The organism is Paractinoplanes polyasparticus (assembly GCF_019710575.1).
Taxonomy (GTDB): Bacteria; Actinomycetota; Actinomycetes; order Mycobacteriales; family Micromonosporaceae; genus Actinoplanes; species Actinoplanes polyasparticus.
In genome coordinates this window covers 1-115,343 of sequence record NZ_JAHWFK010000052.1, presented here as the reverse complement: position 1 = coordinate 115,343, position 115,343 = coordinate 1, and the positions used below count along the sequence as shown (strand labels likewise).

At 71.1% G+C, this 115,343-nt stretch carries 85 protein-coding genes and 1 riboswitch (1 of these 86 running past the window's edge); of the genes, 57 read left to right on the top strand and 28 right to left on the bottom strand.

The window, feature by feature from the left end; genetic code table 11:
• Positions 1-2,074 carry the 3' portion of a CHAT domain-containing protein gene (locus KXC43_RS52990; RefSeq protein WP_221381704.1) on the top strand. It extends 572 nt beyond the left edge of the window, so the window shows 2,074 of its 2,646 coding nt (coding positions 573-2,646); its start codon lies beyond the left edge, outside the window; its stop codon occupies positions 2,072-2,074.
• A gap of 2 nt (positions 2,075-2,076) precedes the next feature.
• Positions 2,077-3,252, top strand: coding sequence for a hypothetical protein (locus KXC43_RS41240; RefSeq protein WP_221381703.1), 1,176 nt, complete (start codon positions 2,077-2,079; stop codon positions 3,250-3,252).
• Here the strand turns inward: KXC43_RS41240 and KXC43_RS41235 are convergent.
• Together KXC43_RS41235 and KXC43_RS41230 are read right to left on the bottom strand one after the other, a co-directional pair.
• Positions 3,161-4,243 carry a 5'-methylthioadenosine/S-adenosylhomocysteine nucleosidase family protein gene (locus tag KXC43_RS41235; RefSeq protein ID WP_221381702.1) on the bottom strand — a complete coding sequence of 361 codons (1,083 nt, stop codon included), beginning with the start codon at positions 4,241-4,243 and terminating at the stop codon, positions 3,161-3,163. The genes KXC43_RS41240 and KXC43_RS41235 overlap by 92 nt on opposite strands.
• Complete coding sequence (locus KXC43_RS41230) at positions 4,233-5,837, bottom strand: AbeC-like domain-containing protein (protein WP_221381701.1); 1,605 nt, start codon at positions 5,835-5,837, stop codon at positions 4,233-4,235. Before KXC43_RS41230 ends, KXC43_RS41235 begins: the two co-directional genes overlap by 11 nt.
• Positions 5,838-6,067: 230 nt before the next feature.
• On the opposite strand from KXC43_RS41230, the gene KXC43_RS41225 reads away from it, so the two are divergent.
• Positions 6,068-7,234 carry a PP2C family protein-serine/threonine phosphatase gene (locus KXC43_RS41225; protein WP_221381700.1) on the top strand — a complete coding sequence of 389 codons (1,167 nt, stop codon included), beginning with the start codon at positions 6,068-6,070 and terminating at the stop codon, positions 7,232-7,234.
• Positions 7,235-7,243: 9 nt separating this feature from the next.
• Positions 7,244-8,377 (top strand): glutamate--cysteine ligase, encoded by a 1,134-nt coding sequence (locus KXC43_RS41220; protein ID WP_221381699.1) that lies wholly within the window; start codon positions 7,244-7,246, stop codon positions 8,375-8,377.
• Positions 8,378-8,389: 12 nt separating this feature from the next.
• Here KXC43_RS41220 and KXC43_RS41215 read toward each other — a convergent pair whose 3' ends face one another.
• Positions 8,390-10,576: a putative bifunctional diguanylate cyclase/phosphodiesterase gene (locus KXC43_RS41215; protein ID WP_221381698.1), complete on the bottom strand. Its 2,187-nt coding sequence runs from the start codon at positions 10,574-10,576 to the stop codon at positions 8,390-8,392.
• 411 nt (positions 10,577-10,987) lie between these two features.
• Between KXC43_RS41215 and KXC43_RS41210 the strand changes: the two genes are divergently transcribed.
• Genes KXC43_RS41210 through KXC43_RS41195 form a run of 4 tightly spaced genes read left to right on the top strand, consistent with a single transcriptional unit; the run spans position 10,988 to position 18,448 of the window.
• Positions 10,988-12,040 (top strand): multicopper oxidase domain-containing protein, encoded by a 1,053-nt coding sequence (locus KXC43_RS41210; RefSeq protein WP_221381697.1) that lies wholly within the window; start codon positions 10,988-10,990, stop codon positions 12,038-12,040.
• Positions 12,037-15,963: a ThuA domain-containing protein gene (locus KXC43_RS41205; RefSeq protein ID WP_221381696.1), complete on the top strand. Its 3,927-nt coding sequence runs from the start codon at positions 12,037-12,039 to the stop codon at positions 15,961-15,963. The genes KXC43_RS41210 and KXC43_RS41205 overlap by 4 nt, the downstream gene beginning before the upstream one ends.
• A gap of 26 nt (positions 15,964-15,989) precedes the next feature.
• The gene (locus KXC43_RS41200) at positions 15,990-17,474 is read left to right on the top strand and encodes an OmpL47-type beta-barrel domain-containing protein (protein WP_255645709.1); all 1,485 of its coding nucleotides are present in this window, start codon (positions 15,990-15,992) and stop codon (positions 17,472-17,474) included.
• Between the two features lie 11 nt (positions 17,475-17,485).
• Positions 17,486-18,448: a hypothetical protein gene (locus KXC43_RS41195; protein WP_221381694.1), complete on the top strand. Its 963-nt coding sequence runs from the start codon at positions 17,486-17,488 to the stop codon at positions 18,446-18,448.
• Between the two features lie 71 nt (positions 18,449-18,519).
• Here the strand turns inward: KXC43_RS41195 and KXC43_RS41190 are convergent, their stop codons facing one another.
• Positions 18,520-19,350: a phosphotransferase gene (locus KXC43_RS41190; RefSeq protein ID WP_221381693.1), complete on the bottom strand. Its 831-nt coding sequence runs from the start codon at positions 19,348-19,350 to the stop codon at positions 18,520-18,522.
• 141 nt (positions 19,351-19,491) lie between these two features.
• Between KXC43_RS41190 and KXC43_RS41185 the strand changes: the two genes are divergently transcribed.
• Together KXC43_RS41185 and KXC43_RS41180 are read left to right on the top strand one after the other, a co-directional pair.
• Complete coding sequence (locus KXC43_RS41185) at positions 19,492-20,343, top strand: SCO6745 family protein (protein WP_221381692.1); 852 nt, start codon at positions 19,492-19,494, stop codon at positions 20,341-20,343.
• Between the two features lie 149 nt (positions 20,344-20,492).
• The gene (locus KXC43_RS41180; protein WP_308129492.1) at positions 20,493-21,005 is read left to right on the top strand and encodes a winged helix-turn-helix domain-containing protein; all 513 of its coding nucleotides are present in this window, start codon (positions 20,493-20,495) and stop codon (positions 21,003-21,005) included.
• 50 nt (positions 21,006-21,055) lie between these two features.
• Here the strand turns inward: KXC43_RS41180 and KXC43_RS41175 are convergent, their stop codons facing one another.
• Positions 21,056-25,429: a S8 family serine peptidase gene (locus tag KXC43_RS41175; protein WP_221381691.1), complete on the bottom strand. Its 4,374-nt coding sequence runs from the start codon at positions 25,427-25,429 to the stop codon at positions 21,056-21,058.
• Between the two features lie 261 nt (positions 25,430-25,690).
• On the opposite strand from KXC43_RS41175, the gene KXC43_RS41170 reads away from it, so the two are divergent.
• From KXC43_RS41170 to KXC43_RS41145, 6 genes are all read left to right on the top strand, one after another.
• On the top strand, positions 25,691-26,128 hold the full coding sequence (locus KXC43_RS41170; protein ID WP_221381690.1) for a hypothetical protein: 438 nt from the start codon (positions 25,691-25,693) through the stop codon (positions 26,126-26,128).
• 110 nt (positions 26,129-26,238) lie between these two features.
• Positions 26,239-29,694, top strand: coding sequence for a UvrD-helicase domain-containing protein (locus KXC43_RS41165; protein WP_221381689.1), 3,456 nt, complete (start codon positions 26,239-26,241; stop codon positions 29,692-29,694).
• A gap of 136 nt (positions 29,695-29,830) precedes the next feature.
• Positions 29,831-30,187 (top strand): pentapeptide repeat-containing protein, encoded by a 357-nt coding sequence (locus tag KXC43_RS53380; RefSeq protein WP_369076977.1) that lies wholly within the window; start codon positions 29,831-29,833, stop codon positions 30,185-30,187.
• A gap of 317 nt (positions 30,188-30,504) precedes the next feature.
• A complete protein-coding gene (locus KXC43_RS41155) occupies positions 30,505-31,503 on the top strand; it encodes an RNA polymerase subunit sigma-70 (protein ID WP_221381687.1) in 999 nt (332 codons plus the stop codon).
• A 4-nt stretch (positions 31,504-31,507) separates the two neighbouring features.
• On the top strand, positions 31,508-31,744 hold the full coding sequence (locus tag KXC43_RS41150) for a hypothetical protein (RefSeq protein WP_221381686.1): 237 nt from the start codon (positions 31,508-31,510) through the stop codon (positions 31,742-31,744).
• A 13-nt stretch (positions 31,745-31,757) separates the two neighbouring features.
• Positions 31,758-32,207 carry a DUF6069 family protein gene (locus tag KXC43_RS41145; RefSeq protein WP_221381685.1) on the top strand — a complete coding sequence of 150 codons (450 nt, stop codon included), beginning with the start codon at positions 31,758-31,760 and terminating at the stop codon, positions 32,205-32,207.
• Between the two features lie 71 nt (positions 32,208-32,278).
• Here the strand turns inward: KXC43_RS41145 and KXC43_RS41140 are convergent, their stop codons facing one another.
• Together KXC43_RS41140 and KXC43_RS41135 are read right to left on the bottom strand one after the other, a co-directional pair.
• Positions 32,279-33,175 carry an NAD-dependent epimerase/dehydratase family protein gene (locus tag KXC43_RS41140; RefSeq protein WP_221381684.1) on the bottom strand — a complete coding sequence of 299 codons (897 nt, stop codon included), beginning with the start codon at positions 33,173-33,175 and terminating at the stop codon, positions 32,279-32,281.
• Between the two features lie 171 nt (positions 33,176-33,346).
• The gene (locus tag KXC43_RS41135) at positions 33,347-35,482 is read right to left on the bottom strand and encodes a cellulose binding domain-containing protein (RefSeq protein WP_221381683.1); all 2,136 of its coding nucleotides are present in this window, start codon (positions 35,480-35,482) and stop codon (positions 33,347-33,349) included.
• Positions 35,483-35,592: 110 nt separating this feature from the next.
• On the opposite strand from KXC43_RS41135, the gene KXC43_RS41130 reads away from it, so the two are divergent.
• The 5 genes from KXC43_RS41130 (at position 35,593) to glgX (ending at position 43,874) form a co-directional block, all read left to right on the top strand.
• A complete protein-coding gene (locus tag KXC43_RS41130) occupies positions 35,593-37,167 on the top strand; it encodes an MFS transporter (protein ID WP_221381682.1) in 1,575 nt (524 codons plus the stop codon).
• Positions 37,168-37,260: 93 nt separating this feature from the next.
• Complete coding sequence (locus KXC43_RS41125) at positions 37,261-38,691, top strand: Nramp family divalent metal transporter (protein ID WP_221381681.1); 1,431 nt, start codon at positions 37,261-37,263, stop codon at positions 38,689-38,691.
• A 34-nt stretch (positions 38,692-38,725) separates the two neighbouring features.
• On the top strand, positions 38,726-40,696 hold the full coding sequence (locus tag KXC43_RS52985) for an SDR family oxidoreductase (protein ID WP_221381680.1): 1,971 nt from the start codon (positions 38,726-38,728) through the stop codon (positions 40,694-40,696).
• 105 nt (positions 40,697-40,801) lie between these two features.
• Positions 40,802-41,695 carry a DUF6910 family protein gene (locus tag KXC43_RS41115; RefSeq protein ID WP_221381679.1) on the top strand — a complete coding sequence of 298 codons (894 nt, stop codon included), beginning with the start codon at positions 40,802-40,804 and terminating at the stop codon, positions 41,693-41,695.
• 73 nt (positions 41,696-41,768) lie between these two features.
• A complete protein-coding gene (glgX, locus tag KXC43_RS41110) occupies positions 41,769-43,874 on the top strand; it encodes a glycogen debranching protein GlgX (protein ID WP_221381678.1) in 2,106 nt (701 codons plus the stop codon).
• Position 43,875: 1 nt separating this feature from the next.
• On the opposite strand, the gene KXC43_RS52980 is transcribed toward glgX, so the two are convergent.
• Positions 43,876-44,154, bottom strand: a complete 279-nt coding sequence (locus KXC43_RS52980) for a universal stress protein (protein WP_308129494.1) — start codon at positions 44,152-44,154, stop codon at positions 43,876-43,878.
• Positions 44,151-44,318 carry a hypothetical protein gene (locus tag KXC43_RS52975; RefSeq protein WP_221381676.1) on the bottom strand — a complete coding sequence of 56 codons (168 nt, stop codon included), beginning with the start codon at positions 44,316-44,318 and terminating at the stop codon, positions 44,151-44,153. The genes KXC43_RS52980 and KXC43_RS52975 overlap by 4 nt, the downstream gene beginning before the upstream one ends.
• Before the next feature lie 10 nt (positions 44,319-44,328).
• On the opposite strand from KXC43_RS52975, the gene KXC43_RS41095 reads away from it, so the two are divergent.
• The 8 genes from KXC43_RS41095 to KXC43_RS41060 all read left to right on the top strand — a co-directional run bounded on the left by KXC43_RS41095 (position 44,329) and on the right by KXC43_RS41060 (position 50,927).
• The gene (locus KXC43_RS41095; RefSeq protein ID WP_221381721.1) at positions 44,329-44,496 is read left to right on the top strand and encodes a universal stress protein; all 168 of its coding nucleotides are present in this window, start codon (positions 44,329-44,331) and stop codon (positions 44,494-44,496) included.
• A 134-nt stretch (positions 44,497-44,630) separates the two neighbouring features.
• Positions 44,631-46,844 carry a M4 family metallopeptidase gene (locus KXC43_RS41090; protein ID WP_308129491.1) on the top strand — a complete coding sequence of 738 codons (2,214 nt, stop codon included), beginning with the start codon at positions 44,631-44,633 and terminating at the stop codon, positions 46,842-46,844.
• A gap of 104 nt (positions 46,845-46,948) precedes the next feature.
• Entirely contained in the window at positions 46,949-48,193 is a 1,245-nt protein-coding gene (locus tag KXC43_RS41085; protein WP_221381674.1) for a PP2C family protein-serine/threonine phosphatase, read from the top strand.
• Positions 48,190-48,531 (top strand): STAS domain-containing protein, encoded by a 342-nt coding sequence (locus KXC43_RS41080; RefSeq protein ID WP_221381673.1) that lies wholly within the window; start codon positions 48,190-48,192, stop codon positions 48,529-48,531. Before KXC43_RS41085 ends, KXC43_RS41080 begins: the two co-directional genes overlap by 4 nt.
• A 167-nt stretch (positions 48,532-48,698) precedes the next feature.
• Positions 48,699-48,844, top strand: a riboswitch (cyclic di-AMP (ydaO/yuaA leader).
• 2 nt (positions 48,845-48,846) lie between these two features.
• Positions 48,847-49,431, top strand: a complete 585-nt coding sequence (locus tag KXC43_RS41075) for a LysM peptidoglycan-binding domain-containing protein (protein WP_221381672.1) — start codon at positions 48,847-48,849, stop codon at positions 49,429-49,431.
• A 369-nt stretch (positions 49,432-49,800) separates the two neighbouring features.
• Entirely contained in the window at positions 49,801-50,178 is a 378-nt protein-coding gene (locus KXC43_RS41070; protein ID WP_221381671.1) for a hypothetical protein, read from the top strand.
• Positions 50,175-50,615, top strand: a complete 441-nt coding sequence (locus KXC43_RS41065; protein ID WP_221381670.1) for a hypothetical protein — start codon at positions 50,175-50,177, stop codon at positions 50,613-50,615. The genes KXC43_RS41070 and KXC43_RS41065 overlap by 4 nt, the downstream gene beginning before the upstream one ends.
• Before the next feature lie 90 nt (positions 50,616-50,705).
• Positions 50,706-50,927, top strand: a complete 222-nt coding sequence (locus KXC43_RS41060; protein WP_221381669.1) for a hypothetical protein — start codon at positions 50,706-50,708, stop codon at positions 50,925-50,927.
• 37 nt (positions 50,928-50,964) lie between these two features.
• Here KXC43_RS41060 and KXC43_RS52460 read toward each other — a convergent pair whose 3' ends face one another.
• Entirely contained in the window at positions 50,965-52,389 is a 1,425-nt protein-coding gene (locus tag KXC43_RS52460; RefSeq protein ID WP_221381668.1) for a WGR domain-containing protein, read from the bottom strand.
• 136 nt (positions 52,390-52,525) lie between these two features.
• On the opposite strand from KXC43_RS52460, the gene KXC43_RS41050 reads away from it, so the two are divergent.
• Both KXC43_RS41050 and KXC43_RS41045 read left to right on the top strand, forming a co-directional pair.
• Positions 52,526-54,115 (top strand): RICIN domain-containing protein, encoded by a 1,590-nt coding sequence (locus KXC43_RS41050; protein WP_255645697.1) that lies wholly within the window; start codon positions 52,526-52,528, stop codon positions 54,113-54,115.
• Between the two features lie 28 nt (positions 54,116-54,143).
• Complete coding sequence (locus tag KXC43_RS41045) at positions 54,144-54,533, top strand: DoxX family protein (protein ID WP_221381666.1); 390 nt, start codon at positions 54,144-54,146, stop codon at positions 54,531-54,533.
• A gap of 253 nt (positions 54,534-54,786) precedes the next feature.
• Here KXC43_RS41045 and KXC43_RS41040 read toward each other — a convergent pair whose 3' ends face one another.
• Positions 54,787-54,942, bottom strand: coding sequence for a hypothetical protein (locus KXC43_RS41040; RefSeq protein WP_221381665.1), 156 nt, complete (start codon positions 54,940-54,942; stop codon positions 54,787-54,789).
• A 112-nt stretch (positions 54,943-55,054) separates the two neighbouring features.
• Between KXC43_RS41040 and KXC43_RS41035 the strand changes: the two genes are divergently transcribed.
• From KXC43_RS41035 to KXC43_RS41025, 3 genes are read left to right on the top strand one after another with little or no spacing between them, the layout of a single operon-like run.
• On the top strand, positions 55,055-56,689 hold the full coding sequence (locus KXC43_RS41035; protein WP_221381664.1) for a DUF4331 domain-containing protein: 1,635 nt from the start codon (positions 55,055-55,057) through the stop codon (positions 56,687-56,689).
• A 1-nt stretch (position 56,690) separates the two neighbouring features.
• Positions 56,691-57,989, top strand: a complete 1,299-nt coding sequence (locus KXC43_RS41030; RefSeq protein WP_221381663.1) for a tetratricopeptide repeat protein — start codon at positions 56,691-56,693, stop codon at positions 57,987-57,989.
• Positions 57,986-60,031 carry a hypothetical protein gene (locus tag KXC43_RS41025; protein ID WP_221381723.1) on the top strand — a complete coding sequence of 682 codons (2,046 nt, stop codon included), beginning with the start codon at positions 57,986-57,988 and terminating at the stop codon, positions 60,029-60,031. The genes KXC43_RS41030 and KXC43_RS41025 overlap by 4 nt, the downstream gene beginning before the upstream one ends.
• 62 nt (positions 60,032-60,093) lie before the next feature.
• On the opposite strand, the gene KXC43_RS41020 is transcribed toward KXC43_RS41025, so the two are convergent.
• From KXC43_RS41020 to KXC43_RS40995, 6 genes are all read right to left on the bottom strand, one after another.
• A complete protein-coding gene (locus KXC43_RS41020) occupies positions 60,094-60,621 on the bottom strand; it encodes an adenylyl-sulfate kinase (RefSeq protein WP_221381662.1) in 528 nt (175 codons plus the stop codon).
• Positions 60,622-60,632: 11 nt separating this feature from the next.
• Positions 60,633-61,496: a sulfotransferase domain-containing protein gene (locus tag KXC43_RS41015; RefSeq protein ID WP_221381661.1), complete on the bottom strand. Its 864-nt coding sequence runs from the start codon at positions 61,494-61,496 to the stop codon at positions 60,633-60,635.
• Positions 61,497-61,740: 244 nt separating this feature from the next.
• Positions 61,741-64,155 (bottom strand): aminopeptidase N, encoded by a 2,415-nt coding sequence (gene pepN / locus KXC43_RS41010; RefSeq protein ID WP_221381660.1) that lies wholly within the window; start codon positions 64,153-64,155, stop codon positions 61,741-61,743.
• 94 nt (positions 64,156-64,249) lie between these two features.
• Positions 64,250-65,017: an oxygenase MpaB family protein gene (locus KXC43_RS41005; RefSeq protein ID WP_221381659.1), complete on the bottom strand. Its 768-nt coding sequence runs from the start codon at positions 65,015-65,017 to the stop codon at positions 64,250-64,252.
• The gene (locus KXC43_RS41000) at positions 65,014-66,312 is read right to left on the bottom strand and encodes a radical SAM/SPASM domain-containing protein (protein ID WP_221381658.1); all 1,299 of its coding nucleotides are present in this window, start codon (positions 66,310-66,312) and stop codon (positions 65,014-65,016) included. The genes KXC43_RS41005 and KXC43_RS41000 overlap by 4 nt, the downstream gene beginning before the upstream one ends.
• Positions 66,309-66,686 carry a hypothetical protein gene (locus KXC43_RS40995; RefSeq protein WP_221381657.1) on the bottom strand — a complete coding sequence of 126 codons (378 nt, stop codon included), beginning with the start codon at positions 66,684-66,686 and terminating at the stop codon, positions 66,309-66,311. Before KXC43_RS40995 ends, KXC43_RS41000 begins: the two co-directional genes overlap by 4 nt.
• Before the next feature lie 166 nt (positions 66,687-66,852).
• On the opposite strand from KXC43_RS40995, the gene KXC43_RS40990 reads away from it, so the two are divergent.
• Together KXC43_RS40990 and KXC43_RS40985 are read left to right on the top strand one after the other, a co-directional pair.
• Positions 66,853-69,654 (top strand): ATP-binding protein, encoded by a 2,802-nt coding sequence (locus KXC43_RS40990; RefSeq protein WP_221381656.1) that lies wholly within the window; start codon positions 66,853-66,855, stop codon positions 69,652-69,654.
• A gap of 79 nt (positions 69,655-69,733) precedes the next feature.
• Entirely contained in the window at positions 69,734-70,492 is a 759-nt protein-coding gene (locus KXC43_RS40985) for a response regulator transcription factor (protein WP_221381655.1), read from the top strand.
• Here KXC43_RS40985 and KXC43_RS40980 read toward each other — a convergent pair.
• On the bottom strand, positions 70,458-72,344 hold the full coding sequence (locus tag KXC43_RS40980; RefSeq protein ID WP_221381654.1) for a zinc metalloprotease: 1,887 nt from the start codon (positions 72,342-72,344) through the stop codon (positions 70,458-70,460). The genes KXC43_RS40985 and KXC43_RS40980 overlap by 35 nt on opposite strands.
• A 207-nt stretch (positions 72,345-72,551) precedes the next feature.
• Here KXC43_RS40980 and KXC43_RS40975 point away from each other — a divergent pair, with 207 nt between their 5' ends.
• Both KXC43_RS40975 and KXC43_RS40970 read left to right on the top strand, forming a co-directional pair.
• The gene (locus KXC43_RS40975; RefSeq protein ID WP_221381653.1) at positions 72,552-74,105 is read left to right on the top strand and encodes an SGNH/GDSL hydrolase family protein; all 1,554 of its coding nucleotides are present in this window, start codon (positions 72,552-72,554) and stop codon (positions 74,103-74,105) included.
• 77 nt (positions 74,106-74,182) lie between these two features.
• Positions 74,183-75,940: an MDR family MFS transporter gene (locus KXC43_RS40970; RefSeq protein ID WP_221381652.1), complete on the top strand. Its 1,758-nt coding sequence runs from the start codon at positions 74,183-74,185 to the stop codon at positions 75,938-75,940.
• 159 nt (positions 75,941-76,099) lie between these two features.
• On the opposite strand, the gene KXC43_RS40965 is transcribed toward KXC43_RS40970, so the two are convergent.
• Positions 76,100-76,537 carry a hypothetical protein gene (locus KXC43_RS40965; RefSeq protein ID WP_221381651.1) on the bottom strand — a complete coding sequence of 146 codons (438 nt, stop codon included), beginning with the start codon at positions 76,535-76,537 and terminating at the stop codon, positions 76,100-76,102.
• 427 nt (positions 76,538-76,964) lie between these two features.
• Positions 76,965-77,405: a VOC family protein gene (locus KXC43_RS40960; RefSeq protein ID WP_255645696.1), complete on the bottom strand. Its 441-nt coding sequence runs from the start codon at positions 77,403-77,405 to the stop codon at positions 76,965-76,967.
• A gap of 192 nt (positions 77,406-77,597) precedes the next feature.
• Between KXC43_RS40960 and KXC43_RS40955 the strand changes: the two genes are divergently transcribed.
• Entirely contained in the window at positions 77,598-79,544 is a 1,947-nt protein-coding gene (locus tag KXC43_RS40955) for a cellulase family glycosylhydrolase (RefSeq protein WP_221381650.1), read from the top strand.
• Between the two features lie 66 nt (positions 79,545-79,610).
• Here KXC43_RS40955 and KXC43_RS40950 read toward each other — a convergent pair whose 3' ends face one another.
• On the bottom strand, positions 79,611-81,407 hold the full coding sequence (locus KXC43_RS40950; RefSeq protein WP_221381649.1) for a sensor histidine kinase: 1,797 nt from the start codon (positions 81,405-81,407) through the stop codon (positions 79,611-79,613).
• Positions 81,408-81,481: 74 nt separating this feature from the next.
• Here KXC43_RS40950 and ku point away from each other — a divergent pair, with 74 nt between their 5' ends.
• Together ku and KXC43_RS40940 are read left to right on the top strand one after the other, a co-directional pair.
• On the top strand, positions 81,482-82,432 hold the full coding sequence (gene ku / locus KXC43_RS40945; RefSeq protein WP_221381648.1) for a non-homologous end joining protein Ku: 951 nt from the start codon (positions 81,482-81,484) through the stop codon (positions 82,430-82,432).
• A 9-nt stretch (positions 82,433-82,441) separates the two neighbouring features.
• Positions 82,442-82,810 (top strand): hypothetical protein, encoded by a 369-nt coding sequence (locus tag KXC43_RS40940; RefSeq protein ID WP_221381647.1) that lies wholly within the window; start codon positions 82,442-82,444, stop codon positions 82,808-82,810.
• Between the two features lie 8 nt (positions 82,811-82,818).
• Here the strand turns inward: KXC43_RS40940 and KXC43_RS40935 are convergent, their stop codons facing one another.
• Positions 82,819-83,421, bottom strand: coding sequence for an acyltransferase (locus KXC43_RS40935; protein ID WP_221381646.1), 603 nt, complete (start codon positions 83,419-83,421; stop codon positions 82,819-82,821).
• 290 nt (positions 83,422-83,711) lie between these two features.
• Between KXC43_RS40935 and KXC43_RS40930 the strand changes: the two genes are divergently transcribed.
• From KXC43_RS40930 to KXC43_RS40875, 12 genes are all read left to right on the top strand, one after another.
• Entirely contained in the window at positions 83,712-84,776 is a 1,065-nt protein-coding gene (locus KXC43_RS40930) for a Gfo/Idh/MocA family protein (protein WP_308129490.1), read from the top strand.
• 5 nt (positions 84,777-84,781) lie between these two features.
• Entirely contained in the window at positions 84,782-85,738 is a 957-nt protein-coding gene (locus KXC43_RS40925; RefSeq protein ID WP_308129489.1) for an NAD-dependent epimerase/dehydratase family protein, read from the top strand.
• Positions 85,720-86,859: a DegT/DnrJ/EryC1/StrS family aminotransferase gene (locus KXC43_RS40920; RefSeq protein WP_308129488.1), complete on the top strand. Its 1,140-nt coding sequence runs from the start codon at positions 85,720-85,722 to the stop codon at positions 86,857-86,859. The genes KXC43_RS40925 and KXC43_RS40920 overlap by 19 nt, the downstream gene beginning before the upstream one ends.
• Positions 86,856-87,494, top strand: coding sequence for an acetyltransferase (locus KXC43_RS40915; protein ID WP_221381643.1), 639 nt, complete (start codon positions 86,856-86,858; stop codon positions 87,492-87,494). The genes KXC43_RS40920 and KXC43_RS40915 overlap by 4 nt, the downstream gene beginning before the upstream one ends.
• 3 nt (positions 87,495-87,497) lie before the next feature.
• Positions 87,498-88,586 (top strand): DegT/DnrJ/EryC1/StrS family aminotransferase, encoded by a 1,089-nt coding sequence (locus KXC43_RS40910; protein ID WP_221381642.1) that lies wholly within the window; start codon positions 87,498-87,500, stop codon positions 88,584-88,586.
• A gap of 5 nt (positions 88,587-88,591) precedes the next feature.
• Entirely contained in the window at positions 88,592-89,857 is a 1,266-nt protein-coding gene (locus KXC43_RS40905) for an MFS transporter (RefSeq protein ID WP_221381641.1), read from the top strand.
• Entirely contained in the window at positions 89,854-90,873 is a 1,020-nt protein-coding gene (locus KXC43_RS40900; RefSeq protein ID WP_221381640.1) for a hypothetical protein, read from the top strand. Before KXC43_RS40905 ends, KXC43_RS40900 begins: the two co-directional genes overlap by 4 nt.
• Entirely contained in the window at positions 90,870-91,757 is an 888-nt protein-coding gene (locus KXC43_RS40895; RefSeq protein ID WP_221381639.1) for a DUF6492 family protein, read from the top strand. The genes KXC43_RS40900 and KXC43_RS40895 overlap by 4 nt, the downstream gene beginning before the upstream one ends.
• A gap of 5 nt (positions 91,758-91,762) precedes the next feature.
• Positions 91,763-92,950 carry a glycosyltransferase gene (locus KXC43_RS40890; RefSeq protein ID WP_221381638.1) on the top strand — a complete coding sequence of 396 codons (1,188 nt, stop codon included), beginning with the start codon at positions 91,763-91,765 and terminating at the stop codon, positions 92,948-92,950.
• Positions 92,938-94,185 carry a glycosyltransferase family 4 protein gene (locus KXC43_RS40885; RefSeq protein ID WP_221381637.1) on the top strand — a complete coding sequence of 416 codons (1,248 nt, stop codon included), beginning with the start codon at positions 92,938-92,940 and terminating at the stop codon, positions 94,183-94,185. The genes KXC43_RS40890 and KXC43_RS40885 overlap by 13 nt, the downstream gene beginning before the upstream one ends.
• A 75-nt stretch (positions 94,186-94,260) precedes the next feature.
• Positions 94,261-94,755, top strand: coding sequence for a SigE family RNA polymerase sigma factor (locus KXC43_RS40880; protein ID WP_221381636.1), 495 nt, complete (start codon positions 94,261-94,263; stop codon positions 94,753-94,755).
• Between the two features lie 10 nt (positions 94,756-94,765).
• Positions 94,766-95,950 (top strand): hypothetical protein, encoded by a 1,185-nt coding sequence (locus tag KXC43_RS40875; RefSeq protein ID WP_221381635.1) that lies wholly within the window; start codon positions 94,766-94,768, stop codon positions 95,948-95,950.
• Positions 95,951-95,996: 46 nt separating this feature from the next.
• Here KXC43_RS40875 and KXC43_RS40870 read toward each other — a convergent pair whose 3' ends face one another.
• The 6 genes from KXC43_RS40870 to KXC43_RS40845 form a co-directional block, all read right to left on the bottom strand.
• Positions 95,997-97,433 (bottom strand): lipopolysaccharide biosynthesis protein, encoded by a 1,437-nt coding sequence (locus KXC43_RS40870; RefSeq protein ID WP_221381634.1) that lies wholly within the window; start codon positions 97,431-97,433, stop codon positions 95,997-95,999.
• A gap of 3 nt (positions 97,434-97,436) precedes the next feature.
• Entirely contained in the window at positions 97,437-101,150 is a 3,714-nt protein-coding gene (locus tag KXC43_RS52455; RefSeq protein ID WP_221381633.1) for a DUF4082 domain-containing protein, read from the bottom strand.
• A 94-nt stretch (positions 101,151-101,244) separates the two neighbouring features.
• On the bottom strand, positions 101,245-102,669 hold the full coding sequence (locus KXC43_RS40860; protein ID WP_308129493.1) for an O-antigen ligase family protein: 1,425 nt from the start codon (positions 102,667-102,669) through the stop codon (positions 101,245-101,247).
• A gap of 12 nt (positions 102,670-102,681) precedes the next feature.
• A complete protein-coding gene (locus tag KXC43_RS40855; protein WP_221381631.1) occupies positions 102,682-103,500 on the bottom strand; it encodes a hypothetical protein in 819 nt (272 codons plus the stop codon).
• A gap of 127 nt (positions 103,501-103,627) precedes the next feature.
• Positions 103,628-104,947 (bottom strand): hypothetical protein, encoded by a 1,320-nt coding sequence (locus KXC43_RS40850; protein WP_221381630.1) that lies wholly within the window; start codon positions 104,945-104,947, stop codon positions 103,628-103,630.
• Positions 104,944-105,840, bottom strand: coding sequence for a glycosyltransferase family 2 protein (locus KXC43_RS40845; protein WP_221381629.1), 897 nt, complete (start codon positions 105,838-105,840; stop codon positions 104,944-104,946). Before KXC43_RS40845 ends, KXC43_RS40850 begins: the two co-directional genes overlap by 4 nt.
• A gap of 145 nt (positions 105,841-105,985) precedes the next feature.
• Between KXC43_RS40845 and KXC43_RS40840 the strand changes: the two genes are divergently transcribed.
• From KXC43_RS40840 to KXC43_RS40825, 4 genes are read left to right on the top strand one after another with little or no spacing between them, the layout of a single operon-like run.
• Entirely contained in the window at positions 105,986-106,789 is an 804-nt protein-coding gene (locus KXC43_RS40840) for a WecB/TagA/CpsF family glycosyltransferase (protein WP_221381718.1), read from the top strand.
• Positions 106,786-107,763 carry a glycosyltransferase family 2 protein gene (locus tag KXC43_RS40835; protein WP_221381628.1) on the top strand — a complete coding sequence of 326 codons (978 nt, stop codon included), beginning with the start codon at positions 106,786-106,788 and terminating at the stop codon, positions 107,761-107,763. The genes KXC43_RS40840 and KXC43_RS40835 overlap by 4 nt, the downstream gene beginning before the upstream one ends.
• An 11-nt stretch (positions 107,764-107,774) precedes the next feature.
• Entirely contained in the window at positions 107,775-110,933 is a 3,159-nt protein-coding gene (locus KXC43_RS40830) for a N,N-dimethylformamidase beta subunit family domain-containing protein (RefSeq protein ID WP_221381627.1), read from the top strand.
• Positions 110,934-110,942: 9 nt separating this feature from the next.
• A complete protein-coding gene (locus KXC43_RS40825) occupies positions 110,943-115,115 on the top strand; it encodes a DUF4082 domain-containing protein (protein ID WP_221381626.1) in 4,173 nt (1,390 codons plus the stop codon).
• Positions 115,116-115,343: the final 228 nt, after the last annotated feature.

The window sequence follows — 115,343 nt, the reverse complement described above, 5'->3', positions numbered from 1 at the left end:
GGAGGCTCGGCGCCGGGGCGAGGATCTCGCGCCGCGCCTGGAGGAGTTGCGACGGATGGTGGCCGGTCTGCCGGACGGCAGCGCCCTGCGGGCCGCGGTCGAGGAAGCGGTCAGCATGGCGGGGTACCTCGCCGGCGGCGTCGATCGGCCCGATCCGGACCAGGTGCGGAGGCTGGTCGACCAGGCCGCACCAGGCAGCGCGGACCGCTCGATGGGCCTGGCCGTACTGGGCACGGCCGGGCTGGCCGACGAGACCGACCCGGACCGGATCGCCCAGGCGATCGCGACGATGCGGGAGGCGCTGGCCGGCCTCGGGCCCGGCCACCCCCGGCGGGCGTTCCACCTGACCGGGCTCGCGCTGGCTCTGTGGAGGCAGAGCGAGGTCAGCAACCGGGTCGACGGGCTGCACGAGGCCGAGCGGCTGCTCGTCGAGGCGGAGTCCCGGTCCGGCGGTCCCCGCAACCTGCACTCCGGCTGGATCGCCGAGATGCTGGCCGACATCCGCTATCGGCTCGGCGCCCGGAGCGGCGGGCACGTCGGTGCGGTCGATGCCATGCGTACGCATCTGTGGCACGTCCTGGCCCAGCCGGATCTCCGCTCGGCGGCCACCGCAGCCCGGCATGCGTCGCAGAGCGCAGCCGACATCGCGCGCAAGTGTCTGGTGGCCCATGACCCGGCCGAGGCGGTCCGGGCGCTCGACTCCGGCCGCGGTCTGGCGCTCCACGCGGCCACCGAGGCACGCAACCTGGCCGACCGGCTCGCCCGGGCCGGACACGACGACCTGGCTGCCCGCTGGCGAGCGGCAGCCGCCGGCGAGGGCGGCCCGTCGCGGGCCCTGCGCCGGGACGTGCTCGAGGTGCTCTTCGACGGCGACCTCGGCCGTACCCTCGCCGACCCGCCCGGGGCGGACGAGATCGGCGCCGCGCTGCGCGGCGCCGACGCGGATGCGCTGATCTATCTGCTGCCGGCGGACGGTGCGGTGCCGGGCTACGCGGTCGTCGTCTCGGCGGAGGGCGGGTTGAGTTACAGCGCGCTGCCCGAACTCCGGCTCGAGGCCGCTCCGGATCTGGACGCCTATCTGGTCGCCGCGACCAGGGACCTGCCGCCGGCGGTCGCTCCGGCCCGGACGAGCCTGACCGGCAGCCTGGAGGCACTCTGCGACTGGGCGTGGCGCGTTGCCATCGGCCCGATCTACCGCGGTCATCTCGCCCGGATCACCCCGTCCGGGCGGCCGCCGCGTGTGGTTCTGATCCCGATGGGCGTGCTCGCCCGGGTGCCGTGGCATGCGGCCCGGCGGCGGGACGGCACGTACGCGATCCAGCTGATGGCGATCTCCCAAGCCGCCTCGGCCCGGCTCTTCTGCCATTCGGCGGGTCTCACTCCGGTCCGGCCGGAACCGCTCGGCCTGATCGTCGGCGATCCGGCCGGCGACCTCCCGTCCGCCTGCGCCGAGGCGTACGCGGTGCACCGCTCCTTCTATCTCGGCGCTCGGTACGCCGGGCGGCGGCCGGACGGCTCGCCCGGCCATTCCGGTACGGGTACCCGTGACGAGGTCCGGCGCTGGCTGGCCTCGGCCGATCCCGACGCCGGGTCGATGCTTCACCTGGCCTGCCACGGCGTGGTCGAGCTCGGCGAGGACGCCCCCGGGTCCTATCTGGCGCTCGCCGACGGGCGGCTGGACGCCACCGGACTGGGCAGCGTGCTCGCCGCCGCGCCGGATCGGACGCTCGGACTTGTGGTGCTCGCTGCCTGCAGCACCGGCCGCTCGGTCACGTCCTACGACGAGGCGTACAGCCTGGGCACGGCGTTCCTGGCGGCCGGCGCGCGATCGGTGCTCTCCACTCAGTGGAGGGTTCCCGACGACGGCACGTCGGCGCTGATGTACGTGTTCCATCGAGCGGTGATGGTCGACGGGCTCGCCCCGTGGGCGGCGTTGCGCAGCGCCCAACTCTGGATGCTCGACCCGCGGCGCCGGGTCTGGCCGGAGATGCCGGAGGCGCCGCGGGAGCAGGCCGGACGCCCGTCCGCGGCGGCTGTCGTCAACTGGGCCGGATTCGTACACGGGGGACAGTAGCCATGACCGGGGACCTCGAGAGCCTGCGAGCCGAAATCGCACGGCTGCGCGGCCCGGCCCGCACCGAATCGCTGTTGCGCCTGGCTCAGGGGCTCGGCGATCGGTATCACCGAGCCGGACCCGGGCTGGCGGCGGCCCGGCCCTACCTGGACGAGGCCATCGACGTCCTGGCCGAGGCCTACGCCCATTTCGACCCGGCCGACGCCTGGCGTGGCCAGGTCGCGGCGATCCTCGGCCAGCAGTACGGCTTGCGGCATCTGGCGCACTTCGGCGCGGACCAGGACCGCATGCGGGCCGTCCCGCTGCTCGACGAGGGGCTGGCGTTCGAGCACCTGCCCGCGGCGCTGCGACTGCCCGGCTGGGTCACGCTCGGACAGTTGCACATGTCGCCGGTGATACGGCGGCTGCGAAACCCTCTGGCCATGCTCAGGGGCCTGCCGCACAGCGTCGCGGCCGACCTCGACCGCGCCGAGGAGTGCTACCGGCAAGCGCTGGCCGCACCGCAGCTGGGAGCGGAGGGCACCCGGGGCGCCCGGTCGCTGCTTGAGATCGTGGGAGTTCTGCGGGAATGCGTCGGCGGCGTCCACCCCGGCGCCCTGGTGAAGATCTTTCAGCGCCTGCGCGAGCTCCAGGCCGGCGTGTCACCCGTCGTTGTCCTCGGGGACGGCGAACCGGCCGATCGGCCGGTGGCGGTGGTGGACGTGCCGTCCACCCGTCGCGCGCCGGCCCGGCCCGGCTTCCGCCCGGCCCGCTCCCCGGCGCCGGACGTGTCCGCCCGCCGTCAGGCTCTGCGTGCCCTGCTGCCGTCCGGAGACCAGATGGTCGCGGCCCGGGCGCTGCTGCACGAGACGCCGGACCGGACCCGGACGGACCGGCTGGTCGCGCTGGCTGTCGGGGTTGCGGCCCTGGACCCGGACGACGGCGGGAACCAGCTGCTGCTGGCCGTCGCGTTGTGGCATCGGGCCCGGGCCGGATCCGGCGGCTGGCCCGGCTGCGACGACCTCGGCGCGGCCGGCGCAACCTTGCGTGCGGCCACCCGGCTGCTGCGGCCCCTCAGCCCACAGGCGCAGGCTGTGGCCGGGGAACTCACGGCCGCGCTGGATCAGGCGCGCCGGACAGGACCCGGGACAGCAGGGCGTACAGAACCTCGGCGGACGCACGGGCCGCGAACTCCTTGAACCGGTCGTCCTTGCCGGGACGGGCGCCGTCCATCACGCCCTTGGCCACGAGCCAATGGGGCACCCGGTTGTCGTGGGCCACGGTGGCGATCGTCGCCGCCTCCATGTCCAGAGCCAGGATCTTGCGTCCGCCTTGATCCTGAAGTTCGTCCCAGATCTGCGGATCCTCGATCACCGCGCTGCCGCTCGCCATCGGCCCGGCCTGAACGGCGAAGGGCAGCGTCACGGGTCCGTCGACGTCGTCGGCGAGCAACCGTTCGATCCGGGCGCTGCCCGCTCCGGTGAGCGTCCAGCTCCCGTCCCGCCAGGCGATGAGGCCCTCGCGCTCCATCCCGCTCAGGCGGGTGTTCCACGTGCCACGCGGGAAGTAGCGGGAACGCGCGGGATGGGTTCGCGCGTCCTGCCCCCGGTGCAGGCGCTCGAGGAGCCACCCGGCCGCATCCTGCTCGGTGGCGGCGTCATGGGCGGGCAGCGCGGAGGGGTCGAACTCCTGCGCGGCGCGCAGCCACCTCGTGTCCTGCGGGTACTGGCGGTGGTCGCCGCGGAAACGAGCGCCCGAGAGCTTGCCCTCGTCGTACTCGTAGGCCGGGTCGGCCACGACCACGTCGCCCGGCGCCGTGCGGTCCGGGTGGCCGGCGCAGACCCCGGACATCGCCAGGCACCGCGGCTTGAGGGCGAGGACGAGGGCGGCGGCGACCGGGCCGGTGCTCCGGGCGCCCATCGCCGTGGTCCGGGCGAGCGCGAGCGTGAGGCCGCCGTACCGGCCGGCGAGGTATGGCGCGGTGGCGGTGTCGCGGGCCTGCCAGTGGGCCGGGACGGCCGCCCGGGCGGCCTCGAACTCCTCCCGCAACGCGGTCACGACAACGACGTCGACTGCGTCCCGGCGGCGCTGCTCGTCCCGTACGACCTGGTTCTGCTGTTTGCCGTTGACGTCACCGTAAACGGTCGCGGTGCCGTAGGAGATCATCCCGATGTTGGTCTCACTGGCCATCGGTCGGCCCCTTCTCGGTCGTGGTGCTCGAACCGGAGACGTCGCCGAAGACGTTCGCCTCGCCGTTGTTGAGGATGCCGACGTTGAGCACCGATGCGCTGCGGGCGCGGAACTCGGTCGTGTCCACGTCGTGCCGGTCGAGAAAGTCCAGCACCTTGGCCTGGACCTGGGTCTCGATCAGCCGGCGGAACTTGAGGAAGTCGCCGCGCTGGGTGAAGTTGCGGAGTTCGTCCTCGGTGCCGAGCCGGCGCACGCTCACCACGGCGCCCCGGTCGGCCGCCCGCCGCGACCGGCGCAAGCCGCGAAGCGTCGCGGTGGAAGCGGCCAGCAGCCGTACGGGCGCGCGCAGGATGACGCCGGGGGTCTCCCGGATGCCGCACCCGAGGGCGCGCAGCCAGGCCCGTGTCCCGCGGCCGCGCTCCATGTCGACGATGCGGTAGCGCTCGCTGCACGGCGCCATCAGCGTGGAGGTGACCTCGAGGTAGAGCGACCGGCCCTGCACCGCGATGTGCACATGGACGGTGGTGACCACCTCGCCGCTCCACGAGACGACCTGGCAGACGAGGTGGTGCCGGGCCGGCTCGGTCGGGTTGCGGATGATCTCCAGCATCCGGTCGGGCCCGGTGTGCAGCGTCCGTTCGCCGTACTCGCCGGCGGACAGGAAGACCCGGTCGTAGATCTTGAGGTCCGGGATGCTCCGCTCGGGTTCGCCGGTGGTGAGCTCGTTGAGCTCGCGCCGCACGTAGCCGACGATCTCCTCGGCCGTGAAGGGCGGCTCGTCGAACTCACGGCGGCTCTCGCTCAGCTTCTCGGCACCCGGAGCCTCGGGCTGCTTGCGGACCAGCCGGATCGGAAAGCCCCAGGTGCCGATGATGTCGCCGGCGCCGATGAAGGGCTCGTAGTTGCCGTAGACCACGGTGTTCGTGCCTTGTTGACTCTCGATGTCGCGCAGCCGGGCGGTGTCACCCACAGGCGGCATCCGACGGTTGGAAGCGCACTGCTGGATCCGCTTCTGCCGCCACAGGGCGAAGACGGTGGGCAGGACGAACACCGCCGTGACGGCCGGGATGACCGCCACCGGCGACGTGGCACCGACCAGGATCAGGGCGATCAGGACGGCCAGGGCGACACAGGCCGCGGTCCAGCCGATCAGGACGGCCAGCGTGCGCCGGGTGCCCCGTTTCCGGATGCCGGCCTCGGCGGAATGCCACTGCTGGAAGCGCTCGCCGGTTGCCCGCCTGGCCGCGCCGGCCGTACGCAGAACGAGCAGGGCGACGGCGATGGCGGCGAACGCGCGCCAGTCCAGCAGGAGGGTGGCGGCCAGTGCCGCGGTGATCAGGCCGTCACGCGCGATCGCCAGCCGGCGGGCCCGCAGGCAGTGCCAGAGCACCGTGATCAGGTCGAAGCCGTACGACGGCGCGACGAAACGCCGCCGCTGGTGATAGACGTCCCGCAGGCAGGAGCGGCGGTATTCGTCGTCGAGATAGGCGCCGACAGCCAGATAGCGGGTGGCCGCGGTCGGGCCGGCGGGCGGCTCGCCGCGCCGGCCGGGCTGGTCGGTGAGGATCGGAGGCTCGAGGGTCGGGATAGCCATCGGACTGTCTCCCGTCGGCGGTGCCGGAGTTCATGTCGAAATGACACTAGGTACCATAGGGTGGAGAATCATTGATGTCAATCTGACATTTTCGACAGTGATCGAGCCGATGATCCCGGAGTGATCTACCGAGGATCTACCGCTTGCCGGCATGCGGGGCCGACCGGGCCGGGCGAGGGGGGCCACCCGGCCGCTGCGGTCTTGCCCCGTGGCGTGGAAGATGGGCCCTGATGCTTGCTTCGATGGAGGCCGTGCGGCGGCTCATGGATCTGCGGCACCGAGGGCGGGCCGAAGACCTGCCGGCGGTGCTGGCGGCGACCGCGCCCCTGCTCGGTGCCGAGGCCGCGATCGTGCTGCTGGTCGACTACGCGCAGGAGGCTCTGCACCCGCTGCGCGGGACTGTTCCCGATCGGGTGACGTCCTCGGCCATCGACGGGACGCCGGCCGGGCTGGCCTTCACCACGGCCCGGCAGCAGTGGGCCGACGGGGTCCTCTGGCTGCCGTTGCTGCACGGCTCGGAGCGGCTCGGGGTGCTGGAGTTCAGGGTCAAGGGCTATCCGTCGGAGCCGGTCCGGCACGACCTCGAAGTGATCGCGGCGCTGGTCGCCGAGCTGATCGCCAGCCGGCGGTTCTACGGCGACGCGGTCGAGCACACCCGGCGGCGGCTGCCCATGCAGCTGGCGGCGGAGATCATCTGGAATCAGCTGCCGCCGCTGACCTTCGCGGTGGACGGCACCATGGTCACGGCCGTGCTCGAGCCCTGTTACGACGTCGGGGGCGACGCCTTCGACTACGCCGCCAACGGGGACATCCTGCACGTCGCGCTGTTCGACACGGTCGGTCACGGGATCAGCGCCAGCGCCCTGACCACGTTGACGTTGAACACCTACCGCAATGCCCGCCGGTCGGGGCTGTCCCTGGCCGACACGTACCGGTCGATCGACAAGTGGATCCGCTCGCAGTACCCCGCCGCGTTCGTGACGGCGCTGCTGGCCGAACTGGACATGGAGACCGGGGCGTACCGCCGGATCAGCGCCGGCCATCCGGCCGAGCTCATGCTGCGGGACGGGCGGTCGCTGCCCTCGCTGCCCACGCCGAACGCCCTGCCGCTCGGCCTCGGCGCCATGCTGCGGCGGCCACCGACGGTGATCGAGCAGCAGCTGGAGCCGGGGGACACGCTGGTCTTCTACACCGACGGCATCACCGAGGCCCGGGACGCCGCCGGGACGCTGTTCGGGGCCGACCGGCTCAGCGAGTTCCTGATCGGCGCGATGCGGGACGGCGCCTCGGCTCCCGAGACGATGCGCCGCCTGATCCAGACGATCATCTCGTACGAGGCGGGCGAGCTCCGCGACGATGCCACGGCGGCCATGCTGCAATGGCGCCGTCATCCGTAGAGTTGGCCCATGGGAATCGACTTCGCCCCATCGGAAAGATCGCGCCTAGGGGTCGAGTGGGAGATCGCCTGCGTCGACCGGCGCAGCGGTGAGCTCAGCCCCGCGGCCCCGGAACTGCTGGCGAGGCTCGGCAGGGCGGACTCGTTCCCGCACGTGACCAACGAGCTGCTCACCAACACGGTCGAGGTGGTGAGCGCGCCCCAGCGGCGGGTGCGGGACGCCGTAGCCGATCTCACCCGGCTCGTCGACCGGGTGGGCGAGCTGGCCGAGCCGATGGGCGTCGACCTCATCTCGTCGGGCACGCACCCGTTCAGCCAGTGGTTCCAGCAGCAGGTGACGCCGGGCAAGCCGCGCTACGACACCCTGATCGACCGCACCCGCTGGTGGGGCCGGCAGATGATGATCTGGGGCGTGCACGTGCACGTCGCCGTGGAGGACCGGCGCAAGGTCCTGCCGATCATCGACGGGCTGCTGACCTACCTGCCGCACTTCCAGGCGCTGAGCGCGTCGAGCCCGTTCTGGGCGGGCGAGAACACCGGGTACGCCTCCAACCGGGCGCTGATGTTCCAGCAGCTGCCGACGGCCGGGTTGCCTCCGCAGTTCACCGAGTGGCGGCAGTACGAGGACCTGGTGGCCGATCTGCAGCACACGGGCGTCATCGAAGAGCTGAACGAGCTGCGCTGGGACATCCGCCCGTCGCCCAAATGGGGAACGATCGAGGTGCGTACGTTCGACGGCATCCCCACCGCGGGCGAGATCGGCGCGATCGCGGCTCTGACCCAGTGCCTGGTCGAGCACTTCTCCCGCGAGCTGGACGCCGGCCGCGAGGTGCCGACGCTGCAGCCGTGGTTCGTGCGCGAGAACAAGTGGCGGGCCGCCCGCTACGGCATGGAAGCGATCATCATCCAGAACGCGGCCGGCGACGAGCTGCTGGTCACCAAGGACCTGGAGGAGCTGCTGCCGCTCCTGGCCCCGATCGCCGAGTCGCTGGACTGCGTGGGCGAGCTGGCGAAGATGCAGGACATCATCGACGGCGGCGCCAGCTATCAGCGCCAGCTCCGCGTGGCCGCCGCCAACAACGGCAGCCTCAAGGCCGTGGTCTCGTCCCTGGTGCGCGAACTACGAGACGGCCACCCGGGCTGAGCGACCCCCTGCTCAGGCGGCCGGGAGGGGCTCGTCGAGCAGAAGTTCGATCGAGGCGGGGTCGACGGGACGGCCGAAGAGGAAACCCTGGCCGAAGTCGCAGCCGAGGCGGCGCAGGGCCGTCCACTGGTCGTCGGTCTCGATGCCCTCGGCGACGGTCTGCATCCGCAGGGCCTGGCTCAGGCCGACCACGGCGTCGACCAGGGCCTTGTCCCCGTCGTCGGTGGCGACCTGGGTGACGAAGGCGCGGTCGATCTTGATGATGTCGACGGGCAGGCGCTTGAGGTAGTTCAGCGACGAGTAGCCGGTTCCGAAGTCGTCGATCGCCAGCCGTACGCCGAGCCGGCGCAGCGCGTGCAGGGTGTCGGTGGCCGCGTCGATGTCCTGCAGCAACATCGATTCGGTGATCTCGAGCGTGAGGCAGGCCGGGTCGACGCCGGACTCGGCCAGCGCGTCGCGGACGTCGGTCACCAGGGCCGGGTCCTGGAACTGGCGGGCCGACAGGTTGACGTTCACCTTGAAGCCGGGCCGCTGCCAGTGGGCCAGCTGGCGGAGCGACTCGCACAGCACCCACCGGCCGAGCGGCACGATCAACCCGCTCTCCTCGGCGGTGTCGATGAAGTGCTGCGGGGCGAGCAGTCCACGCTCCGGGTGCTGCCAGCGGACCAGCGCCTCGACCCCGGTCAGCCGCTGGGTGGGCAGATCGACCACGGGCTGGTAGTGGACGACGAACTGCTGCTCGGTCAGCGCCGTCTCCATCTCGGCGCGCAGCTGGGCCTCGTTGACCAGGCTGGCGTACATCTCGGGGTCGAAGAGCGCGTACGCGTTGCGCCCCTGACGTTTGGCCGCGTACATCGCCAGATCGGCGTTGCGCAGCAGCTCCTCGCCGCTCTCGCCGCCGGCAGCCACACCGATGCTGGCGGTGCGGCGGATCTCGTGGCCGGCGACGCTGATCGGCTTGCGCAGCTCGTGCAGCAGCCGTTCGGCCAGGGCGCCCGGGTCACGGCCGTCGAGATCCTCGATGAGCACGGCGAACTCGTCCCCGCCGAGCCGGGCCAGCGTGTCGCCGGGGCGGACGTTGTCGCGCAGCCGGGCGGCCAGCGCGGTCAGCAGCTCGTCACCGGCGCTGTGGCCGAGGTTGTCGTTGACGCTCTTGAAGTCGTCGAGGTCCACGAGCAGGACGGTCACGTCGGCGTCCCGGCGCGCGGTGGCGTGCTCGAGGCGGTCGCGGAACAGCGCGCGGTTGGACAGGCCGGTGAGCGGGTCGCGGAAGGCCTGCCGGCTCAGCTGCTCCTCGAGCGCCTTGCGGGGTCCGATATCGCGGACGCTGAGCACGATCGCCCCGAGGTCGGGGTCGTGCAGGCAGTTCGTGCCGATCGCGTCGAGCACGGCCCAGGAGCCGTCGGCCCGCCGCAGTCGCGTCTCGATCTCGGCCACCGTGCCCGGCGCCGACGAGCGCAAGGTCGCCATCCAGCCGCGCAGCTGCGGCCGGTCGTCCGGGTGGGCGAGCGTGATGAGCAGCGAGCCGGTCACCGACTCGGGGGTGTGACCCAGCACCGTGCGCATCGAAGGGGTGGCGTACCGGACCTTGTCGTTGCGGCCGATGGCGAGCACCACCTCGGGGGAGTTCTGCAGCAGGGCTTCGGAGCGCCGTTCGGCGACGCGGCGCCGGTCGTCGAGCCGCCGCCGGTTGTGCGCGATGATCACGGTGATCAGCATGACGCAGCCCAAGACCGACAGCAGGCCGGCGACCAGCACCGAGCTCGTGCCCGGGTGACCGGGCAGCAGCGCGAGGAACCCGGCCACCGCCAGCACTCCGAGGCCGGCCACCGCGGTGGCCGGGTAGAGGGCGGTGGCCAGGATGACGATCAGCATGGCGCACGGCAGGTAATAGACGACGCCGTTGGGGTCGAAGTACGCGAGGAACGCGAGCGTGGGGAGCTCCAGCACCCACCACAGGATCAGTCCCGACCGTACCCGTGAATGCTGCACCCACCGGCGCCAGGGCAGCGCGGCCAGGACGGCCTGAGCGACAGCGGCCGCCGTGACCGGGATCGCCCACCACCGGCGTTCCGGCACCCAGACGAAGACCACCTGCAGGGCGCCGAGCAGCGTGATCAGCGTGGCGATGAGCGCACCGACGCGGATCTGGCGGGTCCAGTAGTCGACCCCGTGATCGTCCAGGCGCGGTAGCGGCATGCCGTGTTCATCGGCAGCAGGAATGGCCGGTTGAGGTCAATCTCCGGGCTGTCCGGCGAGGCGGTGGTCTGGAAGGGTGGACGGCTGCCGGCGTGCAGTGGGTGCGAAAGTCGGCCACAGGCATTGGTCTGCGCCAATGTCTGCCGAGGGGAAATGGGAACGCTCCCACGGGGGACTTTCCTCTGGAACGCCTTTACTTCCATCGATGTGCGTCATAAGTTGCTCACATCAGACCGAAGTTTTGATTTCTCTGAGAAAAGTCCGAAACACGCGCGTACGGCGGCCATGGCGGCGGCCGGCCGGACGCGGGCAGCGCCGTGCCCGGAAGCCGGCAGCTGCCGACAGGCACCCGCACGCCCACCCTCGACAGCAATGGCGTTCCGGCCCGGCCGGTGACGTTGGAGGACGCGCATGAACGACAACGTTGTCAACCGGGACGGGGAGAACCATCTTCGCCGCCGTTCCCTGCTCGCCGCGGCCGGAGTGCTCGGCCTGACCGGCGGCGCGGTCGCTGTGACCCGGGGCGAGCCGGCCCGGGCCGCAGCCGCGGTGACCAAGAAGATCACGATCTATGCCGAGAACCTGCCGGGCGGGCTGATCGGCTACGGCCTGACCCGGGGCGGCGCCACGGTGCCGGGGCCGGTCCTGGAGATGTACGAGGGCGACACGCTCGAGATCACCCTGGTCAACACGACCACCCAGCGGCTCTCCATCCACCCGCACGGGGTCGACTACAGCACCGAGTCGGACGGGTCGCCGTTCAACGACTCGTTCAACGCGCCGGGCGAGACCCGCACCTACACCTGGCGCTCGCACGAGATGACCACGGTGGCCGGACGCCGGTTCATGCCCGGCAGCGCCGGCTACTGGCACTACCACGACCATGCGCTGGGCACCGATCACGGCACCGGCGGCCTGGCCAAGGGGCTGTACGGCGCGCTGATCGTGCGGCGGCGGGGCGACATCCTGCCCGACAAGCAGATCACCGTCGTGTTCAACGACATGCTCATCAACAACAGGACGGCGCCGAACACGCCGATGTTCGAGGCCAACCTGGGCCAGCGGGTGGAGTGGATCGCCATCGGCCACGGCAGCCTGTTCCACACGTTCCACCTGCACGCGCACCGCTGGGCCGACAACCGCACCGGCATGCTCGAGGGCCCGTCGGATCCCAGCCAGGTCATCGACAACAAGGACCTCAACCCGGGCAGCGCGTTCGGGTTCCAGGTGCTCGCCGGTGAGGCCGTCGGGCCGGGCGCGTGGATGTACCACTGCCACGTCCAGTCGCACTCGGACACCGGCATGGCCGGCATCTTCCTCGTACGCAACGCCGACGGCACCATGCCGCCCGGCGCGCAGGAGGCGATCGACCGGTTCCAGGGCCACCAGCACAAGGCGGCGTCCTCGGCGGCGGCCGCGACAGCAACGGCACCCACGCACGTACACGGAGGGACTGGCTCATGAGGCTCAGACCGGCCGCAGCGACGGCTTTGGCCGCGCTACTGGCGATCGGCATAGCGCCGCCCACACAGGCAGCGGCGACTCCGGTAGCCGCGAAGGCCGCGGCGCCCGCCAAACCCAAGGTTCTCGTCTTCTCGGGAACGGCGGCGGCGCAGCAGGACCCGGTGACCCGGGCGACGCAGACCATCAAGGAACTCGGCGCGGCTCAAGGGCTCGACGTCGCGTCGAGCACCGACCCGGCCGTGTTCAGCCCGGCCGGCCTGGCGGCGTACCGGGCCGTGGTCTTTCTCTCGGCCGACGGCGTGCCCCTGTCCGCCGGGCAGGAGACCGCGCTCAAGTCCTTTGTGAACGCGGGCGGCGGCTTCCTCGGCATCGGTGACGCGGCCCGGGCCCAGCTCGACTCGACCTGGTTCACCGGCCTGATCGGCACCCGCCCGGCCGGCGCCATCCCGGTCTCGCACCCGGTCGCGGCGGTCACCGCGAGCGGTGAGAACCCGCCGAACGAGACCGCGGTCAAGCTCAACGACGGCGACTCCAACACCAAGTGGCTGGTGTTCGCGCCGACCGCCTGGATCCGGTACGAACTGGCCGCCCAGGCCCGGATCACCGGCTACGCCCTGACGTCGGCCAACGACTCGTCGGGCCGCGACCCCAAGGACTGGACCCTGCAGGGCTCGGCCGACGGGCAGCAGTGGTCCGATGTGGACCGGCGCACGAACCAGACCTTCGGCGACCGCTTCCAGATCCGGCGCTTCGACGCGACCACGCCGGGCGACCACAAGTTCTATCGCCTGAACATCACGGCCAACAGCGGCGAACCGCTGACCCAGCTGGCCGACCTGCGGCTGTTCACCGGCAGCACCGAGGCGCCGGCGCCGCCCGCGGTGAACCGGGCCGTGGTGAACATCCTCGACCGGCAGCACCCGGCGACCAAGGACCTGGCGCTGAACGTCACCCGTGAGGACCGCTGGTACAACTGGGCCACCAACCCGGTCGGCGCCGTGCACACGCTCGCGCAGGTCGAGGAGCGCCACTACAACCCGGGTCTGGGCGCCAACGGCCCGTTCCACCCGGTGTCGTGGTGCCGTGACTACGACGGCGGCCGGTCCTTCTACACCGGCATGGGCCACACCGAGGGCTCGTACGGCGAAGACGCGTTCCGCAAGCACCTGACGGGCGCGCTCGGCTGGACGAGCGGCATCGTCCGCGGCGACTGCCAGGCCACCATCGCCTCGAACTACAAGATCGAGCGGCTCACCGCGGCCAACCAGACCGGTCAGCTCGACCAGATCGGCGAGCCCCACGGCCTGACCATCGCCCCCGACGGCACCGTCTTCTACGTCGGCAAGGCTGCGTGCCCGACCGCGCCGGTCGTCCCGTGGACCGACCCCAACGTGGGCCTCGGCTGCGGCACCATCCACGCCTGGGACCCGGTCGCCAAGACGGCGAAGCTGCTCACCACGCTCAAGGTGATGGGACACCGGGGCAGCGGCGACGAGCTCCAGAAGAACGAGGAGGGCCTGCTCGGCATCGTGCCGGACCCGAAGTTCTCGGAGAACGGCCACCTGTTCGTCTACTGGATGCCGCACGAGTCGATCGACCGCGACAAGCGGATCGGCCAACGCACGATCTCCCGGTTCACCTACGACAAGGCCACCAAGACGATCGACCAGTCCACCCGCAAGGACGTCCTCAAGTGGCCGGTGCAGATCCACAGCTGCTGCCACGCGGGCGGCGGCATGGCGTTCGACGCCAAGGGAAACCTGTACGTCGGCTCGGGTGACAGCAACTCCTCGGGCGGCTCCAGCGGCTACTCGGGCAACAACTGGACGCAGGACTGGCAGGGCGTCTCCTTCCAGGACGCGCGCCGCACCTCGGGCAACACCAACGACCTGAACGGCAAGATTCTCCGTATCCACCCGGAGGCGGACGGGACGTACACGATCCCGTCGGGCAACCTCTTCCCGCCGGGAACCGCGAAGACGCTTCCCGAGATCTACGTGATGGGTGTCCGGAACATCTCGCGCCTGCAGATCGACCCGAAGACCCAGTGGCTGACCGCCGCCTGGGTCGGGCCGGACGCCTCGGCGCCCAGCCCGGAGCTCGGCCCGGCGAAGTACGAGACGGCCACGATCATCACCGAGGCCGGCAATCACGGCTGGCCGTTCTGCATGGGCAATCGGCAGCCGTACCGTGACCGCAGCAACACCGACGCGACCCAGCTGACCGGCTGGTACGACTGCGACGCCCCGAAGAACAACTCGCCGCGCAACACCGGCCTGGTGGACCTGCCGCCGGTCAAGGACAACATGATCTGGTACTCGCCGGACGGCGGCGGCCCGGTCTTCCCGAAGCGCGAGGGCAGCGACATCCCGACCTACAAGGCCGCGGACGCCACGTACACCCAGCCCTACCTGCGCGGCGGCGGCCAGGCGGTCATGTCGGGGCCGACCTACCACCGCGACCTGGTCGACCCGAAGAGCACGGTGGCGTGGCCGTCGTACTGGAACGACAAGTGGTTCATCGGCGACCAGTCGAACGCCGCGAACCGCGTCGCGGTCACCGTCGACCCGGACGGCGTAGCGACCGGCAAGCCCCCGGTGCATGCCGAGACGCTCCGCGCGATCATCCCGGCGGGCGGCAGCAGCACCACGCTGCAGTCCTGGATGGACGCCAAGTTCGGCCCGGACGGCGCGCTCTACCTGCTCGACTACGCGGGCGGCTTCTTCAGCCTGCACGCCAACCAGAAGCTGATCCGGGTGACCTATCAGGGCGGGGCGCCCACGCCGGCGCCGAGCGCGACGTCGGTGGCGGTGCAGAACAAGCCGCTCACGGTGGCCTTCAACGGATCCCGCTCGGGCGGCCTGTCGTACAAGTGGACGTTCGGCGACGGCGGCACCTCGACCGAGGCCAACCCCACCCACACGTACGCCAAGGTCGGCAAGTACACCGCGACGCTGACCATCACCTATGCGGGCGGAATCACCTCGACCGTCTCGACCGCGGTCACCGCCGGGTGTGCGGTGCCGGATCCGTCCACGACCGTACGGCTGGACGCCGCCGACACCGGGGTGGCCAACCGCGTCGTCGGCGAGGGCTGCACGATCGACGACCTGATCGACGACGAGAGCACCTGGGCCACGCACGACGGGTTCGTCCGCCACGTCACGGCCGTCGCCTCATCGCTCGCCGACGACAAGGTGATCAACACTCGGGAGGCGGGCGCTCTGACCCGGTTCGCGGCGTCCTCGAAGATCGGCACCGCCGGCCACACCGGGTACGTCTCGATCTACAACGGAACGCCGGAATCGTTGCAGGACTGGGCGCAGGCGCCGACCGGCCAGTTCACGATCCAGCCCGACGGATCGCTGCGACCCAGCGGCGGGCTCGGGATGCTGTATTACACGAAGCCCTTCAAGGACTTCTCGGTGACGATGCAGTTCCGCGACGTCGCTCCCGGCACCGGCCGGGCCAACACGGGAGTCTTCACCCGGTTCCCCGACCCGCGGATCCCGCTCGACCAGCGGCCGGAGGGCAGCTGCGGCACGGTCGGTTCGGCCCGTACCTCGCAGGCCTGGGTGGCCATCTACTGCGGCCACGAGATCCAGATCTACGACGGGGAGACCGGCGAGACGCAGAAGACCGGCTCGATCTACAACTTCGACCCCAACCCGCTCAGCGCGGCCGGGGCCACGGCCAAGAACGTCTGGAACTTCTACGAGATCCGGGTCGTCGGCCAGCACTACACGATCATCCGCAACGGCACGGTCATCAACGAGTTCGACAACACGCCGGGCAAGCAGAGCTCGCGCGCCGGTGACCCGCCGACCGACCTGCGGCAGTTCACGGAAGGACTGATCGGACTGCAGAACCACGGCGACAACGACATCGCGGAGTTCCGTGACATCCGGGTGCGTGCCCTGTGAAACGCATCCTCGTCGCACTCCTCGGATTGCTGCTGACCTTCACCCTGGCCCCAGCCCTGCCCGCGGCGGCCGCCGGGACTCTGACCTGGACGACCGACGGCGACGTCACCCGGTACAAGTCGGCGCCGACCACCGCCAGCGCCGGTGCGACCACCATCGTGTTCGAGAACAGCGTGGCGACCGGCAACAACGTCGGCATGCCGCACACGCTGACCTTCGACACGTCGACGCCGGGCTACAACCACGACGTCACGCTCAACATCCTGGCCAACCCGTTCGACGCCAACGACGGGCGGCACGAGGCGACCGTCACCCTGACCCCGGGGCGCTACCGCTACTTCTGCGCGATCCCCGGGCACGGAACGATGGTCGGCGAGTTCGTCGTCACCGACGGCGGCGGCACGCCCGACACGACTCCGCCGACGGTCACGGCGGCTGCCGCCGGAACCCAGGACGGCGACGGGAACTACGTCGGCTCGGCGACGGTCACGGTCACCGCGTCCGACAGCGGGTCCGGCGTCGACACCGTCGAATACTCCCTGGACGACGCGGCCTTCCAGGCCTACACCGCGCCGGTGGCGGTGACGGCGGTGGGTTCGCACACCCTCCGGTACCGGGCAACCGACAACGACGGCAACGTCTCCGCGGTGGGGTCGCTGGCCTTCACGGTCGTCGCGCCGGAACCGGACGAGGACGTGACCCCGCCGACGGTCAGCCATTCGCTGGCCGGCACGCAGGACGACGAAGGCAACTACGTCGGGACGGCCACGGCGACGCTGACCGCCAGCGACGCGGACTCGGGCGTGGCCCGCATCGAGTACTCGCTCGACGGCGGGGCCTTCACGGCGTACGCGAACCCGGTTGTCGTCAGCACGCCCGGGACGCACATGCTGCATTACCGGGCGACCGACAACGCCGGCAACACCTCGGCCGAGAAGATGGCGCACTTCACGGTGCTGCCCGCCGAAGAGCCGGACACCACGCCGCCCACGGTTCTGGCCGAGGTCGACGGGGAGCAGAACGACAACGGCGGGTACGTCGGCTCGGCCACCGTCACCGTGACGGCGAACGACACCGAGTCGGAGGTGGCCTCGATCGAGTACGCCCTCGACGCGGGCGCCTGGACCGCCTACACCACGCCGGTCGTGGTCAGCGGGCTCGGGGCGCACACGGTCAAGGCTCGGGCCACGGACACGGCGGGCAACCGGTCGGCCGAGAAGTCGGTGACGTTCACCGTCGTGTCCTCCGGCGGGGGCGAGGCCTGCGAGGTTCCCGACACCCGCGCCACCGTGGTGATCGACGGTGACGACACGGGCGTTCGCAACTACCCGCTGGCCGACGGGTGCACCGTCAACGACAAGATCGCCGAGCACGGCGAGTACCGCGACCACGCCGCGTTCGTGCGGCACGTCGAAACCGTCACGGCCGCGCTGGTCGCCGGCGGCACCCTCACCAAACGGCAGCAGGGCACGATCGTCCGCGCCGCCGCCCGATCCGACATCGGCTCATGAGAGGCCCCTTCATGCGTAAGCGTCTTTCCCTCGTCGTCGCCGCCGGTGTCCTGGCCGGCCTGACGCCCGCCGTTCCCGCCAGCGCGGCGCTGGTCACCCACTGCATCGGCACGGGCGGGGCGGTCACCGTCCCCAACGACCTGTACGTCCCGGCCGGCGAGTCGTGCTCGCTCACCGGCACCATCGTCACCGGCAACGTCAGCGTCGCCGCGGGCGGCAACCTGGTCGTCGCCGGCGGCAAGTTCTCCGGCGACGTGCGCATCGCCGGCAACGGCTACTTCGACGCCTCCGACACCGAGGTCACCGGTCCGGTCGTGCTGGCCGCCGGCGGCTACGGCGTCTACCTGCGCGACGCCGCGACCGGTGCCGTGACCGTACGGGCCAAGGGCGCCACGACGGTCGACAGCTTCCTCTTCACCGAGAGCGCGACGGTGACCGGCAGCGTCAACGTGCAGGCGGGCGAGGTCCGGCTCGACAAGAACACGTCGGTCACCGGCAACGTCACGAGCACCGGCACCTACTACACGGACGTGCACGACTCGTTCGTCGACGGCACCCTGTCGGTGCTGAACAGCGGCACCGGCAGCGTCGTCTGCGGCAGCTCGATCCGCGGCAAGGCCACGTTCGCCGGCAACCTGGGCGCCGTGCAGCTGGGCCCGAACGGCCCGCTGGACTCCTGCGCCTCCGGCGGCTTCTGGGGCAAGGACGTGAGCGTCACCAGCACCACCGGCGGCGTCACCATCGACGACAACATCATCGACGGCGCCCTGACCGCCACCGGCAACACCCCCGCGGCCCAGATCGCCGACAACAACCGCATCCGCCGCGGCGTGGTCACCGACCCGCCCGCCGCCGCGGCCCGCTCGGCGGCCCGCCCGGCCGCCCAGCCCCGCACCGACGACACGGCGAAGGCGGACGAGCGCCGCACCGACGCCGTCCAGGAGGCTGTCGCGGCCGGTCCCGCGGACCTCTGATCCCGGTCAGCAATTTCTGAGGTGGACGTTCGCCCCGGCACGATCTCTGCTGATCGTGTTCGGGGCGTTCGTCATTGTCCCGGCTGCGTCGTTGCCTTCCGGAGTTCGCTCAGCCACTCGACGCCGAGCCGGCGGCCGCCGGGGAACTGATCGTCGCGGTCCCAGCGCCACGCTGTGATCATCGCCAGCACGAGGGTCCGGCAGTCCCGGAGCAGCTGGTGATCGACGCCCGGGTAGTGGTCTCCCACCTCGTCGGGCGCGTGGGCCAGGTCGAACTCGATCGGCCCGCGGCAACACGTCTCGAAGTCGATGAAGAGCGGCCCGGTCCGGGTCGCGAGCAGGTTGCCCGGATGGGGCTCGCCGTGCAGCAATTGCTCGGGCCGGCCGCTCCCGTTGACCGCTCTTCGCATACCGTCCAACGTGCCGGCGAGGAACGCCCGGTCCGGGTCGGTCAGTTCCGGTGTTCGGGCTCGGTCGGCCACGAGCGTCCGGGCCTCAGAGACCCGGTCCGTGAAGTGCGGGGCCGGCAGGTCGACCCTCCGCATTCCGGCGTGCAGACGTTCGAGCGCGCCGGCGTACTCCGCGTGGGGAATCGCCTGAGTGGTCACTGGTTCGTAGTAGTCCCACAGGGTGACCACGTAGTCGTCCCGGGCGAAGACCTCGGGCGATTCCAGCGCGGCCACCGGGCTCCCGGCCTCGGCCAGCCGCCGAGCGACATCCACTTCGAACTGGACGCCTCGGTGGGCTGCCGGGGCCACCCGGGCCACCACGTCACAGGGCCGCAGACGCAGCGTGAGTTTGTTCGAGTTGTGCAGGACGGTGGTGTCATGGGCGGCCAGGCCCAGCGATGAGGCGCTCGATATGGCTGCCTGTGTTGCCCGCTGAGTCTCGTCCGCCTGCATCGCAGCACCGTAGCCCAGCGTCCGTGCCGCAGCAGCCGCATTTAGCCCGCCCTGCGTCGGGAGGCCATAACGGCGGTGTACGAGGCCACCGGATCCTTTCCGGCTCTTGCCGGGTGTGATCAGGGCCGGTGGGATACGGGCATGAGCGAGCCGTCTGTCGAGCGCCGCATGTGGGCGCTGTTCGAGCCCCTGCACGCGGTCACCTACTTCGCCCCTCAATGTGCCGTGGCCTTCGAGGAGGCGGGGCTGACCGGCTTCTGGCGGCGTTACTTCGCCGGGCGGGCGGCGGCGCTCGGGGCGGTGGGTGCAGGACCGGTCACCGCCGCCTTCTTCGGGTTCGCGCCGGCCATGGTGGCACGGGCTCTGCCTGACGTCTGGGATCGGATCAGCCCGTCCGATGCGCTCGCCGCCCGCGCCGCCGGGGCGAACGCGACGCTGAGCGAAGTGTTCGCGGCCGAACCGCCGACCGAGGCGGCCGACCTGCTCGAAGAAGCTGCCCGGGCGGCCGATCTGGGCGGGCGTGTGCTGGCCGCTGCCCACGCCGACCTGCCGTGGCCGCGGGATCCGGTCGGGCGGCTCTGGCAGGCGGCCACCATCCTGCGCGAGCACCGCGGCGACGGGCACGTCGCCGCGCTGCTGACCGCGGGCGTGGACGGGTGTGAGTCGCTGGTGTGGCGCGCGGGCATCGAGGGCGGTCGCCTTCGTGCGGTCACCCAGCCGGCCCGCGGCTGGACCGACGACGAGTGGGCGGCCGCCGGCGATCGCCTCCGGGATCGCGGCTGGCTCACGTCCGAGGGCACCGCCACTCCGGCCGGCCGCGACGCGTACGCCCGGGTGGAACAGCTCACCGATCAGCTGGCGGCGAGCCCGTGGCGTCACCTCGGCGCGGCCCGGACCGATCGTTGCGCCGGGCTGCTGGCGCCGCTGGCCGAGCGGGCCTGGCTGGTGGTGCCCGACGACAATCCGATTCCGTTACGCCGCGGTGGACGATAGCCAGGCTGCGAGTGCCGTTCGCGGCGCGGCCGGCCGTCAGGGTGGCGGAGAGGTGACATGGCGCAAAACCGCCACGGGGACAGCGAAGCAGCTCACATAGCCTTGCCTCAATGTGATGTCGCGGCAGTGGGCGACCGGTTAACGAGAACGTGACGTACCGGATTTATCGTCAGCCATCGATTGCGGCATCGCTGTCGGAAGGCGGGGGCATGACGGATAGTGCGGTCCCATCGTTGGCCATCGGTATCGCTTCCTCGCCGGACGGGCGCCGGAGACTGGCGCAGTTGCTCGGTGGCAGCGAGGCCTTTCTCATCGTGTCCACACCGGACCAGGCGCGGCAGTTCCTCGATGTGGTGGCGCCGCCCGGCGGTAGCCCGCCGGAGGGCCTGCGTGTCGACTCCGACCGGCGGGTGCTGTGCTGGCATGACCGGGAGGTCGCGCTGACGCCGCTCGAGCACGACTTCCTGCGGTGCCTCGTGGCCGCGCCGGGGCGGGTCTGGACGTACGAGAAGCTGCATCTCGAGGTGTGGGGCAACGAGCATGTGGGCCGGGGCTCGGACATCCATTCGACGGTGCGGCGGGTGCGGGCCAAGCTGGCCCGGCTCGGTGCGGCGGCAACGATCCATGCCATCCGCGGCGTCGGCATCCGTTTCACCGCTTGACGAACCGGCCCGCCCGCGGCTGGCGGACGGGCCGGACTCATCTCAGGGCGTCAGCAGCGCGTCGGGGCGAGGGCGAAGTTCTCGACCTTCGGCTCGGCCGGGCTGACCTTGGACGTACGGGCCTGGGGCTTCCAGCCGTCCTTGGCGGCGATCAGCGTGAGCGGGTTGTTGCGCTTGTCGAGCCAGTACGCGTACTGGCCCTGGGCGTCCGTGGCGAAGGTGAGCGACGTCGCCCACGAGTCGACCTGGACGGTCGCGCCGGACAGCGGTGCGCCGGCGCCTCCGCAGGGAACGCCGGTGACCGTGCCCATCAGCTTCGCCCACGTCTTCGGGGGCAGAGCGTTGAGCGTGACGCCGACCGGCGGAACGGTGTACGGGGTGTTCTCCTTGAGACCGACCGAGGCGGTGTACGCGCCCGGCTGGTCCACCGAGGCGGTGAGCCCGACGGTGACCGTCACCTTCTTGCCGGGGGCCAACGTGGCCTCCGACTTGTCGAGCGTCATCCAGCTGACGTCGCTCGCCGCGCCACACTCCTCCAGACCGGGCAGCGCCTCGCCGCCGGTCGTGGGGTTGAAGCCACCCGACGAGCCACCCACCTTGTAGAAGCCGCACGCCGCCGCGCCCCGGTACCGGGCCGTGTTGGCGTTGGGCAGAGCGGCCCACGAGCCGGCGGCCGGGTCGTACGCGAAACCGGCGTTGGTGACCGCGCCGGCCTGCACACCGCCCACCACGAGGAGCTTGCCGTTCGCCGCGGCGGAGGAGGCGGCCCACTGGTCGGCCGGAGCGTCGGCGATCGGGGTCCAGGCGCCGGTGGCCGGGTCGAAGGCGTAGCCGGCCTTCTGCGAGTTCTGGCCGTCGTTGCCGCCGGTGCAGTACAGGACGCCGTCGATGCCGCCGCACGAGGCGAACGCCACCGACTTCGGGTAGTCGGCCACCGTCTCCCAGGTGTCGCTGCCCGGGTCGTACCGGACCACGTCGTTCGACATCGGCGTGCAGTTGGCGGTCGTGCAGCCGGCGACGGCGTACAGCTTGCCGTCGAGCACCGCCTGGCCCGCGGCCGACCGCGGCGCCGGGTTGTCCGCCTTGCGCGTCCAGCTGTCCGCCCCCGGGTCGTACGCCCAGGTGGTGGCGGCCGGGCCGGCCGGGCCCCAGCCGCCGGTGACGATGATCTGGCCGTCGGCCACGCCCACGGTCAGCGCGCTTCGGGCCTCGGGCAGGTCGGCGATCGGCGACCAGGCCTGCGCGACCGGGTCGTAGACGTAGTTCGTCTCGTAGGCCGCGTTGCCGTCGGTGCCGCCGAGGGAGTAGACCTTGCCGTCCAGGTTGACGACCCGGTTGTCCATCACGACCTTCGGGAAATCGGCGATGTTCGTCCACGGCTCGGCCAGCGGGCCGTCCTGGGCCACAGCGTTCGCTTTGAAGGAGGTCTTCGACGCGAACGAAACGGCCGTGGTGATTCGCTGCACCGGTGCGCCCGGCGATCCGAGGATCTCGCCCAGGGTCGTCCGCGAGCCGTCGGCCTTCAGCATGTCGAAGCTGCCGCCGCGCTCGGAGAGCTTCACCTCGACCGGCTGGGTGCCGGTGTTGGTGACCGTGAACTTCTTGGCCGCGCTGCCGTCGGGCATCCGGACGTCCGCGCTCACCGTGGCCGGGGTGACCGCGAGCTGACCGGCGCCCAGCTCGAACGCCGCCGAGCTCGTCCAGTCGGCCTCGACGTCGACCGTATCGGTGTCACCGGCGTAGTTGCCGGCCGTGGCCCCGAACGTGCGGGAGCCGGGCTGAGCGAGCAGCCAGAAGAAGCCGTCCGGCAGGGCGGTGTCGTCCGGCGTGGCGACCGTGGTGGCCTTCACGGCGGCGTCACCCTTGTCGGCGACGGTGGCCCCGTTGACGTAGCCGCCGGTGTTGCCGTCCTTGACGTGGCCGACGACCAGCCCGCCGTCGGTGGGCACGCACTCGAGCTCGCCGATCAGCACGTTGTCGACCTTCCACCACCAGGCGAACGAGCCCTCGTAGTAGTGGAATCGCACCTGCACGGCGGATTTGCCCGCGGCCTGCGGGATCGCGACCGAGGTGCGCTCGGGACCCGGCACGTTGGCGGTCTGCTTCAGCACGGTCGACCAGGTGGCGCCGCCGTCGACGCTGAGATCGACGTCGCCGGTCTCCTCGCCGTACTGCCGGTACTCCTGGTCGAAGCGGATCACCGGCGCGGCCACGCCGGTGAGGTCGACGACGGGGCTGACCAGCGACGTGTCCTGCGTGTGGCCGGAGCCGTAGCGGTCGCTGTCGACGATGGCGAAACCGCCGTCGCCGCCGGTGTTGTTGCCGCGCTGCCCGTCGTCGGTGAACTTCCAGGTCTGGCCTTCGCCGGCGTTGTCGACCACGGTCCAGCCGGTCGGCGCCGAGGCGCCGTCGAACGACTGGAAGTCGCCCTTGGTGGAGTTCTCATAGCCCGGCGCCGTCGTGCAGTCGTCCTGCGAGGCCGGAACCGCCACGTTCTGGGTGACGTTCTTCGTTCCGACGACCACGTCCTTGGTCACCGTCTGATAGCCCGGGTACTGCGACTCGACGGTGATTTTGTACGTGGACCCGGCCGGCACCTTGAAGCTGTAGCGGCCGTTGGACGGGGTCGTGTAGTCGGAGACGCCGCCCGGTCCGGCCACGGAGACCTTGGCGTACAGCGGCCAGCCGTGGCCGGAGCCGTCGGTCACCGCCCCGCCCACGGACACGGTCGGAACAGCCGCCAGCGCCACGTTCGTCGTGGTGGTCCGATCGGCCGTGACCGTGGCCGCCACCGTCCGGGCCGAATAGCCGTACGCCGTCACGGCGACCTGGTAGTCGCCGGCCGGCAGCCGCGTCGAGTATGCACCGTCGGTGCCCGTGGTGAGTTGCCGGTCGGCCGCCCCGGTCAGGGTCAGCGCCGCGTTCGCGACCGCCGCGCCCGTGGCCGCGTCGGTGACCTTGCCGGCCAGGGTGCCGGAGTCGCCGGTGGGCGCCTGCGAGATCAGCTTCAGCGCGTCCAGGCGGCCCTCGCCGAAGACGTTGTTGTCGTCGGCGTTGCCGCCGCACTGGGCGTTGTCGCTGTCGATGGCCGTGTCGTCCAGCAGCGCGCGGGTGGCGGTGACATCGCCGACGAGCGCCGGGGCAGCCGACCACAACAGGGCAACCGCGCCGGCCAGGTGGGGTGTGGCCATCGAGGTGCCGCTGATGCTGTTGTACCCGCTGTTGGGCCAGGTGGAGCGGACGTTGAGACCCGGGGCCGACACGTTCGGCTTGAGCTCGCCGTTCTGTCCCACGCCGCGGCCCGAGAAGTCGGCGATCGTGTTGTCCACGCCGTAGGCCCCGACCGAATAGTTGCTGACCAGGCTGCCCGGCGAACCGCTGGACTGACATCCGGGCCCGCTGTTGCCGTTGGCGAAGGCGCCGAATATGCCGGACGCCGTCCAGGCCGTCGTGATGTCCTCCATGAACGGCTCGTTCGACGGGTTGATCGTGCCCCAGGAGTTGTTGATGACGTTCGGCCGCTTGCTCGCGTCGGGGTTGGCGCCCGCCGAGTCGGTCGGCTCGAGCATCCACTGGCCCGACTCGATCAGCGCGGCGTCCGAGGGGCAGCAGCCGTTGGCGGTGATCCAGCGGACGCCGGGCGCGACCCCGACCTGGTTCGTCCCGTCCGAGCCGGCCATGGTGCCCATCGTGTGGGTGCCGTGGCCGTTGGTGTCGCACGGGGCGCCGGAACAGGCGCCGGCGGCGTCGAACCAGTTGTAGTCGTGGGTGAAGGTGCCGTCGCCGTTGTTGCCCCGGTAGGAGCCGACCAGCGCCGGGTGGTTGAACTGGACGCCGCTGTCGATGCTCGCGATCGTGACGCCCTCGCCCGTGATGCCGTACTGCGACCAGACGTCGTCCGCGTTGATGTTGGCGATGCCCCACTCGACCGCGTTGACGGCCTTCTGCTGGGTGCCCTCGACGACCTTGGGCGCCTCGACCTTGGCCGGGGCGTAGAGGCCCTCGACCTCGGGGCGGGCGGCGAGGCTCTGCACCAGCGCCGGCGATCCCTTGCTGACCTTGATCGCGTTGGTCGCCCAGAACGACTGGTAGCTCGCGCCGCCCTTGTCGAGCTCGGCCCGGACCCCGGACTGACTGTCCGCCGCCGCCTTCTTCAGGGCCGCGGCCACCGCCGTACCCCGCTCGTCCCAGTTCTTGATTTTGCCGGCCGCGGTCAGGTCGGCCCGGGCGCCGAACCTGATCCAGAAGTCGCCGCCCCCGCGCTCGGCCATCTGGGCCGCGAGCTCGGGCCGGATCTTGTCCTTGGGGGCCGCGGCCTGGGCGCCAGCGCCAGTCGCGACCACTCCCGCGGCGGCCATGATGACCGCCATCCCCGCACCGAGCACGGCTCGGGCCGCGCTCCGGTGATGTGGACTTCTTGCCATTCTGTCTCCTTCGAGGCGGCCCGGGATCGGGCCGTGGTGGAGAAAGGCAGGGTGAGCCCCTGCCCCGGGCGGCCCGCGGATCACGCCGGTCGCCCGAACAGAACGCTAGGAATCACAAGTTTCGATGCTCTACCTCCGGGCCGAGCAATACGTGAGCAGTTGATCAGCAGGTTGCGTCCCGACGTGCGTCCTGCTCCCGGGTTTTTGTCGTACGGCGCGGCTAAGGTTCCCGCCGATCACCATCGACGGGGAGGAATCGCCATGGGCGCATCCGGTTGGCACTACTACGTTCCCTATCAGCCCGACCTCGACGAGGCGCTGGCCTCCTTGCGGGACACCGTCTTCGCGAGCGGCGACTACTGGTGGGCGGTGCCCTACGAGTTCGGCAAGTCGGCCGCCGACTTCCCGAACCGGCCGAAGACCGAGGAACAGCTGTGGTCCGACGAGGCCGTGCAGGAGTCGGGCACCCACTCCATCCTCGACGTCCACGAGATCTCGCGGGCGCCCTCCTTCGGCGCGGTCGTGCCCGTCACCGACGAAGAGGCCCTGGCCACCGCGGGCACGGTCACCCTCACGCGTGAGCATGTCGAGAAGCTGGAGGAACTGGCCGCCGAGCGCTGGGTCGGGCGGCTCGCTGTCCTGCACGACGCCGGCGGCAAGCCCGCCGAGCTCTTCTTCTGGGGCTTCAGCGGCGACTGACACCCCTCCGCTTCGCCGGCGACACGGTCAGTTGTTGGCGGGCGAACGGGCGATGGTTGATTCAACAACCACCGCGCATCGTGGTGTGGCGCGAGTGAGGGGAGTGCCTGGTGGAGACGGTGGCGGAGATTCTGGCGGCCGAGCAGAAGTATTTCGACCACGTGTCCGACCACCGTGAGCGCATGCGCCGCCACCTGCTCGAGGCGCCGGGCGCGGCGGCGAACGCGGGCGCCGCGGTGCGGCTCCGCAAGGACGCCGAGGCCCGCCTCCAGCGCATCGGGCAGCCCGACGACGCCGTCGCGGTCGGGCGCATGGACGACGAGGACGGCGACGTCCTCTACGTCGGCCACAACACCATCTTCGACGACGACTCCGAGGTGCTGGTCGTCAACTGGCAGGCGCCGGCCGCCGCCCGCTACTACACGGCCACCCACGCCGACACCGGCGGTCTGGTGCTCAAGCGCACCTTCGAGTGCGACGGGAACACGATCCAGTCGTACAGCGACGTGGTTTTCCGGCAGTTGGCGGCGGCCGTGGCCGAGCTCGAGGCGCCCGGTGACGCCCTGCTCGACGACCTCAACCGCGACCGCACCGGCCAGATGCATGACATCGTCCGCACCATCCAGGCCGCCCAGTTCGACCTCATCCGCGCGCCCCTCGACCAGCTGCTCGTCATCCAGGGCGGCCCCGGCACGGGCAAGACAGCCGTCGCGTTGCACCGGGTCTCCTGGCTGCTGTTCAACTACCGCGACGCCCTCTCGGCGGCCGACGTGCTGATCGTCGGCCCCACGCCGACGTTCACCCGCTACACCCGCACGGTGCTGCCCAGCCTGGGCGACATCAGCGTCGTGCAGCGCGACATCGGCCAGTTCCACCCGCCGGTCAAGCGCGGCCGCACGGAAGGGGCCGGGGTAGTCCGCCTCAAGGGCGACGGCCGCCTGGCCGGGCTGCTGCGACGCGCCCTGTACGACCGGATCGGCGTGCCGGCCGACCAGCCCGCCGTCGAGGCCCAGCTCGACGGTCGTCCGGTCGTCTTCACGGCCGACGAGATCAACCAGATCGTCGCCCGCAGCCGGCAGACGCCCGGCACGTTCACCCAGCAGCGGCAGATCTTCCGCAGTCTCATGGTCAACGTCGGCATGGACCGGGCCCGCGACCGTCGGCTCGGCGTGCGCACATCGCTCGACCAGCTGATCGAACGGATCTGGCCCTCGTTCACCGCCCCGGCCTTCCTGCGCGAGCTGTTCGGCTCGCGCGACCGTCTCATCGCCGCCGCCGGCGAGGCGTTCACCGCCCGCGAGGTCGCCCTGCTGCACCGTCGCCCCGGCGAGCGGATCACCGAAGAGATCTGGAGCGAGGCCGACCTGCCGCTGCTCGACTACCTCGAATCACTGCTGCACGGCATCGACGACCGGTACGCCCACATCGTGGTCGACGAGGCGCAGGACCTCTCACCCATGCAGCTGCGGTCGATCGCCGCGCGGTCGTCGACGGGCTCGATGACCGTGGTCGGCGACATCGCCCAGTCCACCGGCCTGTGGGCCCGCGACGACTGGGACGACATCCTCGAGCACCTGCCCGCCCAGCTGTCCCAGCGCACGGCCGAGCTGCGCTACGGCTACCGCGTGCCGCGCCAGGTGTTCGAGCTGGCCGAGCGCCTGCTGCCGATCGCCGCCCCCGGCATCACCGCACCCCAGGTGGTCCGCGACGGCCCCGGCGACCCCGTGTTCCGCCTGGTCGACGACGAGAGCCGGGCCGCGGTGGCGGTCGAGGCGGCGATGGCCCACGCGTCCCACGGCCGCTCGGTCGCCATCATCTGCCCGGCCGTCCACCGCTGGGCGATCGAGTCCGAGCTGGCGGTACGCGACGTGGCCTGGCGCGCGGCGTCACGCAGCGAACTCGGCCAGGGCGTCAACCTGGTCAGCCCGCAAGAGGCCAAGGGCCTCGAGTTCGACGCCACCGTGGTGGTCGAGCCGAAGGACATCGTCGCCGAGGACGAACGCGGCCACCGCCTGCTGTACGTGGCCCTGACCCGCACGACCCGCTACCTGCACGTCGTCGGCGTCCTCCCCCTGACCGGCGGGCAGCTCTCCCTGAGTGGCCCCGACCAGACCGACGACGTGCCACCGCCCGCCATCGACGCACCAGTTTCGTCGGGCGTTGGCGTGCCGCTTTCCTTCGGCGTTGGCGTGCCGCTTTCGTCCGGCGTTGGCGTGCCGCCTTCCTTCGGGGGCCGAGAGCCGGCCGACGAGGACGTGCCGCTTTCGTTCGGCGGCCGAGAGCCGTCCGCCGCGGGTGTGCCGCTTTCGTTCGGCGGGCGGGAGTCGGCCGGCGAGGGGGAGCCGCTTTCGTTCGGCGGCCCGGAGTGGGCGGATGCAGGCGTGCCGCTCCTCTCCGGCGGTCAGGAGCGGGCCTTTCCGCCGGTCGGCGTTGAGGAGCGGGCGTTCCCGCCGGTCGGCCTTGAGGAGCAGCTTGCGGCTGGTGATCGAAGCCAGGTCGGCGACGCCCCGGCGATCGGTGCCGGCGAGCTGTCTTCGCGTGGCGGCCGGGGACGGGCCGGCGAGTTCCCGCCACTCGGCGTCGGTGAGTCACTCAGGTTTGGAAGCGGGGAGCAGCCCGGTGAGTTCTCGCCGCTCGACGGCCCGGAGCCGGTGGGTGGCCTCTCACCGGCTCGCGCTGACGAGCGGCTCTTATCGGGTGGCCGTGAGTGGACCGGTGATGTCCCGCCGGTGGACGGCTTCGAGCCGGACCGGGCGGCCCGCGACTTCGAGGTGACCCGCAGGATCATCGTGCCCTCGGTCGTCGGCACTGCCTCTGTTCCGTCCCCGCGCGTCGAGGTCATGCCACCCGAGGCCGACACGCCCCTGCCCACCTCGGTCGCCGCGGCAACGACCACGACGGTGGCCTCTGAGCCGAACGCAACGGCCGTGTCCACGCCGGTGGGTAGGGCGGCGTCTGCGTCGAGTGCGACGGACGTACCCGCACGGGCGGTGTCTGCGTCGAGTGCGACGGACGTACCCGCACGGGCGGTGTCTGCGTCGAGTGCAGCGGAGGTTCCCGCGCGGGCGGCGTCGGCATCGACTGCGATGGCCACGCCCACGCACGTCCCGGCGGTACCGCCTATGTCGAGCGCGACTGACGTACCCGCGCCGTTGACGTCCGCGTTGAGCGGGACGGCCGTGTCAAAGCCGGTGGCGGCGCCTCAGACGGGTGGGCAGTCGAGGGAGACGTTCGTGCCGCCTGCAGCGAGCGGGGCGGACGTGGACGCGGCGGTGGCGTCGAGCGGGATGGCCATGTCCACGCAGGTTGCGGTGGTGGCGCCTACGTCGGGTGTGGCAGCTGTGCCTGCGCCGTCAGGGGCATTGAACCCCGCGGTTGTCGATGCGACCGTGCCCACGGGGGCTTCGGCCGGCACACCGCCGCCGGTGCCGGCTCGGATGGGGAGTCTGTCTGCGCAGATCGTCGAGCTTGTCGCGGTGGAGCTGGCCAGTCAGGTCCGGGAGAACGTTCAGCCGGCGCAGTGGCGGGCCGTGCTGGATCGGGTCGGCGAGCTCCTGACGGACTAATGCCCCGGCCGCTCGGATCGTCGAGTCTGTGAGGCGGGAGTCGCCCATTACGTCACCGCCCTGGCAGAGCCGGGCGCTGATCAGGCGTTGCCCACCGGGCTGGCTTTGCGCCAATCCGGCGGACCGGTGATCACACGTGTGGGCGTGCCTGCGTCCGCACGGGCGAGCTTGCGCATGCGGATGGGCTTTGGCCTGCACGGCAGCGCTCAGGCGGGCAGCGCTCAAGTGGGCAGTGCTCAAGTGGGCAGCGCTCAGGCGGGCAGTGCTCAAATGGGCAGCGCTCAGGCGGGCAGTGCTCAAATGGGCAGCGCTCAGGCGGGCAGTGCTCAAACGAGCAGCACTCAGGCGGGCATCGCTCAGCGGGCGGACGGTGCTCAAGCGGCGGCGTGCGGCAACGCGGGCAGGCTGCGGCAACGCGGGCAGGCTGCGCCCAGGCGAGGTTGCGTCAGGGCGGTCGAGGCTGCGCTCACGTGGCCCACCCGCGCATATCTGAACGTTTCGGGCCCTCAGTTGCGGGCTTGCGCCCACCGGACCCGTGTTCTCCCGCGCCGGTGGGGACAGGCTCGGCGGGGATGGCAGCGACGATGCGTTGTCATGTGTGGCGCGCCGCCTGGTGAAACGGAGGGGCCGACGGCCGCAGGTCGCCACCGCGGAGAACAGGCCGGGCCGGTACTTCGGCGGGCCGGCGGACGTGACCGCGGGTAGTGCTGCCGTGCTGGGACGGCCACGGAGACGAGGCCCGGTGATGAGTTGTGGCGTCCGCACCCGTCATAACTACGACGGAACGCGATGAGGCGGAAGGATGACGTGATGAGTGCGGACACGCGGCTGGAGGAGCTGGGCGTGAACGGTCTGGGTGAGGTCGACGAGCCGGCGTTTTCGGGGCTGGCGGAGCGGCACCGGCGGGAGCTGCATGTGCACTGTTACCGCATGCTCGGGTCGTTCGAGGACGCCGAGGACACTGTGCAGGAGACGTTTCTCCGGGCGTGGCGGCGGCGCGAGACCTTTGCGGGGCGGTCGACGTTCCGGGCCTGGCTGTACCGGATCGCTACCAACGCGTGTCTTGACCTGTTGGCCAAGGTTCGGCCGGAGCCGGCTACCGGTGGCGAGGTGCGGTGGCTGCAGCCCTATCCGGACAGACTGCTCGACGAGTTGCCCGCGGGGGACGCGGACGAGCCGGAAGCCGTTGCCGTCGCGCGGGAGACCATCGAGCTGGCCTACCTGGTTGCCGTCCAGCACCTTGCGCCGCGGCCGCGGGCTGTCCTGATTCTGCGGGACGTGCTCGGGTGGCCGGCGAAGGATGTCGCGGAGCTTCTGGGGGACTCCGTCAATTCGGTGAACAGCGCGCTGCAGCGGGCCCGGGCCGGCATGCGGGAGCACCTGCCCGCCCAGCGGCAGGACTGGACCGGTGGCGAGGGGGACGCGGGCACGCGCGAGCTGGTGCGGCGCTACACCGAGGCCAGCGTGGCCACGGACATCGACGTGCTCACCACCCTGGTGCGGGACGACGTTCGTACGTCCATGCCGCCCACGCCGGGGCTGTATGTCGGGCGCGACATGGTGGTGAACTACTGGATCGAGAGCGGCTTCGAGGGCATGACGGGGCTGCGCGCGGTCCCGACCGCCGTGAACCGGCAGCCCGCCATCGGCTACTACCACTGGCGGAAACGGGAGGGCGCGTACCTGCCGTTGACGATCGACGTCCTGCGCGTCAGCGGCGGAAAGATCGCCGAGATCACCACCTTTCACAGCGACCAGTTCCCGCGGCTCGGGCTGCCGGAGCAGCTGCCGGCGGACGGCACGGAGTAGTCCGGTGCGAACGCTCGCGCTGCGTGGTGGCGAGCGGGTCGCGGTGGACGCAGCGGAATGGCACGACGCGTTCGCCGTTGTCGCCTGCGGGCGGGTGCAACTGGAGTTGCGCGACGGCGAGCCCGGGCCTGTCCTCGGCCGGGATGCCGGGTTCTGGCTGCGCGGCACCGGCGTACGTGCCTTGCGGAACCCCGGTCGTCGCACGGCGCGCGTACGCATCGTCACCCCCAAGATCAAATGATGGAGGAAACGATATGAAAACCCTGGATGACACCGATATCGCCGCAGCTTCGGGTCGAACCGGCCGCAATCACCGGTTCCGCGGACTCGCAGGCCGGGGCCTCGTCGCCACGGTGGCGGCGGTGGCGGCCACCAGCCTCGCCGCCGCGCTCGCCCGGGCCGGCGGCGTCGCCTTCGAGGTCCCCGACGGTGGCGCGACGATCCCGTTGTCCGGGATCGCCGTGGTGACCGGCTTCTTCTCGATCGTGGGCGTCGTCATCGCCGTCGCTCTTCTTCGGTGGAGCGCCCAACCGGCTCGGCGATTCGTGTGGACGACGGTGTCGCTGACCGCCGTCTCGTTGATTCCGCCCCTTCTCTCGGGGGCAGACACCGCCTGCGTCGTGGCCCTCATCGCGCTGCATCTGATTCCCGCGGCGGTGATGATTTCCACCCTGGCTCGGAGTCTGTCCGGCCGGACCGATTGACACGCGGCGCAGGGCTGGGAAGGCGGTCGGCCGCAGCGGACCGGCAGCGGCGTGGCCGGCCAGGCTGGGGCTTACGGGCTCACGACCTGGTAGGAGCCGGAGCGCACGTCGTCCAGCAGGGCGGGACCGCTGGAGCTCCACCCGAAGGTGTTGCGCGCCTTCCGGGAGGTGATGCGCGCCGAGGATCGAAGCAGCGCGGCCATCGGCCCCATGGCGCTCTCGGCCTGTTCGGCGGTGATCGAGGTCGCGGTGGTTCCGGTCAGTTCCGCGATCGCCTCGGCAAGGTCGCGGAAAGTGAACGGCTGCGGTCCGGCCGCGTTGTAGATACCCGCGACCGGGAGCTCCAGGGCCGTCAGGTACAGGCGGGCAAGATCGTCCACGTGCACCGGGGTCCACTCGTTGTCGCCGGCGCCGACGTAGGTGGCAGCGCCCGACTGGGCCGCGGCGCTGATCAGACTGGTCAGCAGCAGGCTGCCGCCTCGGCCGTAGACCAGACCGGCGCGGATGATGATGCCGTTGAGGCCCGCAGCGTGGCCCACCACGCGCTCGCCGACGAGCTTGAACGGCTGCAGGCCCGGCTCGGGCAGTTCCGCGTCCTCGTCGCGGGAATGGGCGGGGTCGAGCCCGTAGACCAGGTTGGTGCTCGTGTAGAGGAAGGGCTTGCCCGTGTCCGCCTTTCCCGCACCACGTGTCAAAGCCTCCACCGCAGCGGCTTCTGCCGCGACCGCTTCCTCGCCACCGAAATAGTCGACTGCGGCGTGCACCACGGCATCGGCTTGCGCCGCAGCCGTTTCCAGCAGCGCGGTGTCGGTCAGGCTGCCGAGCAGAGGACGCGCGCCCGCCTGCGTCGCTTTCGCTGCTGATTCCGGGGACCGGGTCAGCGCCACTACTTCGTGGCCTGCTGCAACCAGGTGTTCGACCAACACCGAGCCCAGGTAGCCGGTGCCGCCAGTGATCAGGATCTGCATGTTCTCTCCGGAGCCGAGCCGACAATGAAACGGATGAGCTATCCGCTTGCCGACCCTAGCATGAAACGGATGACTCATCCGTTTCGGCGGCCTGAAGGCACGACACGCTGGAGCGAAACGGAATGGAGCCGGGCCCGGGTGCGACGCGCCGGGGCCCGGGTCGTGGCGGTCCTACACGCTCGTACAGACGGTGCCGTTGAGGGTGAAGACCTGGGGGAGTGCGTTGGGCCCGCTGTAGGAGCCGACGAAACCGGCCGAGACGGTGGCCCCGGCGGCCAGCGTGGCGTCGCTGGTCACCCGGACGGTGCGGCCGGTCTGTTCCCACGTGGCGCTCCAGCCGCTGCTCACGGTCTGCCAGGTGGTGGGCCAGGTGAAGGCGAGGGTCCAGCCGTTGACCGGAGCCGCCGCGTTGTTGGTGATGTCGATCGAGCCGACGAAGCCGTTGCCCCAGTCGTTGGTGTCGCGCAGTTTCACCGTGCAGGCCGAGGTGGCGGGGGTGCCGGTGGTGAACGTCAGCGGCGGCGAGGACGGTGAGAGGCGTCCGGCGGTGTCGCGGCCGAGCACGTTGACCGTGTAGCGGCGGCCCGGCTCGAGGTTGCGTACGGTCAGCGACGTGCCGGTGGTCTCGCCGAGCAGCTCGCTGACGCCGCCGTTCTGGCGGTACACCTCGTACTTGAGCCCGGCGGGACCGGCCGGCCACGAGATCGTCGCGGTCCGGTCTGTCGTCGTGGCCGAAGGTTTCGCGGGCGCCGCCGGCACGGCCGCGTCGGTGCGGGCCGGGTGCAGGGTCAGCAGCGTTATCGAGTACGGGGCCAGGGTCTGCGTTCCGGCGGTGCCGGCCGCCGCGGTGGTCACCCCGTCGTCGCCGTTGGCGAAGGTGGACACCGACGGGGTGGCCGCGGCCGGCGTGAAGCCGTGGTAGTTCAGCTTCACCGTGCGTGGCTCCGCCTCGTCCTTGTTGATCAGCAGGACCGCGACGTCGCCGTTGGCCCGGCGGACGGCGTGGGTGCTGACCGAAGCGTCGTCCGTGCCCGTGCCGACGAACCGGTCACCCGTACGGGCGAAGTCGCCCATCAGTGACAACGCGTGGTACGGCGCGAACGGCGTGTTCAGCGGCGGCTGGCACACCGAGCCGTCGGCGTTGCAGTTGCCGCTGGAGAGCAGGCCGTAGTCGTCGTAGTCGGTCTCTCCGGCCACGGTGGAGACGTCGCCGAGGCCGTTGTGGACGTTCCACCAGTGCACGGTGAAGACGCCCTGGGCGAGCAGGCCGCTGTAGACGTCGGCCAGGAACAGCGCGCCGGGCTGGGTGTTGCGGCCGATCTCGACGTTGGTCTCGGTCATGCTGATGCCTATGCGGCCCGCGGGCTGACCGCCGTACCGGTCAATTTGTTGCCTGAGGAGGTTGACGGCCTCCGGGATGTGGCTCGACTTGGTGAGGGTCTCGGCCGGTGTGCTGCCGCCGGGATACCAGTGGACGTCGGCGAAGTCGATGACCGAGCCGGCCCGGGTGAGCACCTCCTGGTTCCAGCTGCTCTCGTCGCCGGCGCCCACGATGCCGTCGGGCCAGTTGCCGGGCATGGTCAGCACCGCGCCGATCTTGATGCTCGGATCAACGGCCTTCATGGCTTGCGCGTACGCGATGACGGTCGCCGCGTACTCCTTCGGGCTCTTGTCGGCGTGCTCGTCGGCCTCCCACGCCGAGCCGTAGTGCCCGTTGCCGTAGTTCTCGTTGCCGATCGTCCAGTACTTGGCGTCGTAACCCTTGGTGATGTTGGCGTACCGCACCCAGTCGGCCGCCTCCTGCGCGGTGCCGGTGCCGTAGTTCGCGATGATCATCGGCTGGGCGCCGGTGGCCCGCGCGCCCGCCATGAAGGTGTCGAAGTCGGTGTTCGGCGCGACGTAGCCGCCGGGCGCGCTGTGGTCGCGCCAGTGGTAGATGTCGGCGTAGGAGCCGCCGGGGTAGCGCACCATCTGCACTCCGGCGTCCTGCAGCAGGCCGGAGACGGCGGGCGGGCCGAGCTGGGAGTCCCAGATGGCGTGGTTGACGCCGAGCGCGACGTCGCCGACGGTGGCGAGCCCGGCCCGTACGTCGACGTCGACCCTGGTCTCGGCCGGGGCGGCGGCTCCGGCGGCCCGGGCGGCGGCTCCGGCGGCCGGTGGCGCCGCGGCGGTCGTGGCGGCGGCGAGCAGAAGCGCGCCCGTCAGCAGCCTGTGGATAACTCGGGCCCGTCGCTTGACAAGCGGGTAACGTGGGCCCGCCCCCTGGTCGGGCGGGGTGGGGGTCGTTGGGGGACGCGGAACGCTCATGGGGGATCTCCACGAAGGACGTCGGGCTGGGAGCGCTCCCATCGTCCGTTCATCCAGCGATGGATGTCAATTGACCTTTAGGGCTGCCCTGGCGGGGGTAGTCGGGCTGCATGACTGCCGCGCCCTCCGCGTGGGCGCCGCTGCGCATCGCCGCCTACCGGAACCTGTGGCTGGCCCTGCTGGCCAGCAACATCGGCACCTGGATGCAGACCGTGGGAGCGCAGTGGCTCCTGGTCGAGCAGTCCGGTTCGGACACGCTGGTGGCGATCGTGCAGACCGCCAGCACCCTGCCCATCGTCCTGCTCGCCCTGCCCTCCGGGGCGCTCGCCGACACCCTCGACCGCCGGCGGCTGCTGATCGCCGTCCAAAGCTTCCTGGTCGCCGTGGGTCTGCTTCTGACGTCGCTGACCCTCACCGGGCACATGCCACCGGCGCTGCTGCTCACCCTGACCTTCGCCCTCGGCGCGGGCCAGGCGCTGACCGCCCCGGCCTGGCAGGCCCTCATCCCCGACCTCGTGCCGCGCCCGCAGCTGGCCAACGCCTCCGCGCTCGGCGCGATCAGCATGAATCTCGCCCGCGCGGTCGGCCCCGCGGTGGCCGGCGTCCTCATCGCCCGCACCGGGGCCGGCGTCGTGTTCGCCCTCAACGCCGCCACGTTCGCCCTGTTCACGTTTGTCCTGTGGCGGTGGCGCCCGCCGCTCGTGACAACCGCCGCCGCGCCCGAGCGTTTCGCCGCGGCGGTGCGGGCCGGTGGCCGGTACGTGCGGCACTCGCCCGTGGTGCGGCGCATCCTGCTGCGCGCGACGTTGTTCCTCGTGCCCGGCAGCGCGCTGTGGGCGCTGCTTCCGCTGATCGCCGGCCGCCGGCTGGGCCTGGGTTCCGGCGGGTACGGGGTGCTGCTGGCCGCCGTGGGCGTCGGTGCTGTGGCTGGGGCCCTGTTGTTGCCCCGAATGCGCGCCCGCTGGTCGGTGACCAGGCTGCTGCTGGTGGCCGGCATCCTGTTCACCGCGGTGCTCGCCGTCCTCGGGCTGGTGCGCTCGGAGGCCGCCGTCGTGCTCGCCCTGCTGCCGGCCGGGGTCGCCTGGGTGATGGTGCTGTCCAGCGTGAACGCCGCCATGCAGCTGTTCCTGCCCAACTGGGTGCGGGCGCGTGGGCTCGCCGTCTACCAGATGGTGTTCGCCGGGGCCCAGGCCGCCGGCGCGCTGGCCTGGGGCGCCCTGTCCGACACGTTGGGGCTGGTCGCGGCGCACCTGGCGGCGGCCGTGCTGATGGCGGCCGGGGTGCTCACCCTGCGCTGGTGGCCGATGCTGGACACGGCCGGCATGAACCGCGAGCCGGCTTCGTACTGGCCGGAGCCGCACCTCGAGCTCGACCCCGACGATCACGAAGGCCCGGTGCTGGTCACCGTCACGTATCCCGTCCGGCCCGAGAACGAGCGGGAGTTCGCCGACGCGATGAGGGCGGTCCGCCGCAGCCGGCTGCGCACCGGCGCGGTGCAGTGGGGACTGTTCCGCCACGGCGAGGAGCCGGGCTGTTTCGTCGAGGCCTATCTCGTACCGACCTGGGACGAGCACGAACGCCAGCACACGGGCCGGCTCACCGGCGCCGACCGGGAGGCCGAGGAAAGGGCCTTGGCGCTGGCTGACGGCCCGCCCCGGGCTTCGCACCTGCTGTCCGCGGAGTGACCCCGGCCCGGCCGGTTGCCGACCAGGATCACTGTGACCCTTGACACATCGGGGTGATCGCAGAAGGGTTGGAACCCCGATCGAGGAGCTGCTGTGGCGACTTCCGACGATGTGAGCAAGGTGGCACGGGCCTTTCCTACCCGTTATCTGCCCGGTCCCGAGATCCGTGACATGCCCGACGAGCCGAGCGGCTACCGGCGGCTCATCGGCCCCGGCATCATCGCCGCCGGGGTCGGGCTGGCCTCGGGCGAGTTCGTCCTCTTCCCCTACATCGCCTCGCAGGTGGGGCTGGTGTTCGTGTGGGCCGCGCTGGTCGGCCTGATCACCCAGTACTTCATCAACATGGAGATCGAGCGGTACACGCTGGCCACCGGCGAGACCGCGCTGACCGGGTTCAGCCGCTACTGGCGGCACTGGGGGCTGTTCTTCGCGATCCTCACGTACTTCGCGAACCTCTGGCCGGGCTGGGTCACCAGTTCGGCCAGCCTCACCACGTACATCTTCGGCGGCAACCGCACGGTGATCGCCGTCTGCATGCTCGTCGTGATCGGCCTGATTCTCACCCTGGCCCCGGTCGTCTACGTGGCGCTCGAGAAGGCGCAGATGATCAAGGTGGCGGCGGTGCTCACGTTCTTCGTGATCGCGGCGATCTTCGCGATCGGCGCTGACGCCTGGAGCGACCTCCCGCAGGTGGTCACCCGGCCTCGGCTGCCGATCGACGAGCTCGGCTTCGCGCTGCTGCTGGGCGCGCTGGCCTTCGCGGGCGCCGGCGGCGGGCAGAATCTGGTGCAGTCCAACTGGATCCGCGACAAGGGCTTCGGCATGGGAAAGTACGTGCCCCGGCTGGTCAGCCCGATCACCGGCCAGCCCGAGGCGGCGCCGAGCACCGGGTACGCGTTCGAGCCGACCCCCGAGAACCTGCGGCGCTGGCGGGGCTGGTGGCGGTTCGCCAACATCGAGCAGCTCAGCACGTTCGTGGCCATCACCTTCGTGACGATCCTGTTCACCTCGCTGCTGGCCTACTCCACCGTCTTCGGCCGCGACGGGCTGGAGAACAGCATCGGCTTCCTCGAGATCGAGGGTCAGGTGCTGGCCGACCGGGTCGGCTCGTGGTTCCAGTACCTGTTCTGGATCATCGGCGCGTTCTCGCTCTTCGCGGCGGCGCTCGGCATCGTGGACTACACGAGCCGGCTGGCGGCGGACGTCATCAAGACCTCGTACGCCCGCAACGCCAACGAGAGCAAGGTGTACGCCGGTCTGGTGTGGGGCCTGGTGGCGATCGGTATCGTGGTGCTTCTGAGCGGGTTCAGCCAGCCGATCGTCCTGCTGGTGATCTCGGCGGTGGTCGGCGGCTTCATGATGTTCATCTACTCCGGCCTGCTGATCCTCATCAACCGCCGGATCCTGCCCGAGCCCATCCGCATCCGGGGCGTCCGCCTGGCCGCGCTGGTGTGGGCGTTCCTCCTGTTCGGCGTGCTGTCCATCCTCACCTTCCAGGACCGCATCGGTGAGCTCTTCAAATAGTTAGAACGGCTCGGCGACGGGTACGGGCCACGACATGCCCCAACCCGTCGCCGAACAGGTCGTCGTCATCACCGGTGCCTCGAGCGGAATCGGGCGGGCCACGGCCCTCGCCTTCGCCGCGGCCGGCGCCAGGGTCGTCTGCGCGGCCCGGTCGGCCGAGGCGCTCGGCACGCTCGTCGAGCAGATCCGCGCCGGCGGTGGCCTGGCCGTGGCCACGCCGACCGATGTGGCCGACCCGGCCCAGGTGCGGGCGCTGGCTGACCTGGCCGAGCAGACCTACGGCCGCATCGACACCTGGGTCAACAACGCAGCCGTCGGCGTGTGGGGGCGTGTCGAGGATGTCACCGACGAGGAGTTCGACCGGGTGCTGCGGGTCAACTTCCTCGGCTCGGTGCACGGCGTACACGCGGCCCTGCCCGCGCTGCGCCGCGCCGGGGGCGGCACGATCCTCGGCGTCGTGTCGGCCGAAGGCGCCCGCGCCGTCCCGCTCCAGGGGCCCTACACGGCCAGCAAGTTCGCGCTGCGCGCCTTCTACGACACGGTACGGATGGAGCTCGCCCAGGAGGGCGCGCCGATCCGGGTCACCTCGATCCTCCCGGCGTCGATCGCCACCCCCTTCTTCGAGCACGCCCGCAGCAAGCTCGGGGTCATGGCCAAGCCGCCACCGCCGGTCTACGCCCCCGAGGTCGTCGCGCGCAGCATCGTCTACGCGGCCGGTCACCCGCGCCGCGAGATCCTGGTCGGCGGGGCCGCCGCGGCTTTCGCGCTGGCTCAGCGGCTCTCCCCGGCGCTCACCGACGCGGTGCTGTCGATCCGCCGGCTGGGCGCGGGCTCGCAGCGCACCGACCGCCCGGACAACGGCGTGGACAACCTCGACGCCCCGCTCGGCGGACCGGGCCGGATCTGGGGCGCCTTCCCGGGGCGCGTGCTCCGCAGCAGCCCGTTCACCGCGCTGATCGGCCACCTTCCGCGCCCGGCGGAGCTCCTGACGTCGCTGGTGCGCCGGATTCAAGCCGTACCGGAGGAGGCCCGGGCCGAGGGGAAAGGGACCGGGCCCGAACAGTGGAATGAGAGGTCGGTGCGCCCGGTGGATCGGCCCGCTCAGCGGGTATGGCTTGGATCGGCACCTTCGACGAGCACGAGGAGAACTATGAGTTCCGCAGTCCCGACCATCTCGCTCAACGACGGCCGCACCATCCCGCAGCTGGGCTTCGGTGTCTTTCAGGTGCCGCCGGAGGAGACCCGCTCGGCGGTCGAGACGGCCATCGAGATCGGCTATCGGCACATCGACACCGCCCAGATGTACGGCAACGAGGCCGGCGTGGGCGAAGCCGTGAACAACTCCGGCCTCGACCGCAGTGAGTTCTTCATCACCAGCAAGCTCAACAACGGCTTCCACGAGCCCGACGACGCCCGCGAGGCGTTCGACGACACCCTCAAGGCGCTCGGCACCGACTACGTCGACCTGTTCCTGATCCACTGGCCGATGCCCGCCAGCTACGGCGGTGACTTCGTGCAGACCTGGAACACCCTCGAGGAGTTCTACCGCGAGGGCCGGGCCCGCTCGATCGGCGTCTCGAACTTCACCCAGCACCACCTGGGCCGGCTGCGCGCCGAGACCCAGGTCCGCCCGGCGGTCAACCAGATCGAGGTGCATCCGTACCTGACCAACGACGCCCTGCGTGCGTACAACACCGACAACGAGATCGCGACGGAGGCGTACTCCCCGATCGCCCAGGGCGAGGTCCTCAGCGACCCGGTGATCACCGAGATCGCTCGCCAGGTCGGCAAGAGCCCGGCGCAGGTCGTTCTGCGCTGGCACATCCAGCGCGGCGACATCATCTTCCCGAAGTCGAAGACGGCCGAACGGGTCCGCGAGAACTTCGAGATCTTCGACTTCGAGCTCGACGGCGGCGCGATGGGCAGCATCACCGCCCTCGACCGCGGCGAGAAGGGACGCACGGGAGCGAACCCCGACACCATGAACTACGGCGCCAAGAGCTGACCAACCCCGGCCCGGGTCAGCCGACCAAGCCGTGAATGGCCGGACCCGCTCGAACCGCCGGGCGGTCGGCCACACGGCGGGCGGGTCGTGGATGACAATGCCCTCATGCGGGTGCGCGTGGAGCAGGTGTCGTCGCTGACCTTCGACGACGGGACGCCGGTGCGGGCGGCGTCGGCGGTCGCTCCCTTCGGGGACGGGTGGCTGGTCGTCCAGGACGACGCGACGCACGCGGCGTGGGTTCGCGCGGGCTCGGTAACTCCGGTCCGCGTCGTCGCCCCGGTCGACGGCGTCGAGGTGTTCAGCTCGGCCGCGGGCACCAAGCACCTGAAACCGGACTTCGAGGCGGCCTGTCCGCTGCCTTCCGGCGGCGTCCTGCTGCTCGGCTCGGGCTCGACGGCCGCGCGGACGCGCGTCGCGCTGGTCAGCCCGGGGGAGACGGTGGTGGCCGACCTGCCCGCGCTCTACGCGGCCGTCGCGGCCCGGCTCGGCCTGACCGCCGACCTGCTCAACCTGGAAGGCGCGTGCCTCGTCGGCGACCGCCTGCGGTGGTTCCAGCGGGGCAACTCCGCGGCCGGGGTGCCGAGCGCTTCCGTCGACGTGGACCTCGCCGCCCTGCTGCGGGCCATGACGGACGGTCCGGACGACCGGATCGACGTCTCCGGCGTACGCCGGTACGAGCTCGGGACCGTCGGCGGCGTGGCCCTGGCGGTCACCGACGCGGTGGCCCTGCCGGACGGAAAAGTGCTGGTCAGCGCCGCTGCCGAGGACACGCCGAACCCGGTCGACGACGGGCCGGTCGTGGGGGCGGCGCTGGCGCTTATCGACGACCGGACCGTCGTGGCGGTGGCCGGGCTGCCGGCGGACGGCGGCGTCGCGCCCAAGGTCGAGGGGCTGGCCGTCCGCGGCACGACCCCGGACGGCGTGCGGTTGCTGGCGGTTGTCGACGTGGACGACCCGATCGTCCCGTCCCAGGCGCTCGAGATCACCCTGGAGTGGTGAAGGACTCGGTCTGATCCGGCTGGAACTGGGTAAACGCGTCTGTCCGACCCTGAGAGAGACGAGTAGCCGCACCATGATGATCTGGCCTGGTTCGCCGTACCCGCTCGGTGCCACCTACGACGGTGGCGGCACGAACTTCGCCCTCTTCTCGGAAGTCGCCGAGCGCGTCGAGCTGTGCCTGTTCGACGACGACGGCACCGAGACGCGCATCGACCTGCCCGAGCGGGAGGCGATGGTGTGGCACGGCTTTCTGCCGCGGATCGTGCCGGGGCAGCGCTACGGCTACCGCGTGCACGGTCCCTACGACCCGGCCGCCGGGTTGCGCTGCAATCCCAGCAAGCTGTTGCTCGACCCGTACGCGAAGGCCATCGAGGGACACAACGACTGGAACGAGGCGTTGTTCTCGTACCGGTTCGGCGACCCCGACGCCTACAACGACGACGACTCCGCCCCGTACGCGATGAGATCGGTGGTCGTGAACCCGTACTTCGACTGGGCCAACGACCGGCCGCTGCGCATCCCGTTCCACCAGACGGTCATCTACGAGGCGCACGTCAAGGGCATGACCGAGCGCAACCCGCGGATCCCCGAGGACGTCCGGGGCACCTACTCCGGCCTGGCGCATCCGGCCATGATCAAGCACTTCCGGGAGCTGGGCGTCACGGCGGTCGAACTGATGCCGGTGCACCAGTTCGTGCACGACAGCAACCTGGTCGAGCGCGGCCTGCGCAACTACTGGGGCTACAACACCATCGGCTTCTTCGCGCCGCACAACGACTACGCGTCCTTCGGTGGCCGGGGCGGGCAGGTGCAGGAGTTCAAGTCGATGGTCAAGGCGCTGCACGCGGCGGGCATCGAGGTGATCCTCGACGTGGTCTACAACCACACCGCCGAGGGCAACCACATGGGTCCCACGCTGTCGTTCAAGGGCATCGACAACCCGGCGTACTACCGGCTCGTCAACGACGACAAGCAGTACTACTACGACACCACCGGCACCGGGAACAGCCTCAACGTGCGCCACCACGAGTCGCTGCGGCTCATCATGGACTCGCTGCGCTACTGGGTCACCGAGATGCACGTCGACGGTTTCCGGTTCGACCTGGCCTCTTCACTGGCCCGCGACTTCCACGAGGTGAACCGGCTGGCCGCGTTCTTCGACCTGGTCAACCAGGACCCGGTCGTCTCGCAGGTCAAGCTGATCGCCGAGCCGTGGGACGTGGGCGACGGCGGCTACCAGGTCGGCGGCTTCCCGCCGTTGTGGACCGAGTGGAACGGCAAGTACCGCGACAGCGTGCGGGACTTCTGGCGCGGCGAACCGGCCTCGCTGGGTGAGTTCGCGTCCCGGTTCGCGGGCAGTTCCGACCTGTACGAGATCGACGGGCGGCGGCCGATCGCGTCCATCAACTTCGTGACCGCGCACGACGGCTTCACGCTGAACGACCTGGTCTCGTACAACGAGAAGCACAACGACGCCAACGGTGAGGGCAACCGCGACGGCGAGAGCCACAACCGGTCCTGGAACTCCGGCGTGGAAGGCCCGACCGACGACTCGGAGGTCGTCGCGCTGCGCGAACGGCAGAAGCGCAACTTCCTGGCCACCTTGCTGCTGTCGCAGGGCGTCCCGATGATCGCGCACGGCGACGAGCTCGGCCGCACCCAGGGCGGCAACAACAACGTCTACGCCCAGGACAACGAGATCAGCTGGATCGACTGGGCCGACGCGCGCCACCACGACGTGCAGACCGTCTTCACCCGGCAGCTGACCCGCCTGCGGGCCGAGCATCCGATCTTCCGCCGCCGCCGCTTCTTCACCGGCGCACCGGCCGGCGAGTCGAAGCTGCCCGACATCGCCTGGCTGCGGCTGGACGGCACGCCCATGCGCGACGAGGATTGGGCGCCCGAGGCCTCACGCACGGTGGCGGTGTTCCTCAACGGCCACGGCATCCCCGAGTCGGACGCCCTGGGCGAGGCCATTGTCGACGACTCGTTCCTGACGCTGTTCAACCCGTCGCCCGACGAGGTCGAGTTCACGCTGCCCGACCCGGCCTACGGCCAGGCCTGGGAGATCGCCGTCGACACCGCCGACCCTCTGCTGGCCAACGCCGCCACGATCAAGGCGCAGGAGGGCGTACAGGTGCCCGCCCGCGCCATGCTCGTGCTGCGCTGCCAGTACTGACTCAGCCGTCCGCGTCCGGCCGGGCCACGGGTTCCTGGCCGGGCGCGAACAGGCGGTCCTCGTCCAGGGCCGAGGTCTGCACGACCAGGACGTCGCAGACCGCGTTGCGGACGACCCCGGCCCGCACCGAGCCCAGCAGGGCGCCCTGGCTGGCGCCCGGGCCACGGTTGCCGACGACGATCAGGTTGGCCGGGTTGTTGCCGACCGTGTCGAGCAGGGCCTGGGCCGGGTCGCCGCGCACCACCAGCTGTTCGATGTAGCGGGCACGCTCGCGGGTCAGGCCGGTGACCGACTCAGGGCCTCGCGCGCCACGTCGGCGCCGTGCAGGTCGCGGTGGACGCCCTCGGCGGCCCCTTCCGGCCGGGCGTCGTCGTCGTCGCGGTAGGCCGTCACGACCACCAGGCGGGCCTGAGCGGCCTGCGCGACCTCGGCCGCCCGGTCCACCGCGTACAGGCTGGTCCGGCAGGGCCGCCCCGCCAAGATTCTGATAGACGAGTCCGAGGGCGCCGACCTGCTCGTGGTCGGCCATCGCGGCCACGAGGGCTTCGCCGGGCTGGTGCTCGGCTCGGTCAGTCAGCACGTGGCCGCGTACGCGAAATGCCCGGTGACCGTCGTCCGGTGAACCGCGGGCCTACATAGACGAATCTGAATGGAAACTTAAGTTTTACGTGTGTCGATCCCCCGTGCCGCAGGCAAACGCGACATGATCTCACGTATCGACAGGCATTAATGCCTGTGATCGTGGGGAGGAAACACGTGAGATTTGCTGTCGCGCTGGCCGGCGCTATCGCCCTGGTCAGTGGGAGCCTGGTGGTCACCACCACGAACGCGCAGGCCGCGCCGGCCACACCCGGCTCGTCACTGCTCGACCAGGCCGGTTCGGCGATCAAGAAGTCCGGTCAGGACAGGTACACGGTCTACAGCAGCAAGAAGGGGACTGTCCGCTACACCCGCACCTACGACGGTCTGCGCGTCGCCGGCGGTGACCTGGTCATCCGGACCAAGGCCGACGGCACGTACGCGGGCTCCTCGGTGGGTCTGGTCAAGCCCCTCAGCCTGGGCACCAAGCCGTCGGTCAGCGCCGAGCGGGCGGCGGCCACGGCCAAGGGCGAGTTCGAGGGCTCCATCACCGGCACCGGGAAGCCGGAGCTCTTCGTCGACGCGACCAGCGGCGTCGGCCGGCTGTCGTGGGAGACCGTGATCACCGGGTGGCAGCCGGACAAGCAGACGCCGTCGCGCTTCCACGTGATCTCCGACGCGCTGACCGGGGCCGTCGTCGGCTCGTACGACGAGATCGAGAACGTCGCCGGCACCGGCAACAGCATCTATTCCGGCGCGGTCGCGCTCGAGTCCACGGCGGCCGGATCCTCGTACAACCTGGTCGATCCCACCCGCGGTGGCGGCCTGACCTGCGACATGAACAACCGTACGTCCGGCGCCTGCACCACCTTCGCCGACGCCGACAACACCTGGGGCACCGGCGCCCCCGCCGACCGGCAGTCGGCCGCGGTCGACGCGCACTTCGGCGCCGCGGTGACCTTCGACTACTTCAAGGACGTGCACGGCCGCAACGGCATCTTCGGCGACGGGCGGGGCGTGCCGTCGCGGGTGCACTACGGCAGCAACTACGTGAACGCGTTCTGGGACGGCGCGCAGATGACCTACGGCGACGGCAGCGGCAACGCCAAGCCGCTGGTCGCGCTGGACGTGGCCGGGCACGAGATGGCGCACGGCGTCACCGAGAACGTGGTGCCGGGCGGCCTGACGTACTCCGGCGAGTCCGGCGGCCTGAACGAGGCCACCAGCGACATCTTCGGCAGCATGGTCGAGTTCCACGCGAACAGCGCGGCGGACGCCGGCGACTACGACATCGGCGAGAAGATCGACATCAACGGCAACGGCTCGCCGCTGCGCTACATGTACAACCCGACGCTCGACGGTCGCTCGCACGGCTGCTGGTCGACGAGCACCCGCAGCGTCGACGTGCACTACTCGTCCGGCGTGGCCAACCACTTCTTCTTCAACCTGGCCGAGGGCAGCGGGGCCGGCCCGTACGGCACCTCGCCGGTCTGTGGCACGGCCGACCCCGTGGTCGGCATCGGCAAGGAGAAGGCAGCCAAGATCTGGTTCCGGGCGCTCGACTCGTACTTCGTCTCGAACACCGGCTACGTCAGCACCGCGAGCCCGGGCAACACCGCGCGGGCCTATTCCCTGTCCGCCGCCAGTGACCTGTACGGCTTCTGCAGCGCCGAGTACAAGGCCGTGCAGGCCGCGTGGACCTCAGTGAACGTGGCCGGCGCGGACGAGCAGTGCTCGACGGGCAACGACTTCTCGGTGGCTCTTTCGGCGGCGACCGCTGCCGTCGGCCCCGGCGAATCGGCCACGGTCACGGCGACCACCGCGTTGGTCAACGGCGAGGCGGAGCCGATCACCTTCTCGGCCGGCGCCGCTCCGGCCGGCGTGACCGTCTCGTTCGAGCCGGCCACCGTCACGGCGGGTGAGTCCACCACGATCACAGTCAGCGCTGACGCCACCGCGGCACGGACGAGCGGGGCGATCCGGATCACCGCGGCGGCCCCGTCGATCACCCGGACGCGGGACCTCACGGTCACGGTCAACAGCGGCGCCCGGTGCGCCGCCACCAGCGCCACGGCCGTGCCGATCCCCGACAACACGACGGTGACCAGCACCGTCACGATCGACGGGTGCACCGCCAGGCCGTCGGCGACGAGCGGGGTCGAGGTGCACATCCGGCACACCTACATCGGTGACCTGGTGGTCAGCCTGATCGCTCCCGACGGCACGGCCTACGTCCTGCACAACCGGGCCGAAGGCAGCACCGACAACATCGACCGGACGTACGCGGTCAACCTCGCCGGCGAGACCGCCGACGGCACCTGGACCCTGCGGGTGCAGGACGCCGCCACGGTCGACACCGGCACCCTGACCGGCTGGACCCTCTCGCTGTGACGGACCGCGGTGCCCGCCGTCCGGGCGGGCACCGCTGTCCCCCGTACGCTCCGGACGACGCTCGACCGGCTCAGGCCGGTGCGCGCGGGCCTAAGCTGAGTGCCATGGATCAAGCGACCGAGCTGCGATGGTACGAGGCGCTGCAGCAGATCTTGGCGGGCTCCCACCGGTGGCGTCCCGACGAGATCGCTCCCGCCCTCGACGTGGTGATGGCGCGGCTCGGGGTGCGCACCCGCATCTGGGTGGTCAACTACGAGCAGACGGCGTTGACCCCCCTGTCGCAGCCGGGTCCGGCGCCCGATGTCCTGCCGATCGACGGCACCCTGCCGGGCCGGGTGTTCACCCGGGTCCGCTCGGCTCCGACCGGCGACGGGCCCGGCTACCGCTGGTGGACCCCGATGGTCGACGGCACCGACCGCCTCGGCGTGATCGAGTTTGTCGGCGGTGACGCCGCCGTGGCCCGTGAAGAGGGCTTCCCGGAGCGCTGTGAAATGGTCGCCGGGCTGGTCGGACACCTGATGAACAGCACCAAGCAACGCGGCGACCACCTGGAACGGGCCCGCCGGTCCCAGCCGATGTCGACCGCCGCCGAGCTGCTGTGGGCGTCGCTGCCGCCGCTGACGGCCAGCTTCGACCGGGCCGTGATCAGCACCGTCCTGCAGCCCTGCTACGACGTGGGCGGGGACGGATTCGACTACGCCGTCGACGACGGTGTCATGTGGCTGGCGGTGCTGGACGCGGCGGGCCGTGGTCTGGAGGCCGGCCTGACGTGCACGGTCGCGCTGGCCGCGCTCCGGGCAGCCCGGCGGGCCGGCGGGGGACTGATCGATCAGGCGCGGGCGGTCGACACCGCGCTGACCGGGCAGTTCCGCGACAGCCGTTTCGCCACCGCCGTACTGGCCGAACTGCACCTGGACACCGGCCGGCTGCGCTACCTCAACGCCGGGCACCCGGCCCCGGTCGTGCTGCGCGGCGGGCACGCGGTGCTCGAGCTCAAGGCCGGTCGCCGCCTGCCGCTGGGCTTGCCCGATGCGGCGGCCGAAGTGGCCGAGGAGGCGTTCGAGCCGGACGACCGGCTGCTGCTCTACACCGACGGCGTGACCGAGGCGCGAACGGCCGGCGGCGAACGGTTCGGCCTGCCGCGCACGATCGACCTGGTGGAACGCAACGCGGCGGCCGGGCTGCCCGCGCCCGAGGCGGTGCGCCGGCTGGCCCTGGCGGTCATCGAGCACCAGGGCGGGCCGCCCGCCGACGACGCCACCCTCATGCTGGTCGAGTGGTCGGCGGCCGCTTCGTTGAATACTCTGCCGACGGCAACGCAGCCGGACGAGATCGAGGAACCAGCATGACCGAACAGCTGACGGTGACCGTCGGTAAGGCCAACGGCCGGGACACCGTGCTGACCGTGAGCGGTGAACTCGACCGTGACGTCACTCACGTGCTCGAGGAAGCCGGCGAGGCCGCCCTGGCGTCCGGCGTCGAACGACTGGTGCTCGACCTGCGTGGCCTGACGTTCTGCGACTCGAGCGGCCTGCGCATCTTCGTCCAGCTGCACCGCCTGGCCGAGGACCGGGGCATCTCGCTGCGGCTGGCCGAGCTGCACCCGCCGGTTTCGACCGTGGTCGAGGTGGTCAACCTCGACCGGATGCTGGCCCTGTACCCGACGGTCGAGGCCGCACTGGCCTGACCTGCTGGTTCACAACGGCCCGGGTTGTCCGCGGGGACTCTTCCGGATCTGAGAGCCTTTTCACCTTCCGCCCTTCGGGCTTGGCCGTACGGGCCCGGGCGTGGATACCGTCGGCCGGTCCGCGAACGTGGACGCCCCGGGCGGAACGCCGAATCCCTGCCGCCGCCCCGAGGGAAACGAACCCAGGCATGGAGCGGGGGAACCACACGTTCCTCGGCGCGCTGACGCGCGCCTCGGGGTGAAGCCGCCACGTGCGGCCGGGCACCTCAGCCCGAACCCGACAGCTCACCTCGCAGGCGTGGAGGTAGCTCTCTCATGGCATTTGCACAGAAGACCCGTGTCGCGCTCGGACTGGCGGCCGCGGGTGTCGCCGGCGCGGTCAGCCTGCTCGGCCCGGCCTCCCCGGCCCAGGCCGCAGTGAACTGGGACGCGATCGCCAAGTGCGAGTCCGGTGGCAACTGGAGCATCAACACCGGCAACGGCTACTACGGTGGCCTGCAGTTCAGCCGCAGCACGTGGAAGGCGTACGGCGGCACGAAGTACGCCTCGACCGCGAACAAGGCCACCAAGGCCGAGCAGATCAGAATCGCCGAGAAGGTGCTGAAGGGCCAGGGCATCGGCGCCTGGCCGACCTGCGGCAAGAAGGCCGGCGCAGCCAAGCCGGCAGCCGCCAAGAAGTCGACCGCCGCGAAGAAGTCGGCGACCGCCAAGAAGGCGGCGGCCAAGAAGTCGACGGTCAAGGCCACAGGCAAGCACTACGTCGTCCGCTCCGGCGACACCCTGGCCAAGATCGCCGCGAAGAACCACATCAAGGGCGGCTGGAAGACCCTTTACCAGCTGAACAAGTCGATTCTGGACAGCCCTAACAGGATCTTCCCGGGTCAGCGTCTGGCGCTCTGACCCACCCGGCTCCGGCCCGGCCCGCGGCCGGGCCGGAGCCCGGACCGGTGATCTACTTGTGAATGGTGCACCCGGCCCGCCTGCACCGGTGACCGAGGCAGGGTGGCTGAGGGCCGCAGGTGCTGTCCACGATGGTCGCCGTCCGTCCGGCCCAGCACAGATCAGCATTTGATGTGGACGCGGGGACGGTGGTGGGCCGATGGAGGCGTCCGGGCCGGACAGACGTCTGCCGGCTGGCCCTACGCCCCGAGTGCCCGTCGGCTCCGGGAGGCGACCGACGGGCCAGGCGCCTGAGGTCTGGGGAGACGTGCCTCCCGGAACCCGGTCTTCACCGGTCGGCGTGCGCTGCTCGAACAGCTGGAGACGAGGTTGCGGACGCAGAACGTGGCCGCCGTGCTTCCGCAGGCGCTGCCCGGCGAGGGTGGGGTCTGCAAGTCCCGGATAGCCATCGAATACGCCTATCGGCATCGCAACAAGTACGACGTCATCTGGTGGGTTCCGGCGGAGCGCCCGGCGGGGATCCTGGCGTCGCTGATCGAACTCGGCGACCGGCTCGACCTCGACGTGGGCAACGAGGTCATTTCCGCTGTGCCCAAGGTCCGAGATGCCTTGCGCGCCGGAATTCCGTACGGAAATTGGCTTCTGGTCTTCGACAACGCGGAGAACCCGGAGACTGTACGCGACTATTCCCCGGAGGAAGGCTCCGGCAAGGTCCTGATCACCTCCGTAACCAGGAGTGGAGCGTGATCGCGGAATCGCTCGAGGTGGGCGTCTTCACCCGGGCCGAAAGCGTCCGCCTGCTGCAGCGCCGGAACCCGACCCTGCCTCAGCCCGACGCGGATCGGCTCGCCGGAGCGCTCGGGGACCTGCCACTGGCGATCGAACATGCCTCAGCCTGGCTGCACGCGACCGACATGGCGGTCAATGACTACCTCGATCTGATCAGGGAGAAGCAAGCCCGGCTGGCCGATCTCGATCTGGCGCCGGGCTGTGAGATACCGGTCGCGGCGGCGGCGAACGTCGCCCTGGACCGGCTGGCCGTGGAGACCCGGCGGCCCTGCAACTCCTGCAGGTCTGCTCATTCTTCGCGCCGGAGCCGATCGGTCGCGACCTGTTCGAAGGCGTCCGGGCCGCCACGGGGGCGCCGGAACTGGACGAGGCCTTCAGGAATCCGAGCCGGCTGAATCAGGCGATCCGCGACATCCAGCGATACGTGCTGGCTCGGGTCGACCATCGCGGCAACAGCCTACGCATTGGACACAGCAGTCCTCGACTTGTGCCGCGAGCAGATCGGCCGTGAGCACCCTTCGACCCTGGCGTGCTCCCTCAACGTCTCGTTCGATCTGACAGCGATCGGCCGGGCAGCCGACGGCGTGGCGCTGTTCAACGAGACCGTCGAGGCCTATGGCCGCGTGCTCGGTACCGACCACGCGGCCATCCATGCTGCCCACGCCGGGGCCCGCGCCAACTGCGACATCGATCCGATGCAGTTCTGAGGACCGGCCCCGGCGCGCGCCTCGCTCGTGACGCCGCTCAGAGCAGACGGCGGACTTCGCCGTAGGTGCGGTAGAAGCCGCCCCGGGCGGCCTCGCGCACGCCGGTCACGACGTAGCGGCTGCCGCGTTCCCGGATGCCCTTGGGGAACTGGACCTGCCAGTCCTGGTGGTAGCCGGACGAGACCACGCGGATGCGGAGGCGGCCGCCCTCTTCGACGCACTCGACGACCACGCCGCCGGCGACGTCGTGGACGACCTCGACCGTTGTGGACGGCACGACGGCCGGCATGCGGGGCGGGGCCTTCACGTCGACCGGCTCGGGGATCGTGCCTGCCACGGCGGCCTGGATGGCGGCCTCGCTCGCGTCGATGCAGGACAGCGATCCGTCGGTGGTGACGATGTAGAGGCGCTCGTCGTGGTATTGCATCGAGTAGGCCGAGCCGCAACCGGTGGACAGCTTCCACAGCCGGGTGCCCGAGGTGTCGAAGCAGTAGATCGAGGAGCTGCTGTCGCCGGCGAAGACGTAGCGACCGTCCTCGGCGGTGGCGCAGGAGAAGACGGGGGCGTCACACTCGTACGTCCGGCGGTGGACACCGTTCTTGCCGAGCTGGACGACCTGGCGCCGCCCGGTGCCGGCGTAGAGCGAGTCGCCCTCCTGCCAGCCGAACAGCACGTTGCTGGTTCGCGTGTTCCACAGCTCCTGCCCGGTGCGCCAGTCGTAGCTGGTGACGCCCTTGGAGTGGCCGTGGTGCACGGCCCGGGTGTCGCAGCGGACCATCCAGGCGCTGGAGCCGTGGCCCTGGCGGCGCCAGAGGAATTCGTCCTCGTGGTCGATGGCGGCGATGCCGCCGCCGGAGTCGGAGACCCCGAGCACGCCGTCGTGGATGTCGAGCCAGTAGATGTCGATGTCGGCGGCGATGCGGTAGGCCAGCCGGGGCACCTTGCCGGAGAGGTCGTAGACGTTGCCGTCGTCGCACCCCGCGTAGATCCAGTCGTCGTCGGCGACCAGGCACTTCACGCCGTCGGGCAGGCGGAACTGCTGGAGCACCTCCGCACCGTGGCTCAGCGTGGTGATCAGGCCGCTCTCGTTGCCGACCATGCACACGTCGTCGTCGACGAAGATGCCGAAGGCCGGGCTGCCCGACTTGTAGCGCCACAGCATGGGCGCGCGGGTGGTGGCCGTGGAACGGGTGCTGACGATCTCGCGGCGCGAGACGGCGCGGCGTTGCCGCACGCCCGGCACGGCGGGCGCGTAGCCCTTGCGTACCTTCTCGCCGATCTTTTTCGCCGCCTCGGACGCGGCCTTGTCGGGTGTGGTGTAGGAGGACTGCTTGACCTGGCCGCGGTCGCCGATGCGTCCGTAGCGGACGGTCAGGTCGGCGCCGTCGACCGTCACCTCATAGAACTTGTGCGCGCTCCCGGAGTCTTCGGAGAGCTCGAGGTACGTCGTGTCAGCCGGCATCCGTGCCACCTTTCGCAGTCTTGGCGCAGAAGGTAGCGGAGCCCTACGACATTTTCGCCGGGGCGGGTTGACACCACCGGGCACCGGTCCCAAACTCATGGACGTCTATCTATGTGAACGCTAACAGAGGATGATCATGCCCCGACCACGATGGATCGCCGCCCTGGCCGTCTCCGTGCTGGCCACGACGGGTGCGCTCGTCGGCCTCGCCCGGGCCGAGGCGGCTACGGTCAACACGTCCGCCTGGTACGTGCTGGTCAACCGCAACAGCGGCAAGGCGATGGACGTTTACGACCTGGCCACGAACGCCGGCGCGGGCATCGCCCAGTTCACCCGCAACGACGGCAACTGGCAGCAGTGGCAGTTCGTGGACGCCGGCAGCGGTTACTACAAAATCAAGAGCCGGCACAGCGGCCTGGTGCTCGAACTGCCGAATGTCAACGACGGCACCCAGCTCATTCAGAACACCGACAACGGCACGAACCGGCAGCAGTTCACGCTGCGCGATTCGGCCGGCGGATACGTGCGCCTGCTCAATCGCCACAGCGGCAAGGCTCTGGACGTCTGGGAATGGTCCACGGCCGACGGCGGCATCGTGTCGCAGTTCGCCGACGCCGACGGCGAGAATCAGCAGTGGCAGATGGTTCAGGTCGGCAGCGGAAGCAGCAGCGGCTGCGGTTCGGGAACGTTCCAGTCGGAGGTGACCGTCAGCGGAAGCACGTGGACGGCCCGCAACGCCTCGGGCGGCAGCGTCTACAGCGGCACGGATTTCCGCGCGGCAGTGCAGGCGGGCATCGGCAGCCTCACGTCCGGACGTACGTCGATTCAGCGGGTTGTGGTGCGGGGCAACGGATCCATGAGCGCCGGCTCGCGCATCTCGCTCGCCTCGTACACGTCCCTGTCGGTCTGCGGCACCATCAATGTGACCGGGTCGGGCAGCGGTGACTACGCGCCCGTCTACGCCCGCGGTGTCAGCAACATCGAGGTGCCGTACCTGAATGTGAGTGGCGCGCCCCTCTACGGAATCTTCCTGCGCAACGTCAGCAACGTGTGGCTGGGCCAGATCGACATGCGGCTCGGCGGCGGCCTCGGCGTGCGCATCGACAATCGCGGCAACACCGCCGAGTGGACCAGAAACGTCAGGATCGACAGCGTGTACGTCTCGGGAGCCTCGTCGCACGCGGTCGAGACGTACGGCGTCGACGGCATCACCATCGGCACGGTGACCGCCCGCAACGTCGGCGAATCGGGTCTGCTGCTCAACCAGACCATCAACGCCACGGTCGGCACGGTCGACGCCGAGAACGCCGGTTCCGGTACGGGCTACGCCGCCTTCCGGATGGCCAACCGCAACGGCCGGATCGGCAGCGCGTACCCGAACAACATCCGCGTCGGAACGGTGAAGGCCCGAGGCGGCGGCCGCGGCATCTTCTGCGTCTCGGAGAGCGGCGGCGCCACCATCGACCGCGTCGACATCGCCAACACCGGCAACAATTCCGTGCTCGTCGAGAACTGCTACAACGTCGTGATCGCCGGCGTCTCGGGCACGATCAGCGGCGGGGGAGAGGTCCGCATCGCGGCACGCAGCGAGTTCCCGCCCTCGTCCGGCATCCGCTTGCAGAATCTGTCGGTCTCCAACACGAACATCACGTGGAGCCCGTGCCAGGGAAGCAACAACACCATCAGCAACGTGACCCGCACCAATTCGACCCTCACCTGGTGTTGATCGGGTCCGGACGGGGAACGTCCCCGGCATGAGCCGATTGTCACGAGCACTCGGGCAGGCGGCCCTCGGCGGTGTGCTGATCACCGCCGGGGCCGGCCACCTGACCACGAAGCGCCGGGAATTCCAGGCCCAGGTTCCGTCCTGGTTCCCGGCCGACCCCGACAAGGTGGTCGTCGTCTCCGGCGTCGCCGAACTGGCGCTGGGCGCGGCGCTGCTGGCGACGTGGCGTCAGCCGGCCCGCTCGCTGCTCGGCCGGGCCGCGGCCGCGTTCTTCGTGGGCGTCTTCCCCGGCAACATCGCCCAGTTCCTCGAACGCAAGGACGGCTTCGGCCTCGACACGGACGCCAAACGCGCGGTACGCCTGCTCGGTCAGCCCGCCCTCGTGGCCTGGGCCCTGTCGGCCACGCGCCGGCCCTAGGGTCTGTTTCGCAGCGGGGCCGGGGCTGCGGCGAGGCCCAGATCCGCCTGGCGACGTCCCGCGAAAACCCGGTTCCAACACCGGGAGCCGGGCTTCCGCGGGCCACCACCAGACGAGATCTGGACCGCGCCTCACTCCCACCCCCGCTGCGAAACAGACCCTAGACTGCGAACGCCATGGAGACGTGGCGCCGAGCCGGCGCGGTGGGTTCAAGGAATTCTTCATCGCGGGCGCGCAGCACTGTGACAGCGGCTTACGCCGTGGCCTGACCGCTCTTATCCGTGTTGCCGGCTCCGGCAGTCGCGGTGACCATCTGCGCGACCTCGTCACCCCTTGAGGTAGCGGCGACAATATCTGCGGTTTCACCGAAGCCAGGCAGTGCCGTCGCATGGTCGTTGAGGGAAACCATGTCCGACACCGTAGTCGTTCGGCCAGTTCTTGCCCGGAACGTGCCAATCCTCGGCATGGACCCAACCACGGATTGAGCCGGTGCGAAGTCCTCCCGACAAAGGGGAGGACCAATGATCCGCAAACCTGTAGCGGCGGCCGGCGCCGCGGTGATCGCCGTGGCGCTGGCCGGGCTCGGACCCGCGACCTCGGTGGCCTCGAGCCACCGGGAAGCGCCGCTCATCGCCAGTGATCCGGCCGCGGACAACACGGACGTGTACGCGTTCGTCAGCCCGGAGCGGCCGGGCTACGTCACGATGATCGCGAACTGGACCCCGTTCGAGGAGCCGGACGGCGGCCCGAACTTCTATCCGTTCGCCAGCGACGCGGCGTACCGCATCAATGTGGACAGTGACGGCGACGCCAAGCCCGACGCCGTCTTCCGGTGGACGTTCAAGAACGTCGACAAGCGTGGCAACAGCACGTTCCTCTACAACAACGGCCCGGTCACCTCGCTGGACGACGAGAACCTGCTGTTCCGGCAGACGTACACGCTCGAGTCGTCGTTCGACGGCAAGCCGTTCAGGACGCGGGTCAGCGACGCCCCGGTGGCGCCGTCCCGGATCGGCGCGGCCTCGATGCCCGACTACCAGAAGCTGCGCGACCAGTCGACGATCCAGCTCGACGGCGGCTGGAAGCTGTTCGCCGGGCAGGCCGACGACCCGTTCTTCCTCGACCTGCGGGTCTTCGACCTGCTGTACGGCGGGGATCTGAGCGAGACCGGGCAGGACACCCTGGCCGGGTACAACGTGAACAGCATCGCGATCCAGGTGCCGTTCAAGGACGTGGCGCTGGGTGGGGACGCCCAGCGCAATCCGAACATCGGCATCTGGAGCACGACCGAGCGCAGCCGCTCGCGCGTCTCGGACGGCCCCAGCCGGGGCGACCGGGTGCAGGTCTCGCGGCTCGGCAACCCGCTCGTCAACGAGGTCGTGGTGCCGGCCGGGCTGAAGGACGCGTTCAACTCGATCACGCCCGACCAGGACGCCGGCATCCCGGCCGTGGTCAAGCGGGTCACCGACCCGGAACTGCCGAAACGGATCGAGAAAATCTACAACGTGAAGGCGCCGGCCACGCCCCGCAACGACCTCGTCGAGATCTTCCTGACCGGCATCACGACCAAGGCCGGCGGACCGATCAAGGCCGACCTGAACTCGCAGCTCAACAACAAGGACGTCGACCCGGCCCGGTTCCGGCCGTCGGAGATGCTGCGGCTCAACCTGACGGTGCCGGTGGCCGAGGACCCCGATCGGCTCGGCGTGCTCGCGGGTGACCTCCAGGGCTTCCCGAACGGGCGACGGCTGACCGACGACGTGCTCGACATCTCGGTGCAGGCGGTCGAGGGCGCCGCCCAGACCGGCAAGCTGATCGACGCGCTGGCGGCGGGGGACAAGGTGGACGCCAACGACAACGCCTTCGGCGAGACCTTCCCGTACGTGGCTCTGCCCAACCAGGGCGCCGTCAATTCCGGCCGGGACAAGGCCGCGGCACCGGCCGGCGCCACCCAGGAACCGACGGCAGCCGGACAGACCGGATCACCGGATCTGGAGCCGGCGTCGGCCGACAGCATGCTGCCCAACGGCTCCGCGGTCATCTTCGGCGCCGGCGGCGTGGGCGCGCTGCTCATCATGCTCACCGCCTGGTGGCTGATGAAACGGCGCCGCCCGTCCCCGATGACCTCCAGCAACGAACCCACGATCCGGTTCTGAGATGAACCGTCCGACAAGGGCCGCCCTGACCGTCACGGTCGCCGCGCTCGCCCTGTTCACTGTCGGCGCCGTGTTCGGGCTGCGCGATCAGCCGCAGCCCGGGCCGCGGGCCCTGACGGTGACCCCGGCCGACCAACCGGCCCGCACCATCGAGCGCGCCCAGCAACGCCTGCGCGCGCTGCCCGGCGACTACCGCACCTGGGCCGAGCTGGGCCTGGCGTACGTGGAACAGGCTCGCGTCAGCGCCGACCCCAGCCGCTACCCCCTCGCCGAGACCGCCTTGCGCCGCTCCCTCGCCGTCCGGGACAACCCCGACGCGCTCACCGGCCTCGGCGCCCTGGCCAACGCCCGCCACGACTTCAGTGCAGCCCGCACCTTCGCGCGGCGGGCGCTGCGGTCCAACGCCTTCGACGCGTACGCCTACGGTGTGCTCGCCGACGCCGAGACCCAGCTCGGCAACGCCGAGGCGGCGACCACCGCCGTGCAGCGGATGCTCGATCTGCGGCCCGGCCTGGCCGCGTACGCCCGCGGCTCCTACGACCTGGAGCAGCGCGGCCGCCTGACCGAGGCGGAAGACCTGATGCGCCGCGCCCTCGACGCCGCGACCGACCCCGCAGACCGCGCCTTCTGCCGCCACCAACTGGGCGACCTGGCCTGGTTCCGCGGCGACCTGACCCGGGCCACGGCCGAGTACGCGGCCGGACTCGCCGCCGACCCGGCCTATCAGCCCCTGCTGCGCGGCCGAGCCCGCATCTCGGCGGCAACAGGCCAGATGGAGGCCGCCGTCACCGACGCCGCCACGGTCGCCGCGCGCACCCCCACACCCGACACCCTTCTCGAGTACGCCGAATACCTGCGCCTCGCGGGCCGCAACACCGACGCCGACCGCCAACTGCATCTGGCCGGCGCCGCCCACCAGATCTTCGTAGCCAACGGCGGCCGCGACGACCTCACCGCCGCACTGCTGGCCCTGGCCCGCGGCGACAGGACAGTAGCCGTGACCGCGGCCCAGACCGAGTGGAGGCGCCGCCCGTTCGCCGAGGTGGCCGACGTGCTCGCCCGTTCCCTGCACGCAGCCAGCCGCGACGACGAAGCCCTGCCGTACGCCCGCAAGGCGGTTGCCCTCAGCCCGCACAATGCCGCCTACACCTTCCACGAGGCCCAGATCGCGCTGGCCCGGGGCGACCGCTCCACCGCCCGAGCTCTGCTGACGAAGACCCGGGACCTCAACCCCTACTTCTCACCCACCGACGGCCCTACCGCCACCCGCGCCCTGGCCGACCTGGAGGCCCAGCCGTGAGACGACTGATCATGGTGGCCGCGCTCGCGGTCGCCGGCTTCGCGGCGCTGCCCGCGGGACCGGCCGCCGCCCACCCGCTCGGCAACTTCTCGGTCAACCGGTCGGCCACACTGTCCGTCCACCCCGACCGCATCGACGCCTTCGCCGTGGCCGACCTGGCGGAGTTGCCCACCCTCCAGGACACGCCGGCGTCCTGCGACGAGGTCGCGGCCGCGCTCAGCGTGACGGTCGGCGGCGAGAATCTGCGCTGGGCGATCCGCGACACGTCTCTGACGTACGCCGCCGGCGCCGGCGGCCTGAAGACCAGCCGCCTCGAGTGCCGGCTTTCCGCATCGGCCAAGATGACCGACCAGACGCGCGTCGACATCGCCTACAGTTTCCGCGACGACCGCATCGGCTGGCGCGAGCTGGTGGCCACCGGTTCCGGCGTACGCCTGGAAGACTCCCCGCTCCCGGCGAAGAGCCCGACGAACGAGTTGCGTTCCTACCCGTCCGATCCGCTGGCGTCCCCCGCCGACGTGCGATCCGCGTCCTTCACGGCGGCTCCCGCCTCCGGCACTGCCCCCGCAGCTCAGACGGCCGGGACGTCGATCGACCGCCGGTCCGGCCTGCTGGCCGGCTTCGGACAAGAGCTCGACAACCTGGTCGGCGGCACCCGGCTGACCCCGCTGGTCGGCCTGCTGGCCGTGCTGCTGTCGCTGCTGCTCGGCGCAGCCCACGCCGCCCTGCCCGGCCACGGCAAGACCGTGATGGCCGCCTACCTGGCCGGCAGCGAGGGCCGCCCCCGCGACGCCGTCCTGGTGGGCGCCACCGTGACCTTCACCCACACGGCCGGCGTGATCGCCCTGGGCCTGTTCCTGACCGCGGTGTCGGGCGTGGCCGGCGAGACGGTGCTCGGCTGGCTCGGCCTGACCAGCGGCCTGTTGGTAGCCACAGTCGGCATCGGAGCCCTGGTCTCATCCCTCCTCCGCCGAACCCCAACCCGCTACGCCCCGCCCCACCACACCCACGACACCACGCCCACCCGCGATGGTGCGCACGTTGAGCGGTTCGCTCACGATCACGCACATGTCGAGCCATCCGTTCGCGGTCACGCCGACGTCGAGTCGCTAGGTCACGGTCGCGCACATGTTGAGTCGCTCGCTCACGATCGCGCACACGCCGAGCTGGCCACCCACGATCACGCCTACGCCGGGCCGCCCGTCCGTACTCAAGCGGGGCCGCCCACCCACGAGCAGGCCCACGCCGAGCCTCGTGCCCGCGAGCACGCGCCTAGCGCTGAGCCCACCGGCCAGCTAGCGGTTGGACCGGGGCGCAGCCAGGAAGGCGGTGATGTGGGGACGCTCGTCCGCTGGCGCGACGCTGTGTCCGGCCGCGAGCTGGCACATCTTGTGGCCGCCCGCGAAGAGATGACAGCCGTGCGCGGCAACGGTTTGCGTGGCGACGTGCGAGCCGCACACTCTCATTCGCACGGCGGCGTGTCAGAGCGCGACGCCGTCGCGGCACACGATCACGCGCCTGGTGTTGTGCCGTTGCAAGATCGTTCACCCGGCACCGTGATCGAGCACGATGAAGCGCACGCCCGCGGCGACGGCGACGGCGACGGCCACGCTCACGACCATGTCCTCGATCAAGCTCACGACTACGGACACGGCGATGACCACGGCCACGGCCACAGCGACGGCCACGGCCACGGGGACGGCTACGGCTACGGGCATGGGCATGGGCCGGGGAAGTGGGGGCTGGCGGGGTTGGGTGTTGCCGGTGGGCTCGTGCCCAGTCCGTCGGCGTTGGTTGTTCTGCTGGGGGCGGCGGCCCTCGGCCGGACGGTGTTCGGGGTTCTGCTCGTGTTCGCCTACGGTGTCGGCATGGCTGCCACGCTGACCGCGGCCGGTCTGCTGCTCGTCCGGCTCCGGCACCGCATCGATCGGCGCTGGGGTTTCGCGGCGCGCTGGCGGGCCGTTGCGCCCTCGGTCACCGCGGCGCTCATCATCGTCGTGGGTGTGGGGCTCGCCGGTCGCGCTCTGACGTCGGTCTCTTGAGCCTGTGCGTCGGCGACGAGCCGGTCTGACCGGGGCACGTGGGATGCCTTGGACGGCGTCGCCTAGGGGACGTCGAGAATCTGCATGATCGCGGACGCTATCTGGTCCGCCTTGAGGCTTTCGGAGTTGAAGACACGGGTGGCGGGGATCGCCGGCAGCAGCTTGCGGAAGCGGCTGTGCGCGGCGTGGTGGAAGTCAGGGTCGCGGGACAGGACACGACCCGGGTCGGACTGTGCGCGGGGGAGCGTCACCGAAACCGGGGCGTCGATGACGATCCACAGCACGGGCGTGCCGTCGGGAAGCGTTTCTGTCAGCGCGGCCTGTTCCTCGGACGAGTAGATCGGGCCGACCACGACGATGTCATCGACGGCCGAGCGCATCCATCGGCCGACCAGCGCGCCGTGTGCCTCGTGGGCGGCGAACCACAGGCCCGTCGCGGCCGCGCCCGGGGCACCGACCATTGCCGCCACGTCGTCGACATCGGCTACGACTACGGTTCGGCCGCGCTCGGTGAGGCTTCGGGCCAGTTCGTCGGCAACGGTGTTCTTACCGGCCGCGATCGGGCCGGTGAGGACGACGAGTCGGGGCACGCCGGGTGTCGTTACTTGTCTTGGTAGGTCGGGTAGCCCGCGCGTTCGACCAGGTTGCCGGTGGCCTTGGTGAACGCCTCGTAGATGTCGTCGTCGAAATGGTTCTGCCAGTCGCCGGCCTGGCCCTTGCGGTAGTGCGAGACCGTGGCGGTGCCCTGACGGCTGTTCATCTTGGCGAAGCTGTATTTGTCGAGCGTCTGCGCCAGCTCGGCCGGGGGCAGGTGGATGCCGCAGTGTTTCAGCAACTGTGCCATCTCTTCGGCCTGGTTCTCGCCGGTCAGGTCCTCGTAGCGGACCAGTCGGACCTCGGGCGTCGGCGGCGCGTCGATCCACGAGCGCAGCACGTTGAACCGGCCCTTCTTGGCCAGGTCGTCGATGAGCCAGAGCATGCCCTCTTTGCGCGGCTTGTCGAGCAGCACCCGGCGCTGTTCGAGCACGTCGCCCATGGGGCCGTGGGAGTTGCGGGTCGAGAAGTAGCTGGAGACCAGCATGTCGCGCGGGTCGCGCATCACGAAGAAAGCGCGATATTTCTCCGGTTTCGACATTTTGTCGAAGCGCGCACGCGGAATGAACATGGACAGGCCGATGCGGCCGCGCGGGACGACGTGGGGGTGCTTCCAGCCGTAGAAGCGCGGGTCGTACGTCAGCAGGCCGCTGTGGCGGTAGACGACCGGGTCGCTGAAGATCGCCTTGATCCACTGGCTGGCGGTCTTGCGGATCGCGCAGTGGTAGACGTTCTGGATCTCGCTGTGCGTGGTGACGGGCACGGTGAGCCGCAGCCGGGCGTTGTAGGCCTCGAGCATGGTGCGGCGCGCCAGCACCCGCACCTGCTCCGGCGCGTTCTGCTTGGCATACATGACGGCACTGTTGAACATCGTCCGAGCCCGTGTCCTTTGCGTACGAAATCGCGGGAGACGCCTATCGAAAAAGCGCGCAAAATATGACCTTGCGCGCTCGTGTGTGCCCGGACTTTACAACAAACTCGATCAAGTTGGTGAGATTGGGTCCTGAGAGTCTGCTGTGTAAACGACGTGATCAGCCCGGTGGGAACGGCACACGTGCGAAGGCCCGCGCGAGCAGCACGCACGCGCGGGCCTTGAGGTGTGCAGCAGGCGGGCGTCAGGCCCGGGCCCGCAGCATGCGGCGCAACTCGTCGCCGTACTCGAGCACGGTCTGCCGCACCACCGGCGCCGCCTCGGCCGCGACCTTCTCGGCGCGCGAGGGGAAGTCGTCGGTGGTGCCGAAGCGTGGCAGCAGCCGGCCGGAGAAGACCATGGCCGGGATCATCCCGCCCCGCTCGAAGCCCGGCAGCAGGCTCAGATACTTCTCGCCGTACGGGGCCAGGATCTCGTCCTGCCCGGGCCGCCAGAACGCCCGGGCCACCGCGCCCATCGACCCCACACCCACGGACCGGTCGACGGCGAGCATCTGCCACACCGCGGCCTTCTCGCCGGCGTCCGGGCGGGCCGCGCGCACCGCGAGGGCGCGGAACGTCGCATCCGGGTCGGGGTCGCGTTCCAGCAGCTCACGCACGTCGTCGTCGGTCTCGCCGCCCAGTTCGGACGCGCGCGTCAGACAGCGCCAGGCCAGGTCGTTGTCGCCGTCGGCGGCCTGACGCAGCCGAGCCACCGCGCCCAGGTCGGCTGCCGTCCGGGCCATACCCCGCAACGCGACCTGGCGCCGGCTGGGCTGCTCGGCGAGCCGGGCGCACGTCTCGAAGACGAGGGCCATCAGCTCGGGGCGGCTGTCGTTCCCCGCCCACAACTCGGCCGCGTCGCCGGCCAGGCGCAGGTACGGCTCGATCACCGTGTCCGACGTCTCGACGGCCAGCACCGAGGTCACGCAGCGCACCGCCTCGGCCGGGGTCGCCTCGCCGTTGGTCAGCATGTCCCACACGGTGGCGACCGCGACGCCCCGCGACACCGGCGTCGGCAGCAGACCGGCGTCGTCGATCAGAGTTTCGCGGTGGGCGGCCGACGGCCGGGTGGTGGCGAACGTCAGGTCGTCGTCGTTGACCAGGTACAGGTCGGCTCCCGCGGGCAGCGCCACCGGGGTCTCGGGTCCCTGCACCTCGACCAGTTCCAGAGCCATGCGGGTCAGACCCGAAGACCCCTTGGCGTACGCCCCGATCCCGAGCACCTGCGGCCGGGGCGGCCCAGCCGGGCCCGTTCCGCGCAGCACCCCGTCGGCCAGCACCAGACGGTCGACCCCAGCGGTCTCGAGCCAGCCGGCCCGCCACGCGTTCAGGTCGCGGCCGGACGTCTCGGCCAGGGCGTCGATGAGGTCCTGCAGGGTGGTGCTGCCCCACGCGTACCGGGCGAAGTAGATCTTCATGCCGGCGACGAAGCTCTCCTCACCGACGTACGTCATCAGCTGGTGCAGGACGGCGGCGCCCTTGGGATAGGTGATCGCGTCGAAGATGGACGCGGCCTCGGCGACGTCGGGCACCGGCTGGCGGATCGGATGCGACACCGGCCCCTGGTCGGCCAGGTACGCGATGAGCTTGTCGGCGGCGAGCAACCCGACCCAGGCGTCGGTGTAGCGGGTGGCCCGCACGGCCGCCCAGTAGCAGGCGAACTCCGCGAACGCCTCGTTCAGCCACAGGTCGTCCCACCAGCGCATCGTCACCAGGTTGCCGAACCACATGTGCGACATCTCGTGCAGCAGGACGACGGCGAACGTCTCCCGCTCGGCCGGGGTCGGGGTGGAGCGCTGGAGGTAGGAGTCCTCCCAGGTGACGCAGCCCCAGTTCTCCATCGCGCCGCCGAAGTCGGGCATGAACACCTGGTCGTACTTGCGCTGCGGGAACGGCAGGCCGAAGACGTCGCCGAAGAACGCCAGCCCCTGCTCGGTCACCGTGAACAGCTCGTCGGCGTCGCGGTCGAGCATCGGGGCCAGCGACTGGCGGCAGAACAGGCCGAGGTCGTAGCCGCCGGCCTCGCGCCGCACCTCGTGCAGCGGGCCCGCGTTGACCACGGTGTTGTAGGTGGCCAGCGCCGGCGTGTCGGGGAAGGTCCACCGCCGTACGCCGCCCCGGTCTTCGATCGTGGGGTCGCCGGTGTTGCTGGTCACCAGCCAGGCGGCGGGCGCGGTGACGGTGAAGGAGTGCGGCACCTTGAAGTCGGGCTGGTCGAAGCAGGCGAACAGATAGCGGGCCTCGTCGGGGGCGAACGTCGTCCAGACGTACACCTCGCCGTCGGACGGGTCGACCGACTTGTGCACGCCCGGGCCGTCGGTGGTGTCGGCCTGCACCGACTCGACGCGCAGCGTGTTGCGCTCGGCGAGCTGCGGCAGGGCGATGCGCCCGTCGACGGGGGCGTCCAGCGGTTCGCCGTTGAGCGTCGCGGAGATGACCGGAGCCACGCAGTCGGCGAACGTCGACGCTCCCGGCTCGCGGCACGTGAACGTCACGGTCGACACGCAGACCACGGTCGAGCCGGTCGGCAGGTCGGTGAAATCAATCGAGATGTCGTAGCGCTCGACGGCGATCAGCGCGGCCCGTTGCTCGGCCTCGACCTGGGTCAGACTGCTCATGCCGACGATCGTAGGACTTCGCCTCCCGAATCGCGCCCGGGTTATTCCGGACGTACCGTGCCAGAGAAAGTTCGCGCCCGGGCTCTCACCGCTCCTACGAGTGGCGGCGCAGCTCGGCCAGGGACCAGTCCTTCGGCAGGTGGCGCAACCTGGCCGGCAGCCGCGGGTAGACGGCCGCGGTGACCGCCAGGGCACGGTCCAGGCGGCGCTGCTGCCGGGCCGTCCAACTGAAGCCGAAGCCCGCTCGGACCGGCTCGGGCAGCAGGCCGACGGTCACGAACCGCACGAGCGGCTGGACGGGCCGCAGCGCCATCGGCAAGGTGCTCGTGCTCAGCAGCGCGCCCGCTATCTCGCGGGCCTCGGCGCTGACTCGCAGGGAGCCCAGCATGTCGTCGTAGTAGCGGGCGAACGCGGCCCGGTCGGGCGGCCAGGCGTCCGGCGGGCAGCCGATCGAGGTGGCGACCACGCTGTACCGGCGGTGGCACTCGTCGGCGTCCGCCTCGCTCAGCGGGCCGAACGCGCGCTGGTAGAGCAGCATCGCCGTGTCGTACAGGGTGGCGTTGACCCAGACCAGCAGCGCTGGGTCGTCGGCGGCGTAGCCCGGCCCGCGGACCCGGGAGTGCAGGGCGCGGACGGACCGGCTCATCTTCTCGGCCTCGGCGGCGGACCCGAACAGCACCGCGTACGAATAGAGAAGTGTCGACCGCAGCCGGGCCAGCGGGCGCGCCGCGAAATCGCTGTGCTCGTAGACGCCGCGAGCCACGAGCGGATGCGCGATCTGCAGCAGCGTGGCCCGCCCGCCCCCGGCCAGCAGCAGACCCTCGGCCGTGACCCGGCGCAGGGCCGCGTCGTGCCCGGTCACCGCGCCGGGCCGCGCCGGACCAGCCGTCGCACCTGTTCCTCGTGACGGAAGCGGAACGTCGAGCAGCGCGAGTCCCGCAGGCTCGCGTTCATCGCGTGGTAGGCGCAGCCGCCCATGCAGACCGGCAGCGCCACGCACGACCGGCAGTCCTCGTCGGCGAACGGGTCGTAGGTGAGCCACTTCGACAGGCGGTCGCCGGGCTGGGGCCAGGTGAGCAGGTTGCCGATCACCTCGGCCGGGTCGCCGACCGTCTCGGTGCACTTGTAGATCTCGCCCCGGCTGCCGATCACGAGCTCGTTGTCACGCACGGCGGTGCAGGGGGCGCCGCTCGGGGCGGGCGGCGCGACGGTGGCGAAGCCGAGCCGGTCGGCCAGCTCGGCGAACTCGCCCTCGGCCTGGGCGAACTCCGCTCGCGGGAGGCAGGCCGTGTGGTACCGGGCGCTGGGCGCGAGCAGGTTCACCCTGGTCGCGACCACGTGCCCGGGGGAGACGGCGATCCGCCCGGCCAGGCCGGCGGCGGCCAGCTCGTGCAGCAGCCGGGGCGCGTCGCCGAGGTTGCCGGTGTCGAGGTTGACCCGGACGGTCACGTCGAGGATGCCGGCCACCGCGACGACGTTGGCCAGCAGCTGGTCGAAGGTGCCCCGGCCGCCGGCGAGCGGGCGGCGCCGGTCGTGCACCTCGCGCGGGCCGTCCATGGTCACCTGTGTCGCCCGGACGCCGCGCGCCCGCAATCGGTGGGCGGTCTCGGCGTCCAGCAGGTGGCCGTTGGTGATGATTCCGGCCGAGTACGCCACTCCGGCCGCTGCGGCGCGAGCGATGAACTCGTCGGAGAGCGCCAGCAGGGCCGGCAGACCGACCAGGGGTTCACCGCCGTACCAAAGCACTTCCAGAGCGCGTACGGAAGAAAGCTTGCGATCGACCAGGCGCAACAGACGCTCCTGGACCTCGTCACCCAGCAGCGAAGGGTGTTTGGCCTCGAAGCAGTACGGACAGTCGAGGTTGCAGCCGAGACTCGTCACGACGGTCAGGTGGAAGCGGTCCGGGTTCGCGCGCGTCGCCTCGTAGCGTTTCCGCAACAGGTCGAGCTCGTCCGTTCCGTCCGCGACGATCATTCCGGCACGCGCCATGGCCGCCAGCAGTTGCGGGTCGGCCGGAGCGTCGTCGTCGCCGGCGATGAACCGCTGCAACGGCGCCCGCCGGTCGCCCGGCATCGACGTCACCCGGCCGGAGACTCCGTTGTAGACGTGCGTCCGGGCGCCGTCGTCGACCCAGACGTTGTAGCGGGATTCCCTCATGACGGGAAAACTGCTCTCACCGTGGCGGCGGCGTTGGGACCCCACACGAGCACGATGTCGCGCTCGGCGCCCGGTTCGGAGACCCGTGTCACGTCGCCGGCGATGAGACTGCACCCGCCGACCCGCAGCGGCGTGTGGCCGGCCGCCAAGGTGGATTCGATGCGTCCACGCAGTGTCTGTGTCTGCGGCTCCGTCGACCGGGGAGCGGGGGCGCTGTCGCCGGCATCGTCGGCGAGCATCCGGCCCATCGTGATGCCGTCGAGAAATGCGGACAGCAACTCGGCCGCCCGGCGAATATCGGCGGGAAAGGAGGTCAGCGATTCCGCGTCGATCACTACATAGTTGACTGTGGACGGACTCTGGCCGTCGGGCATGGTCGATCACTCCCCGCCTGGTGCTCGCATAAAGGTCTGACAAAAATGATCGAAAAGCGCCGGTCCGACTATTAACGCTTCCGCCGGGAAACGTGAATGTCAATACGCCGAGCGGGCTCCGTTAATGGGATGCAGGTTCGCCGTCGTTCCACTTAGCATTCCGGACATGGCCGCACGGTCGCGGACAGCCGCCGGGGGCGAGCGATCCGCCACGATGGTTGATCGCGCGCGGGAGCTTGCCGCACTGCGTGCGGGGCTTCGCGACGCCGAATCCGGGACGGCGCGGGTCGTGGTCATCGAGGGCGCGGCCGGGGTCGGCAAGACGGCGCTGCTGCAGGCGACCCGCGAAGAGGCGCTGGCCGCCGGTTTCCGCGCGCTCTGGGCGCGCACCCCGCACCTCTCCACGGCGGCGCCCTACGAGCTGCTGCGCCGCCTGCTCGGGCCCGAAGTGATGCGGATCGGTGGTCCCCAGGCGCTCTCCGGCGCGGCCGCCTTCGCGGCGCCACTGTTCGTCCCGGGGACGGCGACGGTCGCCGGCGTGGACTACGGCTGTCATTGGTTGCTGGCCACTCTGGCCGACGCCGGCCCGGTGCTGCTGGCGGTCGACGACGCGCACTGGGCCGACTCGGAGTCGTTGCGGATCCTGGCCGACGCCGCCGAGGACCTGCGGAACGCGCCGTTCGGCATCGTCGTCACCGCGCGCCCGGCGTCCGATCCGGCCGTGGGGGCGATGCTCGACAGGCTGGCCACGCTCGAGGGCGCGCGGGTGCTGCGGCCGGCGCCGCTCACCGGGTCCGGGGTCGCCGCCGTGCTGCGGACTGCCTTCGGCGTCGCGCCCGACGCCCTGTTCACGCAGGCCTGTGCCCAGGCCAGCGGGGGCAACGTCTTCTATCTGCGCGAACTCGTGCGACCGCTGGTGGCGGCGGGCCGGCCACCGACCGCCCCGACCGCCGCCGAGCTGGCCGCGACCGGACCGGACGCGCTCATCCGGACGGTCCGCTGGCGGCTGGGCGAACTCGGCCCGACGGCCACGGCCGTCGCTCAGGCAGCCGCCGTGCTGGGCGACGACACCCCTCTTCGGCACATCGGGGCGCTCGCCTCCGTCGACGATGCGTTCGCCCAGGCGGCCGCGTTGCGGGCCGCCTCGATCCTGGCCCGGGCCGAGCCGGCTGCGTTTCCCCACCCGCTCGTCCGCGCCGCGGTCGAGCAGACCATCGACGAGGGACAACTGGGGCGGCTGCACGCCCGGGCCGCACGCGTGCTCCAACAGGCCTCGGCCTCGAGCGCCCAGGTCGCCAAGCACCTGCTGCGGGCCCCGCCGGCGGCCTCGGCCGGCGTGATCGACCTGCTGGTCGCCGAGGCTCGCCGCGACCTCGAATCGGGCTCGCCCGAGACGGCGCGCCAGCTGCTCATCCGCGCGCTCGCCGAACCACCGGCGCCACCCGAGCGCCCGGCGTTGCTGCTTGCGATGGCCGGGGCGGAACGGGCGACGGGCGCGCCGGCCCGGGCCCGGGAGCATCTCACCGAGGTGGCCGAGACCGGCTCGCGCGAGCTGTCGATGTGTGCCCTGGCCGAGCTTTTCGAGCTGGTGTACGAGGTCGACGACGAGGACGCCGTGGCCGGGCTCCGCGCACGGGCGATCGCCGCCGAACCGTACGGGAACACCCCGGCCGAGATCCGACTGCGCTCGACGCTGCTGATGCACGTGGCCACCGGCCGGGCCGAGGACGCGCCGGCTCGGTTGACCGACGTCGACCTGGAGCGTCTGCCGACCGGCTCGGGGGAGCAGCGCCGCCTGTTGCTCTACGCCGCCGTCCACCGCCGGGGCACCGGCCGCTGCCCGCCCGCCGAGTTCCTCGCCCACCTCCGCCGCGTGGTCCAGGATCTGCCCGATCAGCGTCCGCTGACGTACTGGGAGGTGATGGCGGCGCTCGAGTCGGCCGGGTTCCTCGCCTCGGTCGAGGCCATGCCCGACGCCGACCGGGTGCTCGCCCGGCTTCGCCCCGAGGTGGCCCGGCTGCGGCACATCGCCCCCGATCTGCAGGCCGAGTGGTCGCACCGCACCGTGCTGAACCGGTTGCGGTGCGGTCGTTTCGAGGAGGCGCAGGTCATGCTGGGCGAGGCGGAACGGTTTGCCCAGCGGTACGGCCTGACGATCTATGTCGGCCTGGCGTACTCGGCCCGTGGTTGCATCCAGTTCGAGCGCGGCGACTACGCCGAGGCCGCCCGGCACCTGCGGCGCAGCGCGGGCGAGGCGTTCTTCGTGACCGCGCTCGAGGCGTTGCTGTCCGGCCGGCCCGCTCAGGCACTGGCCTGCCTGGCCCTGCCGGACAGCCCGGCGTCCGCGGTCACCGAGCGCGAGATCGAGTTCGAGGTGCATCTGGTCGCCAGCCACGCGTACGAGCAACTGGGCGACCGTGATCGGGCCCGGCACGAGGCCGAGCGCGAGCTGACCGTCCGGCGCCGCCACGGCCCGCCGTTCCGGCTCGCGCTGGCCCTGCGCCGCCGCGCGTCGTTCGCGCCCGCTCGGGAGTCGGTGGAACTGCTCGCGGAGGCGGTCTCGGTCGCCGCCGGCACCCCGCGCCTTCCGGTGCTGGCACGGGTGCGGGCCAGCTACGGGGCGGCGTTGCGCCGGGCCGGGCGGCTGCGTGAGGCCCGGGCCGAGCTCGCCGCCGCCCTCGACGACGCCGTCCGGCTCGACATGCCCCGCCTGGCGGAACGGCTCATCGCCGAGATCCGCACGGCCGGCGGCCGTCCCCGCCGCACCCGGGTGACCGGGGTGGCCGCGCTGACCGACAGCCAGGCCGCGGTCGCCCGGCTGGCCGCCGACGGCCGCACCAACCGCGAGATCGCGGAGAGCCTCTACGTGAGCATCAAGACGGTCGAGACGCACCTTGCCGCCGTCTACCGCAAGCTCGCTGTGCCCGGACGCGAGCACCTCGGGGCCGCGCTGGGAGCGGAACGCTAATTCTCAGGGGGCGCACCCTGACGCCGGCGGCCGGCCGGTAATTCGACGATGGGGAGACATCACACCCTCGGAGGCTGTAATGACCAACTCGGACAACCGGACGGTGGCGCTGCTCGCGTCCCGCAGACCGGCCGCTGCGGCGGCGTACGTCCGGGTGGTCGTCGCCGACGACCACCCGATGATCCGAGCCGGCATCGGCGCGCTGCTGGCCGCCTGCCCCGACATCGACGTGGTGGCCGAGACCGGCGGCGGCGAGGACGTCGTCACGACCGTCGCCGCCACCCTCTGCCCGGACGTGCTGCTGTTGGAGGTGCCGGGTATCGACGGCAGCGCGATCGACGCCATCGCCCGGGTGGTGGCCCGCGGGCTGAAGCACTGCGAGGAACGGCCGGTCCGGGTGCTCGCGCTCGCCGACGGGTACACGCCGCAGCTGGCCTGGGCCGCGATGCGCGCCGGGGCCGCGGGCTTCCTGCTGCTGTCGCGGCCGCCGCACGTGCTGGTCGGCGCGGTCCGCGCGGTGGCCACGGCCGGGGTCTGGCTCGACGACGTGGTCGTCCGGGACCTGCTGCTCGAGCCGGTGAGCCGGACCGGCGACGACAGCTCGAACGCCCTGATCCGCCGGCTGACCGTGCGTGAGCGCGAGGTGCTCGTGCTGCTCGCGCACGGCCTGGGCAACGCCGAGATCGCCGAACGGCTGTGGCTGAGCGACGGCACCGTCCGCACCCACATCGGCCGCATCCTGATGAAGCTGCAGTGCCGGGACAGGACCCGGGCGGTCGTGGTCGCGTACCGCTCGGGACTGGTCAGAGTGCTTCCGGCGGAGGCTGTTCCGGCCTGAGCAGCCGCTCGATCTCGGCGGCGAGTTCCTCGGTCTCCCGCGCCGTGGTCGGGTCGAAGCAGTTCAGCGCGCCGGCGTCGTCGACCAGCGGGCGGAGCATCGTGGCGGCGAGTTCCGGCTCCTTCCGTACGGTGCTCAGCTCCTGTTTCTCGTGGACCAGGTACGACCGGGAGAAGTGGATGCCCAGCGTGCGGCTCAGCGACACGGTGAGCGGATCGCGCAGCGGGTTCTCGACCACCTTCATTCGCTCCTCCCGGATCTCCCGGACGACGGTCGCGGCGTCGCCGAACGAGCTGCCGCCGGCCAGCGACGTCCACGCCCCGACCGACTGCTGCAACAGTCTTGTCGCGTGCATCTCGTCCAGCTGGGTCTTCGGGTACGCGACCCACACCGCCAGCGTGGAGCCCCTCAGCACGACCGTGGCCGGCCCACCCGCGCGGCCGGGAACGGTCAGCACGGGCGTGAGGCGGTAGCCGCCGGGCTCGGCCATGGTGAAGCCGCCGGAACCGAAGCTCAGGCTGACGTTGCGGGTCAGCGGCCGGTCGCCGGGGGCGAACGGACGGCGGCCCGGCGTGAGGTCGAGGCAGCGCTGGATGGTCGGGGTGAAGGCCTGCGTCTCGTCCGCCCGCGCGGTCCCCGCGGCGCCGGTGGGCTCGACCAGGATCTCGAGGTAGCCGGCCTTGATGTCGAGCACCCCGCGCGGCACCAACAGCGTGCGGCGGCCGGTGTTGCTCAGCTTCACCTCGAGCTGAATCGGCTGCCCGAAGGCGAAGTACGCGCCGACGGGCGGCGGGATGAGCGACAGCTCGAAGCCGGCGACCGTGCTCACCGGCAGCGTGGGCCGGCCGCCGGGCGCCGAGCTCCAGTAGTCGGCCGAGTGGAAGGGCGCGCCGCCGGGCATCACGGCGGACCGGGTGCCGTGGCGCAGGAACGCCAGCTCGTCCGGGTCGAAGCTGTAGGTGAAACGCCGCCAGAACCCGTCGACCCCGCCGCCGCCGTCGTACTCCTGGGGGTAGTTCATGACCGAGGTGGAACCGGCCCGCCCGACGGCCCGCTCGAAACGGTGGGTGAGGTTCAGCGCATGTCCGAGCTCGTGGGCCGTGGTCATGATGATCTCCCGCTCGCGTTCGGCGTCCGTGCCGAAACCGGCGCGGATCTCGTCCACGAAGACCGCGCAGCCCTGCCGCGGATCGGGTCCCGCCTCGTCGTACATGACGCCGTAGATGCCCTCCTGCGACGACCGTGACAACTGGAGCAGCTGGATCTGCCAGTCGACGCGAGGTCCCGGCTCTCGATGCGTGTTGGCCAGCGCCTCGAGCAGTGTCTGGACGTTGGCGTCGCTCCACCTCCACCCGCCGGCCTCGGCGTTGATGCGGGAGGGCCGGCCGGCGGTCGTCACCTCGATGCCGGCTCGCCGCAGGCAGTCCGCCACCGAGGCCCGCACACCGTTCACCGTCGTGGTCTCCGGCACCTGGACGCCCTGCTCGGTCTCCGTCTCGATGGCGAGCCGGCGGAACGCCGCCGACACCCACCGCGCGACCACGACGATCGGCTCGCCGAAGGGCAGACCCGGCAACGGCTGGTCGAGGCTCAGCTTCATGGTCACCGCCTCGTCGTCGCCCGCGAAACCGGTGAGGGTCAGGGCGCCGCCGCTGATCCGGCGTCCGGTCGCCTGGCACACCACCGACCAGCCGTCGTCACCCTTCCCACTCGTCCGGAACGACGCGAGATGGTCCCGCGGAGCCGGACCGGGCACGAACAGGTCGCCGCTGACGACGCCCCCGCCGGTGGAATCGAACCGTAGTTCGAGAAAATAGCGGCCGCTGTCTCCTTCGTACCTTCCTTCGAGCATGTTCCCCACCTCTCAAGCGGTACATCGATGCCGATCCTGCTCGCGTGCGTCGCTTTTCTCGTCCGCATTACCGCTGATTTCGAATGTCGGATCAGCGACGCAGAAAGGCGATCTTCTCCGCCTATTCGCTTACGCCGTGAGGCAGACGACGGATTGCCGCCCGGAATCCAGCCTGGAATGGCCATTCTTCTTCCGAAGGGGACAGCCATGACCACGAAAGTTCCGGCCGGCGTCGACATCACTCCCCAGGCCCGGATGCCGGTCGAGGACCCCACCCTCGGCATCGACGTGCCGGTCGATCGAAGCGGATCGCCGCCGCACCGCCTGGTCACCATCGGCGACTCTTTGTTCCACGGCTTCCAGAGCGGCGCGGTGTATCAGACCGACCTGTCGGCGCCGGCCGTCGTCGCCCACGAGCTCGGCTGGCTCGATCAGTTCCGCCGCCCGCAGTACTCGGGCCCGGGCGGCCTGCCGTTCAACGCCGAGCTGCTGTTCCGCGAGCTCGAACGCCGTCACGGCCCCAGCCTGAACCCGCTCGAGGTGCCGCTCGCCTTGTTCACCGCGCGGCAGTGGATGGACGTGCTCGAGGACTACTGGGAGCGCGGCCCCGGCTCGCCGGTGCCCCAGTCCACCGGCATCCCGCACAACCTGGCCATGTACGGCTGGGACCTGCGCGACGCGCTCGACCAGACCGTCGACGGCTTCCTGGCCCGGATCCAGGCGCCGACGGACGGCTTCGTCAAGCAGGGCGTGGAGAACCACACCGAGCGGGCCGCGCTGCGCCTCTATCCGACGCTGCCGGTGGCCGGCCGGGGCCGGACCGTCTTCGACCTCGCCGCGGAACTCGGCGACGAGGGCGGCGAGCACGGCATCGAGACCCTGGTCGTCTTTCTCGGCAGCAACAACGCGCTGCGCTCGGTCGTCGACCTGGAGGTCCGGTGGAGCGGCGAGGGCTACGACGACCTCGACCGCAAGGGCGACTACACCGTCTGGCACCCCGAGCACTTCCGTTCCGAACTGGCCGAGGTCGACCAGCGGGTCCGCGGGATCAAGGCGCGGCACGTCATCTGGTGCACGGTGCCGCACGTGACGATCGCGCCGATCTGCCACGGTGTGGGGTCCAAGGTCGAGCCGGGCTCGCGCTACTACCCGTACTACACCCGCCCGTGGATCTCGGACCGCGCCTTCGACCAGCGGCGGCACCCGCACATCACGGCCGAACAGGCCCGGGCCGTGGACAGCGCGATCGACCAGTACAACGAGGCCATCACCGCCCTGGTGTGGGACGCCCGCAAGGAGGGCGCCGACTGGTACCTGCTCGACCTGGCCGGAGTGCTCGACCGGCTGGCCGACCGGCGCTACGCCGAGGACCCGAACGCCCGGCCGTCCTGGTGGACCCCCTACCCGATGCCCAACGGCCTGGCCGCCCTGGACCCCCCGCTCACCTCGGGCTTCCTGACCGCGGACGGCCGCGGCGGCCGGGCCGGCGGCGGCCTGTTCTCGCTCGACGGCGTCCACCCGACCACCGTCGGCTACGGCATCATCGCCCAGGAGCTGATCCGGGTCATGCGCCGCGCCGGCGTCGTGTTCCACCGGCCCGACGGCTCGGTCCGCCCCGACCCGGTCACCGTGGACTTCGCCCGGCTGCTGCGCCGCGACACCCTGGTCAGCCATCCGCCGCAGAACGTCGGCTCCGGGCTGAAGGTGCTGGCCTGGGCGGAAGAGGCTCTCAACCTCGTCGGCCGGACACTGCCCCTGTAGAGGCCGTGACGACCGTCGCACGTGACGGCCGTCCCGCTTTCCGGATCCGGGCGTGCGCGATGGGTAGTGGCGGGGTCATGAGCGCAGTCACCGCACCCACCGCCCCGCCCGGGCTCACCCACCGCCAGGTGCTCCAGGTCCTCGGTGGCCTGATGCTCGGCCTGTTCCTGGCCTCCCTCGACCAGACCATCGTCGCCTCCGCCATCCGTACCATCGGCGACGACCTGCACGGCCTCAGCGCGCAGGCCTGGGTCACCACCGCCTACCTGATCACGGCGACGATCTCGACGCCGCTGTACGGCAAGCTCTCCGACATCTACGGCCGCAAGAAGTTCTTCCTGGCCGCGATCGCGATCTTCGTGGTCGGCTCGGCGGCGAGCTCCTTCGCGACGTCGATGTACCAGCTGGCCGGCTTCCGCGCCTTCCAGGGACTGGGCGCGGGCGGACTGTTCTCGCTGGCGCTGGCCATCATCGGCGACATCGTGCCGCCCCGCGAGCGCGCCCGCTACCAGGGCTACTTCCTCGCCGTCTTCGGCACGTCGAGCGTGATCGGCCCGGTGATCGGCGGCTTCTTCGCCGGCGCCCCGAGCATCCTGGGCATCACCGGCTGGCGCTGGGTGTTCCTGATCAACGTGCCGATCGGCATCCTCGCCCTGGTCGTGGTGGCCAAGGTGCTGCGCATCGACCAGGCGCGCCGGGAGCACCGCATCGACTGGTGGGGCGCGATCTGGCTCTGTGTCGGTCTGGTGCCGCTGCTCACGGTGGCCGAGCAGGGCCGCGAATGGGGCTGGGGCTCGCCGCGGGCCGTGGTCGCGTTCGCTGTCGGCGCCCTGGGCATCGGCCTGTTCGTGTGGGCCGAGAAGCGGATGGGCGAGGACGCGCTGATCCCACTGCGGTTCTTCAACAACCGCACCTTCAGCCTGACCGCCGTCGGCGGGTTCATCGTCGGCCTCGGCATGTTCGGCGGGCTCGCCCTGCTGCCCCTCTACCTGCAGATCGTACGAGGCGCCACCCCCACCGAATCGGGCCTGCAACTGCTGCCGCTCACCGCGGGCCTGATGGTCGGCTCGATCGTCGCCGGCCAACTCATCAGCCGCACCGGCCGCTACAAGATCTTCCCGGTCCTGGGCGCCGGGCTGGCCGCGATCGGCCTCTACCTGATCCACCTGATCGGTGTGGCCACCCCGTTCTGGCAGACCGGCATCTACATGGCCGTACTCGGCCTGGGCCTGGGTCTGATCCTGCAACCGATCACGCTCGCCGTGCAGAACGCGATGTCCCCGCGGGAGATCGGAGTCGCCACCTCCTCGGCCACCTTCTTCCGCCAGATGGGCGCCACCGCAGGCACAGCGCTGTTCCTGTCCCTGCTGTTCTCCACGGTCGGCGGCAACATCGCCACCCAGTTCCGGACGGCCGGGCCCGCCTTCCAACAGGCCGTGACCGACCCGGCCGTAGCGGCCGACCCCGCCAACCGGCCGGTCATCGAAGCCCTGCAAGGCAGCGGCTCGGCCCCCCTCAACGACACGTCGTTCCTCAACCACGTGAACCCGGTGCTCGCCTACCCGTTCAAGGCCGGCTTCTCCGACTCGATGGACATGATCTTCCTGATCGCGGCCGGCGTGATGGCCTTGGGCCTGCTGGTCTTCCTGCTCCTTCCCGAGCTTCCCCTGCGTACGAAAGCCGGGGTGAACGCCCTGGAGGAGGAAGCCGCCGAGCAGGCTCCCACTGAGCCGTCCGCCGCCGGGCCCGCGTTGGAGCCACGTCTTCCGCGAGCGACGGGGTCCGATGCTGGTGATTCCGCTCCGAGGGCCGACACGGCGGGTCCTTCCCGCTGACCGCGCCGCGCCGAGCCCGATCTCGCCGAGCCGCGCCGCGCCCGGTCTCGCTCCGCCACGCTGAGGCCCTGCCGCGCCGCGCCGTGCTGCGCTGAGCCCGTCCCTGTCCCACCATGCCAGGCTTCACCAATACGCCGAAGTGATCGACTTCAAGTGGCGTCAGGAACAGCGGGAGGTCACCGGGGAGAGCCAGCCGGTCAGGGTGGCGCCGAGGGTCTTCTCGACGTCCTTCGGGGTCTTGATGGTGCCGAAGAACTTGGCGTCGGTGGACTTGGCGTGCATCTGGGTGGCGGCCTTCTTGCCCGCTGACTTCAGGTCGGGGTCGGCGCTGGCCGCCGTTGCCTCCTGGACTGCGGTGGCGAACGAGGCCAGGGACTGCTGGGCGGTGGCGATCGTGGTGCGGTCGGACACGAACTTGGTCAGGGCCTCGGCGAGGGGAGCCATGTTCTTCTGGTACGCCTGGCCCAAGGCCTCGCAGGTGCTGCGGATCGCGGCGGGGGCGGTGGGGGCGGGGGCTGGGGCGCTCGAGGTTCCGGTGGCGGTGCTGGGGGACTGGACGGTTCCGCAGGCCGCGGCGGCTGACAAAACACCGAGCACCGCGATAGACCGGAGGAGGCGGCCCAGCGGCGCTCTGCGGGGCCCAGGCATGGGCTTGGAGGCGCGGCTGCGAAGCATGGGTCCGCGGCTGCCGGCGAAGGACATGGGCCCGGAGGCGCGGCTGGCAGGCATAGGCCGGCGGGTGCCGGCGGCGGACACGGGCCCACAGGCGCCGCTGGCAGGCATGGGTCCGGGAGTGCTGGCGGCGGCCAGGGGCCTGAGGGCGCGGGTTGCCGGCATGGGCGTCGGGGCGCCGGTGGCAGGCAGGGGTTCCGGTGCGCGGGGGGTGGCGCTGGGCCCGGGGGTCGGCGTGTGTCGGGACTGGGGGTGGGTGGGGTGCATGGTGGGGGCCTCCGGGGACGAGGTTGGGTCGATGGGAGCGCTCCCATCGACCCTGCACCATACGTGTTGTAGTGAGATCTGTCGATCAGTCGCGGTTGGGGAGGCGTTCGGTCACCTGTTGCAGGAGCCAGCCGTTGCCGTCGGGGTCGGTGAAGGAGGCGTAGCTGCCGTACGAGCGGCCGTCGGGGTCGGGGCCGGGGCGGCGGGTGCTCGTGTCGAGGCCGCGCAGGCCGTGCCAGGTTTCGCTGATCTTGATGCCTCGGCTCAGCAGGTCGTGGCGGGCTTCCTCGATGTCGTCGACGATCAGCATCAGGTCCTGGGAGGAGCCGGCGGGGGCGGCGGTCAGGCCCACGCCGAACTGGATGGACGCCTTCGAGCCGGGCGGGGTCAGCTGGACGATCCGCAGGCTGTCGTTGATGGGGAAGTCGGCGTCCAGGCGCCAGCCCAGGGTCTCGTAGAACTCCTTGGACCGGTCGACGTCGGACACGGGCAGGACGGTGACCTCGAAGCGGTAGTTGATTGTCATGTCCTCAGGCTCTCCCGCGGGGGGCCGGCCTCGCCCCAGGGTCGGTCCCTGGTGCGTACCCGGGGAACGCCGGTCTTGCCTTGCAGAGCGGCGGATTGAATACTGTCGATTGGGAGCGCTCCCAGCGTCCGCTTCCGCAGCCTGCTCCCACACCGACTCCGATCCCCGGGAGTACATGTGTTCCGTACTCGAATGACCACCTGCCTGGCCGTGTTGCTGGGCCTTACCCTCGCGCTGCCGGCCGTCGCCGCCTCGGCCGCCACCCACTCCGCCGCAAAGGCCCCGGCAAGGGCGGCTGCCGCGGCTCCCGGTTCCGACTGGCTGCACGTGAGCGGCAACCAGATCGTCGACGCCGCCGGCAACCCGGTCTGGCTCACCGGCGTCAACTGGTTCGGCTTCAACGCGTCCGAGCGCGTCTTCCACGGTCTCTGGTCGGCCAACATCACCGAGATCACCCGGTCGATGTCCGAGCGCGGCATCAACATCGTCCGGGTGCCGATCTCGACCCAGCTGCTGCTGGAGTGGAAGAACGGCCAGGCCGCGGCGCCCAACGTCAACACGTACGCCAACCCGGAGCTGGCCGGCCTCGACAGTCTCGAGATCTTCGAGTACTGGCTGGACCTCTGTGAGACGTACGGGATCAAGGTTCTGCTCGACGTGCACTCGGCCGAGGCCGACAACTCCGGGCACATCCACCCGGTCTGGTACAAGGGCTCGGTCACGCCGGAGCTCTACTACCAAGCCTGGGAATGGGCCGCGACCCGCTGGAGGACCAACGACACGGTCGTCGCCTTCGATCTCAAGAACGAGCCGCACGGTACGGCCAACGACACCACCCGCGCCAAGTGGGACAACTCGACCGACATCGACAACTGGAAGAACACCGCCGAGGTCGCGGCCCGCCGGATCCTCGCCATCAACCCCGACGTGCTGATCCTGGTCGAGGGCAACGAGGTCTACCCGCGCGAGGGCAAGACCTGGAGCTCGCCGAACACGAACCCCGACCTGTCGCCCAACTACTACTACAACTGGTGGGGCGGCAACCTGCGCGGCGTCAAGGATCATCCGATCAACCTGGGGGCGAACCAGGACCAGCTCGTCTACTCGCCGCACGACTACGGCCCGCTCGTGTTCAATCAGCCGTGGTTCGACAAGCCGTTCGACAAGGCCTCGCTGACCAACGACGTGTGGCGGCCGAACTGGTTCTACCTGCACGAGAACGGCACCGCGCCGCTGCTGATCGGCGAGTGGGGCGGCCGCCTCGGGCAGGACGAGCGGCAGGACAAGTGGATGACCGCGCTGCGCGACCTGATCGTCGAGAACAAGCTGCACCAGACGTTCTGGGTGCTCAACCCGAACTCGGGCGACACCGGCGGCCTGCTGCTGGACGACTGGAAGACCTGGGACGAGCAGAAGTACGCGCTGCTCAAGCCGGCGCTGTGGCAGCACGGCGGCAAGTTCGTGAGCCTCGACCACGAGACGCCGCTGGGCGGGGCGGGCAGCACGACCGGCATCAGCCTGGGCCAGCGTTACAGCGACGGCGGCGGCGAGGGCGACACCGCGGCGCCGAGCGTGCCGGGTCAGCCCACCGCGACCGCGGTGACGGCGACCGGGGCGACCCTGAGCTGGGCCGCCTCGACCGACAACGTCGGGGTGACGGCGTACGACGTCCTGCGGGACGGGTCGGTCGTCGCGACCGTGTCGGGCACGACCTACAACGCCACGGGGCTGACCGCGTCGACCGCCTACACGTTCAGTGTCCGCGCTCGCGATGCGGCCGGTAACGTCTCGGCGGCCTCGACCGGACGCACCGTGACGACCACGGCGGGCGGCGGCACCGGCCCCGATCAGGGCTGTTCCGCCACGTACCGGACCACCACCTCGTGGACCGGGGGCTTCCAGGCCGAGGTCACCGTACGCAACACCGGCACCACCGCCGGCAGCCGGTGGACCGTGGCCTGGACGTACCCGAGCGGCACCACGGTCGGCTCCGTGTGGAACGGCGTGCTGACCACCCCGGCCGTGACCGTGCGCAACGCCGACCACAACGGCGCTCTGGCCGTGAGCGCCAGCACGTCGTTCGGCCTGATCGGTTCCGGGGCGGCAGCCACCCCGGCACTGAGTTGCACGCTCGCCTGACCCACTGAGGGCGCGCCCCGGATCTGCCCACCGGATTCGGGGCGCACCCCGGTGTGCCGGGCGCGATCAGTGCGGCGTGGGCACTCGTGAGTGTTCCGGGACGGTGAACCAGAAGACGCTGCCGCCGGACGGGTTGGCATCGACGCCGACGTCGCCGTGGTGCCGCTCCACGATGCGATGCACGATGGCCAGCCCCAGGCCCGTACCCGGATAGTTCTCGCTGCCCCCGACCCGGGTGAACGCGTCGAACACGGCCGCGCGGTCCCGGTCCGGGATGCCGATGCCGTTGTCGCTCACCTCGCACCGCCACTGCCCGCCCTCGGCCGGCAGGCAGGTGACCCGCACCCGGGGCTCCCGGTCGGGCGGTGTGTACTTGATGGCGTTGCCGATGAGGTTGTCCAGCACCTGGCGCAGCAGCGTCGGATCGCCGGAGACGGTGGGCAGCTCGCCCACCTCGACCGCGGCCGGCCGGTCGGCGGCCCGGTCGCGGGCCACGTCCTCGGCCAGGCGGTGCAGATCGACGGGGACGGTGGCCATGGGCCGGTTCTCGGCGGTCGCGTAGTCGAGCAGGTCGTCGATCAGCACCCGCATGTTGTCGGCGCCCCTGCGCAGCCGGGCCAGGAAGTCGCGCTGCGTGCTGTCGAGCTGGTCGAAGGCCTCCTCGTGCAGGAAGTCGGCGTACCCCATGATGCGGGCCAGCGGGCTGCGCAGGTCGTGCGCCACGACGCCGGCGAAGCCGACCAGCTCGGTCTCGCGCTGCCGCAGCCTTTTCTCGATTTCCTCACGCTGAGCGATGTCGTTGCGCAACGCGGCCGTGGCTTCGTCGACCCGTCGTAGCGCCCGGTCACGGGAGCCCACGATGCTGCCGGTGAGCGCGACCAGCAGGGCGGCGAGCACCAGACCGATCAGCCACGCGATCCGGTCGAGGCCGCGGTCGGTGCCGGCGAGCAGCCGATGGGTCGCCTCGACGCGCAGGTTCCAGCTGCGCTGAGCCACCGGCACGGTGGTGTCGAGCGACCCCGCCGCGGGATCGAGCCGCGCGTCCGGCTGGGATCGGGCCATCGGGATGGGATCACCGGAGGCCCCGTCGAGCAGGGTGACCGCGACCGTGTCCCCGGCCGCGCCGGCCACCGCCTCCTGCAGGAAGTCGCCACCGCGAGTGCCCAGCGTGAGCCACCCGCGGAAGCGGCCGTTGTCGGGCGCGGTGGGGGAGGCGGCGTAGACCGGAGCGACGAACACGAACCCCAGCTGGCGCTGTTCGGGCGGCAGGCCGGCGTCCTTGAGCAGCCGGTAGGTGCGGCTGACGGCCACCCGGCGCTCGCGTTCGGCGAAGTCCATCGCCTCCACCGCCTCGGGCGACCTCGACAGATCCAGTCCGACCGAGGAGTCCGTTTCGTCCAGCGACTTGGCCAGGACAATGAAACGGTGCGTGCCCTCACCGGTCGGGCGCAACGTCAGGCCGGGCGAGCCGAGCTCCCGCCATTGGCTCTGCCGTGCCGACACAGCTGAGTGCGGGGTGCGAACCACGAAGGCCAGACCGGTGGCGCCGGGCAGGCGCTGACGGTCGACGGCGGCGGTGATCGCGGTGAACTCGGCCGTTTCGAGCTGGGACTGCGCGCCGATGGCGGCGGCCAGGTCGATCAGCGACGTCGCGTAGCGGTCGACCTCGGCCTCGATGGCCTGGGAGATGATGGACGTCCGCTGGTTCAGGGCGCGGGTGAGGCGGTCCTGCTCGATCCGGCTCAGCGCGAGGGCGGCCAGGCCGGTGCCGACCAGCCCGACGACGGCGACCAGCACCAGCGCCACCACGGAACGGTTGAGCCCGGCCCACCGGGGCGGGCCGTCCGTGGCGCTGCGGATCACACTTTCCGACGTTACGCCGGATATGCGGAGCGCACGGCGGGTTCGGTCAGGCCTTTGCCGGGTACTGCCGTCCCATGGCACGACCGATCTGGACCGGCGCGATCACGTTCGGCCTGGTGTCCGTCCCGGTGGCGATGTACTCGGCCACCCACGAGCACGAGGTGAGCTTCCACCAGTTCGAGAAGGGCACGGCGGACCGCATCCGGTACCGGCGCGTCAACGAACGTACGGGCAAGGAAGTGGACTTCGACGACATCGTCAAGGGCGCCGACGTCGGCGGCGGCGACTACGTCCTGCTCGACCAGGACGAGCTCGACTCGGTCGCGCCCGGCCGCTCCCGCAGCCTGGACATCCACCGCTTCGTGGAGCTCGCCGAGATCGACCCGCTCTACTACCAGAAGACGTACTGGCTCGGGCCCGGAAGCGAAGAAACCGCCAAGGTGTACGGCTTGCTGCGCGACGCGATGGCCGACACCGGCCGGGCGGCCATCGGCACGCTCGTCATGCGCGGCAAGGAATACCTGACCACGATCCGCGCCGAGGACAGCCTGCTGGTGCTCCACACGATGTACTTCGCCGACGAGGTGCGCGACCCGCAGGAGCAGATCGACGACCTGCCCCGCCGCAACACGGCCAAACCGGCCGAGGTGCACATGGCCCAGCAGCTCATCGACTCCATGTCCGGCCCGTGGAAGCCCGCCGACTTCCGCGACACCTACACCGACCGCGTCAACAAGCTCATCAAGGCCAAGCACAAGGGCAAAGAGATCAAGACGGCCGACCCCGCCCCCGACCCCACGGCCGCGTCCGACCTCTTCGAGGTCCTGCGCCGCAGCGTCGAAGCGGCCTCGAAGCGCCGCAATACCAAAACCCCAAGCGCAAAGGCGAAGCCTGCCGACCTCAAGTCCCTGTCGAAGACGGAACTGAACAAGCTGGCCCGCGACCTCGGCGTGCCCGGCCGGTCAAAGCTCGCCCGCCCCGACCTGGAAAAAGCCGTACGCAAGGCTCAGCGCCAAGCGGCCTAGCATCGACTCATGGAGAACCTGCGCGGCGGACGGCTGTCGCTGCGGCTCGACGCGCTCTACTGCGCGATCGTGGCGGCATCGCTCCTCGCCTTCCTCGACCCGCTTTCCCGTACGCTCGGACTCCGCCCCTCGGCCACGGCCGCGCTCGCGGCCGGCGTCGCCGCCTGGGCCTTCGCCCTCTACCGGGCATCCAGCCGTCCCCGGCTGCGCCGCACCCTCATGGTGGTGCTCGCCGCCAACGCAGCCGCCGCCACGCTGATAGCCACCTTCGCCGCGATCCGCCCGTGGCAGGGCTGGTTCACCATCCTCGTCGCCGCCGTGGCTCTCGAGGTGACCGCCTTCGCCGTCAGCCAGGCCGCCGCCCTGCGCCGCCGGTAGGGGCGGCGTCAGCGTTCGGTCAGCTGTCCGGCCGACTCGGTGTGTTCGGCTCCGGTCTCGGGGCAGATCCAGATGCCGTCGCCCTTGGGTGTCAGCGGACGGCCCGCCCGGCCGACCCAGCCGACGCGGCGGGCCGGGACGCCGACGACCAAGGCGAAGTCGGGCACGTCCTTGGTGACGACCGCGCCGGCGGCGACCAGGGCCCAGCGGCCGACGGTGACCGGAGCCACGCAGACCGCCCGGGCGCCGATGGCGGCGCCCTCGCCGATGGTCACGCCGACGGCTGTCCAGTCGTCGCCGGACTTCAGGCGGCCGTCGGGGGTCACGGCGCGCGGGTACTCGTCGTTCGTCAGGACCGCGGCCGGGCCGATGAAGACGCCGTCGGCCAGGCGGGCCGGCTCGTAGACGAGGGCGTGGTTCTGAAGCTTCACGTTGCGGCCGAGGGTGACGCCGGGGCCGACGTAGGCGCCGCGGCCCACGTTGCAGCCGGCGCCCAGGGTGGCGTCCTCGCGGATCTGCGCCAGATGCCAGATCCGGGTGCCGGGGCCGATTTCGGCGCGTTCGTCCACGTCGGCCGTCGGGGCGATCGTCACTCCGTCGCGGTTGTTCATACGCTGTCCTTTCCGGACATTCGGCGGCGTGCCAGCCTAATGACCGCAACGCCCTTCGCGACACCGGAACATCGACAGATCGGCTCACTCTGAACCGATGGTCGTCGGCCGGCCCGGCCGAGAGGCGGATCCCGGTGTCCGAAGGTACCGGGCCGCCTCCCGGCTTCCGACGGATTTCCGGCAGTGCTCTGGCGGCGGACGGCGACGCATCGATAGCTTTCCGTCGAACGCACCGTCCACCGTGCACCGAACCGTGCCGTTCCCGCAGAACCCAACGAAACGGGATGTCCGTGACTGTTCGACCACCCGCACCGATCGGCGTAGCCGTCGTCGGAGCCGGTTACTGGGGCCCCAATCTCGTCCGCAACTTCCAGGGCACGCCGGCCTTCCGGCTGCGGTGGCTGTGCGACCTGGACGTCGACCGGGCCCGCCGGGTCCTCGGCGGCTATTCGACCGTGCGGGTCACCGCAAGCCTCGACGAGGTGCTGGCTGACCCCGAGGTGCACGCCGTCGCCATCGCCACCCCGGCCGGCACCCACCTTCCGGTCGCGCTGGCCGCTCTGCGCGCCGGCAAGCACGTCCTGGTCGAGAAGCCCCTCGCCGCCACGTACGCCGAGGGTCTGCAGCTGGTCGAGGAGGCCGCCGAGCGCGGTCTGACGCTGATGTGCGACCACACCTACTGCTACACGCCGGCCGTGCTGCGCATCCGCGAGATGCTGCACTCGGGCGAGCTGGGCGAGCTGCACTTCCTAGACTCGGTGCGGATCAACCTGGGTCTGGTGCAACGCGACATCGACGTGGTCTGGGACCTCGCGCCGCACGATCTGTCCATCCTCGACTTCGTACTTCCCCCGGGCGTACGACCCGTGGCCGTGGCTGCCCACGGGGCCGACGGCATCGGCGCGGGCCGCGCCTGCGTCGCCTATCTGACGCTCGAGCTGAACAACGGCGCCATCGCGCACATCCACGTCAACTGGCTCTCCCCGGTCAAGATCCGCACGACGATCGTGGGCGGCTCGAAGCGCACCCTGGTCTGGGACGACCTGAACCCGAGCCAGCGGATCGCCGTCTACGACCGCGGCGTCGACGTGGCCTCGCCCGACGAGCTGGGCGACGAGCAGCGTCGCGACATGCTGGTCTCGTACCGCTCGGGCGACATGGTCGCGCCCGCCCTGCTCGAGCGCGAGGCGTTGCGCACCATGGTCGACGAGTACGCGCGGGCCATCACCACCGGCACGCCGGCGCTGACCGACGGCCGGTCGGGTCTGCGGGTGCTGGAGATTCTGCAGGCCGCCTCGGTCAGCCTGGCCGAGGGCGGCACGATGATCAAACTCGATGAAGGGCGCATGGCGTGACGGGCGTGGAAATTGAGGGTGCACGGGTCCTCGTCACCGGCGGGGCGGGCACGATCGGCTCGCACGTCGTCGACGAGCTGGTCCGCGGGGGCGCGGCCGAGATCGTGGTGCTCGACAACTTCGTACGCGGGCGCCGGGAGAACTTGACCTGGGCCACCGGGAACGGGCCGGTCGTCACCGTGGACGGCGACATCCGCGACCGTGACCTCGTGCGGAAAAGCACCGAGGGCAAGGACCTGGTGTTCCACCTGGCCGCCATCCGGATCACGCAGTGCGCCGAGGAGCCCCGGCTGGCCAACGAGGTGCTGGTCGACGGCACCTTCAACGTCGTCGAGGCGGCGGCCGAGGCGGGCGTCAGGAAGCTCATCGCCTCGTCGTCGGCGTCGGTCTACGGCCTGGCCGAGCAGTTCCCGACGACCGAGCGCCACCACCCCTACAACAACGACACGTTCTACGGCGCGGCCAAGGCGTTCAACGAGGCGACTCTGCGCAGCTTCCACGCCATGAAGGGCCTCGACTACGTCGCCCTGCGCTACTTCAACGTGTACGGGCCGCGGATGGACATCTACGGCCTGTACACCGAGGTGCTGATCCGCTGGATGGAGCGCATCGAATCGGGCGCCCCGCCGCTGATCCTGGGCGACGGTCTGGCCACGATGGACTTCGTGCACGTGGCCGACATCGCCCGGGCCAACATCCTGGCCGCCCGGGCCGACGTCACCGACGAGGTGTTCAACGTGGCCAGCGGCGCCGAGACCAGCCTGCGCGAGCTGGCCCAGGCGCTCAGCGACGTCATGAAGTCCGACCTCGCGCCCGAGTTCGGCCCGGCCCGGGCGGTCAACGGCGTCACCCGCCGCCTGGCCGACACCAGCGCCGCCGCCGACAGGCTCGGCTTCCGCGCTTCCTTGAATTTGCACGAGGGCCTCGAAGGCCTCGTCGACTGGTGGCGGTCATCGCGATGATCCCGGTGATGATTCCGATGCTCGGCGAGGAGGAAGCCCAGGCGGCCGCCGACGCGGTTCGGTCCGGCTGGGTCGCTCAGGGCCCTCGGGTCAAGCGCTTCGAGCAGGATTTCGCGTCCACCGTCGGCGCCGCCCACGGCGTGGCCACCAGCTCGTGCACCACCGCGCTGCACCTGGCGCTGGTGTTGCTCGACATCGAGCCGGGCGACGAGGTCATCGTGCCGTCGCTGTCGTTCATCGCCACGGCCAACGCGGTCCGCTACGTGGGGGCGACGCCCGTCTTCGCCGATGTCGAACTGGCCACGGGCAACGTCACGGTCGAAACTCTGGATTCCGTCCGTACGCCGAGGACCCGGGCGGTCATCGCCGTGCACCAGGGCGGGGTCCCGTTCGACACCGCCGCCCTGCGCAAGGCGGCCGACGGCTGGGGTGTCCACCTGGTCGAGGACGCTGCCTGCGCGGCCGGCTCCATGGCGTACGGGCAACCCGTGGGCGCCGGGGCAACGGTGGCGGCCTGGTCGTTCCACCCGCGCAAGCTGCTCACGACGGGCGAGGGCGGCATGGTCACGGTCGACGACGCCGCGCACGCCACGCGGTTGCGACGGCTGCGTGAGCACGGCATGAACGTCTCCGCCGCCGACCGGCACGCCAGCTCCCAGCCGGTGCTCGAGGCCTACCTCGAGACCGCCTACAACTACCGGATGACCGACATCCAGGCGGCGATCGGGCTCGTGCAGCTGGGCCGCCTGGCCGGCCTGGTCGCCCAGCGCCGTTCGTTGGCTGCGCGCTACCACGAACTGCTGTCCGGCATCGACGGCTTGGAGCCGGTGCGCGACCCCGCCTACGGCCGAACCAACTACCAATCGTTCTGGGTGCTGGTCGGCGATCAATACAAGAGCAGCCGCGACGAGGTGCTGGCCGAACTGGCCGCCCGGGGTGTCTCGGCCCGGCGCGGCATCATGGCGGCTCACCTCGAACCCGCGTACGCCGATGTCACCCCGGCGCCGCTGCCGGCGACCGAGCGGTTGACCCGCAACTCGCTGATCCTGCCGCTGCACCACGCGCTGACCGCCGACAACCAGGAGCACATCGTCTCCGTCCTGCGTGAGCTCTCCCGGTGAACAGCCTCGTCATCGTCGGCGCCGGCGGCTTCGCCCGGGAGACCGCGGCCGCCGCGGGCCAGGACTGGAAGGTCGTGGGCTTCGTCGACGACGACCCGGCCCTGCACGGCGCCAGCCGATCGGGTCTGCCGATCCTGGGCGCGATCGACAGCGTGCGCGACATGCCGGAGGTCGAAGTCGTGGTCTGCGTGGGCAATCCGCGCAACTTCACCGCCCGCCGCGGCATCGTCGAGCGCCTCGGCCTGCCCGGCGACCGGTACGCCACGGTGGTGCACCCGCTCGCGTCGGTCGGCGCGGGCAGCCGGATCGGCCCCGGCACCGTGCTGCTGGCCGGCACGGTGCTGACCGCCGACGTCTCCGTCGGATCGCACGTGGCGGTCATGCCGCAGGCCGTGCTCACCCACGACGACCAGGTCGGCGACTACGGCACGATCGCCTCGGGGGTGCGCCTCGGCGGCGGCGTGATCACCGACGAGGGCGCGTACATCGGCGCCGGCGCTCTGATCCGCGAGGGCGTGAAGGTCGGCGCCTGGTCCCTGGTCGGCATGGGCTCGGTCGTGCTGCACGACGTGCCCGCCGGCGAGGTCTGGGCCGGCAACCCGGCCCGCCTGATCCGCCCACTCACGAGGAGCTAGAACATGTCCCGGATCCCGCTCGTCGACCTCGCCGCCGCTCACGCGGAGGTGGCCGAGGAGGTCGAGGTCGGATTCAAGCGCGTCCTCGCGGCCACCGCCTTCGTGGGTGGTCCCGAGGTCGCGGCGTTCGAGCAGGAGTATGCGGCCTTCAGCGGCGTGCGGCACTGCGTCGGCGTGGCGAACGGCACCGACGCCCTCGAACTCGCCTTGCGTGCCGTCGGCGCCGGGCCCGGCAGCGAGGTGATCCTGCCGGCCAACACGTTCATCGCCACGGCCGAGGCGGTCGCTCGCACCGGCGCCCGGCCCGTGCTGGTCGACTGCGACCCTCGTACGTACCTGATCGACACCGAGGCCGCTCTGGCCGCGGTCACCCCCGCCACCAAGGCGATCGCGCCCGTGCACCTCTACGGCCAGATGGCCGACGTCGAGCGCCTGCGTGCGAGCGGTGTGGCGATCGTCGAGGACGCCGCCCAGAGCCAGGGCGCCACCCGCCACGGCCGTCCTGCGGGTGCCGGCGGCATCGCGGCTACCAGCTTCTATCCGGGCAAGAACCTCGGCGCGTACGGCGATGCGGGCGCCGTGGTGACCTCCTCCGAGGAATGGGCCACCACGGTGCGCACGCTGGGCAGTCACGGCGGCCTGGAGAAGTACCGGCACGATCTGATCGGCATGAACAGCCGGCTCGACGCCTTGCAGGCAGTCGTGCTGCGGGCCAAGCTGACCCGCCTGGCCGACGGCAACGCCCGCCGCCGGGCCGCCGCCGCCCGCTACCACGAGCTCCTGTCCGATGTGGACGTCGTGCGCCCGGCCACCGACGAGGGCAACGAGCACGTCTGGCACATCTACTGCGTACGGGTCCCCGACGGCCGCCGCGACGAGGTGCTGAAGAGCCTGAACGAGGCCGGCATCGGCGCGGGCATCCACTACCCGGTCCCGGTGCACAAAACCGTTGCCTTCGCCCATCTCGGCGGCGTCTTCCCGAACGCCGAGGCGGCCGCCCCCGAGATCCTGTCCCTGCCCATCTACCCCCAGATCACGCCCGGCCAGCAGGCCCGGGTGGCCGAGGCGCTGGCCGCCGCCCTCGAGGCCTGACCTTCGTGTACGTCACCCTGCGGGACCGTCCCGGCGCCGGCCAGGGGCCGGCGACCGGCCGTGTCGTGCGGCGGGTCTCGTCGACGGTCGTTCTGCTCGGCACGGTCAGCCTCCTGACCGACGTGTCGTCCGAGATGGTGGCGTCGGTCCTGCCGCTCTACCTCACGGCCGTGGTCGGGCTCAGTCCGGTCGCCTACGGCTTCCTGGACGGCGTTCATCAGGGTGTGAGCGCCTTCGTGCGCATCGCCGGCGGCTACGCGGGTGACCGTGGCGGCCGGCCCAAGTGGGTCGCGGTCCTCGGGTACGGCGTGTCCACGATCAGCCGCATCGCGATGCTGCCGGCTGCCGGCTTCGCCGCCATCACCGCGGTGGTCACCGGCGACCGGTTGGGCAAGGGATTGCGTACGGCTCCTCGCGACGCCCTCATCGCCGAGGCGTCCGATCCGAGCATGCTGGGCCGGTCGTTCGGTGTGCACCGGGCGCTCGACACGATCGGCGCCGCGCTCGGCCCGCTCGTGGCGTTCGCCCTGCTGGCCGCCGTGCCCGGCAGTTACGACTCCATCTTCGTCGTGTCGTTCGCCTTCGCGCTGGCCGGGCTGGCCGTCCTCGTGCTGTTCGTGCCCGATCTGCGCACTGCGGCCGGAACAGCCCGCATCGGCCTGCGCCGGGCCCTGCGCGAGGTCAGCGGTCACCGGCTGCGGCGCCCCCTGCTCGCCGCGGGCCTGCTCGGCCTGCTGACCGTCGGCGACGGGTTCCTCTACCTGTCGCTGCAGGAACGCGACGACTTCGCCGCCATCTACTTCCCCCTGCTCTACGTCGGCACGAACGTCGCCTATCTGGCGCTCGCCGTGCCGCTGGGCCGGTTGTCCGACCGGGTGGGCCGCGGCCGGGTGCTGGTCGCCGGGCACGGCGCGCTGCTCGCCTGCTACCTGTTGGCGGCGCTGCCGGCCGGGGGCACCGGCCTGACGATCGTCGTCCTGCTGCTGCTCGGTGTCTTCTACGCGGCCACCGACGGGGTGCTGCCCGCCCTGATCAGCCGGCTCGTGCCCGGCGAGACGCGGGGGAGCGGCATCGCGGCAGCCCAGACCGTCGTGGCGCTGGCCCGCTTCGCATCCTCCGTGCTTTTCGGTCTGCTGTGGGCGCTGCAGGGTCCGAGCCGGTCTCTGGTGCTCTTCGCGGTGCTGCTGACGGCCGCCGTGCCCGTCGCCGCTTGGCTGTTGCGGGGAATCGGCCGCGAGGAAGAAGAGCGTGCCCAGGAGGTTCGACCGTGACGCTCCGCGTCCGGGTGGCCCTGCTGGTCGCTCTGCTGATCGCCGTCGGGCTCGGGGCGGGCGGCTACGTCTGGAACGTCCGGCAGAGTCAGGCCCAGAACCGGGCCGCCGCGCCCGTGGTGGCCCGGGGCGGCGACCTCGTGTCCTTCCGGGGCACGCCACATCTGGTCTTCCGCAGCACCGCGCTGGGCAACGAGTACGGCCGGGTCGCGGTGGTGCCGCTCGCCGCGCCCGCCGGGCCGCGTGCGTTCACCCCGGCCGCCTGCGAGCGTGTCTACGCCACCGCCGAGGACGCGATCTGCCTGTCGGCCGAGCGCGGCATCGTCACCAGGTACCGGGCGCAGCTGCTCGCCGCCGACTGGTCACCGGCGCGGGATCTGCCGTTGACCGGGCTGCCCAGCCGGGCCCGGCTCTCCCGGGACGGCTCGCTCGCCGCCACCACGACGTTCGTCTTCGGCGACTCCTACGCCAATCCGGGACAGTTCTCCACCCGTACGCTCGTGACCCGCACCGACGGCGAGGTCGTCGGCGACATCGAGAAGTTCGCCCTGACGGTCGAGGGCAGGACGGTCACGGCGGCCGACAAGAACCTCTGGGGCGTCACGTTCGCCGACGACGACCGTTTCTACGCCACCGCAGCCTCGGGCGGGAAGACCTGGCTGGTCGAGGGCAGCCTCAGCCGTCGTACGGTGAAGGCACTGCGCCGCGACGTGGAGTGCCCGTCGTTGTCGCCCGACCGCACCCGCGTCGCCTTCAAGAAGCGCGGTGATCTGCCGCCCGGCCGCTGGCGTCTGGCCGTCCACGACCTGCGGACCGGGGCCGAGACAATCTCGTCCGAGCAGCGCAGCGTCGACGACCAGGTCGAGTGGCTCGACGATTCCACCCTCATCTACGGACTGCCACGTACCGACACCAACGGCGCCGCCACCAGCGACGTCTGGCGGGTCCCGGCCGACGGCAGCGGACCTCCGCTGGTTCTCGTGCCGGACGCCTGGTCGCCGGCGGTCGTGCGATGACGAACGGAGAGACCGTGCCGCGACTGGCCATCATCACCCCGAGCTACGCGCCCGACTTCGAGCTCTGCGCCGACCTCCACGCGTCCGTGCGGGCCTTCGTACCCGAGGTCGAGCACCACATCATCGTGCCGCGACGTGATCTCGCCCGCTTCCGTTCCCTGACGGGCCGTCGGACGCAGGTGCACGATGTCGCGGAGTACCTGCCCCGGACGTTCCTGACCCTCCCCGCTGTCAACGGCTGGGTCAACGCCCGCCGCCCGTTCCCGCCGATCCGGGGCTGGATCGCCCAGCAGATCGTCAAGCTCGCGGCGGCGGCCCGCCTCGAGGCCGACGTGGCGCTGCTGATCGACTCGGACATCGAGGTGATCCGCCCGTTCGGCGCGGACACCTACCGCCGCGACGGGACGACCCGCTTCTTCCGCAAGCCCGGTGCGGTCCACGACGGGATGCCGCGCCACCTCGTCTGGCACGAAGCTGCTCGCCGGATGCTCGGGCTGCCGCCCGGCCGGCCGCCGTACACCGACTACATCTGCGCTCCGGCGCCGTGGGACCCCGCGATCGTCCGGGGCCTGCTGGCCCGGGTCGAGGAGGTGGCCGGCCGCCCCTGGCCCACCGTCGTCGGCGCCGAGCTGCACTTCTCCGAGCTGATTCTGTACGGCGTCTACGTCGACGAGCTGCTCGGCGCCCCGGCTACCGGCTACCCGAGCGACGACATGCTGTGCCCGCAGTACTTCGACGAGGTTCCGCTCGACGAGGCGGGTCTCACGGCGTTCCTCGACCGGGTGCGCCCGGCGGACATCGCCGTGATGATCTCGGCGAAGTCGGGGACGCCCATCGCCCTCCGGCGGGCCGCGCTGGCCGCCTTCGCGGCGAAGAGGCGGTGACGGCAATGCCCGAAGCCCCGCTGATCGTGCTGGGGGCCGGCACGCCGTGGGACGGTGTGCCCGGCACTGATCGCCGCATGGCCGCCGAACTGCTGCGGCACTCCCGGGTGCTGTGGGTCGATCCGGCGTTCTCGGTGGTGACCCGGCAGGGACTGCGCCAGGGGACGGCCCGGCGGTTCGGGCCCAGCCTCGACGAACCGGAACCGGGACTGATCCGGCTCCGGCCGGTCGCGCCGCCCCTGCACACCCGCCGGCAGATGCGCGCCGTGACCCGAGCGATCCTGCGGGCTCAGATCGACCACGCGCTGCGGCGGCTGGGACAACGCCCGCACGCGGTGATCGACTCCCGGATGGGCCGGATGCTCCGCGGCTGGGAGCCGGGCGTGCGCCGGGTCCTCTACGGCACGGACGACTTCGTCGGCGGCGCCGAACTCATGGGCGGTGATGCCGACGAGGTTCGCCGCGACGAACGGGTCTCGCTCGACAACGCCGACGTTGTCCTGGCCGTCTCGCCGACCCTGGCCGAACGCTGGCGAGGGCTCGGCGCGCGCGACGTCGTGCTGCTGCCCAACGGGGTCACGATTCCCCAGCCCGGCGACCCCGGCGACGTGGTGCCCGATGCCGGATTGCCTCATCCGGTCGCCGGCGTGGTCGGACAGCTCTCGGCCCGCATCGATTTCTACCTGCTCGAGGCGCTCAGCGACGCGGGCGTCTCGCTGCTGCTCGTCGGCCCCCGCGACCCGCGGTGGGAACCGCTGCGCTTCGAACGGCTCGTCGACCGGCCGAACGTCGTGTGGACCGACCGGCAACCGCACAGCGCGCTGCCGGGCTGGCTGCGGCAGATGGACGTCGGCGTCACGCCCTACGCGGACTCGGCCTTCAACCGCGCCTCTTTCCCGCTGAAGACCTTGGAGTACCTGGCCGCTGGGTTGCCCGCGGTCAGCACCGATCTGCCGGCCACGCGCTGGCTCGGCACCGGCCTGATCACCGTCGCCGGCCGCGACGGCTTCGTGGCGGCCGTCCGCGTGGGCGCGCGGCAGGCATCCGATCCGGCTCTGATCGCCGACCGGCGCGCGTTCGCCGCCCAGCATTCGTGGCGGGTACGGGGCGAGCAGCTCGCGTCCGTCCTCGGCCTGACCACCACCCCGGCCGACCGGCCCGGCACGGAGGAGACGCCCGCATGGCAGAGCTGAACGTCCTGGTCTATCCGCACGCCATGGAGGTCGGCGGCAGCCAGCTCAACGCGATCGAACTGGCCGCCGCCGTACGCGACCTGGGCCACCGCGTCGCCGTCATCGGCGAGGACGGCCCGCTGGCCGAGCGCATCCACGCGCTCGGCCTGGAACACCTGCCGCTGCCGTCGAAGCGCCGCCGCCCGTCCCCCTCGGTCGCCGGCCACCTGCGGTCGCTGGTACGCAGCCGTGGCCTGAACGTCGTGCACGGCTACGAATGGCCGCCCGCCCTGGAGGCCGCGGCCGCGGCGTACGGCAACCGGGGCGCCGCCGCCGTCTGCACCGTCATGTCGATGGCCGTAGCGCCGTTCCTGCCCGCCACGATGCCTCTCGTGGTCGGCACCGCCGCCCTCCGGAAGCACACCGCGTCCCGGCGGCCCGGCCCGGTGCACCTCATCGAGCCACCCGTCGACGTCCGCGAGAACGCCCCCGGCTTTCCCGCCGGCGACTTCCGGGCCGAGCACGGCCTCGACGGGTCCCTGCTGCTCGGCGTGGTCTGCCGCCTCGTGCCGGAACTCAAGCTCGAGGGCCTGCTGACCGCCATCGACGTCGTGGGCCGGCTCGCCGCCGACCACCCGCTGCAGCTCGTGGTGGTCGGCGACGGCCCGGCCCGCGACCAGGTGGCCGACCACGCCCGCAAGGCCAACGCCGAGGCCGGAAGGACGGCGGTGGTGCTCACCGGCCAGCTGATGGATCCCCGTCCCGCGTACGCGGCGGCGGACATCATGCTCGGCATGGGCGGCTCGGCGCTGCGAGCCCTGGCCTTCGGCAAGCCCCTGGTGGTGCAGGGGGAGCGCGGCTTCTGGGAACTGCTCACCCGGGAGAGCTGCCCGCTCTTCCTGGAGCAGGGCTGGTACGGCATCGGCGACGGCGCCGGCGGGGCCGGGGCGCTGACTGCCGTCCTGCGCCGGCTGCTCGGCGACCCGGCGCTACGCGAGCGGCTCGGCCGCTACGGGCGCGAGCTGTCGGTCGAACGCTTCAGCCTGCAGCGCGCCGCCCAGGTGCAGGAAGAGATCTACCGTACGGCGCTGGCGTCAGCCGCCGACGGCGGCCAGACCCGGGCCGGCCTGCGCTCGGCGGCCGGACTGATCAGCTACAAGGTGCGCCGCCGCTACGAAGGCATGCGCGGCACAGCCGCCCGAGACGACTTCAACGCCGCCGTCCTGGCCAGGGCCACGTCGACCGGCCGCAGCTGAGTCCGGCTCCCGTGCAACCCTCGACGCTGTTGCCGACGACAGAAAGGATGACAGCGGCCGGCGGAGGGGAGCGGGATGCGTCCCGATGAGGAACGGGAGTACGTGGAGTTCGTGCGGGCGCGCCTGACCCGGCTGCACCGCACGGCCTACCTGCTCTGCGGTGACGGGCACCGGGCGGACGACATCGTCCAGGCCGCGCTGACCGATCTCTACGTGCACTGGAAGCGGGCCGCCGCGGCGGACAACCTCGACGGGTACGTGCATCGCATCCTGGTGCGGCGCTACCTCGACGACCGGCGGCGGCCGTGGTCGCGGGTGCGGCTGGGCGACCTCACACCGGAGGCCGCCGCGGTGGCGGGCGCCGAGCGGGGTGTCGAGGATCGCGACGAGCTCCTCACCGCCTTGCGCTCGCTGCCGAAGGGCCAGCGGGCGGTGCTGGTGCTGCGCTTCCTGGCCGACCTGTCGGTCGAGGACACGGCCCGTGCCCTCGCCTGCTCGGTCGGCAACGTCAAGAGCCAGAGCGCGCGCGGGCTGGCCGCCCTGCGCGAACAGATGCCGGTGCGAGGGTGAGGAGTCGGGCATGACGGACGACCAGGATCTGCTGGACCGGTTCAAGACCGCGGAGGGCCCCGTCTCCCGGGTCACCGTGGAGACAGCGGTGGCCGCCGGCCGCCGCCGGACGGCACGGCGACGGGCGGCGCGAGCCGGCTGCGGCGCGGTGCTGGTGGCAGGAGCCGCCCTCGCGGTTCCGGCGCTGCTGCCGGACGCGAGCGACGGACCGGCGGTCACCTCGGGCACCGGTAGAACGAGCTGCGCGGCGAATCGGTTGCCGGCGCCGCCCGGGCTGACGAACGTCTGGGCGGTCACCGTCGATCCGACCGGCCGCTACATCGCCGGCTACGCCGTCACCGGCAACCTCGACATCGACCCGGTCACGCGGAAATTCACCGGTACCGCACCCTCCCGGCCGGTGCTCTGGACGGACGGACAGGCTACGACGCTACCCGCGCCGCTGCGGGCGGTCGAGCCGACCGGAGTCAACGCCGACGGTGTCGTGGTCGCCGTAGCGGGCGATCAGAAGCGTTTCGACTCCGTCCTGCGCTACGTGGACGGGGTGCCGGAAAAGGCGGTGCTGCCGGCCGGGCAGTGGGAGGTGCACCCGTACGCCAAGATCAACGCGCGCGGCGACATCCTCATCACCGTGGTCCCGGCCGGAAAGCCGGACAGCGAAGGCGTCGTCCTGCTCTGGAAGGCGGGCTCGCGCACGGCGAAGCGGATGCCGCTGCCGGTCGGCGCCGACGGCAAGGCGCTCACGGACAGCGGCGCCGTCGTGGGTGACCGGCTGGGATCGCGCGGCGACCAGCTGAGCGCTTACCTGTGGGACGAGCGCGGCAACGGCCGCAAGCTGCCGACGCCGCACGGTCAGCAGGGCTCGGTCAACACCGGGCGGGGGGACTGGGCGGTCGGCAACGTGTGGCCTTCCGGGACGGTGATCCGGTGGAACCTGAGCACCGGTGAGACCACACCCATCGAGCTGCACGCCCCGGCCCACGCGATCAACAGTCACGGCTGGATCGTCACCGACGGGACGCTGATGCGAGACGACGTCACCGTCGAGCTCTCCCCGGTGGCCCCCGGCGAGGTGGGCTTGCCGGTCGATGTGGCGGACAACGGCACGGTCGTCGGCTCGATCCCGGCCGAGTCCGAGGACAGACTGACCACGGTGAGCCGGGGCCCGGTCAGCTGGCCCTGCGGTCCGAAGTGAGCCCGGCGGCACGGCGCGGGTGCCCGGCCGGCAAGACGCTGGGCGTTCAGCCGGCGCGCAGGCTGCGCAGCGTGGCGCGCAGGCGGTAGACGAGCGTGCCGATCGCCGCCAGGCTGACTGCTCCCGCCACCACCAGGGCGAGCAGGTCCACCGAGATCGAGGCGGCCGCTGCCCAGGCGGCAGCGCCAACGGCGGCTGCGGCGGCCAGGGGAAGCAGAAGCTGCCGGGTGAACGCGCTGGGCGGCACCTGCACCCGGTTGAGTTCGCGGAGGTAGAGCGGCAACACCACCACGAGCGCGACGGCGAACTGGGCGGCCGCTGCGCCCGGGGCTCCGGCGAGGTGGGCGCCGGCCAGGACGGCCGGGATCAGGGCGACCAGCCAGACGACCTGGACGGTGAAGACGACCCGGGTGTCGGCCAGGACCACGAAGTAGTCGTAGACCAGCTCGAACAGGATGCGCAGCATCGCCAGCAGGCCCAGCCAGGGCAGCACCGCCGCCGCGGATTGCCAGGCCGGACCGTACACGAAGCGGATGAGCGGGTCGGCCGAGGCGGCCAGCAGCACGCAGACCGGCAGGGTCACCGACGCGAGCAGGCCCGCTGTCGACAGGAAAGTGCGGCGCATGGCCGGCGGGTCGTGCTGCAGGCGGGCCAGGGCGGCCGGGGCGACCGCCCGCACCGGCTGGGAGAAGACCGAGATCGGCCAGTTGGACAGGTTGCTCGCGAGGACGTAGAGGCCGAGCGGCACCGGGCCGAGGACGATGCCGACGATGAGCCGGTCGACGTTGCCGACCGCGAACACCACGATGCTCGAACCGGCCAGCGGCAGACCGAACTTCAGCAGGGCGGCGGCCTTCTCACGGTCGAAGCCGAGCCGGACCGCGCGCGGCTCGAACGCGACGAACAGCACCGCGCCGACGAGCGAGCCGGTGATGTGCCCGACGGCCAGGCTCATGGCCCCCATGCCGGTCAGCGCGCAGCCGATCGAGGTGAGCGCGCCGGCCCAGGTCGAGGCCTGGTCGGCGATCATCTTGAGGCCCTGCTTGAACTCGCGCTGCAGCATGGCGACCGGCGTGGCCACCAGGCCGCTGAACACGACGGCGAGGGTCAGCAGCCGCACCACCGGCACCGCCTCGGGGTCGCCCATCGCCGCTGCGAAGGCGGGCGCCCCGAGGTAACAGCCGAGGTAGATCAGCGCGCTGGCGCCCAGCGAGAGCGTGGCCACGGTGGGCGCGATCTCGCGGGGGTCGCCGGGCCAGCGCACGATGGCGAGGCTGACGCCGAGCTCGTTGAAGCTGAGCACCGCGACGAGGGCCACCATCGCCACGGCGTACGTGCCGAACTCCTCCGGCCCCAGGATGCGGGCCAGGGCGATGCCGATGGCGAGGGTGCTCAGCCGCCCGATCGCCGTGCTGGCGAAGCTGAAGCCGAGCGCACGACCGGCCCGCGAGATCAGGGTCCGATCGTCGACCGAGGAAGACATGGGTCAGGAGCCCTCCGGTTCGAAGTAGACGTCCACCCAGAAGTTGTGGTTGGCCGCTCCGTTCGGGAAGTCCCGCGCGCCGTACCGGTACAGGCCGCCACCGGCCGGGATGTGGAGCGGCGGCTTGTCGACACCGTCGTGGTAGAGGCCGTTGATGTCAGCCGCGTAGTTGCCCGTCGTGGTGTGGTAGGAAGCGACGTAGGTGGTGCCGGCGGTCACGTCGACCGGCGTGGCGAACCGGACGCTCTGCCAGCCGGAAGCCGTCTCACCCGGGAACACGGCCGACGCCATCTCCTGCCCGGTGGCCGACCACAGGGTGCCCGTGTGGGTGCCGGTGTTGCTCGCGCCCTTGTAGAACCGCAGGCCGGTGATGCTCCCGTCGACGTCAGCGGTGAAGCGCGCGCCGACCTCGATCTCGGCCGGGTCGTTCCAGGCCGCGTTGGCCGGCGTGGCACCGGCGGCGAAGAGGTTCACCCCGGTCGGCAGGACGACGGGATCGGTCGGCGTGGGCGTGGGCGTGGGCGTCGGTGTCGGGGAGGGCGTGGGGGTGGGCTCGGGGCCGTCGCCCGGGCGGAACAGCGGGTCCACCCAGTAGTTGGTGTTGTGGTACGAGCTCTGCGGGTAGCCCGCGCCGCCGTACCGGAAGACGCCGTTGCCGCCGCCGGGTGCGCTCAGCGTGCCCGCGCTGTTGGTCCAGGCCGTGTCGAAGAAGTTCTCGTCGTACGCGTAATTGCCGTTGGGCGCGAAGTAGGAGAGGACGTACGTGGTGCCCGCGGCGACGTCGGCCGGCGCGGCGAAGACGGCCGTCTGCCAGCCCGAGCCGCTGCCCGACGGGAACGTCACCTGGGCCATCGGCGACTGATCGGGACCCCACAGGGTGCCCGTGTGCGTGCCGGTGTTGCCCGGTCCCTGATAGAACCGCAGTCCCACGATCTCGCCGGACACCGACGGGGTGAACCGCACGCCGAGCTCCAGTGGGCTCGTGTCGCCGAACGCCGCCGGATGCGCGGGCACGGCGTCGGTCGCGAACAGCTTGTGCACGCTGGGGTCGAGCTCGGTCTGGAACGACCAGATCTTCGGCTCCTCGGCCGGGTGACCGGTGGTGTCGGTCGCGGTCACCGAGGCCGTGTACCCGGCGGCTGCAGCCAGCGGCGCGGCCGGGGTGAAGGTGGCCGTCCGGGTCGCGGCGGCGTAGCTGGTCGTGCCGGCCACGGTCGCGCCCTCGGTGTTCTTCAGGGTGAAGTCGATCGACGAGGTCGTCACCGCCTTGGAGAAGACCGCCTTGAGCGAGGCCGACACGGGCACGCCGTTGGCGTTGGCCAGCGGCGTGGTGGCGACCACGACCGGCGCGGCGTCGGCACTGGGCACGAAGCGCACGTCGACGTAGTAGTTGGTGTCGTCCCACGTGCGGTCGGGGAAGACGGAGCCGTACCCGAAGACCCCGTTCGGCTCGTCCTGGGTCGAGCGTCGTGCGGTCAGCGGCCCGGCGTCGTGGTCGGCGGCGCTGAAGAAGCGCGAATCGGCGGCGTAGTGGCCGTTGGGGGCGTGGTAGGACGCCACGTACTTGGTGCCGGCGTAGACGTTGACCGGCTGGCTGAAGACGAGCGTCTGCCATCCGGTGGCCGTCTCGTCGACGAACGTGCCGGATTCGATCTCGGAGCCGCCGGCGCTCCAGAGTGTGCCGGTGTGCGTGCCGGTGTTGCCGGAGCCCTTGTAGAAGCGGATACCGGTGACGAAGCCGTCGACCTCGGGCTCGAAGCGGATGCCCAGCTCGAGGCTGGTGCTGTCGTCGGCGGAGTCGGTGGCGGGCACCCGGGCGCCGAGCAGAGTGTTGGGACCGGTGAGCGTGAACTGCCGGGTGACCGCGACGCCGGCGTTGACGCTGTCGTCGATCGCGCGGACCTGGACGACCTGCGAGCCGACGCCCTCGGTGAAGAAGGAGTACGACCAGGACGACGTGCCGGTGGCGGGATGCCACCTCTGGCCGCCGTCGGTGGAGACCTCCACACCGGCGACCCGGCCTCCGCTGTCGGCGGCGGTTCCGGTCAGCGTGACCTTCGCGCCGTTGGCGACCGTGCTTGTCTGAGCCGAGGGCGAGATGACGGTGACGGTCGGGGCGGTTGTGTCGGCCGAGGCTGACGCCGGGTCGAGCTCGTCCATCAGGGCGCCCGGCTGCACGCCCATGTCGGCCAGCAGGTTGACGGTGGCCTGCTGCATCCGCGGATCGACCGGCTCGACCTCGCCGTCGTGGTAGGTGTCGAGGGCCCACGACCACTGGATCGAGCCCGCCGAGAACACGAGCGCGTTGCCGGCCGCGCGGTACATCGTCGTGTGGTGCGTGGTGGTGCCCGCGGCGACATTCTTGCCGAAGTCCTGGAGGTATTCGTCGGTGGGCCCGGTCGTCGTGGACAGCCGGATCAGCCCGGCCGGCCGGAAGCCGTTGTCGAGGTCCTCGTCCGACTCGTAGCCGACAGTGTGGGGGGCCATGGTCGTGGTCTGGGTGGTGGACAGGCCGGCGCCGCGCCACAGGCGGTACCGTCCCTGGTCGGCCGGCACCTGCAGCGCCAGGTCGACCGAGTTGGCCATGTACGCCGTGCCGGTGAGGGCGTTCTCGGGCCGCCCGCCGCCGTTGGTGGACGTCATGAACCGCGGGTCGCGCCAGGTGCCGGTCCACTCGGCCGGGACGTCCTCGATGCGGTCGTCGGCCCAGGTCTCCTTGAAGCAGACCAGCGTGCGGTAGGCCGTGTTGCTGCCGTCCTTGCTGGATTCCATGCGGGTACGCCAGTAGGCCTCGTTGCCGCTGAAGAAGGCCAGGTTGACCCCGGCGTCGCGGGCCGCCTCGACGTTGGCCCGCGCGTTGCCCGACCAGTACTCGTCGTGGCCGACCGACAGGAACACCTGGTGGTTCTTGATGAGCGCGCCGCGCCGGTCGGAGTCGACGTTGGTGGTGTAGCTGACGTCGTAGCCGTTGCGCTCCAGGAAGCGCAGCATCGGGTACTCGTTGCTGAACAGGAAGTCGCGCCCGGCCATGAGCCCGCGGGTGTTGAACGGGCGGTTGTAGCTCACCTTGAAGGCCCGGCCGTTGTCGCCGCCCTCGTAGAAGCTGGATCCGCCGTACGTGTTGTAGGCGTGCCAGGTCGCGTCGGAGGTCTGAAGGAGCAGGTCCGAGGTGCCGGCGTCGTTGCGGACGATGAAGGGCACGTGGCTGGCACCGCCGCCGGTGCGGTTGAGTTTGGCGATGTAGACACCCGAGACAGCCGTGGCCGGGACGTTCCAGAAGGCGGAGATGGCCCAGTTGCCGCAGTCGTAGAGCTCGACGTTCGTCTGCTCCACGCAGGACTGCGGTTGCGTCTGGGGGAGTGGCACCGAGGGTGTGACGTCGGTGATGAAGCGTGCGCCGTCGCCGTCGTAGTAGCCGAGCCGGTAGACCTTGATGCCGTACGTGGATCCGGGCGCTTTGATCTTGAAGTTGATCCGCTGACCGGCGTTCACGCTGATGTCGGTCGCGAAGCCCTGGATGTCCTCGTCGCCGGCGCCGGAGATGTCCCACTCCTCGTTGGACGTGCCGTCCTTGCTGTTCTCGCAGATGATCGGGTTGACCACCGGGTTGCACGGGTCGGCCGCAGCCGACTCGCCCGGGATGGCGACCAGCCCCACGGTGGTTGCCAGCAGGATGGCAGCCGCAGCCCGCAGGAGCCGCTTGACCCGATCATTCATCTCCGTCGCCTCTCCACAGTCCAGCCACTGTGGACGCTATTGGTGCGACCGGTTCCGAGACTCCGCTCATCGGCCGGTTGTTTCGCCGAACGCGTCAGGGATTCGGCGAAGCGGCGGATGCCGGCGGCCGGACGGTGGACCGTTGTCCGGCTTCCTGTCCGAAGCGGTTGGGCGCCGACGTCCGCACGGTTCGCTGGGGATGCGTGAAACGCCAGACCGCGGCGCATCCGCCGACCATCAACCACAGGATCGTGGCGTACGTGGTGAAGCTGAACGAATCGAAGGTGAAGGCCACCACGATGCCGATCAACTGGGTCGAGGCCAGGGCCGCGCAGAGGTGCTTGTCGACCTCGCGGGAGGCTCGGCGCACCGCCATGACGGCCAGGGTGAAGGCCGTTATGTGGATGAGCGCGAGCGCCGCCACGCCGACGATCCCGGTGGTGAGGGCCTGAGCGAACCATTGATTGTCGAGATACTGATACTGCGGCGAGACCCACGTGCCGGTGCCCCGGCCGAACCAGGGCCGCTGCACGAAGTACGTGTAGATCATGTCGTAGCGGTCGGTCCGCGAGGTCACGCTGGGGTCTTCGCCGGCGCCGGTGAACAGCCCCCAGACCGTCTCGATGAGCCCGGGCTTGGCCACGGTCATGCCGGCCAGCAGCGTCGTGGCCAGGACGAGCATGTTGTAACGCATCCGCCAGGTCCACACCGGCACCATCACGAGCAACGCCAGCGCCGCCGCGAGAAAGCCGGTGCGCGACACCGTGGCCGGGATGCCCGCCGCGACCATCAGAGCCAGGACGAAGAAGATCTGCCGGGCCCGGCGGGTGGCCGCGAACCGGGCGAAGTGGATGGCGAACGGCAGCGCGGTCGCCATCACGGCGCTGAACTCGATGTAGTGCATCGTGGTGCTGGCCACCCGGATCCCCGAGCCGCGGATCTCGAAGCCGGGCACGAAGCCCAGCGGCTCGAGGCCCGGCACCATGAGGTAGACGGTGACGTCGGTCCACAGCACGAACTGCAGCAGCCCGACGACTCCCATGAAAGCGGCGCAACAGACGAACACCTTCAGGACGAGTCCGAGGCGGGACCAGTTGGGCATGCCGTCCGCCACGATCAGCGCCACCCCGATGAAGGCGGCGGTGTACAGCATCGTCCGGTCGGCGTTGTTGGCCTCCATCGTGGTCAGCCCGCGCAGATATCCCACGGCGTACGAACCCAGCGTGGAGAGCACGTAAAGCAGGATCACCCAGCGCAGTGGCTGCGGACCGATCATGGCCAGCCGGGGGCTGAACCGGGCCAGGACCCACCAGCAGAACAGCAGGACGGCGATGATCAGACCGGGCCGGCCCAGGGCCGTCATGTTCGGCACGATCAGCTTGGCCGGTATGAGCATGAGCAGGCAGAGCATCAGGCCGAGCAGGACCGCCGCGTCGACGTAGGTGAAGCGGCGCCGCGAGGCGTAGGCGCCCCGGGCGAGCCGGGACGGCTCGAGGTCGTCCGGGTGCAGCAGCGACACCGTCAAGAGGGCTTACCCCTTGTCGTCCGGGGTCCGTTGGTTCGGCCGCAGCCGCACCGTACGGTCCTCGCCGATCACGATGGCCTGGGTTTCATCGGCCGACTTGCTGCGGGGCCGTGGCACATCGACCTGCCGGTTGACCACGGCATGCCCGTTGAGCGGAACGACGGGATCAGGCGCAGGTGACGCGGCGGGCTCGGGTGCCGCGACCGGTTCGCGCGGCTTCCGCCGGCGGAGAAGCGCGTCGAACGCGATGGTGAGGGCCACGGTGAGCAGCAGGCCGATGCCGCCGATCGCGACCAGGGCGCGCTTGACCTTCGACGTCGACTCGGTCACGTTGTCGCCCAGGTCGAGCTGCCGGATGGTGACCAGCTGGTCCTTGGGCGCTCCGTACTCGTTCTGCAGGGCCCGGACGCTGGCCTCGAACCGCTTGATCAGCTCTTCGGCCGTCGAGGAGGCCTGCCGGTCGGTGTGCCCGATCACCTCGAACGTGACGATGGGCAGGGACTGATCGAGCTCGAGCGTGAAATCGTCCGAGAAGCCGGCCTTGGCGAGCACCTCGACGACCTTCTGGTCCTGGACGGTCAGCATCCCGGCCTTGCCGAGCGAGCTGACGCCGAGGTCGAGCCACGGATTCTTCGGCTGCGGCGCCTTGCTGTCGGTCAGGCGGGGCGTCACCGCGGGGGGAACGAGCTGCACGTAGCTTGTCGCGATGTAGTCGGGCTCGATACGCGAGGCGGCCATCAGCGTGCCCGCGACGGTGAACAGCAGCAGGGGCCCGGAGATGTACCAACGCCGGAACAACAGCTTGGTGAGGTCCCAGAAGTCCACTACCGTCCTCTCGCCACGGTCACGCGAGGAAGGCGGTCTGCCCACTGTGTGCCCCCGTGACTGGTTCAGTGTCTTCGCCCGCCCGCGGTCACCGCAAGGCTGCGAACGGTTGCCCGGCCATCGGCCGTCAGGGTGTGATTCGGTAGATGTGATATGAGAACTCCTTCTCGAACGTGTCCGTGATGGACCCGCCCTGAACGGGCACCGAACGGTTCTCGAACAGCACCTCGGCCGAGGCCGCCGCCAGCTCGGTCGGCAACGACAGCGTCTGCCGGCCGGTGCCGCCGGAGCGGCCGGGCATGGCGAAGACGTAGTACGACCCGTCGTGCGCCTTGAGCATGGTGTCGAGGTCGGTGTCGAAGTCCCAGCGGTACGACTGGGTGTTGAGCACCTCGGCCAGGCCGGTGATCCGGCGGTTCAGCTCGGTCACCCCGGGCCGCACCGCCTTGCCGCAGCCGTCGCGCAACACGTGCTGGGAGATGCAGGGCCCGCCGAAGTTGTGGTTGAAGTAGAGGATGCCGCGAGCCTCGTGGATCAGGGAGCTGACGACCGCGCCGGCGATCTGGTCGGCCGTGATGGTGGGCGCGTCGGCCTCGCTGAACGGGTGTCCGACCTCGACGAAGGCGTACACCGGCTGCAGTTTGCCGTCGGCCGCGTCGAGGCCGCGCATCCGGTCCATGGTGAGCCCGTAGTTGGCCGCCCGGCGGCAGTTGTCCTTCTTGACGCCGAGCCGGGCGCCTTCGGAGCTCGACGTGCAGACGTTGGGATCGGTGTACCAGTAGATGTCGTTGGACACCGCGGTCGTGTAGTCGTTGACGAATCTGGCGGCTTCGTCGTCGCTCTGCCAGAACATCACGCCCTTACCGAAGTTGGCGTAGCGCAGGCGCCCGTCGTTGGCCGGCAACCGGCCCGCCAGCTGCTTCATGACGTCGAAGCCGCACGACTTGCCCCGGGTGCAGATCTCGCCCTCGCCCGGATACTTGCCGCTCCAGACGCCATCGCCCGGGCCGCCCCACATGTCGACCTCGTCGTTGAGGAGCCAGGCGGTGGTCTCGGCGCCGGCGTCCTTGCGGATCTCGGTCATCGCGTGCATGCCGCCGCTCTCGACCAGGTCCATGTTCGAGGTGCTGGTCAGCATGACGTACGTGTTGAGCCCGGCCGCCTTGTCCTGGGCGATGTCCGCGGGATCCTGGACGCTCTCGTACCAGACGCCGAGCGGGAAGAACTTCGGGTCGTCCCAGCCGGCCGTCTTGGCCTTGCCGAACTTCGCGTAATAGCTCGGGCCGCCCTCCCAGGGCACGCGCGTCATGGCGAGCGCGCCGGACTCGGCGGCCGCGGCGTTCGGCTCGGTCGCGGCCACCGCCGGTTCGACCGGATCGTCCCCGGTCGTGCACGCGGCCGTGAGGGTCAGCGTGGTCAGCAGGGTCAGGACGAGCCTGCGTCTCATGGCACAACCTTGTCGGTGTCGTCGGCGGGGGAGCGGGGTGCGGGCACGCGTACGGTCTCGGCCGGGCGCCCCCACCCGGAGCGCACGTCCCACGACGGCGACCGGCGCTTGCGCTCGGCCAGCAGCACCACGGCGACGTAGACGACGGCGGCGGGCAGCAGCCACGGCCGCCGCACCACCACATCGCGCAGCCACGACGTCGCATCCGCCTCGGCCGGCGCGGCGACGACGCCGGGGTGAGCCCGCAGGTAGCACTCGAACTCGGAGTTGCCGTCGCGGGCGCGGGCCACCCGCCGGATCAGGTCGCTTGTCGTGCGGGGGGCGATGACGCGTACGGGAACGTCGATCTCGGTCTTCTCGGCCGGCGCCACCACCGCATCGAGGAACATGTCGTCGGCGGTGATCTCGGGGAACCGGTCGAACCGTGCCCGGGCCCGTGCCGACACGGCGATGACACCCCGCCCGAACAGCCGTCCGCGGAAGATCGGCAGCCGGGTGTTGACCGCGTAGAAGGCGCGCACCGGCCAGCTGCTGGCCGAGGCGTCCACGGCCGGCCGCGGCACGGCCGCTTCGATGCCGGGGCGGTTGACTGCGTCGGCGAGCCGACGCAGCAGGGCTGCATCGGCCGTTACGTCGGCGTCCGCGTAGACGCGCACCTCGCCCGTCGCGACGTCGTCGGCCGCGTTGAGGGCCGCCGTCTTCGAAGGCGTGGCGATCTCGAGGACCCGGACGCCGAACGCGCGGGCCACCTCGGCCGTGCGGTCGGTGCAACCGTTGGCGGCGACCAGAATCTCGATGTCGGGGCCGAAATCCGGACTTTCGGTCAATGCGCGCAACGTGGTGCTGATGCCTATTTCCTCGTTGAAGGCGGGCATGACGACGCTTATTCGCACACCACGGATGCTTCCGGCCGGACCGTTTCTCAACAACCGGTCGAATGGACGAGTTGCTATCCCATTGTCGACAGTGCCGACGGCCGTTCGAGGGCTTGTCCACTTCGGATGGGCCGATAGGTTCCACGGTGTGACGGACTCTCAGATGGTCCCCAAAACCGTTGTGACGCCAGCAAATCGGATAACGTTGGCCGGCGTCCAATTTGATCGGTTGACCGAGGATGAGGTGGTTGCGCGAGTTCTGGAGGAATTGGCGGACGGCGATGGCGGACAGATCGTCACTCCCAATGTGGACATTCTCCACCGTGTCGTGCGGGATGCGGATTCACGGGCCCATGTACGGGCATCGTCCCTCGTTGTCGCGGACGGCAAGCCGCTCATCTGGGCCAGCCGGCTGGCCGGTGATCCGCTGCCCGCGCGGGTGGCCGGGGCCGATCTGATCTGGAGCCTGTCGGCCGCGATGGCCGGCGCCGGCCGGTCGGTCCACCTGCTGGGTGGCGAGCCGGGCACGGCCACCCGGGCGGCGGAGGTCCTGCGCGACCGGTTGCCGGCTCTCAAGATCGCCGGCTGCCTCAGTCCGTCCCTCGGCTTCGACACCCGCGAACAGGAGTACGCCGCGGTGTGCGACGAGGTCGTCGGCGCCGCCCCCGACCTGGTCTTCGTCGGCTTCGGCTTCCCCAAGCAGGAAAGGGTCATCGCCCGGCTCCGGCGCCGTCTGCCGCAGACCTGGTTCCTGGGCTGCGGCGCGGCGATCGGCTTCGTGGCGGGTGTCCACTCCCGCGCCCCCGGGTGGATGCAGCGCAGCGGGCTGGAATGGGTGCACCGCCTGGCCCTCGAACCGCGCCGGCTGATGCGCCGCTACCTCGTCGACGACGCGCCGTTCGCGGCCCGGCTGCTCGTCGCCGCCGCCCGGGAGGGCCTTCGCCGCCGCTCGGAGGGATCGCGATGAGCCGCCCCGACCTCTCCGTCGTCATCGTCTCGTACAACACCCGTGAGCTCACGCTGGACGGGCTGAAGAAGTTGATCGACAGCCGCACCGGCGCGGTCGACTTCGACGTGACAGTGGTCGACAACGCGTCGGCCGACGACTCGGCGGACGCCATCGCCGAAGCCTTTCCGGAAGTCCGGCTGGTGCGGCTGACCGAGAACGTCGGCTGGGGCCGGGGCGTCAACCGGGGCGTGGTCGCGAGTCGCGGCCGCTATGTCCTACTGCTCAACCCGGACGCCGCGCCTGTCGGCCATCCGGTCGACGAGCTCTTCCGCTTCGCCCGGCAGCACCCGCATCACGGCATCTACACCGGCCGCACGCTGCACGCCGACGGCACCGACGACATGTACTGCTGCTGGGGTCTGCCCAGCCTGCGCAGCTACGTCGGCTTCGCCACCGGGCTCGGCTCGGTGATCGGGTGGTTCAACCCCGAAAGGCTTCCCGGGTACGACCGGAAGAGCGTCCGCGAGGTGCCGGCGGTCTCGGGCTGCTGCATGCTCGTCGAGCGCGACCTGTTCGACCGCCTCGGCGGGTTCGACCCGATCTACTTCCTGTACAGCGACGACATCGACCTCTGCGCCCGGGCCGCGGCGCTGGGCGCTCGTCCGGTCGTGGTGCCGAGCGCCTCCGTCATCCATGTCGGCGGCGCGTCGTCCAGCTCCGAGGGTCAGCGCATCAAGATCCTGCGGGGCAAGGCGACGTACGTACGCCGGCACTGGTCGCCCACCAGGGCGCGGGTGGGCCTCGGCCTGCTGACAGCCGGCGTCGGCCTGCGCGCGGTCGGCACGACCGTGCTCGGCCGGGGCCGGTCCCGCAGCGCCGACTGGACGGTCATCTGGCGGGAGCGCCGCACCTGGCGGGCCGGTTGGCCCGAGGTCGACGAACCCCGTCCGCCGCACAGCGTCCTGCTCGAGGAAACCCCGACTGCCATGTGAGGCGGTACACCATGCCCAAGTCGTTGCGCCCGCTGCTCGCCCTCGTCCTGGTTGCGGCCGGCCTGCTGGCGCCGTCCGCGGCTGCGGCGGCCGATCCCTGCGCCCCGCTCGCCAATCCGGTCGCGTGCGAGAACAGCAAGCCCGGCACCCCGTCCTCGACCTGGGACGTGGCCGGCTCGGGCAGCGCGGCGATTCAGGGCTTCGCCACCGACATGAGCGTGAACGCCGGCGGGACGCAGCGCTTCAAGGTGAGGACGACGGCGGCCTCGTACCGGCTCGACATCTACCGGATGGGCTACTACGGCGGCGCCGGGGCGCGCCTGATCACGACCGTGAACCCGGTCGGCCGGCAGACCCAGCCCGAGTGCCTCACCGCCCCCACGACCGGGCTGGTCGACTGCGGCAACTGGGCTGTCTCGGCGTCGTGGACCGTGCCGGCCACGGCCGTCTCCGGGATCTACTTCGCCCGGCTGGTCCGCACCGACGGCACCTCCGGGGCGAGCCACGTCGTCTTCGTCGTCCGCGACGACGCGGGCCGGTCCGACCTGGTCTTCCAGACCTCGGACACGACCTGGCAGGCTTACAACCAGTACGGCGGCAACAGCCTCTACGCCGGGTCGCCGGCCGGGCGGGCCTACAAGGTGAGCTACAACCGGCCCGTCACCACCCGCGGCACCGGCTCGGAGGACTCGGTCTTCAACGCCGAGTACCCGATGGTCCGGTGGCTGGAGGCCAACGGCTACGACGTCAGCTACATCTCCGGGGTCGACACCGACGCCCGTGGCCCGCTGCTGACCAACCATCGGGCGTTCCTCTCGGTCGGCCACGACGAGTACTGGTCGGGGCGGCAGCGAGCCAACGTGGAGGCGGCCCGGGACGCCGGCGTGCACCTCGCGTTCTTCAGCGGCAACGAGGTGTTCTGGAAGACCCGCTGGGAGTCCTCGATCGACGGCTCCGGCACGCCGTACCGCACCCTGGTCGCGTACAAGGAGACTCACGCCAACGCCAAGATCGACCCCAGTGCGGAGTGGACCGGCACCTGGCGTGATCCGCGGTTCAGCCCGCCGGCCGACGGCAACCGCCCCGAGAACGGGCTGACCGGCACGGCCTTCAAGGTCAACGCCGGTACGGTGAACCTGCGGGTGCCGGCAGCGGACGGCAAGATGCGGCTCTGGCGCGGCACCACCGTGGCCGCCCAGGCGGCCGGCGCCACGGCCACGCTCGGCACCGGCACGGTCGGCTACGAGTGGGACGTCGACGCGGACAACGGCGCCCGGCCCCGCGGGCTGATCCGGCTCTCCACGACCACGGCCAGTGGGCTCGACGTGCTGCAGGACTACGGTTCGACGTACGCCACCGGCAGCGCCACCCACAACCTGACGCTCTACCGCGCGCCCAGCGGGGCGCTGGTCTTCGGCGCCGGCACGGTCCAGTGGTCGTGGGGCCTCGACAGCACCTACGACCGTGGCTCCGGAGCGGCCAGCACCCCGATGCGGCAGGCCACGGTCAACCTGTTCGCCGACATGGGCGCCCAACCGGCCACCCCGCAGGCCGGCCTGACCGCCGCCACGGCGTCCACCGACACCGCCGGGCCGAGCGCCGTCATCACCACGCCCGCCGCCGGGGCGAGCGTGCAGGCCGGTTCGCCCGTGACCATCTCGGGCACGGCCACCGACACCGGCGGCGGGGTGGTCGGCGGCGTCGAGATCTCCACTGACAGCGGCGCCTCCTGGCACCCGGCCACCGGCCGGGCCAGTTGGACGTACACCTGGAATCCAACCGTCAGTGGCCCGGCCACCATCCGGGTGCGAGCGGCCGACGACAGCGCCAACGTGGGCGCGGACGCGACCACGGGCGTCACCGTGGGGGCGCGGTCCTGCCCGTGCAGCATCTGGGGCTCGGGCCTCACTCCGGCCGTCGCCGCCGACCCCGACACCGCCGGCACCGAGGTCGGCACGAAGTTCCGGGCCGACGTGGCCGGGCGGGTCACCGCGATCCGGTTCTACAAGAGCTCGGCCAACACCGGCACCCACGTCGGCCGCCTGTGGACAGCCGCGGGCACGCAGCTGGCCTCGGTCACCTTCACCGGGGAGACGGCCTCGGGCTGGCAGCAGGCCAACCTCTCGACGCCGGTGTCGCTCACGGCCGGGACGACGTACGTCGTGTCGTACTTCGCGCCGAACGGCCGCTATGCCGCCGATACGAACTACTTCCTGACGCAGGGCTACGACAACGAGCCGCTGCACGCCCTGCGCGACGGAGCCGACGGCGTGAACGGCGTCTACCGGTTCGGCACCGGGTTCCCCACCTTGGCCTGGGAATCGGCCAACTACTGGGTCGACGTGGTGTTCAGCCCCGGCGGCGGCGCACCCGACACCACCGCTCCCACGGTGGTCACCCGTACGCCCGCCCCAGGCGCCACGGGCGTGGCCCGCACCGCTGCGGTGGCCGCGACCTTCAGCGAGCCGATCAGCGGCGCGGTCGTGGCGGTCAACGGCGTAGCCGGCTCCACTGCCTACGACAGCGGCAGCTCGACGGCGACCTTCACGCCCTCGGCCCCCCTGGCCGCCTCGACTCAGTACACGGTGACGGTCAGCGGCGCCCGGGACGCAGCCGGCAACGCCATGGCCACGACGTCCTGGTCGTTCACCACCGCGGCGAGCACCCCCAGCGGCTGCCCGTGCTCGATCTGGGCCGCCGCCGCGACGCCCGGCACGCCCGCCGACACGGACACCGCCGCGGTCGAGGTGGGCACGAAATTCCGCTCCGACGTGGGCGGTCAGGTGACCGGGGTGCGGTTCTACAAGGGCAGCGGCAACACCGGCACGCACGTGGGCCGCCTGTGGAGCGCGACCGGAACCAACCTGGGCACGGTGACCTTCACCGGCGAGACCGCGACCGGCTGGCAGACGGCGACGTTCGCCACGCCGGTGACGATCACCGCCGGCACGACGTACGTCGTCTCCTATTACGCGCCCGCCGGTCGGTACGCCGCCGATATCGGTTACTTCGCCACCTCCGGCGTGGACAACGGGACGCTGCACGCCCTGCGGGACAGGGTCGACGGCGTCAACGGCGTCTACCGCTACGGAACCGGCGGCGGCTTCCCCTCCGCCGGGTGGCAAGCGAGCAACTACTGGGTCGACGTCCTGTTCACTCCGGCTTCCTGAGAGGCTCATATGCGCCGACGCCCGTTGTTGCTCGCGCTCTGCCTGGCCCTGGTGGCCACGTTCCTCACCGCCCCGCAGGCCGCGGCGGCCGCCGTCTGCCCGTGCTCGATCTGGCCCTCGACGGCCGTGCCGGCCAACCCGGCCGAGCCCGACACCGCGGCCGTCGAGGTGGGCGTGAAGTTCCGCTCGGACAACAACGGCTTCGTCACTGCCGTGCGTTTCTACAAGGGCAGCGGCAACACCGGCACCCACGTCGGGCATCTGTGGAGCGCGGCCGGGGTCAACCTGGGCACCGCCACGTTCACCAACGAGACGGCGACCGGCTGGCAGACTGCCACCTTCGCGGCGCCGGTGGCCATTGCCGCCGGCACCACCTACGTCGCCTCGTACTACGCACCCAACGGCCGGTACGCGGCCGACGACAACACGTTTGCGACGGCCGGGGTCGACAACGAGCCCCTGCACGCGCTTCGGAACGGCGACGACGGTGGCAACGGCGTCTACCGGTACGGCGCCGGCGGCGGTTTCCCGGCCAACACCTGGATGTCGGCCAACTACTGGGTCGACATCGTGTTCACCGACAACGGCGTGGACACCACCCCGCCGTCGGTCTCCGCGTCGAATCCCGCCTCCGGCGCCACCGGCGTGCCCACGACGACCACGGTCAGCGCCACGTTCAGCGAGGCGCTCCAAGCGGGCTCGGCGGTCCTCGCTGTCGGCGGTGTGGCCGGGGCGTCCTCGTACGACGCGGTGTCCCGGACCCTCACCGTCACGCCGTCCTCGCCGCTCGCCGCCTCGACGTCCTACACGGCCACGGTCACCGGCGCCCGGGACGCGGCGGGCAACACGATGGTTCCGTACACCTGGAACTTCACCACCGCAGCGCCCGGCGGTGCTTGCCCCTGCACGATCTGGCCGCCGACCGCCACCCCGGCCACAGCCGCCGTGGCCGACAACTCCGCGGTGGAGCTCGGCGTACGGTTCCGCACCAGCACAGCCGGATTCATCACCGGCCTCAAGTTCTACAAGGGCAGCGGCAACAGCGGCACGCACACCGGCGGCCTGTGGACGAACACCGGCACCCGGCTCAGCACGGTGGCGTTCACCGGTGAGTCCGCGACCGGCTGGCAGACCGCCACCCTGCCCAGCCCGGTCGCGGTCACCGCCAACACCACCTACGTCGCCTCGTACCACACCGACACCGGCTTCTACTCCGCGACGGCCAACGGCCTGGCCGCTGCCGTCTCCCGCGGCCCGCTGACCGCCGTGGCGAACGCGGCCAACAGCGGCAACGGCCTTTACCGGTACGGGGCCAGCGCCTTCCCCACCGGCACCTACCAGGCCACCAACTACTGGGTCGACGTCGTCTTCAACACCGTGGCCGCCGACACCACGCCGCCGGTGCTGTCCGCCCGCTCCCCGGGCGCCGGCGCCACCGGCGTCGCGACCACGGCCCAGGTCACCGCCACGTTCAGCGAAGCGGTGACCGGCGCGGCCGTCGCGCTCACCGGCGTCGCCGGCGTCACAACCTACGACGCGGGCACCAGCACAGTGACCTTCACGCCGTCGGCTGCGCTGGCCCACTCCAGCGAATACACGGCCACCGTCAGCGGCGCCCGGGACGCCGCGGGCAACCTCATGGCCCCGGCAACCTGGGCGTTCTCGACCGCCGCCCCGCCCCCGCCGCCACCGGACCAGGGCCCCGGCGGCCCGATCCTCGTCATCAAGCCGAGCGGGGCCGGCTTCACCCCGTTCCTGGCCGAGGTGTTGCGCACCGAGGGCCTCAACGAGTTCACCACGGCCGAGCTTCCCGCCGTCACAGCCGCGACGCTGAGCCAGTACGACGTCGTGCTGCTCGGCTCGACGGCACTGACCGCGGCCCAGGTCGCCATGTTCACCACCTGGGTGTCCGGCGGCGGCAACCTCGTCGCCTTCCGGCCCGACAAACAGCTGGCGGGCCTGCTCGGTCTGACCAGCACGACGGGCACGCTGTCGGAGGGCTACCTCAAGGTCGACACGACGGCCGCGCCCGGCGCCGGGATCACCGACCAGACGATCCAGTTCCACGGCACCGCCGACCGGTGGACGCCGGCCGGAGCGCGGCCGGTGGCCATGCTCTACTCGAACGCGACCACGGCCACCACCAACCCGGCGGTCACCCTGGCCGACGTGGGCACGGCGGGCGGACAGGCCGCGGCGTTCACGTTCGACCTGTCCCAGTCGCTTGTCCACACCCGGCAGGGCAACCCGGCCTGGGACGGGCAGGACAGGGACGGCTCCGGGCCGGTCCGCTCCGACGACCTCTACTTCGGCGGCTCCTCGCCCGACTGGGTCAACCTGGCCAAGGTGGCCGTGCCCCAGGCCGACGAACAGCAACGCCTGCTGGCCAACCTGATCGGCGCGATGAACCTGGATCGCAAGCCCCTGCCGAAGTTCTGGTACTTCCCGCGCAGTCTCAAGGCGGTGGTGGTGGGCACCGGCGACGACCACGCCACCGGGGGAACGGCGGGCCGGTTCAACCAGTACGCCGCGAACAGCGTGGCCGGCTGTGATGTCGCGGCCTGGCAGTGCAACCGCTTCACCTCCTACGTCTTCCCGGACACGCCGCTGAGCAACAGCCAGGCAGCGGCGTACCAGGCCCAGGGTTTCGAGATCGGGCTGCACCTCAGCACGGGCTGCTCCAACTACACGGCCACCTCGATCGCGAGCACGCTCACGAGTCAGCTGACGACCTGGCGTACGAAGTACAGCTCCCTCGCGGCGCCCGCCACCAACCGCACCCACTGCATCGTGTGGTCCGACTGGTCCTCACAGGCGTCGGCCGAGGCGGCCGGCGGGATCCGGCTCGACACGAACTACTACTACTGGCCGGGCAGTTGGGTCGCCGACCGGCCGGGCTTCATGACCGGCTCCGGCATGCCGATGCGCTTCTCGGCCAAGACGGGCGGGCTGCTGGACATCTACCAGGCGGCCACGCAGATGACCGACGAGTCGGGGCAGAGCTACCCGTTCACCGTCAACACGCTGCTCGACCGCGCGCTGGGTGCGGAGGGCTACTACGGGGCCTTCACAGCCAACATGCACACCGACCTGACCACCACGTACGACAGCGACCAGGTGCTCGAGTCGGCTCGGAGCCGGGGCGTGCCGGTGGTCAGCGCGGTCCAGCTGCTCACCTGGCTCGACGGGCGCAACGCCTCGTCGTACTCCGGGATCTCGTGGTCCGGCACGACCCTGTCGTTCACCGTGAACGTGGGCACGGGCGCGACCGGCCTGACCGGGATGGTGCCGACCGTAGGCACGGGCGGCCGGTCGCTGACCACGCTGACCCGCGCGGGCACGGCGGTCCCGTTCACCCGCACAACGATCAAGGGCGTCGAGTACGCGATGTTCACCGCCGCCCCGGGCGCCTACGCGGCCGGATACGGCGCTGTCGCCGCCGCCCGCAAGGCTCCCGCCGCACCTGCCAGGTCAGCGCCGGACAGCCAGGCGCCGGCGGCGTCCGCCGTGTCGGTGCTGCCCTGGGCGGACGGCACGGCCCGGATCAGCTGGAGCACCGGCGAATCGGCCGCCGCCACCGTGCTCGTCGGCGTGGACCCGGCGGAACTGGACGCGTGGCCGGCCGACCTGAGCGGCCGTCAGCACCGAGCCGTGGTGACCGGTCTCCAACCGGGAACCACCTACTACTACCGCGTGCGAAGCACCGATCCCGCGGGCAACGTGACGGTGTGGCCCGCGCCGGGCCGGCCGCCGGCAACCTTCGTGTCCTCGGCGGCGGGCGTCGCCGATCACACGGCCGCCCAGTGGCGGACCGGTGCGGAGAACCAGGTTGTGGTCACGAGCGAGGGGGTCCGGCCGAGCGGGCGCAGCGGAACTCTGGTGTCGCGGGTGCTCGACGCCGGGCAGATGGTGACGTGGGACCGGCTGACGTATGAGGCCAGTGCGCCCGCCGGCGCCTCCGTGGTCGTTCAGGTCCGCACGGGCAGCACGTCGGCGCCCGGCGCGTCCTGGAGTGGCTGGCGCCCGGTGCGTCCGGACGACCGGGTGACGGGTGGCTCGCGGTACGCGCAGTACCGGGTGGAGCTCAGAGCCGGCCGTGAGGGCGCGGGACCGGTCTTCCGGGGGCTGAGCATCACCTCGGACGCCAAGCCCCGGCGGACGCCCACCGAAACCGGACAGTAGGTCTCATCGAGGACGCCCGGCGACGGCGAACCGACTGGCAACTGAAGGGCATCGGCCCAGCTACCAACTCTTCCGCGCAGGCGTCGAACAAGAACGGTGAGAGCCCCGGCAGCAACCGGGACCGCTTACCGAAAGGCAGTCGATGCGTTCCTCGATCACCAAGCGTCTGGCCCTGATCGCGATGATCCCCGCCACCCTGCTCGTCGTGGTCGCGTTCGCCTCGTCCGC

Coding starts and splice junctions, on each gene's coding strand:
- KXC43_RS41240 (WP_221381703.1), top strand. CDS start 2,077: ATGACCGGGGACCTCGAGAGCCTGCGAGCCGAAATCGCACGGCTGCGC.
- KXC43_RS41235 (WP_221381702.1), bottom strand. CDS start 4,243: ATGGCCAGTGAGACCAACATCGGGATGATCTCCTACGGCACCGCGACC.
- KXC43_RS41230 (WP_221381701.1), bottom strand. CDS start 5,837: ATGGCTATCCCGACCCTCGAGCCTCCGATCCTCACCGACCAGCCCGGC.
- KXC43_RS41225 (WP_221381700.1), top strand. CDS start 6,068: ATGCTTGCTTCGATGGAGGCCGTGCGGCGGCTCATGGATCTGCGGCAC.
- KXC43_RS41220 (WP_221381699.1), top strand. CDS start 7,244: ATGGGAATCGACTTCGCCCCATCGGAAAGATCGCGCCTAGGGGTCGAG.
- KXC43_RS41215 (WP_221381698.1), bottom strand. CDS start 10,576: ATGCCGCTACCGCGCCTGGACGATCACGGGGTCGACTACTGGACCCGC.
- KXC43_RS41210 (WP_221381697.1), top strand. CDS start 10,988: ATGAACGACAACGTTGTCAACCGGGACGGGGAGAACCATCTTCGCCGC.
- KXC43_RS41205 (WP_221381696.1), top strand. CDS start 12,037: ATGAGGCTCAGACCGGCCGCAGCGACGGCTTTGGCCGCGCTACTGGCG.
- KXC43_RS41195 (WP_221381694.1), top strand. CDS start 17,486: ATGCGTAAGCGTCTTTCCCTCGTCGTCGCCGCCGGTGTCCTGGCCGGC.
- KXC43_RS41190 (WP_221381693.1), bottom strand. CDS start 19,350: ATGCAGGCGGACGAGACTCAGCGGGCAACACAGGCAGCCATATCGAGC.
- KXC43_RS41185 (WP_221381692.1), top strand. CDS start 19,492: ATGAGCGAGCCGTCTGTCGAGCGCCGCATGTGGGCGCTGTTCGAGCCC.
- KXC43_RS41175 (WP_221381691.1), bottom strand. CDS start 25,429: ATGGCAAGAAGTCCACATCACCGGAGCGCGGCCCGAGCCGTGCTCGGT.
- KXC43_RS41170 (WP_221381690.1), top strand. CDS start 25,691: ATGGGCGCATCCGGTTGGCACTACTACGTTCCCTATCAGCCCGACCTC.
- KXC43_RS41155 (WP_221381687.1), top strand. CDS start 30,505: ATGAGTGCGGACACGCGGCTGGAGGAGCTGGGCGTGAACGGTCTGGGT.
- KXC43_RS41145 (WP_221381685.1), top strand. CDS start 31,758: ATGAAAACCCTGGATGACACCGATATCGCCGCAGCTTCGGGTCGAACC.
- KXC43_RS41140 (WP_221381684.1), bottom strand. CDS start 33,175: ATGCAGATCCTGATCACTGGCGGCACCGGCTACCTGGGCTCGGTGTTG.
- KXC43_RS41135 (WP_221381683.1), bottom strand. CDS start 35,482: ATGAGCGTTCCGCGTCCCCCAACGACCCCCACCCCGCCCGACCAGGGG.
- KXC43_RS41130 (WP_221381682.1), top strand. CDS start 35,593: ATGACTGCCGCGCCCTCCGCGTGGGCGCCGCTGCGCATCGCCGCCTAC.
- KXC43_RS52985 (WP_221381680.1), top strand. CDS start 38,726: ATGCCCCAACCCGTCGCCGAACAGGTCGTCGTCATCACCGGTGCCTCG.
- KXC43_RS41115 (WP_221381679.1), top strand. CDS start 40,802: ATGCGGGTGCGCGTGGAGCAGGTGTCGTCGCTGACCTTCGACGACGGG.
- glgX (WP_221381678.1), top strand. CDS start 41,769: ATGATGATCTGGCCTGGTTCGCCGTACCCGCTCGGTGCCACCTACGAC.
- KXC43_RS41085 (WP_221381674.1), top strand. CDS start 46,949: ATGGATCAAGCGACCGAGCTGCGATGGTACGAGGCGCTGCAGCAGATC.
- KXC43_RS41080 (WP_221381673.1), top strand. CDS start 48,190: ATGACCGAACAGCTGACGGTGACCGTCGGTAAGGCCAACGGCCGGGAC.
- KXC43_RS41075 (WP_221381672.1), top strand. CDS start 48,847: ATGGCATTTGCACAGAAGACCCGTGTCGCGCTCGGACTGGCGGCCGCG.
- KXC43_RS52460 (WP_221381668.1), bottom strand. CDS start 52,389: ATGCCGGCTGACACGACGTACCTCGAGCTCTCCGAAGACTCCGGGAGC.
- KXC43_RS41050 (WP_255645697.1), top strand. CDS start 52,526: ATGCCCCGACCACGATGGATCGCCGCCCTGGCCGTCTCCGTGCTGGCC.
- KXC43_RS41045 (WP_221381666.1), top strand. CDS start 54,144: ATGAGCCGATTGTCACGAGCACTCGGGCAGGCGGCCCTCGGCGGTGTG.
- KXC43_RS41040 (WP_221381665.1), bottom strand. CDS start 54,942: ATGGTTTCCCTCAACGACCATGCGACGGCACTGCCTGGCTTCGGTGAA.
- KXC43_RS41035 (WP_221381664.1), top strand. CDS start 55,055: ATGATCCGCAAACCTGTAGCGGCGGCCGGCGCCGCGGTGATCGCCGTG.
- KXC43_RS41030 (WP_221381663.1), top strand. CDS start 56,691: ATGAACCGTCCGACAAGGGCCGCCCTGACCGTCACGGTCGCCGCGCTC.
- KXC43_RS41015 (WP_221381661.1), bottom strand. CDS start 61,496: ATGTTCAACAGTGCCGTCATGTATGCCAAGCAGAACGCGCCGGAGCAG.
- pepN (WP_221381660.1), bottom strand. CDS start 64,155: ATGAGCAGTCTGACCCAGGTCGAGGCCGAGCAACGGGCCGCGCTGATC.
- KXC43_RS41000 (WP_221381658.1), bottom strand. CDS start 66,312: ATGAGGGAATCCCGCTACAACGTCTGGGTCGACGACGGCGCCCGGACG.
- KXC43_RS40995 (WP_221381657.1), bottom strand. CDS start 66,686: ATGCCCGACGGCCAGAGTCCGTCCACAGTCAACTATGTAGTGATCGAC.
- KXC43_RS40990 (WP_221381656.1), top strand. CDS start 66,853: ATGGCCGCACGGTCGCGGACAGCCGCCGGGGGCGAGCGATCCGCCACG.
- KXC43_RS40985 (WP_221381655.1), top strand. CDS start 69,734: ATGACCAACTCGGACAACCGGACGGTGGCGCTGCTCGCGTCCCGCAGA.
- KXC43_RS40980 (WP_221381654.1), bottom strand. CDS start 72,344: ATGCTCGAAGGAAGGTACGAAGGAGACAGCGGCCGCTATTTTCTCGAA.
- KXC43_RS40975 (WP_221381653.1), top strand. CDS start 72,552: ATGACCACGAAAGTTCCGGCCGGCGTCGACATCACTCCCCAGGCCCGG.
- KXC43_RS40970 (WP_221381652.1), top strand. CDS start 74,183: ATGAGCGCAGTCACCGCACCCACCGCCCCGCCCGGGCTCACCCACCGC.
- KXC43_RS40960 (WP_255645696.1), bottom strand. CDS start 77,405: ATGACAATCAACTACCGCTTCGAGGTCACCGTCCTGCCCGTGTCCGAC.
- KXC43_RS40955 (WP_221381650.1), top strand. CDS start 77,598: ATGACCACCTGCCTGGCCGTGTTGCTGGGCCTTACCCTCGCGCTGCCG.
- ku (WP_221381648.1), top strand. CDS start 81,482: ATGGCACGACCGATCTGGACCGGCGCGATCACGTTCGGCCTGGTGTCC.
- KXC43_RS40940 (WP_221381647.1), top strand. CDS start 82,442: ATGGAGAACCTGCGCGGCGGACGGCTGTCGCTGCGGCTCGACGCGCTC.
- KXC43_RS40935 (WP_221381646.1), bottom strand. CDS start 83,421: ATGAACAACCGCGACGGAGTGACGATCGCCCCGACGGCCGACGTGGAC.
- KXC43_RS40910 (WP_221381642.1), top strand. CDS start 87,498: ATGTCCCGGATCCCGCTCGTCGACCTCGCCGCCGCTCACGCGGAGGTG.
- KXC43_RS40895 (WP_221381639.1), top strand. CDS start 90,870: ATGACGAACGGAGAGACCGTGCCGCGACTGGCCATCATCACCCCGAGC.
- KXC43_RS40890 (WP_221381638.1), top strand. CDS start 91,763: ATGCCCGAAGCCCCGCTGATCGTGCTGGGGGCCGGCACGCCGTGGGAC.
- KXC43_RS40885 (WP_221381637.1), top strand. CDS start 92,938: ATGGCAGAGCTGAACGTCCTGGTCTATCCGCACGCCATGGAGGTCGGC.
- KXC43_RS40880 (WP_221381636.1), top strand. CDS start 94,261: ATGCGTCCCGATGAGGAACGGGAGTACGTGGAGTTCGTGCGGGCGCGC.
- KXC43_RS40875 (WP_221381635.1), top strand. CDS start 94,766: ATGACGGACGACCAGGATCTGCTGGACCGGTTCAAGACCGCGGAGGGC.
- KXC43_RS40870 (WP_221381634.1), bottom strand. CDS start 97,433: ATGTCTTCCTCGGTCGACGATCGGACCCTGATCTCGCGGGCCGGTCGT.
- KXC43_RS52455 (WP_221381633.1), bottom strand. CDS start 101,150: ATGAATGATCGGGTCAAGCGGCTCCTGCGGGCTGCGGCTGCCATCCTG.
- KXC43_RS40850 (WP_221381630.1), bottom strand. CDS start 104,947: ATGAGACGCAGGCTCGTCCTGACCCTGCTGACCACGCTGACCCTCACG.
- KXC43_RS40840 (WP_221381718.1), top strand. CDS start 105,986: ATGGTCCCCAAAACCGTTGTGACGCCAGCAAATCGGATAACGTTGGCC.
- KXC43_RS40835 (WP_221381628.1), top strand. CDS start 106,786: ATGAGCCGCCCCGACCTCTCCGTCGTCATCGTCTCGTACAACACCCGT.
- KXC43_RS40830 (WP_221381627.1), top strand. CDS start 107,775: ATGCCCAAGTCGTTGCGCCCGCTGCTCGCCCTCGTCCTGGTTGCGGCC.
- KXC43_RS40825 (WP_221381626.1), top strand. CDS start 110,943: ATGCGCCGACGCCCGTTGTTGCTCGCGCTCTGCCTGGCCCTGGTGGCC.